The organism is Rhizobium sp. BK376 (assembly GCF_004341625.1).
Classification (GTDB): domain Bacteria; phylum Pseudomonadota; class Alphaproteobacteria; order Rhizobiales; family Rhizobiaceae; genus Rhizobium.
In genome coordinates this window covers 1-115,343 of sequence record NZ_SLZG01000010.1, presented here as the reverse complement: position 1 = coordinate 115,343, position 115,343 = coordinate 1, and the positions used below count along the sequence as shown (strand labels likewise).

Below are 115,343 nucleotides of genomic sequence, written 5' to 3'. Positions count from 1 at the left end.
CGTTGCTGCTCTGGGCCTTCATCCTGGGCTTCGTCATCTTCGGCGATATTCCCGGAAAGCAGGTTCTCGTCGGCTCCGGCATCATCGTGCTGGCCGGCCTGTTCATCTTCCATCGCAAGAAGGTGGTCGAGGACGCCGAGCCCATCGAGGCCGTGGCCAAGGACGGGCACTAACCGTCTCTTTACTCAGGCATCTGGCGGCGCCACGGGCTCATCGGGAAAGCCTGCGGCATCAAGAGCGCGGCGGACAAGGCCCGAGCGCTTGGCCTCTTCCAAGAATGTGGTGACGAAGGAAAGGGCAGCGGGCTTTTCCCTGCCGACTGCAATTGCGATGCCCGTCGACTGAAAACCGCCACCGACGACGAGTGCGCCCGGCAGTGTCGGTAACAGCGTCTGAAAGGCGTCGCGGGAGAGGGCAAAGGCTTCGGCCGTTTCAGCGCGCATCCGCTCGACGCCCTCTGCGATCGATTGGACAGGTTCGGGCACGACATGGCTCAGCGAGCGTGTCGCAGCGCGGATCGTGGTGGTATTGGCAATGCCGACGACGCGGACATCAGGGCGATCCACCTCCTGCAGCGAGGTGATGCCGGAGGCGGCCGTTACCATGTAAGTGCTTTCGAGAATGTAATAGGCCGGGCCGAAGGCGACGCGCCGACGCCGTTCCTCGTCAACAGGCATGAAACTGACATCGATCGCGCCCTGTTCGAGAGCATCGGTGCAGGCGCCGGAATTGGGGAAATTCACCAGCGAAAGGGGAACGCCAAGTTCCGCGGCGAGCGCCCGCCCGATGTCGATCGTGACGCCGTGATAATTTTCGTCGTCGACGACGGCGAACAGCGCCGATGGAGCGGGTGCTGCGACGATGCCGACCCGCAGCACTCCACTCGGTGTCAGCTCCCGCAGTGCTTCGCCATCGCCGGCTTGTCCACCGGTCGTGTTTGCTGTCGATGTCATGAAGCCTGTCCTCTCGATGTTTCCTGCAGGAAGAGCGATTACAGGAATGCGATTACACTGGCGTGCCGACACCGAGCAACGCTTCTTTCTCGTTTACTGACAGGCTGGTCAGCCGGTAAAGGATGAAACCTTCCTTTTCCGAATGGATGCTCGCCAGCGTTTCGCCGAACACGGTCTTGATCTCTCCCAGAAGCTCGCCCTTGGCGACCGGGTCCGCCAGGTCCTTCTTCGGATACCAGAGACCGGTCACCGGCGCCGTCGGCACCCACATGGTCACGACGTTGAGTTCTGTAATGGGCGCATCGCCCGGCAGCATGCCGATATGCTGCATCACCCGGCGGATCCCGCTCGTCATCATGCCGACGGTGTCGTCTCCCCAGAGGCCGTTGCCACTGACTTCGGGCAGAATGCTCGGGATGCCCAGCTTGTGGGCCGCATCGACCGTATAGCCCGAGCCGCCGGCCGCGACCGCAACCGGAATGCCGAAGGCTGCGGCAAGCGCCTGCGACTTCTCGCTTCCGGCCGGGAATATGGTGAAGGGTGCAAGTCCCTCGTCGAGATCGCCGCCATGGCAATCGATATAGGCATCGGCCTTCGGAAACACTTCGGTCACGAGCCAGTTGGCCAGGCGCTCGCTGACCGTGCCGTCAGGCTTGCCGGGGAACATTCGGTTCAGGTTCTTGCCGTCCTGCGGCATGATGTAGATGTTGCGGTTGTGGAAGGACCGCACATTGAGGATGGGCAGGATGACCAGCGTCCCCTTAATCTCTTCCGGCTTGGTCTGCATCAGCTGAACCGCCGACTCGATCGAGCAGAATTCCGACCCGTGCACTCCAGCCGTGATCAGCAGGCAGGGGCCGGCCTCGGCTCCTTCGATGATGGCGAAGGGAATCTCCAGCTCGTCGATTGGCTTGACGTGGCCGAATTCCACACGGGGTTTGCCGGTAAGCAGGGCGGGAAGGACGTTCATCGATCGGATCCTCAAAATGACGAAGTAGACGTATTGTGAAAAACTCAGGCGGCCTCGTCCAGCCGTACGAGATGGCCGGTCGAGATTTCGCGGTAGTTGCGAACAGGCGCGACATAGCCGACCGGGCGGATGGGGCTCTTCAGCTCGTCGGTCGACAGATTGCGCTTGATGCCGCGCCTCGACGGGTCGGGCACCGGAACGGCGGCCATCAGCTTCCTGGTATAGGGATGCTGCGGATTTTCGAATACCGAGGCGCGCGGCCCGATCTCGACGATTTCCCCCAGATACATGACGGCGACACGGTGACTGACGCGCTCCACAACGGCCATGTCGTGCGAAATGAAGAGATAGGCGAGATTCAGGCTCTGCTGCAGATCCATCAGGAGGTTGCAGACCTGCGCCTTGATCGAGACGTCGAGCGCCGACACGCTTTCATCGGCGACGATGACCTTGGGGTCCAAGGCGAGCGCGCGGGCGATGCAGATTCGCTGACGCTGTCCGCCAGAGAATTCATGGGGATAGCGGCTCATCATGTCCGCCTTCAGCCCGACGCGCTCGAGAAGGTCGGCGGCCTTGTCGCGGGCCTGCGCGCGGGTGCCGAGGCCATGTTCGATGATGGGTTCGGCGACCGCTGACCCGATCGACATGCGCGGATTGAGGCTGGCGAACGGGTCCTGGAAGATCATCTGGATGCTGCGACGCATCTGCCGAAGGCTGATCGAATCCAGCTTCATCACGTCATAGCCGTCGAGATGAACCTCGCCCGCGTTGGGATCGAGCAGGCGCATGATCGAACGGCCGGTGGTGGACTTGCCGCAGCCGCTCTCGCCGACCAGTGACAGGGTCTCGCCCTGGAAGAGATCGAAGGAGACGTTCTCGACCGCATGGATAGCCCCCGTCTTTCGCCCAAGGAGCCCGCCGTGGATATCGAAGCGGGTCACAAGGTTCTTCACCTCTAAGATCGGCGTCTTGCGGCGATCGACCGTATCGGCGATTTCGACCGGCTCCGCGCGTTCGCCGGTGGCGGCATCGACGATGGGAAAGCGCAGGGGCCATTTCCTGTCGGCCATGGAGCCGAGACGGGGGACTGCTGATAGCAGCGCGCGGGTATAGGGATGCTTGCCGCGATGAAAAATGTCGTCCGTCTCTCCGGTCTCGACCGCCTCGCCGCGATACATGACGATGGTACGGTCCGAAATCTCGGCGACGACGCCCATGTCGTGGGTGATGAAGAGGACGGACATGCCTTCCTCTTCCTGCAATATCTTGATCAGGTCGAGGATCTGGCCCTGGATGGTGACGTCGAGCGCCGTCGTCGGCTCGTCGGCGATCAATAGCTTGGGGCGCGAAGCCAGCGCCATGGCGATCATCACGCGCTGGCGCATGCCGCCGGAAAACTGGTGCGGATACTCGTCAAAGCGGGACGCGGCATTGGGGATGCGCACCTTTTCCAGCAGCCGGATAGTCTCGGCCTTTGCGTCGGCCTTGGAGATGTCGCCATGGCAGGTCAGCGCCTCCGATATCTGCCGGCCGATCGTGAAAATCGGGTTCAGCGAGGTCATAGGCTCCTGAAAGATCATCGCGACGTCCTTGCCGCGGACCTTGCGCATTTCCCTTTCCGACAACGAAAGAATGTCGCGGCCACCCAGCGTGATCTGACCCTCGATCCGGCTGCTGCCGGCCGCCAGTAGCCGCATGATGGAGAGCGACGTCACGCTCTTGCCCGAGCCGCTTTCGCCGACGATCGCAACCGTTTCACCCGGCATCACATCAAAGGAGATGTCGCGCACGACCTGCCGCCATTCGCCATCGACGAGGAAGGAGGTCGTCAAGTGTGAGACGGACAGCACGGGCGTTGCGGCTGCATTTGTCATGGCTTACCTCGATATTCCAAACTCATGTTGCGGACGGACGAACTCATGCGGTCTTCGGCGAGGTGGCAAAGGAGGCAGAGCTTAGCCCGGCGGCGTTCCGCTCGGCTTCCATCCGCGCGATCTCCGCGTCGATTTCTCTGCGGTCGATCATCCCGCTCGGGTTTTCCCGCGTCGGCATTGTTTCTGTCACCGGCAGGAAGCGCTCCTTTGCCACGGCATAGAGACGGCGCAGCTCGACAAGCGGTTCGGCATGATCGTCGACGCGAAGGTTGAGCCAGGAATAGTCCTGGTCGCGGTAGATGACGAGTGCCGCCGACTGCCGTCCGCGCTTGTCGCCGCCGGCATATTCACCGGCATCCATGGCCTCCAGCAAACGTTCCGCCAGCGGCTTTCCCACTGTCTTCTTGAAGGTCGAGAGGGTTTCGGCGATCACCTGCGGGCCGGAGAGCATGTTGCCGGCGACGGATACGTTCTCGTCAACGAGATGGCCTGCCCAGTCGATGCATTTGGATCCGGTGAAGGCGGCATTGCGGCCCTTGCTGTCGATGAGGTGGAGCTGGCGCTGCTCATGTCCGTCATCGCGGCTCGTCAGCGCAGTGATCACCTCCTGCGGTGCCTTGCCTTCGGCAAGCATGATCAGGCCATCCGTACCATAGAGAGGGCTGGAGAAGGCCTGAGACGCCACGGCGCCGATGCGGCCGCGGATGTGAGGGACGACGCTGCCGACCGCAAAGAAGCGGGTAGCGACGGCGATCGCGAGGTAGCCGGTTTCAGGATCGCGGGTAACGATGGACCAGGTCATGCGCTTACCTCCCCACCGCGTAGGCTTGCATCAGGCGCGGCGTTGCTGCCGCACGCAGCAATCCGTCGACATCGCGCCGCGTGGCTGTCAGGCGACCGACGGTCCATTCTTCGGCGACCGTCAGCTTGTGACCCCTGTTGCGCAGGGCTTCGAGCACGTCAGGCCGGAAGTTGGCTTCGGCAGTCAGGCCGCCCGGCTCGCGGGTGCGGGGATAGAAGGAGCTCGGGAAATGGGTGGTGTGGAAGAGCGGCAGGTCCAATGCCTGCTGCAGGTTCAGTTTGTGATGGACATAATGCAGGAAGAAGGCGAGCTGCCATTGCTCCTGCTGGTCGCCGCCCGGCGTGCCGAAGGCGAGCGTCGGACGACCTTCGTGAAGCGCGATGGACGGCGTCAGCGTGGTGCGCGGCCGCTTGCCGGGTGCCAGCGATGAGGGCAGGCCGGGTTTCAGCCAGAACATCTGCGCGCGGGAATTCAGGCAGAAGCCGAGGCCCGGAACCGTCGGCGAAGATTGCAGCCAGCCGCCCGAGGGCGTGACAGAGACCATGTTGCCCTCGCGGTCGATGACGTCGATATGGACGGTGTCGCCACGCTTCTCCGTCAGGTGCGCCATCGTCGGCTCGTAGACGGCGCCCGATTTGGATGCGGACGTGTCCAGCATCGCCATGGTCGCATCATACTGGCTCTCGAAGCCGGAGATTTTGCCGGGGCGGAGGTCGAGCGACGCCTCCGATGTGATCAGCTTGCGGCGCTCAGCGGCATAGGCCTCCGACAGCAAGGTATCGAGTGGCACGTCGGTGAATTTCGGATCGCCGTAATAGACTTCGCGGTCGGCGAAGGCGAGCTTCATCGCCTCGACCACGGTGTGCACGAAATCGGCGCCTGTCGGTTCCATGGCGGCGAGGTCGAAGCCTTTCAGCAGCGACAGGGTCTGCAGGAATACCGGCCCCTGGCCCCAGGGTCCGATCTTGGCAACGGTCCAGTCGTTGTAATCGAAAGTTTGCGGCGCTTCGACCGTCGCCGACCAGCCTGCCATGTCGTCGGCGGTCAGCACACCTTTGTGCTTGGTGCCGCTGGCATCCATGACCGCGTTGTTCCGGGCGTACTTGTCGATCGCTTCTGCAATGAAGCCGCGATAGAAGGCGTCGCGCGCGGCTTCGATCTGCTCCTCGCGTCCGCGCTTGCTTTCCGCTTCAGCGACGACGCGCCGCCAAGTTTCGGCAAGGACAGGATTTTTGAAATTGGACAGCGGCTCCGGTGCCGAACCGCCGGGGAGCCAGGTGGCATGGGATGTCGGCCACTCCTTTTCGAAGAAGTCCGCCAGCCCCTTGATCATCGTGGAAACGCGGGCGAGCACGGGATGGCCGTTCTCCAGGTAGAAGATCGCGGGTTCGAGGACATCGCGAACCGTCATCGTGCCGTAGTCGCGCAGCATCAGCATCCAGCCGTCGAAGGAGCCGGGGATGACGGTCGCAAGAAGCCCGTCTCCCGGGATGAGCGTCAGGCCCTCGCCGGTATAATGCTCGATCGTTGCGCCCGCGGGCGCTGGGGCCTGCGCGCATATAACCTCGACCTTGTCCTTCTTCTTGGAATAGATCAGTGCCGGAAGATCGCCGCCGGGACCGCAGAGATGCGGCTCGATGACCTGCAGCACGAAGCCGGTCGCAACGGCAGCGTCGAAGGCATTGCCGCCCTTTTCCAGGATGCTCATGCCGACCGCCGAGGCGATCCAGTGGGTCGAGGTGACGACGCCGAAGGTGCCAAGGATTTCGGGGCGGGTCGTGAATGCATTCATTTCAAAAGTCCTTTTCGAAAGATTCAGGCGTCGCGCGGGTCGAGCGCATCGCGCAGCCCGTCGCCGAGAAGATTGAAGCCGATGACGACAAGAAAGATTGCGGCACCCGGCCACATCGCCATCCAAGGAGCCTGGCTCAAGAAATTCTTGGCGACATTGAGCATCGAGCCCCAGCTGGGCGCTGGCGGCTGCTGGCCAAGGCCGAGGAAGGAAAGGCTCGCCTCGGCGATGATCGCGGTCGCAATGGTTAGCGTCGCTTGCACCAGTATGGGCGCGAAGACGTTTGGCAGGATATAGCGGGTGATGATGCTGAGATGGCGAAGACCGATCGACCGCGCGCCCTCGACATATTCCTCCGTCTTGACGGCCAATACCTGGCCGCGCGTCAGCCGGATGAAGACGGGCATGGCGGAAAGGCCGATCGCGATCATGGCATTGGTGAGGCTCGGACCCAGGAATGCGGCAAGTGCGATCGCCGTGATCAGGAAGGGCATGGCGAGAAACGCTTCCGTCACGCGGGAAATGATCATGTCCACCCAGCCGCCGAAATAGCCGGAGATCAGGCCGAGCGGCACGCCGATGACGACTGCGATCGTCACCGAGAAGACGCCGGCCATGAGAGAGGCCCGTGCTCCCCAGATCATGCGCGAGAGAATGTCGCGGCCGATATCGTCCGTACCGAGCCAATGGGCGGCCGAGGGCGCCTTGCGGATCGCCGACCAGCTGGTGGCGACGGGATCGGGGATAGGCAGGACGGGTGCCAAGATCGCCAGGGCGGCGAAGAAGACGATGATGACAAGGCCGACGAGTGCACCCTTGTTGGCCTTCAGCTTACGCCAGGCGCGGTTCGGAGAGCGTTGGCTTGCGGCAGCCGCCTGAATGGCCGTGGTTTGCTCAATCGCGGTCATAGCGCGGCCCTCAGTCTGGGGTTCAAGAGGACGTAGAGGACGTCCGCGATCAGGTTCATCATGATGAAGCCGAAGGCGGTGCAGAGAACCACGCCTTGAACGACCGCATAGTCGCGGTTGAAGACCGCATCGACGATCAGCTTTCCGAAGCCCGGAATGGTGAAGATCTGCTCCGTCAGCACGGCACCGGCGAGCAGTTCGCCGAAGAGCAGGGCGCTGACGGTGATAATCGGCAGCATGGCATTGCGGAACGTGTGTGAGAGAACCACTGCGGCTTCCGGCAGACCCTTGGCGCGCGCGGTGCGGATATAGTCTGCGCTGAGCACGCTCAGCATCGAGGAGCGCGTGTGGCGCATCAGGGTTGCGGCAAGCGCGTTGCCGAGCACGAAGGACGGCATCAGCATCGTCTTGATCGACTGCAGAGGATCATCGAAGAAGGGCTGGTAGCCCGACGCAGGAAGCCAGCCGAGGTTTACCGAAATCAGCAATATCAGCATGATGCCGAGCCAGAAATTCGGGATCGACAGCCCGCATAAGGCAATCAGGTTGGCGAGGAAATCGATGACCGTATTGCGCTTGACGGCGGCCAGAATGCCCATCGGGATACCGATGACGAAGGCAAAGAACATCGACATGACGGCAAGCTGGATCGTCACCGGCAGCTTTTCGGCAACCAGCGTGAGGACAGGCTGGTTGGTGCGCAGCGAGATACCGAGATCGCCTTTGAGGACCGCACCCAGCCAATAGCCGTATTGATAGACGACAGGGTCGTTCAGCCGGTATTTCTCGCGCAGGAATTCGATGACCTGCGGGTCGCGCTCCTCGCCGGCCATGGCCAGGATGGGATCACCCGGCAGCAGTTTCTGCAGCGAAAAGACGAAGACGGAGATGATCAGCAGCGTCGGTATGGCGACGAGCAATCTTTTTCCGATGTAGGTGTACATGGGCAATCCTGACCTAAACATCGGCCGCGCGAGGAGGCTCCCCGCGCGGCACGCGCGATTAGCCGCTCTTCTTGACGCCGGCCAAGCGGATCATGCCATCGGGCGAGGGCACGAAGCCGGTAACGCCCTTCTTGTAAGCCCAGATCCAGGCCTGGTGGCCGATGTAGACGATCGGCAGTTCGTCGTTGAGGATCACTTCGGCGGCATCATATTTCTGCTTGCGGACGGCCTGGTCTTGGGACTGACGGGCCTCCTGCAGCAGCTTGTCGACCTGGGGGTTGCTGTATTTGGAGTCGTTCAGGCCCGCGCCTGTCGTGACGAACTGCTGGATGTTGCCATCAGGATCCGGACGGCCCGACCAGTCCGAGCGGCTGAGCTGATAATTGCCGGCGGTCTGTGCGTCGAGCAACGTTGCGAATTCCGTCGGCTTCAGCGTCACGTCGAAGCCGGCTTCAGCCACCATGGACTGGATGATCTGCATCGTCTGCAGCGTGACCGGATCGTTGGTGACGGCAATTTCGACGGGGACGCGGTCAAAGCCAGCGGCCTTTACGAGCGCCTTGGCCTTATCGACATCGCGTGCCGGAACCGGAACATCCTTGTCGAACCAAGGGCTGTTCGGCGCAAATGGCTGGTTGCCGGCGAGCGCCGTGCCGTCGAAGACGATCTGCATGGCTGCTTCGCGATCGATCGCCATGGAGAAGGCCTGGCGAAGACGCTTGTCCTGGCCCATCGGGTTCTTGGAACGATCGCCATTGCCGATATTGGCATAGATGCCGAGCCAGCCGGTACCGACGGCGTCGGCATAGGAGAGCTTGGGATCGGCCTTGACGGTTGCGACGTCGGAGGCCGCGACGCGTTCGATCATGTCGAGGTCGCCGGAGCGAAGGTTGGCCAGACGCACCGTCGTATCCGGGATCGGAAGGTAGGTGACTTTGTCGATGAAGATATTGTCCTTGTTCCAGTAGTCCTGGAACTTCTCGAGCACGATGCGATCCTGCTGCACGCGCTCGACGAACTTGAACGGGCCGGAGCAGACGGGGTGGTCGCCGAATTTGGCGCCTGCCGCCTTTGCAGCGGTCGGCGACACCATCATGCCGGCGCGGTCGGACAACTGCGCAAGCAGCGTGACATCCGGCGCCTTCAGCGTGAACTTCACTTCGTATTCGCCCGTCGCCTCGACCTTGGCGACTGACGAAAGCTCGCTCTTGCGGCGAGATTCCGGCATCGTCATGTTGCGCTGGATGTCATCGACAACTGCCTGGGCGTTGAACGGCGTCTCGTCATGGAACTTGACGCCCTGGCGCAGCGTCATCGTCAGCTCCTTGCCATCGGCGGACCATTTCCAGGCGGTCGCGAGCTGCGGCACGAACTGGAGCTGAGGCGTGACGTCCACCAGCTTGTCGCAGAGCGCAGTATAGACGATGCGGCCAACGAAGGTCCGCGATTGGGCTGGGTCGAGCACGTCGGCATCGTCCTGCAGGCCGATCTTCAATTCGACGGCAAAGGCCGGCAGAGCGACCAGGGCTCCGGCGGCGAGAGTTGCTAGAAACTTGGCGATTTTCATATCTGTTCCCTGTTTTTGATTTGTTGCTGTGGTCGGCTGGCTTCCCTTCCAGCCGTCAATGGCGTCAACGTGGCGGCGTAGCTTCAGGCCGGTTCGTTAAGGCCCTCCTTCGAGTGAGCGTCGAACGAGGTCACGCGAACGAGGCTTTCCTGCAGCAGGAGAAGGTGCTGGCGCATGGCTTCGGCCGCGGCCATCGGGTCGCGGGCAGCAATCGCGTCAACGATTGCCCGATGCTGGACATAGGTGCGTTCGCGGGTCCTGTTGCTGCTGCGGGCCAATTCGCGAATGGTTTGCCAGGCCTCATCCTGCCGGACGTGATTGATGACATCGAAGATCGTCAGGAAGAACTGGTTGCCGGCACTTTGTGCGATCAGTCGGTGGAGGGCGCCATCCCACAATTCGCGACCGTCAGCATCGTCGCTCTCATAGATCTTCTTGGTGAGCTCATGCATGCGCTCGACCTCATCCGTCTTGGCGCGGATCGCCGCGAGCTGGGCAAGCTGCGGCTCGATGCGCAGGCGAACTTCCATGATTTCCATGAGGTCAGTGCCAGCAATGATCGAGTTCACATGCTCGCTCCAGCCGTCCGGCCGGGCGCCGGCATAAGTACCCGAGCCCTGCTTGCGCCAGATGCGCCCCTCGGCCTCCAGCACTTCAAGCGCCCGTCGAAGGGCGCGACGGCTGACGCCGAACAGCTCCGAAAGCGCCCGCTCGGTCGGCAGTCTGTTGCCATCCGCTTCGAGCTCGCCGGAATTCAGCAGCCCCCGGAGACGCTCCAGGGCGTAGGTCGAATTCTCCGGCAAGTTGCTGGTGGTCATGAGGCTGAAACTATCTGAACCAATTTCCGATTGGTCCAATAGAAGTCCATATGACAGGCGAGCGTCAAGCGCTTTTTTGTGCAATTTCGCATCTGCACAATATTTGTGCGGTGCGCCTAAAAACGTGTTGGAGACCTGCTTGAGAAAGGCGCAGGCGCGCCTTTCTCCTGCGCGAACACTCGCTTCAATCGCCTCAGCTGCCCGAGGTTTTCTTGACGCCCTGCAGTCGGATCAGGCCGTCCGGATAGGGAACGAAACCATCTATGTTGTCGCGTGCTGCCCAAAGCGATTTGTAGTGATAGAGCGTAATGAACGGCATGTCGGCGAGATAGAGGTCGACGCCTTGGGCATAGAGCTTGGCGCGCTCCTGATCATTGGTGGTCTGACGCGCCTGGGACAGAACCTTGTCTAGATCCGGATTGCAATAATGGCCCCAGTTCAGGAAGCCGTCGCAGGAGACCCAAGGGCTGATATTACCATCGGGATCGGGTCTTCCGCTCCAGATCGCCATGGACGCCTGGTATTTTCCGGCGTCGGAGTTGGCGGCAAGCGTCGACGATTCAAGTGTCTGTATCTTCACGTCGAAACCGGCCTCGGCAGCCATTGCCTGGATCATCTGGCCAACCTGCTCGAGGATCGGACTGTTGGCAACCGCGAGCGTGAATGACGGATTTGGCGTGCCGGCTTCGGCAAGCAACGCCTTTGCCTTTGCGATGTCGCGACCCTTCAGCGGATGCGACTGATCGTAGAATTGGGTGCCGACCGGTTCCGTCTGGTTCGCCGGCACGAAGAGCCCCTCATAGGCAACCTGGTTCAAGGCGTCGCGGTCGAGCGAGAGCTCCAGTGCCTGCCGGACCTTGGCGTTCTTGCCGAGCGGATTGTTGGCACTGTCGCCGTGATTGACATTGATCGAGATCAGGTCGAAGGCGGTCGATGGGCCCTGAATGACCTTGAGGCTCTTGTCATCCTTGATCGTGGCCATATCGCTCGGCGAGAGCCGTTCGATGAGATCGAGATCGCCGGACCGCAGGCTGAGCAGGCGCACGCTGTCATCGGGGATCATGCGATAGGTGACCGAATCCAGGAAGATCGCTTGGCGGTTCCAATATTGATCGAATCGCTTGAGCAGGATGTGATCCTGGGAGACGCGTTCGGCGAACTGGAAGGGACCCGCGCAAACCGGATGATCGCCGATGTTGGCGCCTTGCTTGGCAAGGGCTGCCGGGGACATCATCATGCCGGCGCGATCGGTCAGGACGCTGACCAGCGGCGCGTAGGGCTCCTTGAGCTTGATGGCTACGGTCAAGGGGTCAACGACATCTACGCTTGCGACCGGTTTGAGCTCGGTCTTGCGCTTGGAAATCGGATCGGTGCGATAGCGGTCGAGATTGGTCTTTACGGCGGCCGCATCCATGGGCTGGCCGTCCTGGAAGAGGACGTGATCGCGCAGTTTCACCGTCAAGGTCAGGTTGTCAACAGACCATGTCCATGATGTCGCGAGCTGCGGCTGGTATTTCCCATCTGCAGTCGTGTCGATCAGCTTGTCGCACATCGCCGCAAAGACGACGCGGCCGGCGACAGACACGCCTTGGGCCGGGTCGAGGACATCCGGATCGGCTCTCAAGCCGATGCGCAAATCCGCGGCCGAGACGCCGGTGGTTACGAGGGCTGCGAGAAGGAAAGTGGCTGCTGCGCCGATGGCTCGGCGGACCAGTGAATGCATAGTCAGTACCCCTCTTTCGGGTTGCCAACGGCAACGCCTACGATTGTCCCAACATTTCACGATGGAAAGCGTACTATCACAAGAGAACAGCACTGCACAATATCGTGCAGCGCCTAAATCTTGTGCAATGCAGTATAATATTAGAAATTTCTTTCAAAGAATGTGAGCGTATTGCAACCAAATTGCGCGGAATGCGAGGATGCTGATATCGTGGCGGTCATGCTTGGCGCTCATGTTCTAGCGTTGCAGAACACTTGAATTCACATCCAAGCGGTGCATATTCAGGCGTTCCGTTGCATGCCGAAATCCGATGCGATGTGCTTAAAAAATGCCTAGATGGAGGGTTTGCGGTAGGCGTTCAGCGCAGCTTCGACCGCGAGTGCGGCTTGGAGAAGTTTTCCGTCTGCGCCAAACGCGCCGGTAAGTTGCAGACCGAGCGGCAGGTGACCGTCCATGCCGCAAGGAATGCTGATCGAGGGTTGGCCCGTCATGTTGGCGAAACCGCTTGAAAGCATTTCGCCCTCCTCGCCGTCCTCGGTGAATTCAGGATCTTCTATCGGGGCGGGGAAGGGAACGCTTGGGCTCAGCAAGACGTCCACCTCGGCGAAGCGGTCTTCGATCGATTGTCGGAGTGTTGCCCTGAACTGTTGCGCTTGCAGATATTCCACCGCGCTGAGCTCAAAGCCTGCTTCAACCTGCGCCCGTGTCCTCGGCGCATAGCCTTCGCGATTTTCAGCATGCAGTTCGGCATGGATCAACGAGGCTTCCGGCCTGATGATCTTCCGCAACTGTGAATTTGCCGCGGAAAGCTCCGGGATGTCGATTGCCTTGATGGTCGCGCCCAGGGCTTTCAGGATCTCGATGGAGTGCCGAAGATTTTGCGCTACAGTGGGGGTCAGTTCGCGACTGTCGGCATGATAGGCGAGGACGCCGATCCGCACGTCGGCAAGAGACGCCGGTGACAACGAGAAGGGTTTGCCCGAGAGGCATTCGAGCATGATCACGGTATCGGCGACGCTGCGCGAGAGTGGCCCGGCGTGGTCGAGGGTCCACGACAGTGGGAACACGCCTTCGGTGGGCACAAGCCCATAAGTCGGCTTCAATCCGACGATACCACAGTAGGAGGCGGGAATGCGGATCGAGCCGCCCGTGTCGGTTCCGACCGCAAGCGGGACGATGCCGGCCGCAACCACCACCGCCGAACCACCGCTCGATCCGCCCGAGGTCCGGCCGGTGTCATGAGGGTTGTTCGTCTGGCCGATATCGGGATGGGCGATGCCATAGGCGTATTCGAGCAGATTGGTCTTGCAGAGGATGATAGCGCCCGCTTCCCGCAGTCGCCGGACAAGCGGCGCGTCGGCATTGGCGATGGCCGGCTTTCGGACACGGCTCCCAAAGCCGGTCGGCGCATCGCGTACTTCGATGATATCCTTGATGGCAACCGGCACACCGTGGAGCGGCCCCAGGTCTCGCCCTGAGCGGAGCTCAGACGCCAACTGCTCCGCATCACGCATGGCCGCCATTTTCATAACGTGGGCGACTGCATTCAGGTGCGGTTCGACATCCTCGAGACGGGCGAGCGCCTGCTCGACGACATCCACAGGCGACAGCGAACCGTCGCGATATCGAGCGCCCAATTCCTGCACGCCGAGAAAACCGATGTCCTCATCCGAACCGGGCTGCGAATTATCCACCTCGATTCCCCCTTTGTCCGCCGCCGGCCTGTTCCTCTGGAACAAGCTATGGCACGGAACTGTGGGTCGACAAGTGTCCATTAGATTAGAACAGTTGAAAAGCTGGAATTCGACGCGGATTTCCTTCGCCAATGGAAGCGCGAGTTACTCCTGCTCACGCGTGCCAGGCGTCGCTTCGCGTTGATCCACGTCCTCCAGATCGCTCTTGACGATATAGGCATCGCTATGTTCGCGGGCGGCCTCCCGCATCGCGTCGAAATTCGGGAGGTCGTCGGGCTCAACCGTCTCATCGTCAGGTCGATCCGCCTCACCCTGCAGACGTTGATCGGCTTTCTTTTCGGCACGTTCGAGCTCGTGCTCGACAATATCGTCTGCTCCTTCTGCGGGGTCCTGCTCAGGATGAATTCTGGTCTTGCCCATGGGTACCTCCTTCAAAGGTCGGATTACAGAGAGTTTGGTCTTCCAACTGCCACAGGCAGCGAAGGTTCCGGGACCGGAGACGAATTGGCCACCCCCGACTATCCCGAGATAGGTTCCTGGGGCCGCATTTAGCGTTTCTCACGTCCGCTTTTTTAGGAACCTTTCCGGAAAATGTCCCGTTGAACTCCATGAAGCAAGGAGATCAACGATGAGAAACCCGCCAAAATGGGCAAGAAACTCAGCGCTTGGAGCCGCATTTCTATCAACCTTCGCCTTGGCAGGCGTTGCGTTTGCACAGCAGGCTCCGCAAAGCGAGAGATGCAAGGCACCGCAACATCAACAGCAGGCGAAGAAGGAAAATGGCGAGGCCGCAGCAACAAACGGTATCGATAGCAGCAAGCTTGCGGATTGCTCCGGGATACTTCAACCACCGGCAACGGGAGACAGCGGCATGGTGACGCCGGCCCCTGAGGACGGGAAGACGCCAGTCATTCCGCCTGGTGATCTCCCGAACGGCCAGGGCCAACCAGAAAGCAAATAACGGCGAGACCGTTATCGCGGCTCGGATTGTTCTATCGTCTTGGGTGGCTCGCTTGATTTCTGGTCGCCACCCGACACGAAGGGCTTGATGACGACGATGCTGAGGACCGACGCGATCATTCCGGCAATGATGAGAAGAAGAAGTGTTCTCAACTGGAACTCACTGTGTCTGATCCGTCGACGACCCTAGTTCGATGCGATCGCATGGCTTTCTTCTTTCCTTGTTTGCCCTGCAAACGTTGGATCGTTGTTTCGAACAACGAAGCCGGGCGAAAGGTTCCCTTCGAGGCCGGTGGAGGCGGAACCTTTTGCCGGAGAAAAAGTTGAATTCGTGAGTTTAAGCTCGAGGAAAATGCATGCCTGGAATCCGCAAAATCGACCGACCGAAAGAGAAGATGGATCCGCGCGATCGGCTGATCATCGCGCTTTACGCACAGCTGAAGGCAGAGCGGGAAACCCGCGAGACGCTCGAATGGGTCATCCGTAACGGGGGACTGTCTAACGAGGTGCTTGAGGCAATCGCCGGCGATCCTGTTCCGGTCGTCACCAGTGAGGATGTGGCGGCGCTCGAGAAGCTCATCGCGCTTGATAGAAGCAGGCGCAAACATTGAGGAAAGAGGAGCAATTTCATGACCTACGTCACATATGAAATCGTCCGCCACGACGGCGGCTGGGCTTACAAGCTCGGAAATACTCTCTCCGAGACTTATGCCTATCGCGAGGACGCCATCGAAGGCGCAAAAAGCGCGGCGGCGCGCCAGAAGCTGGACGTGGAAGACGTGAGCGTCCGCGAGCATGCGGCGAGAACGAGATAATCGATAAACGAGGGGCTGGTGCATGACGACACGTGCAAGCTGGAGAGGGTTTCTGACGATCGAGGCGTTGAGTTGCCCTGTCGCCCTCTATACGGCCGTCTCTTCAGCGGATCGCCTGTCGTTCAATATCATCAACCGCAAGACCGGCCATCGCGTCGAGCGGCAATTCGTCGACAGCGAGACGGGCAAACCCGTCTCGCGCGATGATCAGGTCAAGGGCTATCGGCTCGAGCAGGGCGATTACATCATGATCGAAGATGATGAGATCGCATCCATCACGCCCCATGGCGACAAGACGCTCACGGTCGAGAGCTTCATCGACAGCGACGATATCGACAAGCTCTTCTTCGAGCGGCCATACTACCTCGCGGCTGGTCCGGGCGAGGGCGATGAGGTTCTGGCGCTGATCGCCGAGGCGATGCGGGCAAGAAAAGTGACAGCGCTTGCGCGAGCGGTGCTGTTTCGCCGCTATCGCACCATGCTCATTCGTCCCCACGAAGACGGGCTGATCGCGACACTGCTCAATTTCGACTATGAGGTTCGTTCCGCCAAAGAGGCATTTAAAGCCATTCCCGATCTCAAGATAACCGACGAGATGTTGGATCTTGCCGGCCATATCATCGGCACCAAGCAGGGTGAGTTCAATCCCGCAGCCTATGAGGATCGTTACGAGGCTGCTCTTGTCGAATTGGTGAAAGCCAAGATCGAAGGCAAGCCGCTTCCGAAGGGGAAGCCCGCAAAGGAAGAAAAGGTCGTCGATCTGCTTCAGGCTCTTCGCGAGAGCGCGGGGCTCGGCGGCAAGGGCAAGGGGGGCGCGCCCAAGGGCAAGCCTGCGGGTGCACAGCGCCAACGAAAGGCGGGATGAGCCATGGCCCTCGAAACATACCATTCGAAGCGGGATTTCAAGAGGACGCCGGAGCCACGAGGTCGCGCGCACCATCAGGCGGGATCGAGCTTTGTCATCCAGAAGCACGATGCGACGCGCTTGCACTACGATTTCCGTCTTGAAATGGACGGCGTCCTGAAAAGCTGGGCGGTGACCCGCGGCCCAAGCCTCAATCCCGAGGACAAGCGGCTCGCCGTCCATGTCGAGGATCATCCGCTCGACTACGGAGATTTCGAAGGCGCTATCCCGAAAGGCCAATATGGCGGCGGCACCGTTATCGTCTGGGACCGTGGCACCTGGAAGCCGATCGGTGATGCGAAAAAGGGTTATGCCAAGGGCCATCTCGATTTCGAGCTGGACGGCGAGAAGTTGCATGGCCGCTGGCACCTTGTCCGCATGGCCGGACGCAGCGATGAGAAGCACGACAACTGGCTGCTGATAAAAGGCGACGACGCCGAGGCACGCCACGACGGCGAGGACATACTCGAGCAGATGCCCGATTCCGCAAAGACCGGTCGCAGCCTCGATGAAGTCGCCGAAGCGCCGGAAAAGACCTGGAACTCCAGGGCAAAGAGAGCCGAGAAACCTGCCACTTCAGCCAAGCCGGTTTCGCCGCGAAAGAAAGCCCCTGAAGTTGCCAGGAAACCCACCATGCCCAAGGGGGCGGAGAGGGCGGCTCTGCCTGATTTCGTCGAGCCGGTCCTTGCCAAACTGAAGCCAAAACCGCCTGCCGGTGAGCACTGGATTCACGAGATCAAGTTCGATGGCTATCGGCTTCAGGCACGGCTGGACGATGGAGAGTTGAAGCTCCTGACGCGCAGCGGCCTCGATTGGACGGATCGGTTCGGCAAGACAGTCGCTGCCGCATTGCAGGCGCTTCCGGCCAAGACCGCGCTGATCGACGGTGAACTTGTCGTCGAGCGCGATTCCGGCGCGTCGGATTTCTCTGCCCTGCAGCATGATCTCAGCGAAGGCAGGAGCGATCGGTTCATCTTCTACGCGTTCGATCTCCTTTATCTCGATGGCTACGATCTGAGATCAGTGCCCTTGATCGAGCGCAAGGAATTGCTGGAGAAGCTCCTGCCGGAGCACGGCGAGGTGCTTCGCTATAGCACCCATTTCGTTGATGATGGCGGTCTCGTGCTAAAGCATGCCTGCCAGCTAAGTCTCGAAGGCGTCGTCTCCAAGGATCGAAACAGTGAGTACACATCCGGACGCACCGGCAGCTGGATCAAGTCCAAATGCTCGCAGCGGCAGGAGTTCGTGATCGGCGGCTATGTGCCCTCAACCACGCTGAAGAACGCGATCGGCTCGCTTGCCATGGGCGTTTATGAAAAGGGCAAGCTTATCCATGTCGGCCGTGTCGGCACCGGTTACACGGTGGCGCTGGCGCAGGACCTTTATCTCCGGCTCTCGGCAATGGAGCAAAAGGAAAGTTCCTTCGACGATAAGCTGACTGCCGAAGAGCGGCGAGGGCTGGTCTATGTCAGGCCCGAACTCGTCGGCGAGGTAGAGTATCGCGCCTGGTCGGGCGACGGTAATCTCCGCCACGCTGCCTTCCGGGGTTTGCGCGAGGATAAACCGGCAAAAGAGATCGTTCGCGAAATGGAAAAGACAACAGCACCGAGCCTGCCGAAAGCCACCGTATCGCTCACCCATCCCGACCGGATATACTGGCCGGACGAAGGCGTCACCAAGGAAGGGCTTGCGAATTACTATGCGCAGGTCTGGCGGCATATGGAGCCTTTCGTCGTCAACCGGCCCCTGGCGCTGCTGCGTTGCCCTGATGGCATCGATGGCCAGCGCTTCTTCCAGAAACATGCCTGGAAGGGCATCAATGCCCATATCGAGCAGATCGTCGATCCAAAGGACAGGGATGGCGAGAAGCTGTTGCGGATCATGGACTTCGATGGGTTGATCGCGCTGGTGCAATCCGCGGTCCTTGAAATTCACCCTTGGGGCACGACGACCGACAATTGGGAAAAACCCGACATGATCACCATGGATCTCGATCCGGGCGAAGATGTCGAATGGAGCGCGGTTATCGATGCAGCTCGCGAGATCAAGGCTCGCTTTGCGGCGGTCGACCTTGCTTCCTTTGTCAAGACTTCGGGCGGCAAGGGCCTGCATGTCGTCGCGCCGCTCAAACCGAGGGCAGGCTGGGAGGAGGTCAAGGCCTTTGCGAAATCGCTTGCTGACGGCATGAGCAAGGACAGTCCGGAGCGCTATCTCTCGGTCGCGACCAAAGCCAAACGCGAGGGCAAGATTTTCATCGACTACCTGCGCAATGGCCGCGGCAACACTGCCGTCGCAGCCTATTCGACCCGCGCTCGTCCGGGCGCTGCCGTGTCTATGCCCCTGTCGTGGGATGAACTCGGCAAGGAAATCGGCCCTGCCCATTTTACGGTCGACAATGCGGCGGCGCGACTGGAGGCGCTTTCGAGCGACCCCTGGGGCAACTTCTTCAAGGCAGCGGGGCCATTGCAGACAGGCAAACCGAAGGCGAAGGGCTAGCGCGGTTTCGAACCACGATTTTCCGAGGCGATGCTCTTCTTCAGCGCGTCCATGATGTTGATGACATTGCCTGTTGTGGGAGGCGGTTCCGGCTTCGGCGCTGGCGCCTTCTTGCGACCCTTCTTCTTGGCCTTGATGATGTCCGAGAGCTGGTCCTGCACGGGGTCTTCGGCCATATCGGGTGACCAGTCGCGCGTGCGCTCCTGTATCAGTTTCTTCATGAGCGTCATGCTCTCGGCCTCGGGCTTGCCGTGTAGGGTGAAATCACCTTCCGGCGCGCGGACATCGTCGCCATAGCGCAGGGTCCAGAGAACGATGCCTTTTCCGTCAGGTTCCAGCAACACCGCTCGCTCGCGGCGATAGAGCACGAGGCGGGCAATGCCGACCACGTTCTGCGCTCTCATCGCCTCGCGTATCACGCAGAAGGCCTCGACGCCGACCTTGTCCTCCGGCGTCAGGAAATGCGGCTTCTCATACCAGATCCAGTCGATAGAGCCGCGTGGGACGAAGGTGCTGATATCGATTGTCCGCGTGCTCTCGAGCCCGACGGATTCGATCTCGTCGTCTTCCAAGATGACGTAGTCGTCCTCGCCGCGCGGATAGCCCTTGGCCTGGTCCTTGTCGGCGACGGGTTTGCCAGTCACCTTGTCGACGTAATGACTTTCCACGCGGTTGCCGGTGGCACGGTTCAGCACATGGAAACGAATCTTGGTGCTCTCTGATGTGGCAGGCGTCAGCGACACCGATGCCGTCACCAGCGAGAGCTTGAGATATCCCTTCCAGAAGGTCTGTCGCGCCATGGGTTTCCATCAGCCGCACTTCAAGCGGCGTCCTTGTCCAGTTCGGGATAATGCCGAAAGATGCCGTCTTCGCTGAATGCAAGCCTCCGCTCGGATTTCACGTAATCTGCGATTCTGGGACGTTTGCGGACTGAGCTGTGCAGGGCTGCAAGTGCCGGATATTTCGTTGCAAAGCCGTGCATCCCGCGCGGAAATGCATAGTGCAGCCCCTCGACGACTTGGAAGAGCGACAGATCGACATAGGTCAGGCTCTTGCCGACAATGTGCTCCGGTCCTTCCGGGTTCTGCTGCAGGACACGTTCGAAATAACCGAGAAACTTCGGCATGCGGTTGTCGATGAATTCGGCGGACCGTGCCTTGGCTTCCTGCCTCTGGTCCTCGAAATATTGGGAGGTCGCGATCGGGTGGTGGGTGTCGTGCACCTCCGCGACCAGATCGGTGATCGTCAGCTGTAGTCCGTGTGTGACGGCACGAAGCCCTTCATCCGCCGGGGCAAGCCCAAGCTTGGGTGCAAGATACATCAGGATATTTGCGACATGAGAGATGATCAGGTCGCCATCCCTCAGGAATGGCGGCGCGAAGGGGATATGGGGCGCGGTCCGGCTCTCCATGATCTTCATCATAGCCCTCATGCCCTGCGGGCCGCGCGTCACGTCGACATAGTCGGCTCCCGCTTCCTCAAGCGAGAGCCGCACGAACTCGCCACGGCCCTGAATGCCGTCCCAGTAGTATAGCTCATAGGTCAATTAAATCGTCCCTTGTCCAATATGCTGCTGGTGAACGTTCTATTTGGGCTTGCGATGGAAATCCTTACGCAGCTCGTTCTTCGCTTCTTCGAGCGTATTCTCCTGCTTTTTGTCGAGCTGATTGCCCGCGCGATTGATGTAGAAATTCAGCATCGACATCGCCGATCGGAAGGGGCTGGACTTGCGTCGAGAACTTGCCTCTGCTGAATGCTTCAGAGCGTCCGCAATCTTCTTCGGATCGTGCGATTTGAATACACCTTCCTTCAGGTCCATCGCATCGCTGTTTTCGGTCACGTCCTGCGACCATTTCTTCTTCTGCGACTTGGCCATGGTCATCGTCCCTGGATGCTCGCGAGCATCAATTCCCGTTCCTCGCTTTTCGCTGCACATGAAATTCATTGCGCTCGGGATTGTTCCATCCGGAAGAATTTCGCCGAAATGACCCAAAACGATATGGCCCGACGGGGAACCGTCGGGCCATCGCAAAGTTTGGATCGAGAAATTGTGGGGCGAAGAAGGATATGCTCAGACTTTTGCTGCGGGCGCCTTGCGCGGCGCGCGTTTTGCGGCAACTGCCTGCGTTACAGCAGCTGCAGCGCCGTTGCTGCCAACCGCCACCTTTGGCGCGGTTTTACGCTTTGCCTTTGGCTTGACTTCGATGCCATGGGGAGAGGTCTTTTCGACCGAGGCGCGCTCTTTGCTCGCCTGTTCCCAATGGGCTGCGTCACGACCTGTCGGATAACCTTCTTCTTCCCAGATGGCGTATGCCCGCTTTTTGATCCATTCGTCCCTTGATTCCGTCATCGCTTATCTCCGTTCCCATGACTGGACTTCGCTTAACTTTGCAAAATGCCGAAAGTTCCTGGCCTGCGGCATCCTGTGCACGCCAATGCTTGATTAAGTGAATGCCCGTTCTTGAAACGCGGGCTTGCATGTGAAAACAGGCCCCTTGGGCCACGGAAGGCACATCTTCCGAACGCTACCCTTACAAAATCCGCTGCGACCTCCTGCCGACGAGATCCCTAGACTTGTGCAAAAAGAAGTGTGGAGGCGAAGCAGCGACGCAGTGAGTATGGGCCTACCGGTCTGCCGGTTCAATTCAAAATGACTGCCGATCCGCGGCTAGCGTTAAAATTATGGACGTTGCAGGGAGACAGGAACCATTGGCCGGTTTGACTGTTCCTTTGCCCAGAGTGTCCGATCGACCGATGCGAACGTTCCGGGAGACCAATGAATGACGAGCCTGAAACGCAACTTGGCCGGTGTCGAAGCGCACTGGGGACCAGAGATCGACGATGGCGATGTGATCTTTCGACTATGGGCGCCTAATGAAAAGGAGCTGAAAATTCGCCTTGCTTCTCAGGAGTTTGCGATGACGGCGAAGGAAGGCGGCTGGTTCGAGCATCGATGCGCGAAACCGACTTTCGGAAGCGAATATCAATTCATCTTGTCTGACGGTCTTGCCGTGGCCGATCCCGCTTCGCGATCGCAGCTCTCAGCGGTCGATGGGCCGTCGCTGCTGACGGTGCCTGATAGTTATGAATGGAAGACAAAATGGCGCGGCAGCCCCTGGGAAGAGGCCGTCATTTGCGAACTGCATATCGGTACCTTCACGCCGGAAGGGACATTCCGGGCTGCGATGGAAAGGCTGCCGCATCTTGCCAAAAGTGGTTTCACGGCGATCGAGATCATGCCTGTAGCCCATTTTTCCGGCAAGCGCGGCTGGGGTTATGACGGTGTCCTCCACTACGCCCCGCACCCGGCCTATGGGACACCTGACGACATGAAGGCCTTCATAGACGCCGCCCATGCTCATGGCATCATGGTGCTGCTCGATGTCGTCTACAATCATTTCGGTCCGGAAGGGAACTATCTGCCGAGGTATGCGCCGGCCTTTTTCCGCGCCGATGTGCAGACCCCATGGGGAGCTGCGATCGACTACGGCCAGGAGGCCGTGCGCCGCTATTTCGTCGGCAACGCGCTCTATTGGATCGGCGAGTTTCAGCTGGACGGGCTCCGCCTCGATGCGATCGAGCAGATCTATGACAGTTCTCCGAAGCATATCCTGACCGAGATTGCAGAGAGAGTGCTTGGGGCGTTCCCTGATCGCGAAATCCATCTTGTCGTAGAAGACCAACGCAATGATACGGGCGTCCTGGCGCGCAATGCCGGTGGTGGAGTAAAAACCTATACGGCGGAATGGAACGACGATTTTCACCATGTCGCCCATGTAATCGCTACCGGCGAAGTAGCGGGTCACTACAAGACATTCTCGACCGATCTTGCGGAAAAACTGGCCAAATCGCTGGCCGAGGGATTCATTTTTCCCAACCGTGGCGCCGCCTCGGCCAGTGCCCTGTCAGAGCCTGGCAACAACGCGGTTCTACCGCCAGCCTCCTTTATAAATTTCCTGCAAAACCACGATCAGATTGGCAACAGGGCATTCGGTGAAAGGCTCCTTAGCCTCGCGGACGATGGCATGGTCGAGGCGCTGACATCGATCATGCTGTTGTCGCCGCAAATTCCGTTCCTATTCATGGGTGAGGAGTTTGGGGAAACGCAACCTTTCTTCTTCTTCTGCGACTATACCGGCGAACTCGGCGAGATCGTTCGCAATGGCAGGGCGGCGGAAGCTGAGGGTTTTGGCGGCATCAAGGACGGGAAGTCGCTCGTCGATCTGCCCGATCCCAATGCCAAATCGACCTTCGATCGATCGAAACTGCAATGGCAATCGGTCGACACTGGACATGGGCAGCACTGGCGACGGCTGGTTCGCAATCTGCTGACATTGCGCCAGCGCTATGTCGTGCCCGTACTGAAGCGCGGCAACGTCAGGGCGGAGATCTTAAGGGCACCGGATCACGTCGTCGCTGTCTCCTGGACATCAGGCGAACACAAGCTGGAATTGCGGGCCAATCTCTCAAGTGAAATGAGAGCGATTCCTCCGCTCGACGGCGTCGTCATTTTTGACAATGGCTCGCCTTCCGGGAAAGCCCAAACGGCGGAGGGAAAGCTTGGGCCGCGGGCGGTGGCTTTTGCGATCGATTCGGCTTTTGCGAACGCAGGTTGAGGAAATTCGAAATCACCTGGGATCTGTTGTTGCTCTAAACGGCTAAATGTGTTGCACTTTTCAGACGAGTAGATCTCGCGGGGGCATGACTATACTCCTTGAATATGTTTGATCTCTTATCCACCTATTGGCCGCATATCCTTGCCGCCCTGTCGATCGTGCTGGGCGCAGCGGCAGCTATCCATGCCGCTATGACCAAGGAGGAAGTTCGCGCCGCCACTGGCTGGGTTGGCGTCATCCTCTTGTCGCCGATCGTCGGCGCGGTGCTTTATGCCATCGCCGGCGTTAACCGCATCCGCAGGGCAACAATCAGTTCCCAACGCAATGTCTTTTACCAAAAAGACGCCTTTGGGGATCTGACGAATTTCGATGCCGATAACGAGACGGTCGCCAGCACCTATGGGGGTCGTTTTCGGGCGATGAAAATCCTCGGCGACCGCGTCGCCCGCCATCCGCTGATGACCGGCAACACGATAGAAATGCTGGAAGATGGCGATGCGGCCTATGCGGCGATGAAGGCTGCTATTGATGGTGCCGAGCGCAGCATCATGCTTGAGACCTATATTTTCGATCGCGACCCTATCGGCTTCAGGATCGCGGACGCCTTGATTGCTGCGGTCAAGCGCGACGTCAGCGTTCGCGTCCTGATCGACGCGGTCGGCGCCCGCTATTCGGTGCCGAGCATTATGGGCCATCTGAAGGATGGGGGCGTTCAGGTCGACGTCTTCAATGGCAACGTCATCATGGGGTTGCGGCTACCCTATGCGAACCTGCGCACGCACCGGAAGATTCTGGTCGTTGACGGGCGTATTGCCTTTACCGGCGGCATGAATATTCGGCAGGGGTTCACACACGAGTTTGCCGGGGCGAACTACGCGCACGATGCGCATTTCTGCGTCACCGGCCCCGTGGTTGCCGATCTCTTTCACATTGCTGCGGAAGACTGGCGTTTTGCGACCGGCGAAGTGCTTCGCGGCGAGCACTGGACTGTTCCGACACCAGCCACACAGCCCGGAGCGCCAGTGCTCATGCGGGTGATTGCCTCAGGGCCGGACCGGAGCGTTGAGACCAATCACAGGATGCTGATAGGCGCCTTTTCGGTGGCGCGCAGTTCGATCCGTATCATGTCGCCCTATTTCCTGCCGGACCGGGAGTTGATCAGTGCCCTGGTGACGGCCGCCCGGCGAGGCGTGGAGGTGGATATCGTCGTACCGGCTGCGAATAATTTGGTGCTGGTCGACCGGGCAATGACAGCGCAGTTCGACCAGATCCTGAAGAACTATTGCCGTATCTGGCGCGCCGAAGGCGCGTTCAATCACTCGAAGCTGCTGACGATCGATGGAACCTGGGCTTATGTCGGCTCATCCAACCTGGATCCGCGCTCGCTTCGTCTCAATTTTGAGGTCGATCTTGAGGTCCTCGATCGGGGTTTTGCCGGCAAGATCGAGGAGCATATCGAAGCCGCATTGCGAACGGCCAAGCCGGTGGAACTCGCCGCGTTGACAGCCCGGCCATTCGCCGTGCGCCTGCTCGAAAGAATCCTGTGGCTTGGATCGCCTTACCTGTGAGCTGCGTTAATAGGTGGCGAGCGATCGGTATGGCGGACTCGATTGCCGCGCGATAGTATCAATCAATAGCTCCGTCGCATTCTTCGACAACGGAAACGGTCAGCGGACAGATGCAGAAAAAACGTGAGAGCCTCCGCGCAAGCATCATCGAGTCCATAAAAGGCAGGAAGCGCCCCCAAAGCTATTCGACAGGGAAAACGCATCCTACCGGTACGCTCATAGCTTCATACAATGTGCACAAATGCGTTGGCACCGACGGTCGTTTCGATCCGGAGAGGATCAGCCGCGTCATTCACGAGATCGATGCGGATGTCATGGCTTTGCAGGAAGCGGACAGCCGTTTTGGCGAGCGCACGGGCCTGCTCGATCTCCATCGTCTGGAGCGCGAGACCGGCCTCGTTCCCGTACCCGTTTCCGGGGCGCTCAAGGCGCACGGGTGGCACGGCAATGTGATCCTCTTCAAGCAGGGCAAGCTGCGCGATGTGCACCAGGCAAACCTGCCGGGGCTCGAGCCGCGGGGCGCGCTGATTGCTGAGATCGAGTTGGCGCGGGGAGGGACGCTTCGCGTCATCGCCGCCCATCTGGGTCTGTTGCGGCGCTCGCGAGCCCAGCAGGCCCGCATGATCATCGACCTGATGAACAGCCGGGGTGAGAAGACGCCGACTATCCTGCTTGGTGATCTCAATGAGTGGCGTCTCGGCGATCGCTCGTCACTCAATACTTTCCAGTCAGCCTTCGGGCCGCTGCCGGCAGCGGTGCCGAGCTTTCCCGCGGGGCTGCCGATGCTCGCCTTGGACCGCATCATGGCCAACCGCCGGGGTCTGGTCTCGACCGTCGAAGTCCATGCTTCGCCCTTGGCCCGCATCGCATCGGACCATTTGCCGATCAAGGCGATGGTCAGTCTCGAGGCAGCGCATGCCGAAATAGCGGATGAGGAACCATCGCAGAAGTCGGCAGGCGGCCTCTCGTGAGGGGTCTCAGAAACGGTTAGATTGGTTTGGCGACGGCCAGCACGGCGATAATGATGAAGCATATGGCGATAACAGCGATTGCATGACGCACGATCAGCGGAGGCTGCATGATCTTGCCGTTCGCCAACCGTCGCAAGGCGCCGGACTCCATGCCGTGCAGTGCCGAGAGGATCAGAACCGGCACGATCTTGATCATCAGCCAGACGGACGAGTACCACTGCCCCAGGCTCATGAGCGATATGCCGATGATCCAGACAAGGCCGAGCGCGGGCGCTGTAACCATGCGGTCCCAGCGCTGAACGCGGCGAATGAATTGAGCCTCTCGATCGCTCAATCCTCCCAGGCCACCGGACGCGATTGAGAGCGTGAAAGCGAGCAGCAGCATGCCGCCGAGCAAGGTCACGACCACGATGACGTGCGCCGCTTTCAAGTACATATAAAACACCGTCACAGACCTCCCGTGGATTCACAGACGGCGCAAAGATAGCCGCCGGATCGCCGATAGCAACCCGGCTTTATGCCTCATTCCGGTTTGGCTCGAAACAGCTTCCAACGCGTCGGACGGAAGGCGATACGGCTCTTGTCGAGACCGCCGGCTTTGTCCGGCGGCAATTCGATCTCGACGTGGTTGTGGCGGGCGCCGATATCGATTTCGATATGGCGAGTGCCGGCAACGCGGCGGCTGGCGACATGAAGGCCGGCAATGCAGCCGGAGCATCCTTCGCGAAGCTCGACGTCATGTGGGCGGAAATAGAGCTGAGCTTCGCCATCCGGTTCGCTGCGCGTCGTCAGCCCCAGGGGGCGGTCCTCAAACCAGATCTCGCCGTCAGTCACGCGAACGTCGAGGCAATTGGACTGGCCGATAAAGCCATAGACGAAGGGCGAGACGGGTGAATCATAGATCTCGTCGGGCGTGCCGACCTGCTCGATAGCGCCCTTGTTCAGTACGACCACGCGATCGGCGAGTTCCAGCGCCTCTTCCTGGTCGTGGGTGACGAAGACAGTCGTATGCCCTGTTCGGTCGTGAATCTCGCGCAGCCACTTGCGCAGATCCTTGCGGACCTGGGCGTCGAGCGCGCCGAAGGGTTCGTCAAGGAGCAGCACATTTGGTTCAACTGCCATCGCCCGCGCAAGCGCCACACGCTGCCGTTGGCCGCCGGAAAGCTGCGCCGGATAACGCTTTTCCAGGCCAGCGAGTTGGACGAGATCGAGCAATTCGAGAGCGCGGCGGCGAATTTCCGATCGCGTCGGGCGTCGGGACGAAGGCCGTACCTTGAGACCGAAGGATATGTTTTCCAGCACTGTCATATGGCGGAAGAGTGCGTAATGCTGGAAGACGAAGCCGATGTTGCGCTGCTGCACCGTCTTTTTCGATGCATCCTCGCTGCCGAAGAAGATCTGGCCCTCGGTCGGCGATTCAAGCCCTGCGATCAATCGCAGCAGCGTCGTCTTGCCGGATCCCGAGGGGCCGAGAAGAGCGATCAATTCACTGGACTGGATATCGAGGGAAACATCGTGAAGCGCCGGAAAGCGGCCGAATTCCTTGCGCAAATTTTGAACGCGAACTTCCATCAATCAATCCTTCAGTGACGCCGGCTGGCAGCGATTTCTTCGCTGAAACGAAATTCCAGCAGCGTCTTGAGTACGAGCGTCACCAGCGCAAGCAGGGCGAGAAGGCTCGCCACGGCAAAGGCGCCTGCGAAATTGTAATCATTATAGAGAATTTCGACCTGCAGCGGCATAGTGTTGGTCTCGCCGCGGATGTGGCCCGAAACGACCGATACGGCGCCGAATTCGCCCATGGCGCGGGCGTTGCAGAGCAGAACGCCGTAGAGCAGGCCCCATTTTATGTTCGGCAGCGTGACATGCCAGAAAGTCTGCCAGCCGCTGGCGCCAAGCGAAAGTGCCGCTTCCTCATCCGCCGTTCCTTGCTCCTGCATCAGCGGGATCAGCTCTCGGGCGACAAAGGGGAAGGTCACGAACATCGTTGCCAGCACGAGACCCGGCACGGCAAAGAGGATCTTGACGTTATGGGCCTCGAGCCATGGTCCCAGCAGGCTGTTGGATCCGAAGAGCAGCACGAAGACCAGGCCGGCGATAACAGGCGAGACCGAGAACGGCAGGTCGATCAAGGTCGTCAGGAAAGCCTTGCCCTTGAACTCGAACTTGGCGATCGCCCATGCGGCCGCAACGCCGCAGACGAGATTAAGCGGGACGCTGATACCCGCCACGATCAATGTCAGGCGAATGGAGGAGAATGTCTCGGGGTCCTGAAGGGAGCTGAAATATTCTCCGATGCCCTTGCGGAAAGCTTCCACGAAGACCGCCGCCAGCGGCAGAAGCAGGATCAGCGCGAGAAACACGAACGAGATAATGACCAGAGTCCAGCGGGCGAACATGCGCTCGGTCACGGCGGAATGAAGTTTTTGCGGCGTCGAGGTAAGATCATGCGCCATAGCCGTACCTCCGTCTGCTCCAGGACTGGATGAGATTGATGACAAGAAGCAAGGCAAAGGAGATGACCAGCATCAGCGCGGCGATCGCTGTCGCGGCAGAATAGTTATATTCCTCCAGCCGGATGACGATCAGGAGCGGTGCGATCTCGGAGACATAGGGCAGGTTGCCGGCGATGAAGATCACCGATCCGTATTCGCCGACGGCGCGAGCAAAGGCAAGCGCAAAACCGGTCATCACAGCCGGCGCCAGCCCAGGCAAGAGAACGCGCGTGATCGTCTGGAAGCGATTGGCGCCAAGCGTGGCGGCGGCTTCCTCCACCTCTATGTCGATCTCTTCCATGACGGGCTGAACCGTGCGGACCACGAAGGGCAATCCGACGAAGATCAGGGCAATGACAACGCCCGTCGGCGTGAATGCGACCTTGATGCCGAGAGGCGTCAGAAATTGCCCGATCCAGCCGTTGGGTGCGTAGAGCGTCGTCAGTGCGATACCGGCAACAGCTGTCGGCAAAGCAAACGGCAGGTCGACCATGGCATCGATGATGCGCTTTCCGGGAAAGCGATAGCGCACCAGAACCCAGGCGAGCATAACGCCGAAGATCGCGTTGATCACGGCGGCGATCAATGCGCCGCCGAAGCTCATGCGCAACGCCGCGAGCGTGCGCGGATCCGAGGCGATCGACCAGAATTGGGTCCAGCCGAGAGCGCTGGATTTCCAGGCCAGACCGGAGAGGGGAATAAGGACGATGAGGATGAGCCAGATCAAAGTGAGGCTAAGCGCCATTCCAAATCCAGGAATGACGCTCGGCTGTCTGAACCGCCATCGCTTGCGGGATGCTACAGGCATTAAGTGTTATTGCCCCGGCTTATAGAGCTGATCGAAGAGACCACCATCCCCGAAGAATTTCGGTTGAGCAACCTTCCAGCCGCCAAAATCGTCGATCGTTGCGAGTTTGATGTTTGGAAACCGGGCAATATCCTTCGGATCGGCAGCTTCAGGCTTGATCGGCCGATAGTAGTGAGCCGCAGCGATTTTCTGGCCTTCGTCGCTGTAGAGATAGTTCAGATAGGCTTCGGCTTCCTTGCGGGTGCCCTTCTTGTCGGCGTTACCCTCGACCACTGCAACTGGCGGATCGGCGCGGACGGATACCGATGGCGTCACAATTTCGAATTGATCGGGCCCAAGTTCTTCGAGCGAGAGATAGGCTTCATTTTCCCAGGCGAGCAGCACATCGCCGAGACCGCGCTGGACAAAGGTGGTCGTTGCACCGCGAGCACCGGAATCGAGCACCGGCACATGCTTCAGCAGTTGGCCGAGATATTCGTTCGCCTTGTTCTCGTCCCCGCCATTGGCCTGCTTCGCCCAGGCCCAGGCTGCCAGAATGTTCCAGCGAGCGCCACCCGAGGTCTTCGGGTTGGGCGTGATCACCTGGACGCCATCCTTCAAGAGATCGGGCCAATCCTTGATGCCTTTTGGATTGCCCTTGCGGACCAGAAAGACAATCGTCGAGGTGTAGGGCACGCTCTTGTTCGGGAACTTGGTATTCCAGTCAGCCGGGATCTTGTTGGTGGCCTTGGCGATGGCGTCGATATCGCCTTCCAGTGCGAGGGTCACCACATCGGCATCAAGGCCGTCGATGACCGATCGAGCCTGCGCACCGGAGCCGCCATGCGACGACTTGATCTCAAGCGTCTCGCCGGTGTCCTTCTTCCATTTCGCAGCAAAAGCCGCATTGAAATCCTTATACAATTCACGTGTGGGATCGTAAGAGACATTCAGAAGCGTCTTGTCCGCCGCAAAGGCAGGCGCAAGATCCGCCAGGGAAAAACTGCCTATCAGGACTGCGGCCGCGAGGAGCCGGGAGAACCGTATCGTCTGCATGATGACCTCCTTTGTTTATACGGTAACTCTACCAAGTTGGTCGTATAATGTAACGAAGATCGTTCCGGTTCCGCGTCCGGTGTTAGAATCTCATCCCATAGAAGGGCAAAATGTGAAACAGACTTCCCATCCGTTGGCCGCGGCCAACACCCCGCGATCATTTTAACATGCTTGAGAAAGAATCCGCCAGCCTCGCTCCGCTGTATCGGCCACAGCGGGCAAATGGTGTCACGGGGCCAGATTTCCACCAGCGCCCGACGTGAGCGCGGCTATCTTTTCTATTTGTGCGACTCTAGGGACGAAGATTGGTGCTCGGGCGGCAGACCCATACAGCGCAATCCCGCCTGTCCCTTGCCGGTACATAGGTCCGTTCGCCGTATCCGCTCCCAAAGCACATTTCGGATGTCGCAACTGCCCGATCGTAGAGGAGGCCGCTCGACCGAGTGCCGGGATATTGCAGGATCACAGCCCCCTGTGCCCTCACCAGCGATTGGACCTCGGAACATGTTTTGTTCATGGTCTGCTGGCGCTGTATGGCTAGCGCCGGTGAGGCAGCGATGGCAAGGAGCGTGGTAAGTGTGATCAGTTCGGCCTTCATGACGGTTCCCTCCGTGACCTATCAGTGCCCATTCTTATCGCCCGATACCCCGGGTCGGCCACCCGATTACCGGGCGCCAGTCGATCATTCGCTGGCGATCCGGATTTGGCTCCCCGTCCGGATATTCCGGCCAATCCCATGGCGACACGAATTCGCCATCCGGTGAAACAAGATGGTCAATTCGTCCCGGCCCGCCGATCTTGTTGGAGATCACGACTGTCCAGCCATCTTTAGCAGCAAATTCCCGCAGTTCGTTGGTCGGTCGCGCCACTGGGATATGGGCGCTCTCGGCGATCCGAAGCAGATAGTCTGTGCTATGGCTCGTAGGGTTCACAGTTGACTATGTATGGCGGGAAAAGCCGCTTGCAAGTCGGCTCAACCCACTCTCACCCAACGGAATACTGCGAAATTCGCTGCGGGCGATTACGCCTTCGGGAAGTCCGCTCCAAGGCTCGCCTCGCGCCATTTTTCGATCAACGCTAAGCGCTCCTTCAGCTTCTCCGTGACGGCGTTATAGCCGAATTCACCCAGAACGAGATGGCGTGGCGGATTTTCCGTCTCGGTGATCCGGATCATTGCCTCGCCGGCGCGCACAGGATCGCCCTGCTGTTTGCCGCTGTTTGCTGCGGTCATCCGCATTCTCGCGCCCACGATTTCCGCATAATCCTCGATCAGGTTCGGGGTCTGCTTCAGTGAGCGGCCGGCCCAGTCGGTGCGGAACGGGCCCGGCTCGACGCAGGTGGCTTTGATGCCGAGGGGAGCGCCTTCGATCGCAAGCGCGTCGGTGAAGCCTTCGACGGCATGCTTGCTGGCGGCGTAGTAGCCAGAGCCCGGAAAGCCGATGAGGCCGGCAACAGAGGTAATGTTGATCACATGGCCCTTGCGATGCTTTCGCATCAGCGGCAGGACGGCGCGCGTAAGCGCAAAGAGGCCGAAGACGTTGGCGTCGAACTGGGCACGGATTTCGTCTTCCTCGCCTTCCTCGATACTCGCCTGATAGCCGTAGCCGGCATTGTTGACCAGGACATCGATGCGACCGAAGCGGTCTTCGGCGGCCTTCACGGCGGCAGCGACCTGGCTTGCATCCGTCACGTCGAGATCGAGCGCCAGCGTATTCGTTTGAGCGCTTTCAACAAGGTCGGCGAGGCTGTTCTTGTTTCTGGCGGTGACGACGGTTGGCCAGCCGCCGGCGATGACGAGCTTTGCAAGCTCGCGACCGAAGCCTGTGGAGCAGCCGGTGATGAACCAAACTGGGAGGGAATGCTCTGACATGGCAATTTTCCAACTTCAATATGGAGGGATGGCAGCGGATAACGCTGCCGGGGGAGATTATCCGTCGAAACTAGAACAGATTTCGGTTTGTTCAATCGATAAACGCAATGCGCCGTTTGCGCCGCACTGCCGATTCATCAGAATCCCGTGAACGCCCGTCGGCTTCATAGGTCAAAGCCGCTTCTCCCGTGGCTTCATGTCGGCGGGATGGTCGATTCTAAAAATCGCTCGCCGCGACCGGAAGCGCGCGCTTATGCGCCGTCGTACGGTAGGTCGACAGGATGCGCTGCCGGGCCGCCTCGTCGATCGGCTTGCCCTCCAGGAAATCGTCGATCTGGTCGTAAGTGACGCCATAGGCATCTTCGTCCGGTCGAAGCGGGCGGTTGCTTTCCAGATCGGCGGTCGGCACCTTGAAGACCAGTTCCTCCGGAGCGCCCAGCGTTTTAGCCACCAGCCTGACCCGGCGCTTGTTGAGACCGGCGAGCGGCAGGATATCGGCCGCGCCGTCGCCGAATTTCGTGAAGAAGCCCATGACCGCCTCCGCGGCATGATCCGTCCCGATCACGATGCCACGCAAGGCGCCGGCGAGCGCAAACTGCGCAATCATGCGTTGGCGAGCCTTTATGTTGCCGAGAATGAAATCCTCTTCGCCGGCATTCGCAAAGCTCAGGCCGCCCTGTTTTGCGGCTTTCAGCATGGCGTCGGCAGCATCCTTGATATTGACAGTCACATTACGATCCGCGCCGATTGTATTCAACGCGCGCTGGGCATCGTCTTCGTCGGCCTGCGTGCCATAAGGCAGTCGGACAGCGACAAATTCGGCGGCATGGCCGCTCTCGCGCAATTGTCTCGCAGCCCGCTGCGCCAGCATGGCGGCTGTCAGCGAATCCACTCCACCGCTGATGCCTAGGACGAAGGTCTTCATGCCGCTTGCAACCAGATATTCCTTGAGAAAGGCAGTGCGCCGCTCGATCTCGTCGCCAGCATCAAATTTGGCGGTCACGCCCAGTTCCCGGATAATCTGGTCCTGCTCATTGGCTGTCACACTCATTTCGGCTCCTTCGGCGACACGGCTGCCCTTTATAGATCATGGCGGGCGGTGGGGGCGAGTGGAAGAGTAAAAATGAGTCACTCGGACTGGTGCCGCGCGGCCGCTATGTCGCCGCCCTGAGGTCCGCGGAGATAGCAAAGCACTGTTTCGATCGATTGTGGGAGGAGAGAAAAATTCTAGAGATCGATGGAAGCAGGGAGGACTGTTGCTCGTGTGCCCAGGGTTCGTCTTCTACTCTGGCGTCGTTCTTTAAATCGTCTCGGGGGAATTTCATGTTTCGCTCATTCGCGCTCGGCGCGGCTTTCGCAATTGTGCTGTCGGGTCAGGCTCTTGCCGACCCGCCGACAACCATTCTGAACGCCTCCTATGATGTCTCGCGCGAGCTTTTCGTCGCGATAAACAAGGCTTTCATCCCGAAATACAAGGCCGATACGGGCAAGGATCTGACGATCAAGCAGTCGCATGGAGGATCGTCCGCGCAGGCCCGAGCCGTTATTGAAGGCCTTGACGCCGATGTGGTGACGCTCAACCAGATCACCGACATCGAGAAGCTTGCAGAAAGCAATCTGGTCTCGAAGGATTGGCAAAAGGAGTTTCCCAACAACGCTTCACCCTTCTATTCCTTTCCGTCCTTCCTGGTCCGAGCCGGCAACCCGAAGAATATCAAGAATTGGGACGATCTTGTCCGCGACGACGTGAAGGTCATCTTTCCGAACCCGAAGACCTCGGGCAACGCCCGCTATACCTATCTCGCTGCTTTTGCCTTTGCCAAACAGGCCTATGGCAACGACGATGCCAAGGCGACTGCTTTCGTGAAGAAGCTTTTCGACAATGTACCGGTGTTCGACAATGGCGGGCGCGCCGCGACGACGAGCTTCGTCCAGCGTGAACAGGGCGATGTCCTCGTCACTTTCGAATCCGAAACTCGCGGTATCGCCAAGGAATTCGGCACCGACAAGGTGCAGGTCGTTACGCCGCCTGTGAGCCTGCTGGCGGAGTTCCCGGTCGCGATCGTCAACAAGGTCGTGGACGCTCGCGGCTCGCGCGAAATCGCCAAGTCCTATCTCGACTTTCTCTATTCGACGGATGGGCAGCGTGTTCTTGCAGAGAACGGAAATCGGGTGAACGATCCAGCCGTTGCGGCCGAATTCAAGAATCAGTTTCCGCAGATCCAGCTGCTGAAGGTCGAGGACGTCTTCGGCTCCTGGGACAAGGTGCAGAAAGATCACTTCGCTTCCGGCGCCCTGCTTGATCAGATCTACGGGAAGCGCTGAACAATAGAAATTGCCAAACAGAACAACCTTCGGGGAGGGTGACTTCTCCGAAGGTTGTAGTGAAGTAGCAGAGCTTCTCTTTGACCTGTTCAAGCTTGCCCTGTACAGAGCTGTCAGAAAGAAATCCCGTGCCCGAGAATTTGAAACAGCCATCAGATAATGGAGGACTGAATATGAGCCTGCGCATCAACGATATCGCTCCTGATTTTACTGCCGACACGACCCAGGGATCCATCGGGTTTCATGACTGGGTCGGCAATGGTTGGGCCGTTCTCTTCTCTCATCCGAAGAATTTCACGCCTGTATGCACGACCGAGCTCGGCACGATGGCCGGCCTGGAAGGCGAGTTCACCAAGCGTGGTGTCAAGATCATCGGCATTTCGGTCGATCCTGTCGAAAGCCATGCCAAGTGGAAGAGCGATATCCGCACGGCGACCGGCTTCGACGTGGAATATCCGCTGATCGGCGACAAGGATCTGAACGTCGCCAAGCTCTATGACATGCTGCCGGCTGGCGCCGGCGATAGCTCCGAGGGCCGCACGCCTGCTGACAACGCGACCGTGCGCTCCGTCTTCGTCATCGGTCCTGACAAGAAGATCAAGCTGATCCTCACCTATCCGATGACGACCGGCCGCAACTTCAATGAAATTCTCCGCGCCATCGATTCCATCCAGCTGACGTCGAAGCACCAGGTTGCCACCCCGGCGAACTGGCAGCAGGGCGAAGACGTTATCATCACGGCCGCCGTTTCGAACGAGGATGCCATTACTCGCTTCGGTTCGTTCGATACCGTGCTTCCCTATCTGCGCAAGACCAAGCAGCCGGCGAACTGATCGCGCCAGGCTTTCGCGACTATGATGTTCCCTTCCGCAATTGCGGAAGGGAATTTTGACGGCGGTCTATCAATGAACGCTGTGAAGGTGCTGCCCAGGGATCGCGGAAAGAAGCTCCCGCGTATAGGGGTGTTCCGGGTTGTTGATCAGCTTGGCGGCCGGTTTGATTTCGACGATCTCGCCTTGCCGCATGACAGCGATGCGATCACAAACCTGCGCCGCGACATGCAGGTCATGGGTGATGAAAAGCATCGCCAGATTGAGCCTGCCTTTCAACTCTTCCAATAATTTCAGCACCTGCGCCTGCACGGTGACATCGAGCGCGGAAACGGATTCGTCCGCGACCAGCACATCCGGCTTCAATGCCAGCGCGCGGGCAAGACCGATGCGCTGGCGCTGGCCACCGGAAAACTCGTGCGGCAGGCGATCTGCAGAGCGGGGATCGAGGCCGACCAGCGTCAGAAGGTGCTGCGCCTCCTTGAATGCCGCATCATACCCGACGCCATGGGCGAGGGGGCCGTCAGCGATGCTGAGGCCGACCTTGCGGCGCGGATTGAGCGAGGCAAACGGATCCTGAAAGACCATCTGGATCTTCTGCCGTGCCTTGCGCAGCTCGCTGCCCCTGAACTGGGTGAAATCGCTGTTTGAGAGCATGACCTTGCCGCTATCCGGCTCGACCAGCCGCGTTATGAGGCGGGCCACGGTGGATTTTCCAGAACCGGATTCGCCGATCAGCCCAAGCGTCTCGCCGCGGCGGATCTCGAAGCTGACATTCTTGACGGCTTGGGTGCGACGCTTCGGCTGCAGGAAGCCGCCGCCGGAAATATAGGTCTTGCAGAGATTTTCGACCGCAAAGGCAACGGGCTGACCCTCTACGGGTTCGCGCTCCGGCGGTGTCGCCGAGGGTACGGCCGCCAGCAGCGCCTTGGTATAATCCTGCGTCGGCTGCGTGAGCACTGCTTCGGCTGTTCCCTGCTCGACCACTAGCCCTTTCTGCAGGACCAGAACCCTGTCGGCGATATCGGCGACCACGCCGAAATCATGGGTGATGAAGATGACCGACATGCCGCGGCGCTGCTGGATATCGCGGATCAGCCTGAGAATCTGCGCCTGGGTGGTGACATCGAGTGCGGTGGTCGGCTCGTCCGCGATCAGCACCTTGGGCTCGAGCGCCAACGCCATGGCGATCATGGCGCGCTGGCGCTGGCCGCCGGAAAGCTGGTGCGGATAGGAGCGCACGATACGCTCTGGGTTGGGTAGCCCGACTTCCGTCGCGAGCTTCATGGCGCGTTCCGTCCGCTCCTTCTCCGTCAGCAGGCCATGTGCCTCGAAGACCTCGGCGATCTGGTCGCCAATTCTCATGGACGGGTTGAGGGCTGTCATAGGCTCCTGAAAGATCATCGAGACACGCTTGCCGCGCAAGTCGCGAAGCGTGGAAGGCGATGCGGTCAGAAGATCGCTGCTCTCGAAGATGATTTCGCCTTTTTCAACACCGATCACCTTCGGCAACAGCCCCATGATCGTCTGCGCGCAAAGCGATTTTCCAGACCCGGACTCGCCGACGATGCAAAGGATCTCCCGTTCTGCCAGGTCGAAACTCAGTCCCTGCAGTGCATATCTCCGGTCCGCGCCTGCAGGAAGGGTAAGGGTCAGATCACGGACAGACAGAACGGCGGAGCTGTTCATGGTCATTCCTCAATATCCCAGGGCGACGCCGTCTTTGCGGTGATCGGAAGCGCCAAGCAGCACACCGCGTTCGTGATCGATCATGATGGCCTGGCAGCCGCCGAGCGGCTCATCCGCCCATTCGGTTACATGACCGCGGCGCTCAAGATCCTGGCGCACGTCTTCCGATATGGTTGGCTCGAGCGCCAGCTTGCCTCCGAAGCAGAAGCTGCGGGGCTGGTCGCTTGCCTGCTGCGGGTCGAGGTCGCGGTCGAGTATCTGGCTCAGCATATGCGCGTGACCGACGGCCTGATATTGCCCGCCCATGACGCCGAAGCTCATGCGCGGTTTCCCGTCTTCCATCAGCATCGCCGGAATGATCGTATGGAACGGCAGCTTGGACGGCCCGATCGCGTTGGGATGGCCTTCCTTCACGACGAAACCGGCACCGCGGTTCTGCAACAGAACGCCGCTGCGGGGTGCGTATATGCCGCTGCCGAATGCGAAGAAGACCGAGTTGATCAGGGAAATCGCATTGCCGTCGCCATCGACGACCGAAACATAGACCGTGTCCTTATGTGTCGGACCATCCCAAATGGATGCATCGGCGGCGCGCTCCAGGCTGATTTCCCGGCGCATGGCATCGATCGACCGGTCCGAAAGCAAATCGCCGATGTCGAAGGTGACGTGCTGCGGATCGGCGATCAGCTGGTCGCGCTTGGCATAGGCGGCCTTCGTCGCCTCCGCCAGAAGATGGATGCGATCAGCCTCGGTCAGCTTGGGATCGCGCAGGTCGAAGCCATCGAGGATGCGGGTGATGAGGAGCGCGGCGAGGCCCTGGCCATTTGGCGGGCATTCGAGGAGATCGCGGCCGCGATATTTTGCGGTGATCGGGTTGGTCTCGAAGGCGCTGTAGCTCGAAAAATCGCTTTCTTCATGCAGGCCCCCGAGCGACCGGAGAAGTGCTGTAATTTCCTCCGCAACGGCTCCGCGATAAAAAGCGTCCCGGCCATGGCTGGCGATCGACTTCAGCGTCGCGGCAAGGGCAGGATTGGTCATGCGCTCGCCGGTGCGCGGTGCGCGGCCGTTCGGCAGGAAATAGGCAGCGGATGCCGGGTATTTGGCGACGCGATCGCTGTAGCGTACCCAGTCCAGCTCAACGCGCGGGGTGATGCAGTAGCCGTCCTCAGCGGCTGCGATCGCCGGTGCAAGGACGCGGCCCATGTCGAGGCGGCCATAGGTGCCGATCAGCTTGCACCAGGCATCGACAGCACCTGGAACGGTCACGGCGTGCGGGCTATCGTCCGGAATGGCAGTGAAACCTTTCTCAAGATAGTAATCCAGGGTCGCCTTCTGCGGCGAGCGGCCGGAGCCGTTGAGCGCCACCGGTTTGCCGCCGGCAGCGCAATAAAGCGCAAAGCAATCGCCGCCGATGCCTGTCATATGCGGATCGATGACGCCCTGCAGGGCAACCGCCGCAACCGCGGCATCCACGGCACTGCCGCCGGCGCGCAGGATATCGACTGCTGCCAACGTCGCCTGCGGGTGAGATGTGGCGGCCATGCCTCGGTCGGAAATAGCGACCGAACGGCCGGGCTTGAAGAAATCGCGCTGCATACTCCGAATATCCTCTTCATGCTTCGTCTGGCTGCGCTCCCGGCGCGGCCGGCTCATTATGCAATTCGTCCAGTTATGTTCTAAGCCGTTTTTTCCATCATGGAAGCGACCGCAAGTTCAGTGCGCCCCGGAATTTCGAACAATGTCTCGCGCAATCTCTCCATGGCAATGGCAATGGCGCCGAAGAGCCCTGCCTGGCTTCCAAGCGGACTGATGGTGCAGGAGAGCGGCACGGGTACACAGCGTGCGAGATGGAAGGTGATCCGCTCGACAAGTTCGGGCCGCGCTCCGACGCTGCCGCCGAAGATCACCATTTCAGGGTCGACGATGGCAGAGATGGCAACCAGCGCGGTCGCCACCACCCGCGCGACTTCGTCGATCACTGTTGCCGCGAGGGGATCGTCCTTGCGCTCGAAAAGCTCGCGAACGGTGAGGCCCGGCGCGCCGCCCATGGCTTCATAGCGTCCGCGAATGGCGATACTGCCGATGGATGATTCCAGTGCGCCGGCCGTGAAAGTCCGCGAGTCGAACGGGTCGGCCCCGATAGGAAGGGTGGAAATTTCGCCGGCCGCACCCCTGGCCCCGCGGATGATGCGGCCCTCGTTGACGATGCCCATGCCGATGCCCGTGCCGAGCGCGACAAACACGAAATTGTCGATGTTGCGGCCGTTTCCAAGCCATTGCTCGCCCTTGGCGGCCATATTGACGTCGTTCTCGATCAGGATTTCATAGCCGAGCCGCTTCTTCAGCGCTGCTTCAAAATCGAGATCCGTCAGGCCGGCGATATTCGGCACCATTGTCAGGTGACGGTTTCTCGGATGCACGGCACCCGGAATGCCGATGGCTCCCACTTTCACGCTCTTCTGTGCCACACCCGTCTTGTCGATGAGCGCATCGCTGATGCGGGCCACTTGCTCGATAATGCGCTCGCCACCGCGTCCATCCGTCGGCTCGACGATTTCGCCGACGATCGTGCCGCTGAGATCGGCCAGCGCGGCATGGACCTTCGTTCCGCCGACATCGACGCCAAAAACAAAAGCTTTCCGCGGTTCAGGCTCGTAGGTGATGGCGCTTCGACCGATCGTTCCCTGTGTACGGCCGGTCACGCGCAGCCAGCCATCATCCTCTAGATCACGGACGATCTCCGACATGCTTTGTTTCGAAAGGCCGGTCAGCCGGGCCAACTCTGCGCGGGAAATAGGGGCGTTCTCGAAAACGGCCCGCAAGACGGTTCGAGATGTGATCTGCCGGGTCAGGGGCGCGGAATTTGAAATATCTGTCATGATCCAAATTTTTTAGTCAGTTTCGAGAACAAATTATCGCAATGAAGTCGACGGTCAAGCGCAATTTTAATCGTTTTGACTAGTTTTTAGACGCCGCCTAATCTTTTAGCTAATATTTAGTCAGGCTGCTTTACAATGGGTGAAAATCATGCATGACTTGGGTCGGTACAAAAAGCTCAGCAGGGGAGCCGGGATGCCCTCGAGGCTCGCCACAGGAGGATAATTATGGGAACTTCTATAAAGGCCTTTACGGTGGCGGCCGCCATCGCCATGGGAATTGGTTCTGCAAATGCAGCGACGCTGAAAGTCGGGCTGCAGGACGATCCGGACGCATTGGATCCGGCGACCAGCGGCACCTACACCGCGCGTATCGTTTTTGCCGCGATGTGCGACAAGCTCGTCGATATCGATGCCAAGCTCAACATCGTGCCGCAGCTCGCGACCGCCTGGACCTGGAACGACAAGGGTACTGATGTGACGTTTACGCTGCGCAGCGGCGTGACCTTCCAGGATGGCACGCCTTTCGATGCCGCGGCGGTCAAGTTCAACATCGAACGCATGAAGACCATGAAGGAGTCGAACCGCAAGGCCGAACTCGCTCCGGTCGATAGCGTCGAGGTTGTGGATCCGACGCATGTCACCTTCCACCTGAAGGGACCGTTCTCTCCATTGCTTTCCGTGCTCAGCGATCGCGCCGGCATGATGGTATCGCCGACGGCTGTTCAAAAGGGCGGCGAATTCTCGACAAATCCGGTCTGCTCCGGTCCCTACCAGCTGAAGGACCGCAAGGCGCGCGACTCCATCACTCTCGACAAGTATCCGGGATACTGGAATGCCGCCCAGATCGGCTATGACCAGGTCCAGTACCTCATCATTCCGGATTCCACCGTGCGCCTGTCGCGTGTGCAGGCCGGCGATCTCGATGTCGCCGAGCGCATTGCGCCGACCGATCTCGCGACCGTCCGCTCCGACAACAAGCTCGCGCTGCATTCTTCCCCCGGCCTTGCTGTTTCGCATCTGATGATCAACGTCGGCAACGGCGACAAGGCCAAGACGCCGATCGGAACCGATCCGCGTCTGCGCAAGGCGCTGGAGCTGTCGCTTGACCGGAATGTGATCAATCAGGTCGCCTTCAACGGTGAGTTCATCCCCGACAACCAGATGATCCCGCCGTCAAGCGCCTTCTATAGCAAGTCGCATCCGATCCCTGCCCGTGATATCGACAAGGCGAAGGCATTGATCGCCGAAGTCGGCGGTCCGGCACCGAAGATCGAGATCACCTTCGAGAATTCGTTGACCGACGGTCGTGTGGCTCAGATTATCCAGTCGCTGGCAAGCGAAGCCGGATTCCAGGTCGACCTGCTGCCGCTTGAGACCACCTCGGCCATCCAGCGCTATCTCGCCGGCGATTTCCAGGCCTATATCGGCAACTGGAGCGGTCGCGCCGATCCCGATCCGACACTCTATGCGTTCTTCGGGTCCGACGGCAGCCAGAACGTCAACAAGTACAAGAATCCCGAGATGGATAAGACGCTGGTCGCCGCTCGCCAGGCCTCTGACGATGCGACACGCAAGCAGCTCTATGAAAAGGCGACCAATATCTATCTCAACGATCTGTCGTCGATCCCACTCTATCACCCGAACTGGTTCTATGCCTCGCGTGCAGAGGTCTCGGGCATCACGATCTATCCGGATGGCCTGCTGCGTCTGACGGGCGTAAAGCCTGCCAAGTAAGCGCTGATCTGCGAGGGACAGCGCGGAAACGGCCGCGCTGTCCGCTTTCGAGAGAAGACCATGTTTCTTTATATTCTGCGCCGTCTGGCGGTCGCCATTCCGACATTGCTTTTGGTGTCCATCCTGGTGTTCTGCCTGCTGAAGCTGCTTCCCGGCGACCCCGCCATCGCGCTTGCGGGTGAGGAGCGAGACCCTGCCGTCATCGACTTCCTGCGGCACAAATACATGCTGGATCAACCCATCTACATTCAGTTCGTACACTGGCTGTGGGGCATCCTGCAGGGCGATTTCGGAACGTCGATCCGCACCAAGCTATCGATCGGCGAAATGATCGTCGAAAAGCTGCCGGTCACGATAGAGCTCTCGGTCCTGGCGATGATCATCGCCGTTGTCATCGGCATACCGGCTGGCGTGATTGCTGCGCTGAAGCGGGGAACGCCGATTGACTATGGCGTCAGCATCATCGGTCTTGCAGGTCTTTCCGTTCCAAGCTTCTGGCTCGGAATCATGCTCATTCTGGTTTTTGCCGTGATGCTTGGCTGGCTGCCGTCCGGTGGCTACGTCAACTTCTTCGATTCCCCGCTGGATAATCTGCGCTATATCCTGATGCCGGCACTCGTGCTGGGAACCGCTGCGTCCGCCATCGTCATGCGCCATACCCGCAGCTCAATGCTGACGACGCTGAGACAAGATTATGTCCGCACCGCTCGAGCAAAGGGTCTGAAGGAGCGCATCGTCGTGATCCGACACGTGCTGCGGAACGGCCTTATCCCTGTTGTGACGATGAGTACGCTGCAGCTGGGCGAGCTGCTTTCCGGCGCTGTCCTTACCGAACAGGTGTTTGGCATTCCCGGCTTCGGCAAGATGGTGGTCGATGGCGTCTTCGGTCGCGACTATGCCGTTGTCCAGGCAGTTGTCCTTTGCTCCGCCGCCATGTTCCTGTTGATGAACCTGCTTGCCGATATCGCCTATGTCATTCTGAGCCCGAGGTTGCGCGGATGAGTTCGACTGAAACCACCCTTGCCACTCCCGCTGCTTCCGGCCATCGCAAGTCGACATTACTACGTTGCCTCAGCCATCCAAGTGCGATCATTGGCGGCGGCATCGTTCTCTTTTTCGTCCTGGTAGCCATCTTCGCGCCGATGATTGCTCCCTTCGATCCGAACGCTTCCAACTGGCTCGCGATCCGGCAAGCTCCTTCCGCGGTGCACTGGTTCGGAACCGACGACCTCGGTCGCGACATCCTCTCCCGCGTGATTTTCGGTGCACGCGCATCGCTCCTGGTCGGTATCGTCTCGGTGGCGATTGCGATCGTCATCGGCGTACCGCTCGGGCTCATCTCAGGCTATTTCGGGGGATGGGTCGATGTTGCGATTTCGCGCTGCACCGATGCGCTGCTCTCATGCCCCTTCCTGGTGCTGGCGATCGCCTTTGCCGCGTTCCTGGGGGCGAGCCTGCAGAATGCGATGATCGCGATCGGCATATCGGCAATGCCGATCTTCGTTCGCCTGACGCGTGGGCAGGTCATGACCGTGAAGACCGAGGACTATATTGCCGCCGCCCGACTTCTCGGTCTTTCGAACACCAAGATCATGGCCGTCTACGTTCTGCCGAACATCCTTGCGCCTGTCGTCGTGCAGTCGACCATCACCATGGCGACTGCCGTATTGGCCGAGGCAAGCCTTGCCTTCCTGGGGCTTGGCCAGCGTCCGCCGGCGCCCTCCTGGGGGACGATGCTCGACGTGGCGCGGCAGTTTCTTACCCAGGCGCCGTGGATGCCGATCTGGCCGGGCGTTGCGATCATCCTGCTGGTCATGGGCTTCAACCTTCTTGGCGACGGCCTCAACGACGCGCTCGATCCGCGGCAAGACTAAGCCACAAGTCTTCGCAAGATCAGTAGCTTAGCCCTTGTCTTTCATGGCGAGCCTAAGGGTGTCGTTGATCCGGTCCTGCCAGCCTGGACCATCTTCCTGAAAATAGGCGAGTATGTCGCTGTCGATCCTTAGGGATACGAGCTCCTTGGTGTTCGGCAGCGCGGGGCGCTCGATAGCCGGGGCAGAAACCTTCTTCTGCTGCTTGAAAAGCGCCTCGGCGGCATCGAGCGGGTTGGTAGGACGTCGGGGCGTTTTTGTCATAAAAGTCTCCGGTTATGGTTTCAGGCGCGTGCCTTTATTCCATCCTTGAGACAGAAACGCATCCACTGAATTGAAAACTTGCTGGTCGCGCGCTTCGTTCTGCCACTGCTCAGCTCGCAGAGCACTGCGCAAACGAAAAAGCCTGCCGCGGGAGGAGGTGCGGCAGGCTTTTCCTGAAAAACCGAACAGCAACTGGGAGGAGGAGTGTTGCTGTTCCCGCAAACGCCCCTGGGAGGAGGAGTAGGACGTTTGCAATTCGAAGGGATGCGGGAGGAGGTGCATCGCTTCGATGACTATGAACATACAGGACTTTTGCTCACGTTGTAGGCATTTGTTTGCAAGGCAGCCATGCGCTATGCGGGAATCGGGAAGCTCGACAGTTACGTTTCAGGAGTCTGCAGCTCTTGGCGACTGCCGTCCTTGAGCATGAATATGGCCTTCCAACGCCTGTTTCCGGACACCGGTCGCGTCTCAAGAAGCCCTGTTGGTATAAAGAGCCCGTGATCGCTCCAGATGTTTCAAGACGGCCTGCTCCGCGGCATCGGCATCATGATCGGCGAGGCAATGGATAATTTCCTCATGCTCGGCGAGCGTGAATTTCTCCTTGCCGGTCCAGATCAGCATATCGGTATGGTATTCCTTCAGCCAGGCAAGCATCGCCTCGCTGACCGCGACGAAGATCGGGTTGCCGGAGATCTGGGCTATGCGCATGTGAAAGCGCATATCGGCCGAAATGAATTCCTCGGCCTTGCCCAGTGAATCGCGCTGCTCCTCGAGGATCGCTTGCAGATCGGCAATATCGCCGTCGGTTGCCCGGCCTGCCGCTTCGCGTGCCATGCCGCGTTCGAAGAAAATACGGGCGCTCTTCAGATGCTCGAGCGAGTCCGAGGACTTCGACAGCATAATCTTGGCGGTCTGATCGACCTGCTGGAGTATGGAGCGGGCCGTGACCTCCAGAACCTTGGCGCGCTCGCCATGCGAGATCACCACGAGCCCCATATTCGCCAAAGCCTGCATTGCCTCGCGGATGGCCGGTCGTCCGACGCCGAAGCGTTCCATAAGTTCGCGCTCGGACGGCATCTCGTCGCCGGGCTCCAACTCGCCTGACGTGATCATGCGCTTCAGGCGCGCGAAGACCTCGTCGGACAGCTTTCGACGGACGATCTGTTCTGTTTGCTGACTCATTTGTCCCCGCTCACGGTCTCCGCTCCCTTATGCACCTTTCCATCCCGGCTGTGAAAGTCGTGGTTCGGGGCTTTCCAGCAAAACTTCGTGTTGGTGGTGCAAGTCGCAAGGTTTCTGTTGCAGAATATGGAATACTCATTATACCAGTTGCTCGATGAGTGCCATCTCGATTGATGGCTCGGGGAGAAATTTCCAATGATGATCACGCTGACATATCGCATAGAAACGCCGGGAAGCGTGGAGGCGATGGCGGCAAAGATTGCCAGCGATCAGTCGACAGGAACCTTCGTTGCAGTGCCCGGCGAGACGGAGGAGTTGAAGGCCCGTGTCGCCGCGCGGGTCACCGCGATACGGCCGCTACAGGATGCACCTGCCCCAAGCTGGCCTGAGACGTCGGCTGCCGTTGTGCACCGCGCCGACGCCGACATCGCCTTCCCGCTCGACGCGATCGGGACTGATCTATCGGCGCTGATGACGATTGCGATTGGCGGCGTCTATTCCATCAAGGGCATGACGGGCGTCCGAATTATCAACATGAAATTGCCGGACGCCTTTGGCGCCGCGCACCCCGGTCCCCAATTCGGCATTTCCGGGAGCCGGCGGCTGACCGGCGTCCAGGATCGGCCGATCATCGGGACGATCGTGAAGCCGGCACTTGGGCTGAGGCCCCATGAGACGGCAGAACTGGTCGGTGAATTGGTGGCCTCCGGCGTCGACTTCATCAAGGACGACGAGAAGCTGATGAGCCCCGCCTATTCTCCGCTCAAAGAGAGGGTCGAGGCGATCATGCCGCTGATTCTCGATCACGAGCAGAAGACCGGCAAGAAAGTGATGTATGCGTTCGGCATTTCGCATGCCGACCCCGATGAGATGATGCGCAACCACGATCTGGTTCTGAAAGCTGGAGGCAATTGCGCGGTCGTCAACATCAACTCGATCGGCATGGGCGGGGTGACGTTCCTGCGCAAGCGCTCAGGTTTGGTTCTGCATGCGCATCGCAACGGCTGGGACGTGCTGACACGGCATCCCGGCATCGGCATGGATTTCAAGGTCTGGCAGCAGTTCTGGCGGCTGATCGGCGTCGACCAGTTCCAGATCAATGGCATTCGCGTCAAATATTGGGAGCCGGACGAGAGTTTCGTCGAATCCTTTAGGGCGGTCAGCACGCCGCTCTTTGAGCCATCCGATTGCCCGCTGCCGGTTGCCGGCTCCGGCCAGTGGGGCGGCCAGGCGCCGGAAACTTATCAGCGCACAGGCCGCACGACGGATCTCCTCTATCTCTGCGGTGGCGGCATCGTCAGCCATCCCGGCGGTCCGGCTGCTGGTGTTCATGCGGTGCAGCAGGCTTGGGAGGCAGCTGTTCGGGATATTCCGCTCGATATTTACGCCAAGGATCACCCGGAGCTTGCCGCCTCTATCGCCAAGTTCGGTGACGGCAAGGACGCATGACGACCATGGCCTCTCGCAATCTCCTGCTCAGCTACTATGGCGATGATTTCACCGGTTCGACGGATGTGATGGAGGCCCTGGCCGCAAATGGCGTGCCGACAGTGCTCTTCATGGATATTCCGGATGATGCACTGTTGGCGCGGTTCTCCGATTGCAGGGCAATCGGTATTGCCGGCACCAGCCGCAGCGAGACGCCTGTGTGGATGGAAGAGCATCTGACGCCCGTCTTTACTTGGCTTAAAACGCTTGATGCCGCTCTCTGCCATTACAAGGTCTGCTCGACCTTCGACTCGAGCCCTGGGATCGGCAATATCGGCAAGGCGACCGAGATCGGCAGCGTGGTGTTCGGTCAAAAGATCGTGCCCCTGATCGTCGGAGCACCACAGCTGAAGCGCTACACCGCCTTCGGCCACCTGTTCGCGGCCTACCAGGGCCAGGTCTATCGCATCGATCGCCACCCCGTCATGAGCCGCCATCCGGTTACACCGATGAAGGAATCGGATCTTTCGCTGCATCTGGCCGCGCAGACATCGCTTCCGACAGGGGTTGCCGATCTGGCAATGCTTGCGGAGGGAGAGTCCGGCGAGCGTATTGACGCGTTGCTTGCCGGACAGGGCATTGTTCTCTTCGATGTCGACAGCGCTCAATCGCAGGAGCGGGCAGGGCACCATGTCTGGCGGTCGCGCCGGGCAGGCGGCTCGTTTGTCGCCGGATCGTCTGGGGTTGAATATGCGCTGCTGAACGCCTGGCGGTCCGAAGGCCTGATGAATGGTCCAACGGAATTTTTATCGCCCGGCAAGGTGGATCGTCTCGCAGTTGTTTCCGGCAGCGTGTCGCCAACGACGGAGCGACAAATTCGGCATGCGACGGAAAATGGCTTTGACGGCATTGCCGTCGATCCGCTGGCCCTGCTGGGCGAGGATGGCAATGAGGCGATCGAGCAGGCCGTCGCCGCCGGATTGCGCAGTCTGAAAGAGGGGCGGAGCACCATTCTCTATACGGCGCTCGGTCCTTCGGCCGACCTCGGCAGCAGCATCGACAAAATCGCCGGTGCCCGCCATCGGCTGGGAAGCCTCCTCGGGACGATGTTGCGTCGGCTGGTCGAAGCAGAGGGGCTGAAACGCGCCGTCATTGCCGGCGGTGACACGTCGAGCCACGCGCTGAAGGAGCTTCATATCCAGGCTCTGACGACGCTTTTACCATTGCCGCAGACACCGGGCTCACCGCTCTGCACCGCGCATGGTAATCATGCCGCGACCAACGGGCTGCAGATTGCATTGAAGGGCGGCCAGGTCGGCAAGGATGGCTATTTCGCCCAGATTCGTGACGGCAGGGCTGAATAAACGTCAACAACATGTTGATTTAAATGGATTATGTGTCGGGAATGAACCTATCCCGGGCTTGCGATTAACCGCCGTTTCCCAACACCTTCGCCATCGTTTCAATGATGCAGACCGCCGAAGCAGCACCAGGGTCCATATGTCCGAGCGACCTGTCGCCGAGCCGCGCCGAGCGCCCCTTTGAGGCGACCATTGCTTTGGTCGACTCCGCACCAGCCCTTGCTGCTTCTGTTGCGGCGGAGAGGCATACGGCCAGCGGCGCACCCGCAGCGTGCTCTTGCGACCAGGCTTTTGCTGCGGGCGCCCAGGCGTCCACCATGGTTTTCTCGCCGGGTTCCGCCTTGCCCCGATCCTGAATACCCTTGGCCATGGCAGCGAAGGCGTCCGCCATGTCACCATCGCTCAAGACCGTCTTGCCTTTGACAGCCGCGCCGGCCCGCATGAAGGCTGTGGCATAGAGCGGCCCGGATGACGCGCCGACGGCATTCAGGAAGGATTTGGCCGCGGTGTTGAAGACCGTCGTCGGATCGCTCGACGCGATATCGGGCTGTTCGACTGCCCTGGCCGCTGCGGAACAGCCGAGCTCCATGGCAATACCGTGATCCGCGTCACCGATGACGCCGTCGAGTTCGCAGAGACGCTCCTTCTCGCGCTCCATGGTCTGCGCGATGGCTGCAAACAGATCGGCCAATCTCTGCGCTGTTACTTCGCTCATGGAAGACCTCATGCGACACGAAACATGGCACAATCACAGGGATGGTCGATCAAGGCCTGCAATTCATCATCAAGATGCATCAGAGTGATGGAGGCGCCGGCCATCTCCAGCGAGGTGCAATAGTTCCCGACCAGGCTGGAATGGATAGCGAGCCCTTCTGCATCCAGGCGCTGCTTGATACGCCGCATCATGATGTAGAGTTCCATCATCGGCGTTGAGCCGAGGGAGTTGACGAGCACCGCGACGCGGTCCCCCCTCTGCGCTTGCATCTCATCGAGAATCTTGTCCATCAGCTCATCGGTGATGGCATCGGCCGATTTCAAAGGGCCGCGCGCAATACCGGGTTCGCCATGGATGCCCATGCCGATCTCCATCTCGTCTTCGCCGATCGAGAAATTCGGCTTCCGGGTCTGCGGCAGTGAGCAGGGAGAAAGCGCGACGCCCATCGAGAAGACGCGATCATTGGCCTTTCTCGCAACGCGCTCGACCTCGTCGAAGGAGAGCATGCGGTCGCAGGCGGCACCGGCGGCTTTGAAGATGAACACATTGCCCGCCACGCCACGCCGGCTCTCGCGCTGATCGCGCGGTGCAGAGGCAACGTCATCTGTCGTCAGGACGGTTCGAACCTCGATGTCATCCATGGCAAGCATCTCGGCCGCCATATCGAAATTCATGACATCGCCGGCATAGTTGCCGTACATGAAAAGAACGCCTGCGCCACCGTTCACAGCCTTGGCGCATTCGATGATCGGATCAGGCGGCGGGGACGCAAACACGTTTCCGACGGCAGCAGCATCCGCCAAACCCTTGCCCACGAAACCGAGGAATGTGGGTTCGTGGCCGGATCCGCCGCCAATGACCAGTCCGACCTTGCCCTGACGAGGGCCATGCTTTGCAACGATCGCGCGCGGGGACCCTGCCACCGTGTAGATATGATCGGGGTGCGCGGCCAAAATGCCTTCGAGCATTTCGTCGACGGCTGCACCGCCTTCGTTGATAATCTTCTTGGTTTTCAAGATAATTCTCCCAGTCATTGCGCGAGCCTACATTTGTCACGCACTGGAAAAAGGTCAACCGGCTGCTTCGACGAATGCGACCGCGAAGGGCGGCAGATCGACGCGTCCACCGGCACAATCGAGCCGCTCTCCCTCCATGTCGCGACTACTATGCAGGGTGATGGTCGCGAATTGCGGGTTCATTTCCGAGACATCAACCTGCTGCCTCTCCGCCGTGAGATTGGCCAACCAGAGCCGGCCGACGTCATTCTGGCCGCCTATGGCGATTGCCTGAACTTTAGCCGGATCGGAGGAGACGCATTCCGTCCATTTAGCACCGGCCACTTTCGCCAGATTCTGGACGACGTGGAAGAGTGGTCGCCGGCCGCTCGGCATGACAGGTTCGCCAACCCCGGCGATCAGGCCAAAGGAGCCCGTCAGGGATGACAGGGTCAGGAGTTCAAGTTCGGCCGGGATGACACGCGCTGCATAGCCGAGCGCGAAGGCCGCGGCAAAAAGACCGTTATGGCGAGGATCGACGTTGGCCATCGGAATGCGATTGCCATCGGGATTGTCCATGGTGCGGCTCCCATAGGGATTTTGCCGCATCGCAATGGTCGAGGGGCCGATGCGATAGGGGCGGTCGCCATAGATGCCGCGCACCGAGCGCGTGATGAATGGCAATGCCTCCAGCGTCTGCATGACGCTCAGATCGTCGGCCGCGTGAACGATCGGATTGGTACAGTGCGTGATAAAATCGAGCGTTTCAGCAGGCACGCGCTTGCGGTTGAGTTCGGTAAAATAGCTCACCATGCCGCCACCCAGCCGGGTCCCCGGAAAGGCGCGCCGCGCCGCCGCGTAAACGTCCTCCAGTGGCGGGCATTCCGGCCAGATGCTTCCGGGCGGCGTCGACTGGCGATCGACCGATGGCGAGACGACGATCGCATCAGGATGAAAGCCCGCCTTCTGCATCATGCCTGCAATTTCGCTCACCTCCTCGTAGAGAGGTCTTTTGCAGGGAACCGCGATCTCGAGAGTGGATACGCCCAGATGCCGTTCCAGAATCGCGGCAAAGTCGGAAAACGCTGCCGCGCCATGTCCGGCGAGAGGATCGAAATGGAAGAGCAGTTCCTGCGGGCCTATTTCTGACAGCGTCGTATGTGCCTGGAGTGTCGCTTTGGCTTCTTCCGGCGTCACGATCAGAGCAATGCTGGGCATGTTGCCGCCCGCGCTGCCGCGAGACAGCCACACCGAGGTGCCGCCTTGTCCCGTAATTGCCTTCGGCTTTGTGCTTCGTCTGTCGTGGACGGTCAACGTGATGCGCTGTCTGACCGGCTCATCGGCGGCAATCTGATAGGGCCAGGGCAGGGCGAGGGGCCTCACATAGGTTTTGTAGGAGGCGTCCGACCAGTTGCGCTGATCTTCCATTTCGAAGGTGTCGCCCTCCATCCGGCATTCCGCCGTCACATCCGGCATGACGGTATGAGCGATGGCACGCATGTCCTTGAAAGGCTGCCACGGCTCGATCAGATCGGGGAGTTCCGTATGCTCGATCCGGCCGGAGACATGTTCGACGGTAACCGGCGTACCGGCGATCCCGACAATGGGATGGAGGATGCAGAAGCCGCAGCGATTGGTCTCGAAACCGGTCGGCGAGGTAACCTCCGCCTCAAAGACAAGACGTCCGGCCCTATCTCCCAGGATCTTTGCCTTGATGGTGAGGCTGGAGTTGCCGGGACCGGCGCAGGTCGCGGTATAGCCGATGTCGAAACCGTGCTCGTGCCGATCGATCGCGAGATCGCTTATCAACGGATCGTAGGTGCCCCAATCGCAATCGCGAACGAGAAAGGCAATCCCTCGCAGGACCTCAACGTCTTCGAACGCGATACTGCGCAGGTTGCCGCCAGTCAAATCCACACTGAGAGGTCCAGCCACCAGCCGAACCGGCGGTGCATCAATCTTCTCGGTGCCGTAGAGATTGAAATTTTGGCGTCGGACCTCGTCTTCGGTCATCCCAACAAAGCTCCAAGATCTACCGTCTTTCCGGTCGCCGCGCTCTCATAGGCAGCCTCGACCAGCGCAAAGGTCTTCAGATTGTCGGCGCCCGATGTTGAGGTCTCTTCGCGGGATGCCAATCTATCGGTCCAATGCTGCTGGATGGCGTAAACGCTCTCTTGAATATTGTGCCAGGGGCGCGATGCCCAGGATAGAAGTTTTGGCGAGACGTCCTTGATTTCCGTGCCAACGCCGTTGGTGACCTCGAGCCGGTAGCCTTGTGACAGCCGGATCGTGCCTTCGCTGCCGTCGATCTCGACAAGCGTCTCCGGAAACGGCTCAGTCGAAAGCTTGGTCGCGTAGCTGACGTCGACGATGGAGGTCACGCCGCTCTCGTGATCGAGAAGAATGGTGGCGACGTCCTCGCCCCTAATGCGCGGGTTGACGCGCTTTGTCCTTGCCGTGAGCGACTTGACGTCGCCGAGCAGGAAGCGGGCGATATCGAGCGTGTGGATGCCGAGATCCTCGATGATGAAGCGCTCGCCCTCGGCAAGATAGGGCTGGCCGGAGAACACGTCATAGCCCGACCGGAAGGACAGCCGGCCCCAGAAGGGCGTCCCGATGACACCGCTGTCGAGGACCGCGCGCACCGCCTGGATCGGCGTCTGCCAGCGAAAATTCTCGTGCACCATCAACGGCACGCCGGCATCGCGGCACGCCTTCACCATCGCCTTGGCGTCGCTGAGCGTCTTCGCAAAGGGTTTCTGGCAAATGGCCGGAACCTTATGGGCAGCGGCCATTTCGACCAGCGCGCGATGGCTGCCGACCGTTGTCGCAATATCGACGAAATCGAAACCACCATCGGCAAAAAGCGCGCCGGCATCGGTATAACGCCGTTCGATGCCGAACTGGTCGCCGACGATGCGCAGCCGTTCCGGATCGCGGTCGCAGATTGCCACGATCTTGGCTCCACTGACGTCGTTCCATCCATGCATCTGGTTGATGGCGAAGAAGCCACAGCCGATCAGGGCGCCGCGTAGTTCCATCATGTCTTAGCCTGCCTTTGCCATCTGCATGAGTGTGACGCGCTGCTGCAGCCGGCGTTGTGCCTGGTCGACGACGACAGCGATGATGATGACCAGCCCCTTGATGACCATCTGCCAGAAGGAGGAGACGCCCATCATGACAAGTCCGTCCGAAAGAATGCCGATGACAAAGGCGCCGATGATCGTGCCGCCGATCGTGCCGCGCCCGCCGGACATGGAGGTGCCGCCGAGAACGGCTGCGGCGATCGCGTTGAGCTCGAAGCTTTCCCCGGTTGCCGGATGCGCTGCCATCAGTTCCGAAGAGACGACGATGCCGACAATGGCCGCGCAAAGCCCGGAGAACATGTAGACCAGGATCTTCACCAGATCCACGCGGATGCCCGACATGCGGGCAGCACGTTCATTGCCGCCAACCGCAAAGATGTGCCGTCCGATCGGCGTCGATCGCGAAAAATAGGCAGCCAGGAGCGCCAGTACGATCAGGATCCAGATGGACACCGGCAGGCCGAGGATGCGTCCCGCACCGAATATGTCGAAGCCTGTTGTCGCATATTCCTGCCGGCCGGTCAGATTGGGGAAGGTCTGCCCGTCGGAAGACAACAGTGCCAGGCCGCGGGCGATATAGAGCGTGCCCAGTGTGGCGATGAAGGGCGCGACGTTGAGCTTAGTGATCAGCAGGCCGTTGATCAATCCGATGGCCAGACCGACCGAAAGCGTAATCAGGATGATCTCAAAGAGATTGAAGTAGATGGTGTAACCGATTGGTAAATCTACACCATTCAGGATCAGGCCGCCGGCGACCATGCCGCAGAGGCCAACGATAGAGCCCACCGAGAGGTCGATCCCGCCGGTGATGATGACGAAGGTCATCCCCATGGCGAGGAAGGCGTTCAGCGCCACATGCTTCGACATCAGGATAACGTTGGCCGTCGAGGTGAAATTCGGCGCGGCAAACGCAAAGAAGATAATGACGGCAAAGAGGGCGATGAAGGTTCTGAGCTTCATCAGCGTCAGAAGCACGGAGCCGTTCGACCGCTTGGCTGCAAAAGTGGAAGAAGTATCCGCCGTCATGATGCGAGTTTCCCTGTGTGTCCGTGTCCCTTGGCCGAAGCTGCAATGATCGCATCCTCGGTCGCGTCCTTCCGATCGAAGATGGCGACGAGTTGTCCATTGCTCAGGACGGCAATGCGATCCGAAAGAGCCAAGACCTCTTCGAGGTCGGAGGTTGAAAACAGAATGGCGAGACCCTGGCCGGCAAGCCGGCGCATGGTGCGGAAGACGTCGGCCTTCGCGCCGACATCGATCCCGCGGCTGGGTTCATCCATCAGGAGAACCTTAGGCCCTGTCATCAAGGCCTTGCCGATAACCACTTTTTGCTGATTGCCGCCCGACATGGAGGTGACCTCGAAATCGGGATTGGGCGCCTTGATCGAAAGGTCGCGGATCATCTCGTCGATCGCCTTCCTCTCCTCTCCAGCCCGGATGTGGAAGAAGCGGACGAAGCGCCCGAGGCTCGCCAGGGTCAGGTTGCTGGCGATCGAGAGAACCTGCACCAGCCCTTCGCGCTGCCGATCCTCGGGGATGAGTGCAAGGCCACGCTTGATCCTGCGGGTCGTGTCACGAGCGCGGACTTCCTTGCCGTCGATGAAGATGCGGCCTGTGGAGTGCATGTGCCGCCCCATGACGCATTCGAAGAATTCGCTGCGGCCGGCGCCCATCAGGCCATAAATGCCGAGAATCTCGCCGGAGCGAACCGACAGCGAGACGTGATCGACGGAAAGCCCGCCGGTCCGTCGCGGCAGACTGATATCCTCGGCGCGAAAGGCTTCGTTACCGATGACATGGCCCTCACCCCGGGCGAAATCCTTGGCGTCGGAGCCGATCATCGAGCGGACGATCCATTTCGTATCGATATCCCGAACCATAGCCTGGCCGGTGATCTGGCCGTCGCGCAACACGGTGATGTAGTCGCCGATCCGCATCAACTCTTCGAGACGATGGGAAATATAGACGATCGCAACGCCCTGTGCCTTGAGCTCGGCGATGACCTTGAAGAGGATGTCGACCTCGGCGGCCGAAAGCGCGGAGGTCGGTTCGTCCATGATCAGGATGCGTGCATTCAGCGAAATCGCCTTGGCGATCTCGACGAGTTGTTGCTGGCCGATCGGCAAGTCCTCTATCATGCTTTCGGCATTGATGCCTGCATCGAGCTTCATCAGGAATTCGTTGGCCTTGCGGACCTGCGCCTTGTGATCGATGCCGAATACGCCGCGCGTGATCTCCCGGGTCGCGAAGATGTTCTCTGCGACTGTAAGATTCGAAAAGAGATTAAGCTCCTGGAAGATCATGCCGATGCCGTGCGCCGTTGCATCGGCCGGGCTATCGAAGGAGACGGGCTTGCCATCGAGGATGATGCGCCCGAGCGTCGGCCGTTCCACGCCGGCGATGATCTTCATGAGGGTCGATTTGCCGGCACCGTTTTCGCCGACCAGAACATTGACTGCGCCGCGCCGCAATTCGAGATTGGCGCGCTTGACGGCGACGATGCCCGAATAGACCTTGGAGACCTCTTCAAGGCGCAGGATGATGGCGTCTTTTACATCCTCGGCCATGGCTATTGTCCTATGGAGATGGTCGCTGGGGTGACCAGGGGCAGCTGTCCCGAGGAGGGCAGCGGGAACGCGCCTGTTGCGGAGGCGGTCTTGCCGATCAGGCCGTCACGGGGCAGCGGCTGGAGGATCGTGGCGTTGACCTTCTCGTTGAAGGCCTTGCCGAATTGTGCCCATTCGATCTGGTTCTTGAATTCGTTGAAGTTGACGAAATCCAGGCTGTCACGCAGCGCCGTGCCGCGCAGTGCGGGGCCGATCTGCACCTTCGCATCGGCCTTGCCGTCCCCATCGCTATCGACGTCGATCGTTGCTGCGCGCGATTGTGTATCTGCCGCGATGATCTTACCCTGGAATTTCGCAATATAGGTCCAGGGCGAGTTGCCGCTCTGCTTGTCGCGATGACCGAATTTGGCTCCCGCATCGTCGGGGTTGGCCGCGATGGCAGTCAGTACATCCTTGAGGTCGCCGGCGCGCTTGTCGATCGAAGGCAACGCCTGCGTTTGCCAGATGGCGTCGACCTTTTCGGCGGGGTTGAATGCAGTCTTGGCCGCAGCCGCAGCCTTTTCCTCGGCCGTCGGCGTCTTGACGATCTTGCAGCCGGGCAAGGCTGCCGCTGCCAGTATGAGAAGGAGCGCAGCTCCTTTCGTCCTCATCTTTCCCATGCACTCCACCCTGCATTCTTGAGGCTTTGACCCATAGGGCAACGGAGAGCAAGCATGCTTGCTCTCCGTACGGTTTCTGGCCGTTGTGATCAGTTCGTCAGCGCGAAGGTTTCGAGCTTGCCGGCATTGTCGCCCGTGATCAGGACGCAATCCATCAGCTGCTTTTCTTCCTTCGGAGCGGCCTTGGTCTTGATGTAGGCGTCAGCCTGGGTGACGGCCAACTGAGCCTGCGCATAGGCCGGCTGCAGCACGGTCGCCTTGATGCCGCCTGCCTTGATCGAGTCGCGAACGTCGTTCGAACCGTCGAAGCCGACGACGATCACGTCCTTGCGGCCGGCTGCCTGCAGGGCGGCGATCGCGCCCATGGCCATCGTGTCGTTGCCGGAAATAACGCCCTGGATATTCGGATTTGCCTGGAGGATGGTTTCCATCTTCGAATAGGCTTCCGTCTGGCTCCAGTTGGCGGACTGCTTGGCAACGCTCTTCAGATCAGGATAGTCGTCGATGACGTCATGATAGCCCTGCGAGCGGATGCCGGCATTGGTGTCCGACTCCTTGCCGACGAGCTCGACATAATTGCCCTTCTCGCCCATCAGTTTGACGAACTCCGTCGCGCCGAGCTGGGCACCCTGGTAGTTGTTGGAAACGATCTGGGCAACGGCGACGCCTGTCGTGTTGACTTCACGGTCGATCAGGAACGAGGGGATGCCCGCGTCCTTGGCCTTCTTGATGGCTGCGACCGTTGCGTCGGCGCCGGCATTGTCGAGGATGATCGCCTTGGCGCCCCGGCCGATGGCGGTATCGATCAGTTCAGACTGCTTGTTGGCGTCGTCGTCATGCGAGACGCTGAGAACGTCGTAACCGAGCTCCTTGGCCTTGGCTTCAGCGCCTTCGGCTTCAGCCTTGAAGAATGGATTGTCGTGAGCGGGCGTGATGATCGCGATCAGGTCCGCGGAAAAGGCGGGCATCGCGGTCCCGAGCGCGAGAACGCCGGCAAACGCAGCAACGGTAAGCGTACGGTGTAGTTTCATTAGGTCCTCCCGGGTTAAAGATCAGCCCCGTTCCCGGCGGAGCCGAAGAGAGGGAGGGCGTGATGCCCTCCCGATCAATCAGGTGATGCGCTGAATGCTGTCAGCGATCTCCTTGGGTTCGAATACTTTCTTCCAGTCGTCACGCATCAGCGCAGGGATGCCGAACTCGATTGCCTTGTTGCAGGCATCCGAGAACACGCCCTGGACCTGGCCGAAGATGACGGCGCCAAGCACGTTCATATGGCCAAGGAGGAAGTCGCGTGCGGCTTCTTCCGGAACGCCGCGAGCGACGCATTCGTCCATGGCCTGTTTCATGACGACGAGCAGCGAGGCGGCGACGGTCTCCGAAAGGCCCGGTTCCAGCATCGCCATCTGCTCGACCGTGACGCGATGCGAGCGCATCACCGGCGCCCAGATCGTCTTGGCGATTTCCTCGCCGACGGCGTAGGCGCTGTCCGGCCCCTGCATCAGGGCCGAGACGATGTGTTGCTTAGCAAAGAGGCCACCGAAGTGGTCATTCTTCGCCTGCATGTCCGTTTCATCATTGAAAATAGGGGGATGGCAGGGGTGGGTGACGAAATAGGTGAGGTCGTCGCGCTTCGGCAGGTGACCGGCGAAAGGAGCGGCGGCGTCGAGCGCAATCACCATCGTCCCGGCCTTGAGCTTGTCGGAGATGCCCGCTGCGACCTTGCCGATCGCCGTGTCCGGCACAGCCAGGATGACGACATCGGCGCCTGAAAGCGCGTCGTCGGCGCTGATGCAGGAAAGGCCAAGATCATTTTGAAGCCGGGCCTTGCCGGCGTCGCTTACTTCGACATGACGCACGTCGAAGCGCGAGCCCTTCAAGTTCTTGGCAAGCCGGTAGCCCATTTTTCCGCCGGCGCCGAAGAGTGCAATGGAAGTCATTTTTCCTCCCTTGGAGTATGATTTTCCACGACTATAGCCAACTGGTATAATGAGTCAATGAGCATATCAGGCCGAGGGCTGCTTTTCTGTGTATGGCGTGAAACGGGCATGGGAAATCGGGCACGGAGGGTGCCTTGTCGTCGCGATCTTGATTTCGTGAATGGGGTGCGTCAGCAGACATGTCTGCGACGGTCTTGCCGCGGTGCGATTGGCTGAAATACTCGCGGCGGCTGAATTTTCAGTTTCACTTCATGTAGCGATGCTACAGTCAATGTCCATCCCTACTTGACCCGACCTGCGGGGATGGGACAGAGGGGCATCTCTGTTGAGGCTGATGGTATCGTACCCCCATATTCTCCATCAGCCTCAAGCCCGCCACGGGGCAAAGAGACTGCACTGGTTTGCGAGGGAATCAACGTTCCCTCGCTTCATCATCAGAGATGCATCAGGTTGCGATCTCTGAGTTGGCTCTCCACCATATTGATCTCATCGGAAATCCGCGGCGAATCCCATCCAAGCGCGCGACCCGCTATTGTCGCAATCTGTTCCAGATCGCTTGCGGTCAGCGAACCGGTTATGGCGAGCGTCGTTCGACGCATGACGATGTCGGAGAGATGCTCGACATATTCGTTGCGCAGGATGTAGTCGATTTCAGAGAGGCTGTAGTCGGAGGAATCAGGCAGGCGGTCCTCCGCGCTCCACAGGCTTTGATGGCCCGCGATTTGCAGCGCCTTGGTTCCATAGCGCGACAGCAGCTTGTCGAGACGGTTGCGATCTGTTTCGACCAAGGTGCTGTTCCGGGTGAGCCAGTCGGCACGCGCCTTCGGATCCGTCGGGAAATTCCGGCCGCCGCCGATCGGCATCGTCCGCGTACTTGTCTTCCGGCTTCGGCCAAGGCGCGAAAGGACGGTATCTGTAACCTCCTCTGCAAAGCCGCGAAATGTCGTCCACTTGCCGCCGATCAGGGAGACGATGGGGAAGGGACGCTTCGCATCAGCCTCGGTCACCGGAGCGGAATGGTCGCGGCTGATGAGACCCGGGATAGAAGCATTCGAAGCAGGAAGCGGCCTGATGCCACTATAGGCATAGACGATCTGATCGTGGTTGAACGTCATCCCTGGCAGAAGTGACCGGACGCTTTCGATGAGATAGTCGACCTCCTGCGGATCGCAGCGAACGCTGTCGGGATTGTCGGCGGGGATGTCGGTCGAGCCGACAAGAGCGAGGCTGAGATAGTCGTAGACCAGACAGATGCGACCGTCATCCGCTTCGAAATAGATCATCCGGCCGGCGAGGCTTCGAACCAGCTCGTCATGCTTGAGCAGAATGTGGGATCCCTTTGTACCACCGATCATTTTCGATGGTGCGCCGAGTGCCGCATTGACGTGGTCGATCCAGGGGCCGGCTGCATTCACGACCAGTTTCGGGCGAACCGAAAATGCGGCGCCGCTTTCCGGCTTGAATGTCAGCACGCCGTCGGAGGCAGCGACCAGCGTCGTATAATTATGGGCGGCAGACGATGCGTTGGCTTCCAGGCCATCGGTTACCAACTCCAGCACCAGTCTCTCGGGATGGGTGATCCGTGCATCATAATAGGTGCCTGCCGCAACGATCGATTTCGTCAAAGCCGGCATGTCTTTGAGGGCGTTACGGCGACCGACCAGCTTGTGACGCGGCATGACCTGATGCCGCGAGCCGTAATAATCGTAGATGGCAAGGCCTATCTTGATCAGGATGGCGCCGCGGCTGCGGGGAGCACTGGTGGAGCCGAGAAGCGTGCGCAAGGCCGCCCATATGCCCTTCGTCCACGAAAAGATCGGGATGACCGTCGGCAAGGGGCTGACGCAATGCGGCGCATTTTTCAAAAGCAGATTGCGCTCCAGCGTCGATTGAGCGACGAGGCCGAATTCGCCGGTCTCAAGATATTTGAGACCGCCGTGGATGAGGCGCGACGGCGCGGCGCTGGTGCCGGATCCGAAATCTCCCTTGTCGACAATGAGGCAGTTGACGCCCTGCGCGCAGAGATCGCGAAACAGCCCGGCGCCATTGACGCCGGCGCCGAGAATGACGACGTCGACCGAGCCCCGGTCAGCGACGGCGGAGGGTTGTGCGGTTTGATCTACCGTATGTTCAGCCGATAGACTCATGATGCCCTGTCCTTACGATGTGCAGCCGAACACCGGCCTGCTGGAGTTGTTTTGATGCAATGTCGCTGATGCCGTCAGTGACCAGAACCGCGTCGAAGGCGGTGAGATCGCCGAAAACATGCAAGGCGACCTTGTCGAATTTTGCATGGTCGAGAAGAAGAAGTCGTTTGGTGCAGGACGCCATCATCGCCTGTTTTACACGCACGACCTGTTGGTCCTGGATAAAGGCCGTGGTGCCGCTGATCGCCGATGCGGAGCAGATCAGAACATCGGCGCGAAGCCGTGAAATGGAGTTCTCGCAGATGATGCCGATATAGGCGTTATAGGTGTGATGGTATTGACCGCCGAGGCAGATGAAGTCGACGTTTTCCACGTGGGCCACGAGTTCGGCGGTCGACATGCTGTTGGTGATGACGGTGAGCGGCTTGATGTCGAGCAGCAGCGGGGCGGCGGCATTGGCGGTGGTCGAGTCGTCAAGCATGACAACCTGTCCGGGCTCGATGAATTTCATTGCGGCGCGGGCGAGCGCATCCTTTTCCGCCCTGCCGACCGTCATGCGATAGCGGAAGGTGCTTTCATAGATGCCGGACGGCTGAACCGTGACGGCGCCGTGCAGCTTGCGCAGCACGCCCTGCTGGGCAAGCTGGTCGATATGGCGATGGATCGTCATGCGCGACACGCCGAAGTGCTCCACGAGATCGTCTATGCGCACCTGGCCGAGTTTGATCACGTAGTTGGCAATCTCTTCGCGCCGTTCGTCGGCCTTGATCACGGGCGTACTCCCGGAATGAGCGCCGCAAGCTTTTCAAGCTCCAGCCATTGCGGCTTCAGCGTCTCGGCAAGCCTGCTGTAGAGGGCGAAGCGCTCGTCGAAGATGGCGCTTTGTGAAGAATCCGGAAAATAGGTGCGGTCGACCTTGGCAATTGCCGCTGCCCCGTCCTGGGGCGATGTGAAGAGCCCGACTGCGGTTCCTGCGCAGAGCGCGGCGCCGAAGGCGGCTGCTTCGTCGACGGTTGTAACGGTGACGGGCATGTTGAGGATATCGGCAAACATCTGCGCAAAGGCGGGATTGCGGGAGCCGCCGCCCGTCAGCCGGACTTCGCTGAACGCAAAGCCATCGCGAAGCGCATCGACATGGGTGCGATGGTTGAAGGCGATGCCCTCCAACACTGCCTTCAGCATGTCGCCGCGGTCGTGCCAGCCGTGCAGGCCGAGGAAGCTGCCGCTGGCAAAATTGCCGTAGGGCGAACCGAAGAGATAGGGATGGAAAAGGATGGTGGACGGCCTTTTCAGAGCCGCATCGATCTCTTTTGCCAGCGTCGCGTGGACCGATACGCCGGTTGCTGCAGCTTCGGCCTGGTCGCCGGGGCAGAAGGTGTCGAGGAACCAGTCGTAGTTCGCCGTCGAGGCCGGCGAGATCGACATGTTGTTCCAGCGGCCGGGCGTGATGGCGTTGCGGCAGAACCAGCGAGGGTCCGTGCGTGGCGCGTCGGATACGACCTCATTGATGGAATAGGTGCCGGCAACGATGCTCATGACGTTGTCGGCGTGGCCGCCTATGCCAAGTGCGGAGGCCGTAACGTCATGCAGGCCGGAGGCAACCGGCGTGCCCTTCTTGAGACCAGTGAGCGCGGCCGCCTCGGCGGTGACGTAACCTACGACCGCGGCAGAGGGAGCGATTGGCGCCAGCGCATTAAACAGCTCTTCCAGCCCATATACGCGAAGCGCTTCTGGCGAATAATCCTGGCCGTTCACATCGGTGAAGGACGTGCTGGCCTCGGTCCGGTCGGTGCCGATTGTGTCCGTGAGGCAGAACCGGAGCCAATCCTTGCAGGCAATGATATGGCCGATTTCATTGAAACGATCGGGATCGTTTTCTTTCAGCCATGCGAGCAGCGCGGAAGGTGCCGATGCATGCGGGACCTGTCCGGTCAGTTCCAGCGCTTCTGAAAAGACCGAACCCGCTGACCAACGCTCCACGATCCCGCCGGCACGGCTGTCCAGCGAGAGAATTCCGGGACCGAGTGGCTGGCGGTTCTTGTCGAGCAGATAAAGCCCATCGCCGTGCGCGGTCGCAGCGACCGCCTTGATATCGTCGGCAGGTCTGCCGCTGAGGCTGATGGCTTCCTTGATCGCTTCGGCAGTGGCCTGCCACAGACCGGCCATGTCGCGCTCGACCCAGCGGGCCTGCGGCATTGACTGCGGCACCCGCCGCCGCGCCACCGAAAGCTGCGTGCCGTCGATGTCGAAGATGACCGCTTTGGTCACCGTCAAGCCGTTGTCTATCCCTAGCAGGCTGGACATTGTTATTTCCTCGCTCCCTTGTTGCAGTCGTCAGTCAAGAGCGTCTTCGGTCTTCCAGACTGAATTGATGCGACGGAATTTGCTCGTTCGCTTCCGATGAATAGAACATAGGATTATGATAAGTTAACGTCAATAGCTGTTACATAACACAAATTGACGCGCAGGCTCGCATGGCGCGAAGCGCCACACGTTCGAGCGTGAAAAGCTGGTGGATTTATTTCTCTTCGGGCTCGTAGCGCTCGATGGCCGAGGTATGGCCCGGCCCGCGTGTCGGGGCGACGACGACGTTGATACCCTGGGCTCGCATGCGGTCGAGGTGTGCGGCGGGCGTTCCGTCATCGACGATGACGACATCGAAATCGCTGAGTGGCGCGAAGGCGTGCAGGGCACGACGATCGAATTTGGTGTGATCGACAAGCAGGATGCGGGTCGACGCGGACTCAAACATTGCCCGCTTGGTATCGACGATCTCAAGAAACTGGTGGAAAGCGATATCGTCGGTTATCGCCGACATCGACATGAACAGAGTGTCGGCGCGGAGATGAGATATCTCGTGCGTCGTCATGCGGCCCATGAAGGCGTTGCACCAATTGTAGTATTGACCGCCAAGACCGAGCAGGTTGAGGTCGCGCACGCCCTTGAGCTCGTTCATGAAGGTCAGCGAGTTCGTGATGACGGTAAGCGGCACCTTGGAGGGGAGATAGCGTGCCATCTGCAGCACGGTCGTCGAGTCGTCGCAAAAGATTGCGTGCCCCGGTTCGACGAAGCGCATGGCGGCAAGCGCAAGCGCCTTCTTCTCTGCAGACTGCCGGCTGGAACGGTAAAGGTCGCTGGATTCACTGAGACTGGTTGGCGCTGCGGACGCAACGCCGCGTGCCTTGCGCAAGATGCCGCGACTGACGAGATCATCGAGGTCGCGATGGGCGGTCATCAGGCTTATGCCGAAGCGGTCGGCAATATCCTCGATCCGCACGGAACCTTCGGCCATCACGGCTTCGGTGATCGACTGACGACGCGCAATCTGCCGGGCCTGCCGGCTGTCGCTCGGCACCGGATCTTGAGCCATTCGGTTATCGGTGGGATCGTTGTCGTCGCCTAAAATATTCATATTGCTTACACTGTGGCCAAGCGGACTTATGTCAGATCAGCCGTGACGATCGCAAGGGGCGATTGGCACCCAGGGCCGTTCACGTCAGAGCCTCCCTTCTTGGTGCGATTGCGCCTGCAAAGTCAAATCGCATCGCGTGCAATTCATACGACTTTCTGTTGCAGGCTTCCTGAATGCAAGCAAGCAAAGGAGAGCGCCTTTGCTGGCGCTCCCCAATTATTGTTACTCCGAGAGCGTGAACGGAGCGGTGTACTTGGCGACGTTGTCCTTGGTGATGAGCAGGCAATCGTAGAGCTGCTTTTCGCTTGCAGCACCAGTCTTGCCGTTCTTCAGGAAGGAGTCGGCCTGATCGACAGCCTTTGCCGAGAAGACGGCAACCGGCTGCAGAACGGTGTACTGCAGTTCGCCGGCCTTGATCGCAGCAACCGCATCAGGCGAGCCGTCGAAACCGCCGACCTTGATGTTGGCGAGCTTGCCGGCTTCCTTCAGGGCAGCGATCGCGCCGAGCGCCATTTCATCGTTGCCGCTGATGACGCCGATGATGTCAGGATGAGCCTGCAGGAGGCTCTGCATCTTGTCGTGACCCTGCGTACGGTCCCAGTTAGCGACCTGGTCGCCAACCTTCTGCAGATCCGCATACTGGCTGAGAACCGTCGTGTAACCGTTGGAACGCGTTGCGGCGTTGTTGTCGGAGGGGGCGCCGAGCAGTTCGACGTAATTGCCCTTTTCACCAACATCCTGGACCCACTGCTGGGCGCCGAGGGCAGCACCCTGTGCGTTGTTGGAAACGAGCTGAGCCTTGGCAAGACCTTCCTGGTTGATTTCCGCGTTGACGAGGAAGACCGGGATGTTTGCCGCAACAGCCTTCTTGACGGCACCGATCGAGCCGCTGGCATTGGCCGGGTCGAGAATGATCGCAACGGACTTGTTGGTGATCGCGGTGTCGATCAGCGTACTTTCCGTGTTGGTGTCGCCCTTGTGAGCGCTGACCTTGGCGTCATAGCCGAGCTTCTTGGCTTCGGCGGCAGCAACGTTGCCTTCGGTCAGCCAATAGGGGTTGGCCGGATCGTTGACGATGATCGAGATCAGGCCGGCGGCCGATGCGGATGTCGCAGAGCCGAGGACCGGAGCTGCAAGCGCGAAGGCCGTGAGCAACAGAATTTTCTTACTAAGCATTGAAGTTTTCCTCCTTGGTTGACTATAAGGCCGGTTATCCGGCTGCCTTCTCGCGAGCGGCATCAGCCTGACGCGCTTTACCCCCCTGTTGCGGAGAAGTCGGTTGGCCGTTGCTGGGCGTAGCGGGTGCCTTGGCGCGACGGCGATACTGGACGGCATTGAGCAACACCGCGAGCACGATGACCGCGCCGGTGAAGACTGTCTGCCAATAGGACGAGATACCGATGATCACGAGACCGTCGGACAGGAACCCGATGACGAAGGCACCGAGCAGGGTTCCGCGAATATTGCCCCGGCCGCCGGTCAAGGCCGCGCCGCCGATGACGACAGCGGCAATGGCCGTCAATTCATAGGAGGTACCGGCAGTCGGGCCGGCCGACGTCAGCTGCGAAGACAGGATCAGGCCGGCGATCGCCGCGCAGATGCCTGAGAGCATGTAGACCGTAATCTGAACCGTCTTGACCGGAACGCCGGAAAGCTCGGCGGCACGCTCGTTGCCACCGGATGCATAGAGCCAGCGGCCAAAAGCAGACCGGTTGAGCATCAGGCTTACCAGGATCGAAATGACGACCAGAACGACGACGCCGATCGGAACGCTGAACAGGCGGTTGAAGCCGAGCCAGTCGAAGCCGGTATTGCCAAGCTCAGGCTTGCCGCCGAGATTGTTGTAAGTCAGGCCGTTGGTGATCAGCAGCGCAAAACCGCGCACCACATACATGACGCCGAGGGTCGCGACGAAGGCCGGAACCTTGAAACGGGCGATCAGCACGCCGTTCACCAGGCCAACAAGCGCGCCGAGCACGCAGGCGAGAATGGCGACGACCCAGACCGGCGGATAAAGGATCACGCCGAACCAATGCAAGGTGACGCCTTGCATCATGAAGCCGGCGACGATGCCGGCAAGGCCCAGCGTCGAGCCGACCGAGAGGTCGATACCGCCGTTCAGGATGACGAGCAGCATGCCCACGGCGAGAATGCCGAAGATGGCGACGTGCTGTGCCATGGTCAGGAAGTTGCTGACCGAGAAGTAATAGGGCGACAGGAACGAGAAGACGACGATGATCGCGATCAACGCGAAAAACGCGCGTCCCTCGAGCAGCAGCTTGCCCAGATTGAAGCCATCGCTGAACATGCCCTGGCGGCTTGGTTTGATGGTTGGACCGGCATTGGCCATGATCAGTGCTCCGTTATTCTAGTTTAGGCTTCGATCACGGCTTCGCCCGAGGCGGCCATGATCTGCTCTTTTGTGACGTCGGATCCGAACTGTGCCGAAATCCTGCCGCGCCGCATGACGATGATGCGGTGCGCGATGCTCAGGCATTCGGAGACCTCGGACGTGGAATAGAGCACCGCAATGCCCTGCGTGGCTCGCTCCGCCAGCAGCTTGAACACTTCGGCCTTCGCTCCGATGTCGATACCGCGGCTTGGCTCGTCCAGCAGGACGACCTTCGGGTTTGTTGCCAGCATCTTGCCGATGACGACCTTCTGCTGGTTTCCGCCCGAGAGCGATCCAATGGCAGCCCCGCCGCCTGAGGTTTTGATGTGGACGTTGCGGATCGACTGGTCGATGAGGCCGCGCTCACGCTGCGACGACAAGAGCATGCCCCTAACGAAGCTGCGGATGCTGGCAAGCGACAGGTTCGATCCGACGGTCATGGTCTGCACCAGGCCGTCGCGCTGGCGGTCTTCCGGCACCAGGGCGAGGCCCTGTTCAATGCGCTGTGCGATCGTCAATCTGGAGACGTCTTTTCCTTCCAGCAAGACCTGCCCGCCGGTCGAGCGAAGGCGGCCGGCGACGCATTCCAGTAGTTCGGTTCGCCCGGCGCCCATCAGGCCATAGATGCAGACGATCTCGCCGGCGCGGATATCGAGCGACAGACGATCGACCAGCGAAAAGCCTGAGCCGCCCGGATCGGGGACGCTCAGGTCCTTGATCGACAGAGCGACGTCGCCGAACTCATAGCCTGTCGGCGGGGAGCCAAGGTCGAAGTTTTCGCCGACCATGTTGCGGACGATCCATTCGAGATCGATATCCTTGGCTTCGGCCTTCGCGGTCATGGATCCATCTCGAAGTACCACCGCATAATCCGTGATCTGCAGAGCTTCTTCGAGATGGTGGGAGATATAGACAATAGAAACGCCGCGGCTGGTGAGGTCGCGGATAACCTTGAAAAGGACTTCGACCTCAGTGGCGCTCAGCGCCGAAGTTGGTTCGTCCATGATCAGGATGCGGGAATCGACCGACAGCGCGCGGGCGATCTCGACGATCTGCTGCTGGCCGAGGCGAAGCTCCTCGACGGGTGTCATCGGATCGATATCCTCGTTGAGATCTTCCATCAGCTGGCGGGTCTGGCGTGCTTCCTCGGCGAAGTCGACGCCCGATGCGTTCTTAATCTCGCGGCCCATGAAGATGTTGTCGCGGACGCTGAGGTTCGGCGCGAGGCTGAGTTCCTGGTGGATGATGGAGATGCCGCGGTCGCGCGCATCCGTCGAGGAGGAGAAGGTGACTTCCTCGCCGTCGAGAATGATTGAGCCCGAGGTCGGCGTTACAACGCCGGACAGGATTTTCATCAGCGTCGACTTGCCGGCGCCGTTCTCACCAAAGAGCGTCGTCACCTTGCCGCGGCGAATGTCGAAATTGACGCCTTTCAAGGCGTGTACGCTGCCATAGGATTTGGCGACGTTGCGGGCGGCAAGGACGGTGTCGTTCGCGCCCGGGGCGATTTTGGACGCGACGCTCATTGGACATCCAACTTTACAGGAGTGACGAGCCAGCTTTTCGGGTTGATCAGCTGAAACGCACCAACGACCGAAATGGTCTTTCCCGTCAGATTGCTGTTGTCGATCTTCGACAGAACCTGCTTCTTCATCTCGTTGTTGAGAGCCGATCCGGCGTTCTGATATTCGATCTGGTTGGTGAATTGCTCGAAGTGAATGGTGCCTGTCGCATCGCGCAGGTCTGTTCCGTTAATGGCCGGACCTGTCTGAACGCGGATCATCACATCGCCCGGGACGCCGGGAACGGTCACGGCGTAGACACCCGATTTCCCAGCGCCGACGACGCCCGTGAACTTGACGGAGATCTCAGGACCGATGCCGCCAGGAATGCCGTATTGCTTGGCGGCAGCAGCCTTGTCGGCGGCAATTGCCGTTGCAAGCGTATCAGCGCTGACAGCACGTCCCTCGATTGCCGTCTGTATCTTCGGGAACTCTGATGTGCCGTAGGTGTCGGGGGAGAAGGCGCCTGAATCGGACGCTTCCGACCCGATTTTGACAATCTTTGTGTCGAGCGCCATGGCAGCGAGCAGGACGATGGTCGCGACGGAGGCAATGGTGATACGGACGCCGGGTTTGACGCGCCTGTTCGTGGAAGTGCCAGCCTGGAAGCTCATTGTACGACAACCTGTAAATTGGGTAGAGACTGCCGCGAGGAGCCGGCTCCTGCGGCGGCGTTTGCGAATATGGCGAGAGGCCATGCGGTGAGAGCCAAGGTCGGCCGTGCAGAGGCGATGGCAGCAAAGCCCATCGAACCTTCCAGCCCGATACAAGCTGGTCGCAACTTGGCGGCCGCGAGTGCTTTTTTCTGTATGACCATGTGCCTCCTCCGATTCACCGCTTTTTGCAACGGGATGAAATCCCATCGCTTTTCAGCGTTTTCTGGTGGTCTTCCTCGCCCCTGAAGCGCCACCGTTGTGATATCTCTGTGTTATTAACCATCTCAGCTATGTGATATCTATGATGGCTTGTCAATCACCCGCCGGACTTGCGTTGCGTGAAAGAAGGTGCGGCAGCTTCGATATTCGCCTTTCTTACGGCTCAGCCGCCACCGATATCAACAACTCTCGCAACGAAACCCTATCCATGGCTTCTTCACCTAAGCGACCGAAAAACCTTATAAAAAGGTAATTTTGCGCATTGTTGCTCACCGAATTGATCTGCGGACATCGAGCAAGCTCACGTCTTTTGCCGAGCTGTTTCCGATGCTGGAACGATTGCGTCAGCAAGCCTGACGATCGTTCTCAAGAGGCCGGCGACGAGTTTCCTCCTTCACTCACCGATGTGATCTTGTTGACATATGTTATAAATAATGCAAAAAAATGCAAGCGATAAAAAAAATTTCAGAAATGACGAGATGCTTCGGAGGAGACATGGCCCGGCCCGCCGTAAAACGCAGCAATGAAGACAGCCTCGCCATCCGCGCGGCGTGGCTTCACTATGCTGCCGGTCTCACCCAGGCCGAAGTCGCCTCCAGACTGGGCGTAACCAATCTCAAGGCGCATCGTTTGATCGCCAGAGCCAACCAGAATGGCGCGGTCAAGATCACCATTGATGGCGATGTCGCGGAGTGCGTCCTTCTGGAGATGAAGATCTCGGCCCGCTACGGATTGGAATATTGCGAGGTAACGCCCGACCTTCATGAAGAGGGCATGCCGCATCGTGCCATGGGTATCGCAGGGGCGGGCTTCCTTCAGCGCGAGATAGAGAACCTGCAGGGCGGCATGATCGGCATCGGTCATGGCCGCACCTTGGCTGCTGCGGTCGCGGACATGCCGCGCATGGATGCAGGCAAGGTCCAGTTCGTATCATTGATGGGCGGTCTGACGCGGAACTATTCGGCGAACCCCTACGATGTCATGCACCGTCTTGCGGAAAAGACCGGTGCCTCCGCCTTCGTGTTGCCGGTGCCGTTTTTTGCCAATTCGACAGAAGATCGTGAGGTACTCCTTGCGCAGCGCGGAGTGCGGGAGGTCTTTGGCCTTGCTGCGCGGGCCGATCTGCTGGTCGTCGGTATCGGCACCGCCGAACCCGAAGCGCAGCTTGTCGCTTCGCAGATGATCGAGGTCTCGGAGATTCGTGAGGTTCGTGATCTGGGCGGTGTCGGGGAAATGCTTGGCCATTTCTTCGATCGAACAGGCAAGCCGATCCAGACGTCGCTCGCGGCACGCACCCTGTCTCCCGATCTTGCGGGCCTGAAAGGACGCAGGATTGTTGCCATCGCGGGCGGGCGGGAGAAGGTGGAGGCGATCAGGGCGGTCCTGAAAAGCGGTTGCCTTCGTGGTCTGATCACCGATGAGCGTACTGCGCAAGCGCTGGTCGCGGGGGATCCGGCGTGAGGAGTGGCCGTGTGATCAGTCGCGGGCTTGGAACGGAGGAGACGTGTTTTTATGCGTGAGGCTGGACGCGATATTCTGATTGGCATCGACGCCGGAACCTCTGTCATCAAGGCTGTTGCCTTCGATCTGGCGGGACGGCAGATCGCGGCGGCATCCGTACCGAACCGATATGTCACGCGGACCGACGGCGCTGTCCTGCAGTCTCTGGACCAGACCTGGGCCGATTGCGCGCAGACGCTGCGCGATCTCGGAGCCAAGGTGGACAATCTTGCGAACCGCGTGGCGGCGGTCGCAGTGACAGGGCAGGGCGACGGCACATGGCTCGTTGGGTCTGACAACCGCCCGGTCGGCGACGCATGGCTCTGGCTCGATGCCCGCGCGGCGACAACCGTCAGTCGTCTGTCCAGCACTGTGGGTGATCGCGTCCGCTTCGAGGCGACAGGCACAGGCCTTAATACCTGCCAGCAGGGCGCGCAGCTTGCTCATATGGACCGCACGCAGCCGGATTTGCTCGACAGAGCCGAAGTCGCGCTGCACTGTAAGGACTGGCTCTATCTCAACCTGACCGGCGTGCGCGCCACCGATCCTTCCGAGGCGAGCTTTACCTTCGGCAATTTCCGGACGCGCCGGTACGACGACGACGTCATCGATACGCTGGGTCTGATACGTCGCCGTGCGCTGCTGCCCGAGATCGTCGAGGGAACCGAAATCGTCCATCCGCTGCTGCCGGAAGCAGCGGCCCTTTGCGGATTGCGCGCCGGGACACCCATCTGCCTCGGCTACGTCGACATGGTGATGACGGCGCTCGGAGCGGGTGTGCGCACCGGCGGAAAGAACGCCGCCTGCTCGACGATCGGTTCGACCGGCGTGCACCTTCGCGCAAAGCCGGTCCCCGAAGTTCATCTCAACGATGAGCGAACGGGATATGTCATCACGCTGCCGATGCCCGGGATCGTCACCCAGGTGCAGACCAATATGGGCGCGACGATCAACATCGACTGGCTTCTCAAGCTTGCCGCAGAACTGATGAGCGAGGGTGGCCGAGCCGTTCGGCCGGAAGAGCTCGTCTCGCGCGTCGATCAATGGTTTTACACGAGCCGCCCGACGGGGCTCCTCTATCATCCCTATATATCGGAGGCCGGCGAACGCGGCCCCTTCGTCAATGCCTATGCGCGGGCAAGCTTCACCGGGCTTTCGATCCGCCACGGCTTTGCCGACCTCATGCGCTCCGTCGTCGAAGGTCTCGGCATGGCGACGCGTGACTGCTACGCGGCCATGGGCGACATGCCGGAAGAGCTGCGCCTCACCGGCGGGGCGGCACGTTCTCGCGCCCTGCGCTCTTCACTTGCGGCGGCGATCAATGCGCCGGTGCGTATTTCCGAGCGCGAAGAGGCGGGAGCCGCCGGCGCTGCGATGATGGCGGCCGTCGCGATCGGGGCTTATCCCGACATGGACGCCTGCATCGCCGATTGGGTGACGCCGCTGCTGAAGACGGCCGAAGAGCCCGATCCGGCCGAGGCCGCACGCTATGATCATCTTTATTCTGCGTACGTCCAGGTACGCCAGGCGGCAGCGCCCGTCTGGGACACGCTTGCCGATCCGGCATCCTCGCTGCAATCCGAAACCTCGCAGCCCAGGTGACGCCGACAATGCCACAGGCATCCAAAGGAGCATGACATGACCGAGCCCAAAATCGTGGACCTGCTGGTGATCGGCGGCGGCATCAATGGCGCGGGCATCGCCCGCGACGCCGCCGGCCGCGGCCTGTCCGTCGTCCTCTGCGAAAAGGACGATCTGGCGGAAGGGACGTCCTCGCGTTCAGGCAAGCTCGTCCATGGCGGCCTGCGCTATCTCGAATATTACGAATTCCGCCTCGTGCGCGAGGCGCTGATCGAGCGCGAGGTGCTGTTGAAGGCTGCCCCGCACATCATCTGGCCGATGCGCTTCGTGCTGCCGCACAGCCCGCAGGATCGTCCGGCATGGCTGGTCCGGCTTGGCCTCTTCCTCTACGACCATCTCGGCGGCCGCAAGCGGCTGCCCGGCACGCGCACGCTCGACCTTCGCCGCGATCCGGAGGGGATTCCGATCGTCGACCAGTACACCAAGGGTTTTGAATATTCGGACTGCTGGGTCGATGACGCTCGCCTCGTGGCGCTGAACGCCGTCGGCGCGGCCGAAAAGGGCGCGGTCGTGCTGACCCGCACCCCTGTTGTGACAGCCCGCCGCGAGAACGGTCTCTGGACGGTTACCACGAAAAAGAGCTTTACCGGCGAAACCACGACTTACCGCGTCAAGTGTCTCGTCAACTGCGCCGGTCCCTGGGTATCCGACGTCATCGGCCGTGTCGCCGGCTCCAATTCCAGCCGCAACGTCCGCTTGGTCAAGGGCTCGCACATCATCGTCCCGAAATTCTGGCAGGGCGCCAACGCTTATCTCGTGCAGAACCACGACAAGCGGGTGATCTTCATCAACCCCTACGAGGGCGACAAGGCGCTGATCGGCACGACCGATATCGCCTATGAAGGTCGCGCCGAGGATGTCGCTGCCGACGAGAAGGAAATCGACTACCTGCTTGCGGCGGTAAACCGCTATTTCAAGGAAAAGCTGCGTCGGCAGGACATTATCACGACCTTCTCCGGTGTCCGCCCGCTTTTCGATGACGGCAAGGGCAACCCATCTGCCGTCACCCGAGACTATGTCTTCGATCTCGACGAGACGGGCGGTGCGCCGCTGCTTAACGTTTTCGGTGGCAAGATAACGACGTTCCGCGAACTGGCGGAGCGCGGCATGCAGCGCCTGAAGCATATTTTCCCCAACATGGGCGACAACTGGACAGAGCATGCGCCGCTTCCCGGCGGCGACATGCCCGATGCCGATTACGAGACCTTCGCTAACAGCCTGCGAGACACCTATCCCTGGATGAACCGCAAGCTGTTGCATCACTACGGACGTCTCTATGGCACCCGCACGAAGGCTGTTATCGGCAACGCCACCGGGTTGGAAGGGCTTGGCCGGCACTTCGGCGGCCAGTTCTACGAGGCGGAGGCCCGCTATCTCGTCGCCCGCGAATGGGCGCAGACGCCTGACGATATCCTCTATCGCCGCACCAAGCATTATCTGCATCTGACCGAAGCCGAGCGCGAGCAGTTCCGCCAGTGGTTCTCTTCCACCCAGCTCGCCGCCGCCTGAGGATATAAGAATGGCCCTGACGCTTTCCCTGAACACCAATCCTCTGGTGAACCGCTTCGCCGAGCCGGGAGACCTGGTCGACACCGTTGCACACCAACTGAAAATCCGCGATCTCCAGCTGACGCACGAGTTCATCAACCCGTCCTGGCAAGCGCCGGTTATTCGCCGGCTGACGCGGGACATGAAGGCGGCGCTGAAGCGTACCGGCGTTCGCGTAACCTCCGGCATGACAGGCCCCTATGGCCGTCTCAACCATTTCGGCCATCCCGACGCCGATGTCCGGCGTTACTATGTCGACTGGTTCAAGACATTTGCCGATATCACTGCCGATCTCGGCGGGACGTCGGTCGGCACGCAGTTCGCGATCTTCACCTACAGGGACTACGACGATCCGGCACGGCGCGAGGAGCTTATCCAGATTGCCATCGACTGCTGGGCCGAGGTGGCGGAGCATGCGAAGGCGGCGGGCCTGAGCTATGTGTTCTGGGAACCGATGTCGGTCGGCCGCGAGTTCGGCGAAACGATTGCTTCCTGCCTGGCGTTGCAGAAGCGATTGACGGCGGCGAATATGGCCGTGCCGATGTGGATGATGGCGGATATCGATCATGGTGATGTCACCAGCACCAATCCGGACGACTTTGATCCTTATGCCTGGGCGAGGGCGGTCCCGCCATATTCGCCGATCATCCATATCAAGCAGTCGCTGATGGATAAGGGCGGCCATCGGCCGTTCACTGCCGAGTTCAACGCGAAGGGACGGATTCAGCCGGAGCCGCTTCTTGCAGCCTTTCGCGAAGGCGGCGCTCGCGACAACGAGATCTGCCTCGAACTCTCCTTCAAGGAGCGGGATCCGAACGACAGGCAGGTCATCGATCAGATTGCCGAATCCGTTGCGTTCTGGGCTCCTCATATCGACACGGGGATCGCCGATCTCAATTTGTGAGCCTGTGTGAAATATCACGACCAAAATCACAAAACGTCGTCGCGATCTTGATCTTGCAGCGAAAAATGTTACATACTGGAGACATAATCACAATATAACATGTGATATGTTGAGTTAGGAAACATGCGATGAAACTGGACGATCGGCGTCAGCAGATTGTCGAACTGCTCATGGAGGCAGGCTCGGTCACGCTCGAAGAGCTGGCGCAGCGATTCAACGTGTCCAAGATGACCATCCATCGCGATCTCGATGATCTCGAGAGTGCCGGCATGTTGCGAAAGGTGCGCGGCGGGGCGTCGATCGAGACGAGCCTGCAGTTCGAGAGCGATTATCGTTACCGCGAGCGGCGAGACGCCGAAGAAAAACGGTGCATTGCGCGTGCGGCGGCCGATCTGATCGAACCGGGCATGACCGTCTTGATCAATGACGGTACGACTGCGGGACTCCTTGCCGAGCTTCTGCCGGAAAAGCGGCCGCTGACCGTGATCACCAACAACATGGCTGCGATCGGCGCGCTCTGGAATGCCAATGGCATCAACCTGCTCGCCCTCGGTGGCAACTACTCCCGAAAGTTCAACGGTTTCTTCGGTCTGGTGACGGAAGAAAGCCTCATGCGGTTACGGGCGGATGTATCTTTCATCTCGGCTCCGGCCGTCAGCGGCATGGCCTGTTTTCACATGGACCACGAAGTGGTGCGCACAAAGCGTCTGATGATTTCGTGTGGCGCGCGCTCTTATCTGTTGGTCGATCACCAGAAGTTCGGGCGCACCGCGTTGCACCATCTGGCCAATCTGACCGAATTCGAGGCGATCATTACAGGTGCTGCGCTGGAGCGGAGCATTTCGGCGCCCTTGGTGGATGCGGGCATCCGCTTGATTTCAGTGGGAGAGGAGAGAACCCATGAGCAATAGGCCCTTCTGGATCGGTACGAGCTGGAAGATGAACAAGACCCTTGCAGAGGCGCGGGCCTTTGCCGATGGCCTGATTGCTGCCGAGGGCGATGCAGACCCACGCTTTCAGCGTTTCGTGATCCCGCCGTTCACCGCGATCCGCGAGGTCAAGGCGATGCTCGTCGGCACCTCGGTCAAGGTCGGGGCGCAGAACATGCATTGGGAGGATCGCGGCGCGTGGACAGGCGAGGTCTCGCCTCTGATGCTGGTCGATTGCGGCATGGATATCGTCGAGCTCGGCCATTCGGAGCGTCGAGAGCATTTCGGCGAGACCGATGAGACGGTCGGCCTGAAGGTCGAAGCGGCGGTGCGGCATGGCTTGATTCCGTTGATCTGCATCGGCGAGACGCTGGCCGATCGCGAAAGCGGGCATGCCGACGAGGTGCTGGCAACCGAAGTGAAGGGTGCGCTTCAGGCGCTGTCGCCGGAACAGCGGGCAGCGCCGATCCTGCTCGCCTATGAGCCGGTCTGGGCGATTGGCGAACGCGGCATTCCCGCACGGGCGGACTATGCCGACGAGCGCCAATCCAAAATCATTGCGGTGGCAGAAAGCATTTTGGGCCGCCGGATACCCTGTCTCTATGGCGGCTCGGTCAATCCCGGCAATTGCGCCGAGCTGGCGGCCTGCCCGCATGTAGACGGGCTTTTCATCGGGCGTTCGGCCTGGAACGTTTCAGGATACCTGGAGATTCTGGCGCGGGTCGGCGCGGCCATCTGATCAACCCATCGCAGCGTTTCGCTGCAAACAAGGAGAAATGTCATGAAACTTGCAATCGCAGGCGATAGCGCCGGAACCGGTCTTTCGCACGTACTGGCCGAGTATCTCAAGGACAAGCACGAGGTCACCGAGCTTTCCAAGAACCCTGAAGGTTCCGATGAGTTCTACGCTGGTCTCTCGGACCGTGTGGCATCTGCGCTTCTGCGTGGCGAATATGATCGGGCAATCCTGGTCTGCGGCACCGGCATCGGCGTCTGCATCTCGGCCAACAAGGTCCCGGGTATCCGCGCAGCACTCTGCCACGACACCTATTCGGCTGAACGCGCCGCATTGTCCAACAATGCGCAGATCATCACGATGGGTGCACGCGTGATCGGAACCGAAGTGGCAAAGTCGATTGCCGACGCCTACCTGGCGCAGACCTTCGACGAACAGGGACGCAGCGCCTCGAACGTTGCGGCTATCAACGAGCTGGATGCGAAATACCACGACTGAGTCGTGCAGCATTCCGGCCGATGAACTGAAGTGATTAAAGCGGCTCTTCCACGCGCCTTGATGGTCCGTGGAGGAGCCGTTTGCGTTGTGCGCCCTGGCGAAACTTATGTTGTACGGCGTGCTGTAGCGCGACTTGGAAATAGGGTCTTGCATGCGTGGGGTCAGCGGTCGACACTCACCCGCGGTTACGAGGAACGGTGCGCCGGAATGGGAGCGGCGAGCCATCCCTTCGTTCAAACATTGCGGGAGGAGCGCCATGGACGGGACAAAGCAGGTCGATCTCAATTTTTCGCTGAGCGGCAAGATCGCTCTCGTTACCGGCGGAGGCTCGGGTATCGGCAGCGCCATCGCGTCTGCCTTTGCCGTGAAAGGTGCCGTCATCGGCGTGATCGACGTGAATGAAGGCGCGGCGAAATCCAAGGCGGACGAGCTTGGCGGCCGCACAAGGTCATTCGTTTGCGATGTCTCCGACCCGCAATCGGTCGGCGATATGGTCGCGGCTGCGGAGGCGGCTTTCGGCCATATCGATATCGTCGTGAACAGTGCCGGCGTTGTCATGCTTGCGCCGGCTGAGGACCTGCCGATCGATTTCTGGGACAAGACGATCGACATAAACCTCAAGGGCACGTTCCTCGTTTCACAGGCAGTCGGACGCGTGATGATCGGGGCGGGGAGGGGAGGCAAGATCATCAACCTTGCTTCTCAGGCTGGTACTGTCGCGATCGATCAGCATGTCGCCTACTGCGCCTCCAAATTCGGAGTTATCGGCCTGTCGAAAACCTTGGCCGCCGAATGGGGAAAGCACGGCATCAACGTCAACACCATTTCGCCGACTGTCGTTCTGACCGAACTGGGCAAGAAGGCATGGGACGGGCCACGCGGAGAAGCCTTGAAGCAACGCATACCCTCCGGCCGTTTCGCCTTTCCGGAAGAGATCGCGGCAGCCGCCGTCTTTCTGGCATCGAACGGTGCCGACATGATCAACGGCGCCGATCTTCTGGTCGATGGCGGCTATACGATTATCTGATTGTCTCGAGGGAATTTCTGGGATCGTCGTTCAAACCGTTCGCTTAAAGACTGCCAACAAATAATCTCTCGGGGACTGTCGAAATCGCTGCGGCCCGTTCGTCTTCATATCAGAGCTACGCGGCGCTCGGACGCAGCGTATTCCAGAGAGCAGTCTCGGATCGGGAGGATGAGCAGGCATGAGTTCTGGCTATCGTTGGGTTATCGTTGCAGCTGGCGCACTGATGAGCTGCGTCGCTATCGGTGCGATGTTTTCCCTGGCAATCTTCCTGGAACCGATGGCCGCGGCCACCCATTGGTCGCGCGCGGGCATATCAAGCGCAATGACGCTCAATTTCCTCGTCATGGGCGTTGGAGGTTTCGCCTGGGGCGCGGCAAGCGACCGCTTCGGTGCTCGCCCGGTCGTGCTGATCGGGGCGGGGCTCCTCGGTCTTGCCCTCGTTCTGGCAAGCCGCGCTCAGTCCCTGCTCGAGTTCCAGCTGATTTACGGGATATTGGTCGGTCTCTCCGCCAGCGCCTTCTTCGCGCCGATGATTGCCGTAACGACCGCGTGGTTCGACGAGAACCGCAGTCTTGCGGTCTCATTGGTCTCCGCCGGCATGGGCGTTGCGCCGATGACGATTTCACCTTTCGCGCGATGGCTGATCCTGAATTACGGCTGGCAGACCGCGATGTTCTCGATCGGCATCGTGGCCTGGGCTCTTCTCTTGCCGGCCGCCCTCCTCGTGCGAAACCCGCCCGTTCTTGCAAAAGAAATCTCGATGGCGGAGCCGGCCGCAGCGGGCGACAAGATGCCGCTTTCGCAGGTCTTCACCTCGCCGCAGTTCATCGTTCTGGGATTGACCTACTTTGCCTGCTGTGCCGCCCATTCGGGGCCGATCTTCCATATGGTCAGCTACGCTACGATCTGCGGCGTCGCGCCCATGGCTGCCGTCAGCATCTACAGCGTCGAAGGCCTGGCGGGTCTGGGCGGACGGCTCCTCTACGGCACGCTTGCAGACAAATTCGGGGTGAAGCCGGTTCTGGTTGCAGGCCTCCTTGTGCAGGCGCTTGCGCTGGCGACCTATCTGACGGTCAGCAGGCTTGGCGAATTCTATGCGTTGGCCGTGGTTTTCGGCAGCGCCTATGGCGGCGTCATGCCGCTCTACGCGGTCCTCGCCCGCGAATATTTCGGCGGTCGTGTCATCGGCACGGTGTTTGGCGCCGCCACTATGCTGTCAAGTATCGGAATGGCCATCGGCCCGTTGATCGGCGGCTGGATCTTCGACACTTTCGCCAATTATTCCTGGCTCTTTATCGGCTCGGCCATGGTTGGGCTCGGAGCAGCAGCAATCGCGCTTGCCTTCCCGCCGCTGCCACAGGCGCGGCTTCAACAGGCCTGATGATATAGCGGCTGCCTTGCCAAAGCCGATATTGACAGAAGGGTAAAGGAAGCCGAAGCTTATGGCGAGAAAGGCAAGAAGCGAGGTGCGCTTGCCGAAGCCTGCAAGAGGCAGACACAGTGAAAACTCGGTGCCGTCGACCTGACGGCGACTGAGACTGCGCTCTCCGAACTCAAATCGGCCGCCGCCGGTACCAAGCCGACGTAGTCGAGGCAAAGGCCACGCTCCGAGCCGGACCGCCAGCAAGTTGGCGACGCCGCAAACAAGGTTGCGGCAATTGGCTGAACATGATGTGCAGCCAGGAGTTCGATAGATGACAGAAAACAAGGCCTCCCACGATACAGGCCCCGAGCCGGAGACGAGCGGTTCGGAGTTGTCAAATTCCTCCGCCGAGGATCTCGCAGTAGAATTGGCCGCGGTGAAGGACCGACTGGTGGAAGTGCTGGCCGATCAAAAACACGCTCATGCGCAGGCCCGGCGTGACCGCGATGACGCTGTCCGACACGCCGCCGCGATCTTTGCGCGCGACTTGCTATCGTCAATCGACAATCTGGAACGGACGATCAGGAGCGTGCCGGAAGACAAACTCTACGATCCCGTTGTCGCCAATCTCATGGCAGGCGTCGACGCAACGCGGCGAGCGCTACTGGACACTTTTTGCCGGCACGGCATAAAACGCATCGAACCGCTCGGCGAACGGTTCAATCCCCATCTGCACAAGGCGCGCTTCGAAACTGCCGATTCACGTCACCCTCAGGGGACCGTGACAAGGGTGATCCAGCCCGGCTATCTGCACCAGGGCCAACTTCTGCGACCGGCGGTGGTGGCGGTGAACAGGCTACGCGATTCGCCCCCGGATTATCTGGCGACGGAGACAACCGAGATAGCGGCATCCGTTACCACGACCTTCTGATTGCCGACGCTTTCCGCACGGCACGGTGGACCGCCATCATGCCGGAGTTACCGCGGCTTTCCGGCACGTTTGCTTCATCCTAAATGCGATGAAGTGATACTAAAGGCGCGCTCATCAGTCGCCTATTTAATGCTAGTATCGAACTCGCATCGCTATCGGGCGTAGAGCGGTTTCAATCTGCAAGCGACATTCGTTTGACATTCGAGTGAATTTCGTTCTAACTGTGTTTACTTTCGTTTGTATTTGTTTTGTACAAGCAAGAGGGAGCTCAAGGGGGATGAGCGAGTTTGGGGGTCTGCAGCATTCAAAGATTGGGACGGCGGTAGCTGCCACTAAGGCTGCCGTATGGCTAAGCGCGGTTAGGCGATAATAGGCCGCTGTGTATCGCGGTCGCATGCGTGCGTGGCTGCTCGTTCCAGCCTTTGCATAGGCATGATGACGCTGGAAAAGGTGGGGAATAGGGTGTGCTGGGGATCTGGGAGGATCCCCGCACCGGAAAAACCAAGGCAAGCGAATTGAAGGAGTGCATCGCCGTGCAGGCGGGCTGACGCGCCCGCAGCAGATGGCTTGTGGTCTTGTGGATTGAGGAGGCGCAGACCGGAATGCTTGAACTGAAAGATGTCGCCAAGACGGTGGGCGGTGAATGCCATATTCACCCGACCAATCTCGTCCTGGAGCGCGGGACGCTAAACGTGATGCTGGGACCGACATTGTCCGGCAAGACGTCGCTCATGCGCCTGATGGCCGGTCTCGACAAGCCGACTTCCGGATCGGTGTATTTCGATGGTGTGGATGTCACCGGCGTCCCCGTGCAGAAACGGGCAATCGCGATGGTCTACCAACAGTTCATCAATTATCCCACCCTGACGGTATATGAGAATATTGCCTCTCCCATGCGCATATCGGGCAAGGATAACGCGACGATCGACCGCGAGGTCCGCAAGGCTGCCGAACTTCTGAAGCTGACGCCCTATCTCGATCGCACGCCCCTCAATCTTTCCGGCGGTCAGCAGCAGCGCACTGCGCTCGCCCGCGCGCTCGTGAAGAATGCAAAGCTTGTTCTCCTCGACGAACCCTTGGCCAACCTCGATTACAAGCTCCGAGAGGAGCTTCGCGAGGAGCTGCCGAAAATCTTCGCCGCCTCCGGCGCGATCTTCGTCTATGCGACGACCGAACCTTCCGAGGCCCTGCTGCTTGGCGGGAATACCGCGACACTCAGCGAAGGTCGGATAACCCAGTTTGGGCCGACTATCGGGATCTACCGCGATCCGGGCGATCTGGTGACCGCGGAAACCTTTGCTGACCCGCCGCTCAATCTCCTTCAGGTGGTCAAGACCGACGGCGCCTTCAATCGCGACGGCTCCGCCGTCTTCTCCGTCCCTTCGCATCTGGCAAGGATAGGGGACGGGCCTCTGACGATCGCCTTTCATCCGCATCACCTCGGGCTCACCCCGCAGACCGAAACCGCCGCGAAGCTTCGCATCCGCTCGCTTGTGTCGGAAATCACAGGATCGGAGAGCTTTGTGCATTTGGATAATGAAGGCGTGCGCTGGATCATGCTTGCTCATGGCATTCACGACATCGATCCGGACACGGAAATCGACGTCTACGTCGATACGCGTCATCTGATGGCGTTTGATGCTACCGGTCGCGCGCTCGTCGCCGTGCCACAAGCCGCGTGAGGGGGAGATCATGGCAAGGATCACGCTCGATCACATCAGGCACGCCTACAGCCCCTTCCCGAAATCCGACAAGGATTATGCGCTGAGGGAAGTCGACCACGAATGGAACGACGGCGGAGCCTACGCCCTGCTCGGACCCTCGGGTTGCGGAAAGACGACGCTGCTCAATATCATTTCGGGCCTCGTCCAGCCGTCGCATGGACGCATCCTGTTCGACGGCAAGGACGTTACCGATCTCTCGACGCAGCAGCGCAACATCGCGCAGGTGTTTCAGTTTCCCGTCATCTACGACACGATGACCGTCTACGACAATCTGGCATTTCCACTGCGCAACCGTGGGATCGCGGAGCCGGAGGTCGATCGGCGCGTGCGGGAAATCCTCGAGATGATCGATCTTTCCGGATGGGCAAAGCGGCGCGCGCGGGGCCTGACGGCCGACCAGAAACAAAAGATTTCGCTTGGGCGCGGCCTTGTCCGTTCGGATGTCAACGCGATCCTCTTCGACGAACCGCTGACTGTCATTGACCCACACATGAAGTGGGTCCTGCGCTCGCAGCTCAAGAGATTGCACAAGCAGTTTGGTTTCACGATGGTCTACGTGACCCACGACCAGACGGAAGCTCTGACCTTCGCCGAAAAGGTAGTCGTGATGTATGACGGGCAGATCGTGCAGATCGGCACGCCGGCCGAACTGTTCGAGCGGCCGCGCCATACTTTCGTAGGCTATTTCATCGGCTCCCCGGGCATGAATTTCATGCCTGCCAGCGTCGACGGCCACGCTGTCCGCGTCGGAGATGAGACGCTGTCGCTGGATTATGCGCCGAAGGTCGGCGGCGCCAAGAAGACGGAATTGGGCATCAGGCCGGAATTCATCCGGATCGGCCGCCAGGGAATGCCGATCAAGATCAACAAGGTTGAAGACATAGGCCGGCTGAAAATCGTGCGCGCTCAGTTCGCAGGCATGCCGCTAACTGTAGTCGCGTCCGAAGACGCCGATATTCCGGCCGATGCCAAGGTCACCTTCGATCCGTCGGCGATAGGTATCTACGCCGATTCCTGGCGCGTCGGCAGGGAGGCTTAGACCCATGGATAAGACATGGAACAACAAGGCCTGGTTTTTCGTCCTGCCGATGCTGCTGCTCGTCGCCTTTTCGGCGGTTGTGCCGCTGATGACCGTGGTGAACTATTCGATGCAGGATACGTTCGGCAACAACCAGTTCTTCTGGGCCGGTACGGACTGGTTCACCCAGTTGCTTGCCTCATCGCGCTTCTGGGCCTCCATGGGTCGCAACCTGATCTTCTCGGCGATCATCCTCGCCATCGAGGTGCCGCTCGGGATCTTCATCGCGCTCAACATGCCCAAGAAGGGGTTTGGCGTGCCAGTTTGCCTGGTGCTCATGGCGCTTCCGCTGCTCATACCGTGGAACGTGGTCGGCACGATCTGGCAGGTGTTCGGCAGAAACGATATCGGGCTGCTCGGCTACTACGTTAATGCCCTGGGGATAGACTTCAATTATGTTCAGAACCCGTTCGACGCCTGGGTCACGGTCATCCTGATGGATGTCTGGCATTGGACAAGCCTGGTCGTGCTCTTGTGCTACGCAGGCCTGGTATCGATCCCCGACGCCTACTACGAGGCGGCCAAAATCGACGGCGCTTCCGGGTGGTCGGTCTTCCGCTACATCCAGCTGCCGAAGATGAAGCGCGTCCTGCTGATCGCCGTTCTGCTGCGCTTCATGGACAGTTTCATGATCTACACCGAGCCTTTTGTCGTGACTGGCGGCGGGCCTGGCAATTCGACCACGTTCCTGTCGATCGATCTCGTCAAGACGGCGCTCGGCCAATTCGACCTTGGGCCTGCTGCTGCCATGTCCCTCGTCTACTTCCTCATCATCCTGCTTCTGTCGTGGGTGTTCTACACCGTCATGACGACCTACGACGCGGAGGGCTGAAAACATGTCCGTAAGCCAAGGGACGACCAATGTGGAGCGCCACACCACAAACGGCAAAACGGGCACGGCGCATCTCGCCCAGGATCTGCCGCGCAATGAGGTCCGCCGAATGAGGCGGGAGGGTTCACGGTTCGGTTGGCTGGTGCCGACGATCTATATCATTATCCTGCTTTTACCGATCTACTGGCTCATCAATATGAGCTTCAAGACCAACGAGGAGATCGTAAACTCGCTGACGCTCTATCCGCATGCACCGACATTGCGGAACTACATCATCATCTTCACGGAAAAAGCCTGGTATTCCGGCTACATCAATTCGATCATCTATGTCGTTATGAACATGGTGATTTCCCTGTGTGCGGCCCTGCCGGCGGCCTACGCCTTTTCACGCTACCGGTTCCTCGGTGACAAGCATCTGTTCTTCTGGCTTCTGACGAACCGAATGGCGCCGCCTGCCGTCTTCGCGCTACCCTTCTTCCAGCTCTACTCGGCCTTCGGCCTGATCGACACCCATATTGCCGTGGCGCTCGCCCATTGCCTCTTCAATGTCCCGCTCGCTGTCTGGATCCTCGAAGGCTTCATGTCCGGCGTTCCCAAGGAGATCGACGAGACGGCCTATATCGACGGCTATTCGTTCCCGCGGTTCTTTCTGAAGATCTTCGTGCCCATGATCGCAAGCGGCATCGGCGTCGCAGCCTTCTTCTGCTTCATGTTCTCGTGGGTGGAACTCTTGCTCGCCAGAACGCTGACCACGACGGACGCCAAGCCGATTGCAGCGACGATGACGCGCACCGTTTCCGCCTCGGGCATGGATTGGGGGCTTCTGGCTGCAGCCGGGGTGCTGACGCTCATCCCCGGTGCGCTCGTCATCTACTTTGTCCGCAACTACATCGCCAAGGGCTTCGCGCTGGGGAGGGTGTGAGAATGAACCTCGACTTCACCTGGATGGCCTGGACCTGGCCGACCGCGATCTTCTTTGTCGTGATTGCGCTTTTGATCCTCAGCATGGGGGTCTGGGAATATGTATCGCCGGGCGGAAACCCGCGCATCGGCCTGCTGCGCTTCAAGACGACGCGCGGCGATCGGCTGTTCGTGTCGCTGCTCGGCGCCGCTTTCATTCACCTCGCATGGCTGGGTTTGGTGGGGCCCAACCTGTGGTGGGCTCTCGCCATCTCGGTCATCTACGCCATCGGCGTGTTCCGTTACGTGTGAGCAAATCAATACAGATGGCCGGGGGTACTGGTCGCCTGGAGCATGAAACTGCAATCGCAAACCCTGGGAGGAAATTATGCGAAAGCAATTATTGATGACGACGGCAATTGCGCTGCTTGCGCTATCGGGGATAGCTCATGCCGGAATGAACGAGGCAAAGACATTCCTCGACAAGGAAATCGGCGATCTGTCGACCCTTTCCAGGGCGGACCAGGAAAAGGAAATGCAATGGTTCGTCGATGCGGCCAAGCCTTTCCAGGGGATGGAAATCAAGGTCGTTTCCGAAACATTGACCACGCATAAATACGAATCCGAGGTTCTGGCGCCCGCATTCACGGCAATCACCGGCATCAAGGTGACCCACGACGTCATCCAGGAAGGCGACGTCGTCGAGAAGATCCAGACACAGATGCAGACGGGGCAAAACCTCTATGACGGCTGGGTCAACGATTCCGACCTGATCGGCACGCATTGGCGCTACAAGCAGGTCCGAAACCTCAGCGACTGGATGGAGGGCGAAGGCAAGGATGTCACCAATCCCGGGCTGGACATCAAGGACTTCATCGGCACATCGTTCACGACGGCGCCGGACAAGAAGCTCTACCAGCTGCCCGACCAGCAGTTCGCCAACCTCTATTGGTTCCGCTACGATTGGTTCAACGACGAGAAGAACAAGGCCGACTTCAAGGCGAAGTATGGCTACGACCTCGGCGTTCCCGTCAACTGGTCGGCCTATGAAGATATCGCGCAATTCTTCACCGGCCGCGATGTGAACGGCAAGAAGGTCTTCGGCCATATGGACTATGGCAAGAAGGATCCGTCACTGGGATGGCGCTTCACCGACGCCTGGCTTTCGATGGCCGGCAACGGCGACAAGGGTCTGCCGAACGGTCTTCCCGTCGATGAGTGGGGCATCAAGGTCGACGAGAATTCTCGCCCGGTCGGCTCCTGCGTTGCTCGCGGCGGCGACACCAACGGCCCGGCCGCTGTCTATTCGATCCAGAAATATCTCGACTGGATCAAGGGCTATGCACCGCAGGAATCGCAGGGCATGACCTTCTCGGAATCAGGCCCGGTTCCTGCACAGGGCAATATCGCCCAGCAGATCTTCTGGTACACGGCATTCACCGCCGACATGGTCAAGCCCGGCCTGCCGGTCATGAACGACGACGGCACGCCGAAGTGGCGCATGGCTCCGTCGCCGCATGGCGTCTACTGGAAAGAAGGCATGAAGCTCGGTTATCAGGACGTGGGCTCCTGGACGCTGATGAAATCGACGCCGACCGACCGCGCCAAGGCCGCCTGGCTCTACGCGCAGTTCGTGACCTCGAAGACGGTGGATGTGAAGAAGAGCCATGTCGGCCTCACCTTCATCCGCGAATCCACCATCCGCGACAAGAGCTTCACCGAGCGGGCGCCGAAACTCGGCGGTCTCATCGAGTTCTATCGCTCGCCGGCCCGAGTGCAGTGGTCGCCGACGGGAACGAACGTGCCTGATTATCCGAAGCTGGCACAGCTTTGGTGGCAGGCCGTCGGCGACGCGGCCTCCGGAGCGAAGGATGCGCAGGGTGCGATGGACTCGCTGTGCTCCGAACAGGAAAAGGTGCTGCAACGTCTGGAACGGGCAGGGGTCCAAGGTGACATCGGACCGAAGCTGGCCGATGAGCACGATCTTGCCTACTGGAACGCCGATGCTGTCAAGAAAGGCAATCTGGCGCCGCAGCTGAAGATCGAGAACGAGAAAGAAAAGCCGATCACGGTGAACTACGACGAGCTTGTCAAGAGCTGGCAGTCCTCCAACTAAGCAATGCATTGCAGGGCGGGCTCACAATCCGCCCTGCAAAGACATCGTCCGGCTGAACTCACGCTAAGCGTTGGTGTCGCACCAACGCCCGCCAAGCACCAGGCCCGCGGCAAATATCCGTTCCTCGGCTATTACTCTTTCGCCGACGACATCATCGAGTTCGAATTTTCCCTTCCGCAGATCCAATATGCTCGCGTCGCCGGCGCTCCCGGGCTTGAGGCTGCCCAGATCCGGCTGCTGCAAGGCCTTTGCCGCATTCACGGTCGAAGCGGCGATGACTTCGGGAAGGGGTCTGCCCAATGCCAGGAATTTCGAGAGGGTCGTGACCTGGTCATAGGCTGGCCCATTGATACTGAGCGAGTGGATATCTGACGAAATCGTGTCCGGCATAAAGCCGGCTGCGAGCATGGCCCGTGCCGTCTTCCAGGAAAACGAGCCCATGCCGTGACCGATGTCGAACAGAACACCTCTTTCGCGGGCGGCCAGCACCTCTTCCTTGACCTTGCCCTGTCCGGTGACAGGTGAATTCGGAAAGGGACGGAAGCAATGCGTCAGCACATCGCCGCGCCGCAGCTTTGAAACCACGGCTTCATAGGTTGGCGGTGGTTCGTCGATATGCACCATCAACGGCAGCCCGGTCTCGTCGGCCACCTGAAGCGCGATATCGAGTGGCGCGATACCGTTCGCTCCGCTTGTATGGCGCCCAACCCGCACCTTTATGCCGACAATGACGTCACGGTTGGCGTTGGCGGTCTCGACGGCATCCTGCGCGGCGAGCAGCCGCAGATCCTGGCTCTCGCCGACGGCGACATTTCGCGAAAAGCCAAAAATTCCCGCGAAGGAGATGTGCAGGTAGACCAGGATGCGGACCTGGCTCTGCGCGATCACGTGTTTCCGGAAGCCCGGAAAATTGCCCGGCCCGGCGCTGCCGGTATCGACGCAGGTGGAAACGGCGCTCGCCCGCGCAAATGCGTCGGCATCGACGCCGAGAGAGGTTCCGCCCCAATAGACATGCGTATGAAGATCGATCAGCCCCGGCGTGACAATACGGCCGGATACATCTCGCACTTCCTTGCCGGCCAGATCTTCGCCGATCGCGGCCACCTTGCCGTCAGCAAAGGCCACGTCGGCAATCTTGTCGATATTCTGCGAAGGGTCGATAACCCGGCCGTTCCTGAGAACCAGATCATAGGTCACAAGCAACTCCTCCAGCTTGCAATATCGAGATGCCGGCGCCAGCGCCCAAAAAGGGTAATCGCGAGCGACGGCTGAATTGGGAAGGCAACGCGAATCCGAACGGAGAAATGCTGGTTATCGCTTCTTCAGCCACTTCTTGGCGACGCGGCAGGCCATCGTATAGGCCGGATCGAAGACATTGCCGACATCGTAGCGGACGACCTGGCCGAGCAGATGGCTGGCCGCCGTCTTGTCCAGACCATAGTCGGCGCCGAGCCAGGAGAGCATTTCGCTGGTGGCATGCTGGAGCGCCTGATCGAGCGGTCGGGCGTTGCCGACGGTGAAAATATCATCCGCCGTCTCGCCGCGCGGCCAGACCATCGCTCTGTTTTTCTCGACGCTCAGGCGAACGGTGACTTCGAACGTGGTCTCGATACCGGTGCCGACGATCTCGCCGTCACCCTGCACCGCATGGCAGTCGCCAAGGAAGAACAATGCGCCGGGCGCCGATACGGGGAACCAGATCGTCGCGCCGGGACCGAGCAGCCGGTAATCCATGTTGCCGCCGTATTCCCCGCTGGTCGCGGTCGATATCGCCTGTCCAAGCGATGGTGCGACACCAAAACAGCCGATCATCGGCGCCAGCGGCAACACCAAATCCTCTAGACCGGCGACCGGCTCGGCAAGCGATACGGTCAAAGCCTCACGATCGATCCGCCAAATCACGCTGTCGCGCGGCGGCAAGGTCCGAACATCTTCGGGGTCGACGACGTTGGCCGAAACCACGCTCCGGGTGAAGCCCGTGTCGCGTGTCGGAACCATGGAGAGTATCTCCACCTTCAGCGCATCGCCCTTTTCTGCGCCTTCGACGAATATGGGGCCGTTCATCGGATTGGGGCCGAATGCCTGCCGGACGCCATTCTTGTCGAAGCCGGCGGCGTCGAGCGTCTCGGTGACGATGGTATCACCATCGGCGATGTGCAATGCGGGCGATAGACTGCCGAGCACATTATGGTAGCTGCTGGGAACAAGGCGATGCAGGGTCAAGGTGGCCTCCGGGGTTGTATCAGGCTCATGCCTGTCTATTCCGAATCCAGCCTAGGCGAAAAGCGCATATTTGGACTATATCGGCTTATTATCGATTTGATGATCGGCAGGCGGATAACGAGGAGCGTTCACGGATCGCCGCCGTCCGCGGCTGCGGACGACAAAGGCCGGAACGAAGCTCGCACCGGCCTTTCTCGTCTTGGCTGACGTCTACTGTGCGGGCGCTGCAGGTGCCGGCGTAGCCGGTGCCGGGGTGGCGGGCGCTGCAGGCGGGGTCGCCGGTGCCGTCGTGGTTGCCGGTTGGTTCGTGGTCGTTTGAGCCGGCGGGCTGACCGGTGGCGTTGCTGTGCGCGGCCACATTGACCAGGCGACGGCTGCGATGACGATGACAGCTGCGATTACGCCCCACATCCTCCAGGATTGGTCATGCACGGGCGTCGATTTCAGATCAGGTCGGTTGAAGTCGTTTGCCATTTGACACTCCTCCTCTCGATGTAAACACCATGGACGTGCAAATGTTCCGCGTAGCGTCGGCCGATCACGATTACCTTGTCGTGCGTTCGATCGGTCAAACGGGGTGATGGCCAAAAAGAGACCCGCCGAAGCGGGTCAATGCAAATGGGTGCGCGTACAACTTACAATTCGCGCTTGGGTCAGAATGACACCAAGAAAGTGAATATACCGTTAAGGCGCTAATGCTTTGCCTTGAGCCGGTTTCGATGAGCAGCCTGCTTTGCGCGATTGCCACACATTGCCATGCTGCACCATCTGCGCGCATGGCCTCGCGTGTGGTCCGCAAACAGCAATGTGCAGGCCGGCCCTTCGCATGCCTTGACGTTGGAGAAATCCTCTTCGCAAACAAATTTCGCCATCGCTTCGCCGATCGGCAGAAGCAGGGATTCCGGCGAACGCCACCGCCGCGTCGTCTTGAACGCCAGACCGCCGGGATCGGTTTGGCTCACGAGCTGCATGAATTTCTCATCGCGCTCAAGCAGGCGATTAAGCGGTCCCAGTTCGCCGATGTCCTTGGCCGCAAGCGGCTTGCCCTTGCGATCTCGCACGAAGCCTCTGAACCACTCGCGCAGGCTTCGTGCCTGAGCCGCGACGCTGTCCAGTTCCCCCGGCATGGCCTGTGCCCGTAAGGCTTCGAGCGTTTCGGTTGCTACGAGATCAGCCTGCTGCAGCCAGGCGATGAGCCCATCGCCGTTATCGATCCAGTCAATGGGCGTGTCGATCGGCGTGGCAATCGAATTCAGGAAATCCAGACCGAGTGCATCGGCAATGAATATGGCGGGTGGGCGGTGATCAGGCATCTCGGGATCCTCAGGCGCGTTCGTCCAATGTGCTGACTCATAAATAACCACTCTGAAGCCTCTTGACAAGTTACATCTACCGTATGTAACCTGACTGCATCAACCAAAGGGGTTACCGAAGGTGACGCCTGAAGACGTCTTTTGGAAGCGACGAACCGAGGAAAGGAACGGGAAATGGGAACGAACAAGGTGAGTGTGGTCCTTGCACACGGCGCTTGGGCCGATGGATCAAGCTGGAGCAAGGTGATCGGCCCGCTGAAGGCGGAAGGCCTGGATGTCGTTGCTGCCCCTCTGCCGCTGACCTCGCTTCAGGACGACCTGGCAGCGCTTGAGCGGACGCTGCAGCGGATCGACGGCCCGGTTGTCCTCGTTGGCCACGCCTATGCGGGTGCGGTCGTAGCGTCGACCGACAACGACAAGGTGAGGGCACTGGTCTATATTGCGGGCTTGGCTCCTGATGAGGGCGAAACCGTTGCCGATGTTTTCTATCGCGCCGAGCCCCATCCGCAGGCCCCCAAGCTGGCTCCGGGTGATGACGGCATCATCTGGTTCCCAAATGATGCCTTCGCTGCGGCTTTTGCGCCGAATGCCTCTTCTGAAGAGCTGGATGTCCTAGCTGCGGTTCAACGCCCGATCGCTGTTGCCTGCATCAGCACGCCGGTCGGACAACCGCTCTGGAAGAGCCGGCCGAGCTGGTTCCTGGTGGCCGAACAGGATCGGATGATCGCGGTGGAGACGCAGCAGTTCATGGCAGACAGGATGAAGGCGCAAGTGCGGTCGCATCCTGTTGATCATACGCCGAGCGTCACGGCGCCAGGGGTGGTCAGGGACATCATCCTTGAAGCGGTGCATAACGTCGCGGCCGATTGAGCGGAGGTGAAGTCGATGCTGGATCACAAGACAAGCGTTGAACGCCTCGGCGCGTTCTCCGACGCTGTGATTGCGGTAATCATCACGATCATGGTGCTGGAACTCAAGGCGCCTGAGAGTTCAACATTCGCGGCCCTCGGGCCGCTATGGCCGACAGCGGTGAGTTATGCGGTCAGCTATCTCTTCATCGCAATAATCTGGGTGAACCACCATCATCTGCTTCGCTTCGTCCACCATGTGACAACCCGTTTGATATGGATGAATTTCGCCCATTTGTTCGTCGTGGCATTGGTACCCTTCGCCACGAGCTGGATTGCGCGGACGGAACTGGCTGCCGCTCCGGTTGCGATCTACGCGGCAATTTTCGTCTTTGTGAACATCGCCTATGTCGTGTTCGAACGGGAAATACTGGTCCAGGCGGATCCGGAGCAGTTGTCGCCAAGAGCTCGATCGATCGCCCGCCTCCGGTCGCTCACAACGCTGACAATCTTCGCCAGCGCCGGCCTTTTATCCGTTGTGGCTCCGCTTCTGGGGTTTGCCCTGATCTGCTGCGCCCTCGTCTTCTACTTGCGGCCGGATGTTCCAGAAATCGGCAAGGTTTCGAGGGAAACCCACGCCAAGGGATGACGCTCCGATGACAGCGATCATCGATCGTACCCTCGTGCTAAAATAACCTCTATAACATCATATAAGAAGTTACTGAATCGCCCCTTAAACCCAACACTTGGAGGAAATGCCATGATTACCACCAAATATCAGACTGCGATGATTGACGGACTGAAAGTCTTTTATCGCGAGGCAGGGCCTGCCAACGCGCCCAAGCTCTTGTTGCTGCACGGGTTCCCGAGCGCAGGCCACATGTTCCGGGACCTCATCCCGCTTCTCGCCGATCGATTCCACATCGTCGCACCCGATCTGCCTGGCTTCGGCCAGACCGATATGCCGGCGCGCGAGCAGTTCACCTATACGTTCGACAACATCGCCACCGTTATCGAACGCTTCACCGAGGTGATCGGCTTCGATCGCTTTGCGGTCTACGTGTTCGATTACGGCGCGCCGACCGGTTTCCGGCTGGCAATGCGTCATCCCGAGCGGATCACGGCAATCATCTCACAGAATGGCAACGCTTATGAGGAAGGGCTGAGCGATGGATGGAACCCCATTCGCGCCTATTGGCAGGACCCTTCGCCGGCAAACCGCGAAGCTCTAAGGGGCATGCTGACGCCGGAGACCACCAATTTTCAATATACGCATGGCGTCCCGGATACGGCGACCGTATCTCCGGACGGCCAGTCTCTGGATAATTTCTATATGATGCGCGCGGGCGCGACGGACATCCAGCTGGACCTGTTCGGCGACTACAAGAGCAACGTCGGACTCTATCCGGCATTCCAGAATTACTTCCGGACCCACCAGCCACCTTTCTTGGCAGTGTGGGGGAAGAACGATCCGTTCTTCCTGCCGCCGGGTGCCGAGGCGTTCAAACGGGACATGCCCGCTGCCGAGATACGCTTCTTCGATACAGGTCACTTTGCCCTGGAGACGCACGCAGCAGAGATTGCGACAGTCATCAGAGACTTCCTGGCTCGCTAGTTTGCAACTCGCTCGCCCTCACACCGTCAGGGTGAGGGCGACTGACCCCACCGATGCTTAGGAACAAGGAAGATTGACATGTCAGACGCTGTTGCAGTCGTCACGGGCGCAAGCCAGGGTATCGGCCAGTCTACCGCCATTCGATTGGCGCGGGATTTTTCGTCCGTCGTGCTTGTCGCGCGGGACCGGACGAAGTTGGAGGAAACAGCAGCGGCGGTGAAGGCCGTCGGTGCCGCGCCCCTGGTTATCGACCGCGATCTCTCGGATCCGCCGGCGGCCAAGGCCGTCGTGGACCAGACGCTGGCAGAATTCGGTCGCATCGATGCGTTGCTCAATATTGCCGGCGCAGTTCCGCAGATCGATCTCTTCGATATGACGGATGAGCAGTGGGATAGTGGACTGGCGCTCAAGCTTCATGGCGCGCGGCGCCTGACCATTGCGGCGTGGCCGGCACTGAAGGAAGCCAAGGGTTCGGTTGTCCTGATGTCGGGGAATTCAGCGCTCTTCCCCAAGGCGCCCTATGCGGCGGTCGGCACGATCAACGCGGCGATCGTGGCCTTGGCCAAGGCATTTTCCGATCGGGGCATTACCGATGGTGTCCAGGTCAACAGCGTCCTGCCCGGCCCGGTCATGACGGGGCGCCGCCGATCCTACCTGAAGCATTGGGCATCGATCCACGATATGACCGAGGAAGCAGCAACGCTGAAATTCCCTCAGGAGGCCGGGATAGCCCGATACGGTGAACCGGAAGAAATTGCCGAGCTGATGGCGTTTCTTGTGTCGCCGGGCGCGCGCTGGATGACCGGATCAACGCTTCGCATGGATGGCGGTGAGGTCAAGTCGATCTAGAGGCGATCGCAGGAGCCGGGCGAGGGGATGGATTCAATCCTGGTAAGGGGCAGACAGTGGTTGCACTGTCTGCCCCTTATCGTCACGCGGCCTGCATGGTCGCATTGAGCGGAATTTCGACATCGATCTCGAGGATCGAAACGTATTCCTCACGGTCAATCTTGATGCGAACCTTGTCGTTATCGACCTGCACGTGTCTGGCTATCACGGACAGGATCTCCTCGCGCAGCACGGCGATCAGGTCGGAACCGGTCGAGGAGCGCTCGTGAGCCAGAAGGAGCTGCAGGCGCTCGCGCGCCATGGGCGCAGACTGTTGCTTCCGGAAAATCTTGAAAATGCTCATGCGGCCCTCCTTGCGAAGATTTTGCCGAAGATTCCTCGCTTTTCCTCAGGAATGGTGATCGGTAAAGCCTCTCCCGCCAGCCGACGAGCGGCGTCGAAATAGGCGAGCGCCGGCGCGCTGCGGGCATCGGCAAGCGTAACCGGCGCACCGATGTTGGATGCGCGAAGAACATCCATGCTTTCCGGAATGATCCCGATGAGAGGGATGGAAAGGATTTCCAGAACGTCGTCGACCTTGAGCATATCGCCGCGTTCTGCACGGTTGGGGTCGTAGCGGGTCAGGAGCAGGTGCTTCTCCATGCGCTCCCCGCGCTCGGCCTTGAGCGTCTTGGAATCGAGGAGCCCGATGATGCGATCGGAATCGCGCACCGAGGAAACCTCGGGGTTGGTGACAACAACGGCCACATCGGCATGCCGCATGGCAAGAGTTGCGCCACGCTCGATCCCTGCTGGGCTGTCGCAAATGATCCAGTCGAAATGGCGCTTGAGTTCGCTGATAACCCGCTCGACGCCTTCAGCCGTCAGATTGTCCTTGTCGCGGGTTTGCGATGCCGGCAGCAAATACAGCGTTTCCAGCCGCTTGTCCCTGATCAGGGCCTGCGGCAGCTTGGCATCGCCCTGGATCACATTGACCAGGTCATAGACGACACGGCGTTCGGCGCCCATAACGAGATCGAGGTTTCTTAAGCCGACGTCGAAATCGACGACCACGACTTTCTCGTTTCTCTGTGCGAGAGCGGCCCCAAGAGCGGCCGTCGATGTCGTCTTGCCTACCCCGCCCTTTCCAGACGTGACGACGATTACCTTCCCCATTTCTGCTCTCCTGTTGTTGGCCGGCTCCGGCTCAGTTTAGTTTCTCAGCCATGATCGTTTCCCCCTCGAGCCAAAGCTGGACCGCTTGTCCGCGAAGGCCGGGGGCCATGTCTTCTGCCATTTTGTAGATGCCATCGATCGCGAGCAGCTCGGCTTCGAGCTTGCGGCAAAAGATTCGCGCGGAGGCATTCCCGAGCGACCCGGCCATGGCCCGACCTCTCAGCGCCCCATAGATATGGACCGATCCGCCTGCGATGATTTCAGCCCCTGATGCGACCGATCCGACAATGGTGACATCTCCTTCCGGAAAGATCACCGACTGCCCGGAGCGGACCGGCTCCCTGATGATAAGGGACTGAAGGGCCGTGCGGGTCTCTGCCAAGACCGGCTTGCTCTCGTCGTTGCTCGGCACAACCGACGGCTCGGATGCACCAACCTCGACGTCAGAGGCAGGTCGCCCACCCTTGAGCGCCGGCGGCATGCCGGGACCGATGATCGATGGGCGCCCACCTTCGATACCCATGATGCTCACATTGCGCCCTGCAAGCTCTGCAATGAGTTCCTTCAACTGCGGGCGATCGATCGCCAGATCGGTGATGTCGAGCACGACAGGCCGCCCGAGAAAGAAGCCCGCGGAGCGCGCAGCAAGATCATCCAGCCTCGCCAACCAATCGGCAACAGGTAGATCGGGCGTAAGGACGACCGCAAGAAAGGAGCGGCCCTTGATACGGATTGAGGGAGCGTCTGTTAGCACTTTGGTCATCTGCGTTAAAAATTCGTTGACCAATGTTTAGTGCCGATATGGTTAATGAGTGGTTAATTTTGGTTGAAATCCGTCCATTCGAGAACGCTTGCTGGAAACGCGCACGATTGCGTATGCTTCCGGCCTGCAGGACAGAACCGGCACATAATGCTCGTCGCGGTTAGCGCTGAGATGCTTATTGTTGTCGAAACACACGAGGCGGGTTTACCGATCGAAGCTTGCACGGCATGGGAATCGTCAAACTTTCCGAGATGGGACACCAGGCGCTGCAGCAAGGTCAGGGCAATGCTATCCCTCTGCCCATGGAAGCGCTACGCGCGGGGGAAATGCGAGTCGACAATCTGTCGCCTTATCGGAGAGGTTTGGGCTGTAGAAAGGGTCCTCAGCGATCTTGTCGCCCCACCGCTCCAGCATAGCCGCCTTGTCGCGCTCAAGTCTGGCCCGACGGGCGCCACCATCGTCAAGGCCGCGTGAAGCCGACTCGAGATGATATAGATGCGCATGGGGCGTATAAATGATTCTCAGCCCGCTGCTGCGCACGCGCAAGCAGAAATCTATATCGTTATATGCAACGGGAAAGCTTTGTTCATCGAGCCCCCCGAGACGCTGATAAACTTCATGCCGGGTGATGAGACATGCTGCTGTGACACATGTGACATCTTGCGCAACGGCCACTCGGCCATGATAGCCCGCTTCTCCAGCGGGTAGGCCTTTATGGATATGGGAAGCTACGCCGATTCCGAGCACGACGCCGGCGTGCTGAACCGTATCGTTGCCATAATGTAGCAGCGCGCCGACCGCACCGACGTCCGAGCGTGCAGCGTGGCTTGCCATCTCACGCAGCCAGCCGGGCTCCTTGACTGCAAGGTCGTTATTGATGAGGCCGAACAGCGCGCCAGTTGAGGCCGCTGCTCCTAAATTGTTGAGCCGCGAGAAGTTGAACGGACCATCATCACGCAGCACTTTTACCCGAGGATCACTGCCAAGGCTGTTGAGGTAGGCATGAGTCTCGGCCTCGACGCTGCCGTTGTCGACGATGAGGATCTCAAGATCGGGCCAATCGGTCTGGTGGCGCAGACCTTCGATGCACGTTGAGAGCAATTGATGCCTGTCGCGTGTCGGCACACAAAGCGATATGCGAGGCTCCGGATGCGGTGTTGGCCACACGACATGACGCCAACCGGTTTCACCGCTGTCATCGCTATGAATTTCAAGACCGTGCCGGCCCGCAAGGGGTGAGGTTCGAACGGTATCGGTGAATGCATCGGGCTCCGCGCGAGGCGCATCGGCTCTTCGATGATAGAGCACGAACGGCAGGTGCTGGATCGAGACATCGTCCTGTGCTGCAAGCCGCAACCAGGTCGCATAGACCGCGTTGGTAAGCGACCATCTGTCTGTATCCTGTGAGGCCGCAGCCAGAACGGTTTCACGGCTCAGAATGCAGGACCTAAGCGTATAGGCTTGGGCCAACACCAAATCGGGGCTCCAGGCACCCTTAAACCATGGGTCGGAGCGCCGACCCGCCGAATCGATGCGGTCCTCATCAGCGTAGAGCGCCTTAGCGTCCGGGCTTGCTGCAAATCCGAGCGCGAAAGCCGTCAATGCCGCCGGTGACAGCTGGTCACCCGCCACCATTGGCGCGATGAGCGTACCTGATGCGGCCTTCAGCAATTCTGCAAAGACCGTGCGGTCGCTGCGTTTGGCCGCAAAGACTTTGACGGGTGTACCGCCCTTTCGGACGCGGAAGTCTGCTGGCGGATTGACGAGGATTGCCTCCCATCGATCATAGATCTGCTCGTCGATAGACCGCAGGCTCAACTCGATGTGCTCGGGGCTTGCGTCGGCGGCGTCGATCAGGACCGATATTATCGGATGTTTGGCAAGTTTCTGCTGCAGCGCGATGAGACGGCGGCGCTCGGACAGGCCGATTGTCGCGTAGCGGCTCACCCAGTCAGCATATGTTAGCTTGTCCACTGGCGCCAAGGGACCGATGGGGGCTTTCGAGCCATTGCCCAGTCGTTTGCGCGCAGCCGCTAAAAGTCGCCGCGGTAAAGTTAGCATGTTATTAACATCCATCATGCCCTTCGCCTTGGCCGCTTCCCTTCGCTGGTGCGGCCCACGTCTGCAGCGATTTTGTCGAGGATGTGGCCGACAGCATCGCCCTCGATCACATGTCGCATGCGAAACTCTTTCATGCGACACTGCAGCTCGCTTGAACCAACGCGGACCCCGTCAATGAAACTCAACCAGCTGCCAGCATCAGTCAGAATTGGCAAGGGTTCATACACTGGCAACGTCATGCCATAACCAACAACGGCGACTGGGCAAGTTGCGCCAGCGGCATCAAGGGCTACAGTAGAAGGTGTTGTGATCACGGCGTCGACAGAGCCGATAATTGCGCCGGCCGTATAGTGCTCCCAAGGCGACACTGTAGGATCGGCCAAAACGATATTACTAGGCGCATCCGCCAGCAAGTGTTTGTTTTTAGCCAGATATCTGCCAGCGTGGTGGGGCTTCAACAGGAACGTCATCTCCGGACGTGCCGCCGCGACTTGTCGCAGATCTCGGATGAATGTCTCGCGATAGCTATCGGTATAGCGTTCCCAATGCAGGTTCTCAAACACTGCCACCACGGGACCAGTCTGAGATTGAAGAGGCAATTCCACCCGGGGAGGCTGCTGTGGCTTCGGTGTCCCGACAGCGAAACAGCGTGCTCGCATTGTCGGATTTACCTCTGCCGGCAGTTTTTCGACGGGACCCCAGGTCAGAATGGTCGACGAGGCCATCTCGATCGGGCCATCATGATCGGGGTAGGGTTCAAAATAGGTCAGCCCGATATTCTCCAGCCCGTGCTGCAGCGTGTAAGTCGGAATGGCGCGATTATTGGCTCGGCGCACGACTGCATGGGGGACGCGGTGAGCCGGATGGTTGGTTTCACACGCAGTGATCACCGCACCGATCCTGCCGAGATCGGGTTCCAAACCCTCGATGGCGTCTTTCTTTGTTATGACCAAGGGGACCACGGAGCGGGCGAGCAATTCACGTGACACACGCGGCGAAATCTTGTCGAGCCAGTCGGTGATTGCGACTGTGACTGCGAAGCGGCGGTCAGTCCGCATCCGCTCCACAATTGGCAGGACCACATCAAGATCCTGAATCAGGTCCATAAGGACCAAGACCTTAACCCGTGGCGGCGAACCTTTGAGACGGGCTGTAGCAGCCTGTTGCAGGGCTTGCTTGATAGCGCCCGTCCATTGCCGGGCACTTGTTACCGGGTCGACTCGGGATATGGTTTGCCGGCTGGCATCTGGGGTGGACGTTGTCACGACGCTAAGGTGCGATGCTCTTGGCGTGCGGCCTGGTTCCGCCTTAGGGGACAGTTTTACCGCAATCGATCTAAACCGCGCCGCAAGCCGCCTCGCCACGGCTTTGGGTATGCGCGTCAGCCACCACGAGGGGGGTATTGAGCGGGCCATATTGAGCATGCGCCATGGGGCTGCGAAAGGACTTCTCGGCGACATCAAGCGCTGTGGCAGAGATGACACGAGGCTGCGCATGCGGGCACGGCGCAGATCCCCTCGGAAGGCGCTTAGCAATTGGGCTGTGTCAACAGTATCCTCGGGCGGATCGGGGAGAGCCAGCGTCTGAATGTCAGCCGGCACAAGCCGCGTGAGCTCTTCGGCCTCTGCGGTTAACCTGGTCGTCACGATCGTTGCCAATGCGAGGCAATTACGAGTGATCGCTGGAATTGAACTTGTCTGGCCCTGACTACTCGGCAGCCCAGCTCCGGGCACATTGGCATCGACAAGGAGCGCCAAGCCCAGCTCGACCGCATCGTCGCAGCAACTTAGATCATCAGCACGAAAGGGATCAATCACGAGGAGTGCCGCGTAGCGCTTCAGCCGCATTCGTGACGGCGGAGTTAAGAGAATGTCAACCCGATAGCCGGCCGCCCGCCATACCGAGGCGGGCCAGAGCGCCCGACGCAGCGCGCGTCCACCTACCTTATCAAGATCACCCGCTAGTACAGCGATACGCAATTGCCCAGTTACACCTTTTGCTTTTTCCGTGAGCCCAATTTGTCCGTCGTTTCGGGCACATGGACATTCCCTGAGGTTGTGCCCTCATTTACCATTGGTGCAATTTCTGGCAACCCACTAGATTGTCGGTGGCTTCGCGCCGCGTTCTCCGAGCTTACGCGCGGGAACGCCGGCGAAAATTGTTCGCTCTGGCACGTTGTGTGTGACGACAGATCCGGCTCCAATAACCGCACCGTTCCCTATCGTCACTCCGTCAAGAATTCGAACTCCGGCGCCGATCCAAACGTCGTCTCCAATCGTGATGCCAAGCTTGGTCAATCCCTGATTTGTGATTGGTGTGTCGGGGTCGTCGAAAACATGGTTTGCCGGAATCATCACGGTATGCGTTGCAATACGCACGTAGTTTCCGATTCGCAGACCACCATGACCGTATAAGACGCAGAATGGATTGACGCTACAGAAGTCGCCAATCTCAATGTGGCCTCCATGTGCGAGGATCATTGCAAAAGAGGCGATTGTGGTCTTGCGCCCTATTGTGATGCTGCCAACGCCCGCATCAATGACGGCACGCTCATCGATGCGAGCGGTCGGATCAATAATCAGGCTTTGCGGCATGCGGCATTGCTTCCCCTGCTAGAGCTTCTCAAAGTAGCACTTCGTGTGGTTGGTACCCTCAGGTCCAAACCGTAGATGCAGGAGAGTTTCCGGTTTGTCCTCCAGGAATTTGTCGATGGCGCTTTTAGCCATCGGAAAATCGTGAGAGTGATAGTCGTCGAAGAAAACAATGCCGCCAGGGTTCATCTTGGGATAGAAGTATTCTAGGCACTCGATATGTGGTGCGTACAAGTCGCAGTCGATGTTGACGAAGTCGTAACGGTTTTCTGAAAGTGTCGGCAAGGTATCGACGAAAAAACCTCGGACCAACTTGGCTTGGTCAGCAAAACCGGCGGATGTAACGAGTTCATTGACGGCCTCCAGCGAAGTATCGTCGAATAGAACCTTTTTCCGGTACAGTGCATTTTCAGGTGCCACCTTGAGATCTTCTTCGACGAGCGACGGCAGACCGGCAAAGCTATCGAGCCCAATAAAGTTAACCGGTATGCCCAGATCCCGCGCGATCCGCAGGCATGCTACCAACGAATGTCCGCGAAAGATTCCGCATTCAGCGGCTTGCATGGGTTTGCCAATTCCAATTGATCGGGCCAAATTTCGCAGCATCCCCGAACGTGCCCGGTTGTCCCAGGCCATCGCGGCCCTTTCAAAAACCTGAAACAGCGGAACTTTCTCTGCGTAGTAGAGGTCGTAGGGACGACCATGAGGAAGTTCCTGCCGAACGCTGTATACTGACGGTCGCTGTTGAGGCCGTTCCGCAGTCGTTGTTGCTGTCATCGAATTGCTGTCTCCGTAGCAGTTTCATTGTGCGCTTCAGTGGCTATCGTCAGCGTTGCGTTAAGATTAACTAGTCCCGCGTTCGTTCCCCTACCCACGACATCGAAGCGAGCGATGTTGTGGTGAGTGCCTAGGGTCAGCGTCACATCGCCCACCCGCTCAGCCACGCGGCCACTGATAAAATAGGCTCCAGCCAGCAGGATATTTTTGAACTCAAGCACCAGCGGCATTCGTTCGCCAGTCGACATTGGTTTGAGTTGGGTTATGTTATGTTCGCTGTCATAGCCGCAAATCGTTATCCCCTCTTGGTTGCGTATGCCGAAGCTAACAACAGGGTTTGAGACGCTGGCCTCGGCGAGGAGGTCACAGCTCAGAATGCCGCGCTTTACACCCTCGCCACTTGATACTTCGTTGAAGCGCACGTTTTCAAGCCGCAGCTTCGGTGCCACAAGGTCGGAGCCGCCGACATTCGGGAGCGGCTTCTTGGCAGCAGCGAGGTTCTCGCGAATATCCTTATAAACGTTGAGACCTTCGAGCGGAAGCCCGTCGAAAACCTTACGCCCCTTCTCGATGACGATCGTGCGCGTGCAGAAGTTGGCAATCAGGTTGGGGCTATGGCTGACGAGCAGGAATGTCTGTCCGCTATCCTGCATGCGCTTGATACGCTCGTAGCACTTCACGCGGAAGCTGGCATCGCCGACCGCCAGCGTCTCGTCAATGATGATGACGTCAGCGTCGACGTGGATCGCGCAAGCGAAGCCAAGACGCGCCATCATGCCGGAAGAGTACGTTCTCAGCGGCATGTCGAAATAATCATCAAGATCGGCAAACGCGGCTATAACGCCCATGCGTGCGGCGGTTTCCGCGCTGCTTAGACCCATAAGGCTGCAGAAGAGCTCGGCATTTTCGCGACCGGTGAATTGTGGATTAAAGCCAGCACCTACGGCGAGAAGAACAGCGATACGTCCGTAGCGCGTGACGGTACCGGAAGATGGTTCGATAACGTTGCCGAGAATACCGAGGAGTGTTGTCTTCCCAGCGCCGTTGCGGCCCATAATGCCGAGCGTTTCACCCCGCCGCACTTCGATGTCAATGTCTTCCAACACCACATGATGCGGCTTGTCAGGTTTCCAGCCAAAGACCGCTTCAAAGAAGCGCTCACGAGGCGATAACGACATGGAATATGACTTGGAGACACCATGCGCCTCCAGAAGCAGATCAGACGACATCGACGATCGGTCCCTTCAGTCGCGAGTACAGCCAAATTCCTGCCGCGAAAAGTGCCAGAGAAGAAGCAAACATCACGAAATAAGACAAAGGAGATGGTGGCAACCCGAAAACGAACGAATTGCGTATGGTCTCGACCAGTACAGTCAGCGGATTGGCCCATAGGTAACCAGCAAAGCGCTCAGGGACAGTGCTGAGGGGATAGGTGACGGGCGATGTGTAGAACAACACTCGCAAGAGAATACGCGAGATTTCGTCAAGATCTTTGAAAAACGGGCCGAGCAACGACAGAAACAAGGAAAGCGCAGTCGCTGCGACTATCACCAAGAGGAGCGCAGGCGGGATTACAGCCAGTGACTTTAACGACATAAGTCCAGCGATAATGGCCATCGCTGCCAGGACCAAAAAATTGACCGCTGAGCCGACGGCAACGCGCATAAGCGTCGACAGCCAAAGCACCCATATAGGAACTGCGGCCCGCCGCACATATTCTCTTTTTAGCCGGAACGTCGACAGCGAGGACATGATTACGTCGGTCAGCATAAGATAAGTGGCCAAACCAGCAAACAGCGGCACGAGGTAGGGTACCTTCGCTCCTGTTACAGGATCCAGCCACTGGAGATGCATAAAATATCCGAAAACAAGCCAGTAGATCCCCGCGAAGCTCACCGGGGTGATCACGAGCCATAAAAGACCGCCGATGGAATTGCCATACCGTGCGGAAATATCGCGATGCGCCAGATCCCACGCGAGCCGGGCGTTGCGTGTCATCTCGCCGAATGTCTGCCTCATTGCTCTGACGGCCTTCTAATTGCCTAAATTTACGCTGCGCATTTAAGAAGCGCCTTCACCATCCGTCTCAACGATCGCTGTCACGGGTTGCGTATATGCGGATTCGTGGGCCGTTGCGTTGCATCTGAAATTTAGCTACATCGATTGAACCGAAGCCACCCTCACTCAACTGCGCGAGCAAGTCGCTCTTAAACATCCATTTGGCATGATCCAGCATGCCAGCGAACGGCTCCTTGCGACCGGCCTCCTGATAACGATGATATCGGTATGTCCGTCCACCGCTCTCATAGGTCAGGACCTTAGCGTCCTCCGGCGCGATCTGCGTATCCAACATAACCGCCCTGCGCACCCGCGGCAAAAGCGTCTTTAGATGTCCGACCGGATCTGTCAAGTGATAAAGTACACCCACGTGGTGCAACACATCACAGTCAAGCGAAACGCCGATTGGCAAGTCCTCCTCAGCATTCCAGCGGAAGATATGGGCAGACGTGCCATACATAGCACAGCGCACGATCGTCTTGACGACGTTCTCGATGCGACTGTCGCAGGCAAGCACGTGCTTGGCCCGCATCGCGAGTGCGGCGGTATGAATACCTTCGAAGCAGCCGACTTCGAACACGGTTAGATCGCGTAGCGGGATACGCCGGTCAAGCTCGACGATACGCGGATCAGGCATTGCTTGCGGCAAGTTGCGCTTAGTGGAAGAGTATGCTGCGCCGAACTTTCGTCCATTCCGATCCAGTACAAAAGCCGCCCAGGGTAGCAACTTATTCAGTTGCTCCAGCTCGTCGTCAGGAAGATTGTCAACGCCAGGAATCTCGACTTCGCTTGTCGCGTGCGCCGTCGTCTCGGTCTTTGGCGGGGCGAAAAGCACTCTACTGGCGCGATTCGCGAATTTACCGCTGAAAGAACTAAAAAACTTCTTCAAGACGTCCACTTCCGTTTCCTTTCGACCGCTCTGTATCTCATGGCGCCTTCTTACTCAAGTCAGTATCCGGCTTAGGCTCAGGTTCGATCGGTTGCCGCAACGTGAATGCGCTAGGTCGCCCAAATTCCAAATCAAAAACTGTCAATCCGAATTCGGTTCAGTGGACGACGGAGCGAATATCTTGCCTACGACATCAAAGCTGCTTAGAAACAAAGCTGACCCTTGAGCGAAGCATTAATTTGGATCGAAATGGAGACAGGCATGTCGAACGAGAATGATAGCGATACAGCCTATATATTCGTAGGCGCGGACCGATCACAGCTTCTCGCTGTCCCTGTTCTGGAACATTCCATCAAGCGCCATACTAGCATGAATATTAAGTTGCGCTCGATGGACGATGTGGTGTTGCCCGATCCCAAGGACATCAGGCAAGGAAAGCGTACCGGGTTCTCGTTCACACGCTTCGCGATCCCGCAATTGATGGGATATAAGGGCCGTGCCATTTATCTTGACGCCGACATGCTGGTGTTCCGTGACTTCCGCGAGTTGTGGAATCTTCCGTTCAATTCCGCCAAGATAATTATTCAAGAGGAATTGCCCGACCAGGCGCAGCACCAATCCAAGCCGGGTGCGCTAAAGAAGCGCGTCAAGCAATGCTCAGTGATGCTGCTCGATTGCGAGGCCCTTTCTGGTTGGGATCCAGTCAAGATTATCGCTGGCCTTGATGGGCAGTACACCTATCAGGATCTGCTCTATGACATGTGCATTCTGGATGAGTCGGAGATCAACTACGGCGTGCCGTTCGAGTGGAACAGCCTTGAACACTACGAGGCCAACAAGACCGGACTGATTCACTGGACGGATATGAACACGCAGCCCTGGGTCTATGTCAATAATCCAACCGGTTACCTTTTCCTGGAAGAGGTTCGGATAATGCTCGAGAACGGCTCGATGACGATGAGTCAGATCGAAAATGAGGTTAACCTGGGCTACGTTCGTCCGTCAATAATCCAGGAACTCAAGGACGCTGGAGCCGGGCCGGTGCGGCCGGTAACGCCGGAGCAGGTTAAGCGCTACGAGGCGATGGATTCGGCTGCCGGCTTTGTTAAACATAAAGCCGTGTACGAGGCGGCCCGCGCTCGGTCGGCTGCAGTCAAGGCCTATGAGGCCAAGCTAGCAAAAGAGAAAGGCCCCGCTGCCGCTGTCGCCCACGCGGCGAGCACTGGTATACTTGGAACCTTGGGCTCCCTGAAGCGACGGATCATGGGGTAAGCGCCGTCCCGACTAGAGGCGTTGGATGGTGATTCAGCGCCTCGGCTTTGAGTATTCGATCCGGCAGCAGCCGCGGTTTTTGAGATGCGCCGTGTTCCAGTTGAACGCGAGGACGTCGTTGGAACGCTTTGAATTCGGAGATGTTTGGCCCTTTCACGTGAACTCACTAGCGGACCAATCCTCAGGTGGGCTGCAGGTTTGTTTACACTGAAGTGGCCTGTCAACGGGGTGTGGATCGCAGCGGTGGGAGCTTCACACGGCATGGACTATTTGTTAACGGCTAAGGCCCTCATTCTGAAAGCTGAGTATTTCTTGTGAATCTGTTCGACATCGTCAAACGCAATGATCGCTGCGTGGAGGTTCTATCGGCATGTCTAGTTGTTGCAGAGCCACTCATTTGTTGGCTTCTCCCGCTGAATGCTATTGGCTCGCTAAAGTCTTGGTGTAACGCGATAGGCAATCTGAGTGGTAAGAGCATGTAGTCATGGTGCGTTGGATAGAGGCTTCGTATACTCGGCTGATCTCGATTGCTGGATTGCGTCAGCAAGCGTCCGCTCCGGTCGGGCGTCTGCTCGGACCAGCTGATCCGCAGAAGGCAACGCTCCGGTTATTGGTAGTCGCCGACGCCGCCGGCGCAACTCTTCAGATCAACCTTCTTCGTCCCGCCCATGCAGCCATAGCAGCTGGCGACATGCGGATGGTGATCTTGACGGAAGAGGACGAACGTCTGGCAGTGAAATCGGGCCGTTCGGCGGAGCAACTCCTCGCCGACGCCTGGCGGCAGGCGGCGCCACATTTGGTATTCGTGAGCCGTTATGGCGGCTCACTTGCGGAGACACTTTTGCAAAAGTCCGCTGACAAGGGGATACCGCTCGTCTATCACATCGACGACAACCTCTTTGAGGTCCCGCTGGAAGCGGGTATCGAGAAGGCTAAAAAGTATGGCGCGCCGGAGCGCCAGCAGGCAATTCGAGCTTTGCTCAAAAAAGCGGACACGGTCTACCTCTCGACAAAGCAGCTGGGTGAACAACTGTGCGAGCATACTCAACTCGCAACCAGCGTGTGCGCTGGCGAAATTGCCAGTGCAAGCGACCCGGTCCCAGGTAGCGGCTCGGTCGCGCCTAGCAGACCACGATTCGGATATATGGCTTCATCGAGTCATGCCGCAGATCTTCAACTTGCGTTGCCCGGCATCATTGCCGCTCTTATCGCCAACCCGGAACTGCATTTCACGGTTTTCGGCTCATTGCGGCCGCCACCGGAGCTCGGCGAATTTGGTCTACGCGTAGAGCATGTGCCGGCGGTAGGCGATTACGATGGTTTTTTGAGTCAGCTTGCTGCCATGCGCTGGCATTGGGGGCTTGCACCGCTGCGGCCGGGCCGATTCAATGACGCCAAGACCGATACAAAATGGGTGGAGTATTCGGCTGCGGGCATTCCGACCGTCGTTTCGGACCATTCCATCTATCAGAATTGCAGCGCGAACGGCGCGGCGGTGCGGGTTGGTGATATGCAATGGGCAGAGGTGCTACCGCAGGTTCTCGCGGACCGTGGGTTGGCAGAACGAACGCTTGCAGCGGCGCGCGAGCGGTTGATCAATCACCATGGGCTGGGTCACATGGCCATCCAGCTATCGCGCGTACTTAAGCTAGCCGGACTTCCTATAGAACGTGCCGAGATTATTTCCAAAAGTTATGCTGTGCCGGAGGAAATCAAGCCGCTGTCCTGAAAACAGAGGATTCAAGGACACATTCGGCGCTGAGCGTCTGCTTGGAAAGCTTGACAAAGATATCGATCGTCAAGATCCTTTTCGCCGTCGGCCATCTCGAGCACACCATTCGAGGTCAGTCATGACCATGGATGGACCGCGCAAAAGGGGCGTATCGAACTCGCCTAGCGGCGGTTGCTTGGATGGATTGAGACCGGTGTCGCAAATATGCTGCATAAGGAAATTACGGTGCCATGTATCAACAGGGCCATTTTGAGTTATACGTTAAAGCTGCAGAATGCTGTTGTCTGCACGCAAAGTCTGTGGTTAGTGACTGATGACTTCCATCACGTAGAGAGATTTTAATGGCAGATCTCCGCCCAACCCGTGTTGCCTGGGTCAGTCCTCAACTCAGCCACTTGTTCGCGAGCACGCGCTATCGGTGTTACTATCCTGTGCTTGCCCTGTGTGAGTTTGAGATCGAAAGCGTTTTCTACGGGTCGTCGAAGGAGGTAATCCCCCACCTAAAGGAACTGGACGCGATCGTCTTTGTTAAGCACCTCGACGATGATAGCCTAAAGTTGGCAGGGCTGGCCAAAGATCAGGGCGTTAAGGTGTTGATCGATCAGTGCGACAACATCGTTGTGGCGAATTATCCGATGGCGCCTGACTTTCACCCCGCACTCCGCTTTGCCGCGGTCGGCGCTTTTGCGGATGCAATCGTGGTTCCTAGTCCTGGGCTCGTTCAAGCGTTGAAGCCCTTATTGCGATCCGATGTGCGCTTTGTTGTCATTGCCGATCAGGTAGAAACCGAGGCGAGCTTCGCAGCGGCAGCGCAACTTCAGGAACAGATCGCGCCGTCCGTCGAGAGGCGGCCCCTCGGCATCTTGCAGCGTGCCCTACGATTCATTCGTTATATGGCGCACGATCCTGCTGACGCTATGGCGATCCTTAAACGCAAGGTTTCGCTGATACATCGGCTTGTTAGTATGCATGCCGCCACATCGAGTGGTGCGCCAGCGTCCCGAGCAGGTGCAAATTCTCAAACTTCTGACGGTGTTAAATTGGTGCCGACGGGTGGCGACAGCGCGCGTCAAGTGCGCCCAAAGTCCGTATTGTGGTTTGGAAATTTTGGTGCGCCGCATAGCGATTTCGGTATGCTAGCCCTCATGCTTGCTGGCCGGGCTCTCGAAGCGGTGTGTCGTGATATTCCGCTCGAACTAACGGTCATTTCAAACAAGAAAACGTTGTTTGATGACGCAATTGCCCAGATCAACGTGCCGAAGCGTTACGTAAATTGGTCCACTGACGCTGTTTTTGACGCTCTTAGAGGCGCCGATGTGTGCCTACTGCCATTCGGCATAGACGCGTTCTCTGTAACGAAATCTGCAAACCGGGCCGTGCTTGCACTTGATCACGGCGTGCCTGTGGTGACAACCCGTCTCCCTTCGATGGAGCCTTTGGAGGGGGCGGTAGCATTCGACGACTGGGAGGCCGGTCTCCGCCGCTTCCTTGGACCACATGGGCCGACCGAACGGAGCGCTGCAATTTCGGCTGCTCGTCCAATCTTGGCAGAGACCTATTCCTCGAAGGCAATAGGCAAGGCATGGGCTGCGCTTATTGATGCGGCAACGACGCGGCCTCGCCCAGGCTATGTCAAGGCGCCGTCCGCCGGGGAGATCGCCGTTCTGCTTGATACCCAAGAGAGTTTCACGCTTCTATTGCCGATGATCGACGAACTGCGCCATCGGTCTGGCGTGCTTCTTCGTGTACTTGTGACCCCACATGCGTTGGCAGCCTCTACGCGCACCATGATGGAGCGTGGGCTGATCCCATATGCGCTCGATGCGGCGATTATTCTTGCGGGGGACGATCGTATCCTGCGTACCATCGACTGTCTGCTGACTGCGGGCGATGGCCGACGGGACCCGGACAGCTTAGCGGCCTATGTAACCAACATTGCTGTCACACGGAATGTGAAGACATTTGCGCTGCAACCGCGTGAGGACGGCACCGGCATCACCACTCAAGCGTTGTCGTCAACGAGTGGAGCGGCGACGATTTTTAGCGCTCAGACCGCAAGTGCTTTCATTGATTGGTTGTTGGATGTTTCTGTGCAAGCCAGCACAAGCAGACAGCTTCGGGCAAAGCCGATATATGGTTTGAGTGAGGAAGTTTCGGACGCCAACGAGATGCCTCTTGCAAACCAAGGTCAGCAAACTAGAACGGGATTCGAGAAGCTGACAGGTGAGTAATGAAGATTGAGATTTTGCCGCTGGCCGGCTTGACTAAGATTGTTCCAACGAGATTAGGCGATCATCGCGGATACTTTTCGGAAGTATTCAAGTACGAATGGTTCTGCGAAAATGTTGCGGATGTAAAATTCGTACAGGAAAACGAATCACTTTCTGCGACCGTGGGCACAGTCCGTGGCCTGCATTTCCAGCTTGATCCATTCGCGCAAGGCAAGCTGGTGCGCTGCATTGCCGGCAGGATTTTCGACGTCGCCGTCGATATCCGCGTCGGTTCGCCGACTTACGGAAAGTGGTATGGTACCGAGCTTTCCATGGAAAACGGCGAGCAGCTTTGGATCCCGACGGGTTTTGCCCATGGCTTTGCTACGCTCGAGCTGGATTGTGTCATCTCCTACAAGGTGACAGCGCCTTATAGCGCTGCGAGCGACCGCGGCTTGCTGTGGAATGATCCGGCAATTGGTATCGAGTGGCCGCTGCGTCTCGACAATGCGATCTTGTCGGACAAGGACAAGGTGCAGCCGAAACTGGCGGACTTGCCGCCGTCCTTCTCATACTGACCGTCGGCTTCACGGGCGGCAAGCGGAGTAAATTATGCGTATTCTCGTCACCGGCGGAGCAGGCTTTATCGGCTCGGCCCTCGTGCGGCATTTGGTTAAAAACGTCGGTGCGGAAGTTCTAAACGTAGATAAACTGACTTATGCCGGTAATCTCGCTTCGCTCAAGGAAGTCGAAGGCGCGTCGAACTACAGTTTTCTGCAAGCCGATATATGCGATTTTCCAAAGATGTCCTCGGCGATGAACACGTTCAAGCCCGACCGCATCATGCATTTGGCGGCTGAAAGCCATGTCGATCGCTCGATCAGCGGTGCCGGAGATTTCGTGCAGACCAATGTCATGGGCACGTTCTCCCTGCTTGAGGCTGCCCGTCACTATTGGAATGACCTAGCGCCGGTCCAGAAAGAAGCGTTCCGCTTCCTTCATGTCTCCACGGACGAGGTTTATGGTTCGCTCGGCGACGAGGGCTTATTCGAGGAGATTACGGCTTACGATCCGTCGTCTCCCTACTCGGCTTCGAAAGCAGCAAGCGATCATTTGGCGATAGCCTGGCACCGCACTTACGGTCTGCCTGTGATCGTGTCGAACTGCTCGAACAACTACGGGCCGTATCATTTTCCGGAAAAGCTGATCCCGCTGATTATCCTCAACGCGATGGACGGCAAGCCATTACCGGTTTACGGCGCGGGGATCAATATCCGCGATTGGCTCTATGTAGACGATCATGCGCGAGCGCTTGACCTGATTGCATCGCGCGGCCGTCTCGGCGAAAAGTATAACGTTGGTGGCCGCAACGAGCGCCGCAATATCGATGTTGTGCGTCGCATCTGCACGCTAATGGATGAGTTGCGCCCGCAATCGACGCCGCATGCCGACCTGATCACCTTCGTCACCGATCGGCCCGGTCACGACGCGCGTTATGCCATCGATGCGACGAAGCTGGAGACGGAACTGGGCTGGAAGGCACAGGAAAATTTCGACAGTGGCATCGAACTGACGGTGCGTTGGTACCTGGAAAATGACTGGTGGTGGCAACCACTGCGGCAGAGCGTCTATTCCGGAGAGCGCCTGGGCGTTCTGAAGAAGGGCTAAGTGATGCGCATTGCGGTAACGGGGAAACAGGGTCAGGTTGTCTCGGCCCTTCTTGAGCGCGGTCCGGCCGCCGGGGTTGAGATCATCGCGGTCGGTCGTCCGGAATTGGATCTGATCGATTTGGCGTCGATCCGCGCGGTTCTTTCGGAGATCAAGCCGGATGCGATCGTTTCCGCAGCCGCCTACACTGCGGTCGACAGGGCCGAAAGCGAGGAGGCGCTGGCCTTCAACGTTAATGCCCAAGGAGCGACAGCAATCGCTGAGGCGGCGAAGGAACTCGGTGTTCCGGTTGTACATCTCTCGACAGACTATGTGTTTCCCGGTGACAAAGAGGGCGTTTATGTCGAGACTGATGCGACCGGTCCAGTTTCAGCCTACGGCCGCTCGAAATTAGCGGGGGAGATGGGCGTCGCCGCGGCCAATCCCAACCATGCCATTTTGCGCACCGCCTGGGTCTATTCACCCTTTGGAGCCAACTTCGTAAAGACCATGCTGCGATTGGCGGAAACGCGCGATGCGCTAAACGTGGTGGCTGATCAGCATGGTACGCCGACCAGCGCGCTTGATATCGCCGATGCGGTGATTGCTATAGCCAAGCGTCTATCTGCAGATCCGGATTCGAAACTGCGCGGTGTCTTTCACCTGACCGGTAGCGGTGAGGCTACCTGGGCGGATTTCGCCGAGGCGATTTTTGCCGGTCTGCAGGCCAAGAGTGGCAAGCTGGTTTCCGTCGGCCGTATCACGACCGCGGATTATCCGACACCGGCAAGGCGTCCAGCCAATTCGCGGCTTTCGAACGACAAATTGAAACAGGCCTACGGAATCGTTCTGCCCGATTGGACAGAATCCACAAAGGTCGTACTCGACCGTTTGCTCTAGTGATCGGCGCTTCGAACTCGGCATATAAGGAAGGAAAAAGGATGAAGGGTATTATTCTGGCTGGCGGTTCCGGCACGCGCCTTTACCCAATCACCAAGGCCGTCTCCAAGCAGCTCATGCCGGTTTACGACAAGCCGATGATCTATTACCCGCTGACCACGTTAATGCTGGCCGGAATCAAAGAAGTCCTGATTATCACCACGCCACATGACAACGAGGCCTTCAGGCGGCTGCTCGGCGATGGAAGCCATTGGGGAATTTCCATCGAATATGCAGTACAGCCGAGTCCGGACGGTCTCGCACAAGCCTTCATAATCGGTGCGGATTTCGTTGGATCAAACCCATCGGCGCTGATTCTCGGCGATAACATCTATTATGGTCACGGCCTGCCGCAGCTTTTGCGTTCGGGTGCGTCTACGGTCGACGGTGCGCGTGTTTTCGCCTACCATGTCAGCGACCCAGAGCGTTACGGTGTCGTCGAGTTCGACGGCGCTATGAAGGCGCTCTCGATCGAGGAGAAGCCGCTCAAGCCTAAGAGCAATTGGGCCGTCACCGGCCTTTATTTCTATGACGAGCAGGTGATCGACATTGCGGCCAACCTCAAGCCGTCGCCGCGTGGCGAGCTGGAAATAACCGACGTGAACCGCGTATACCTTGAGCGCGACCAGCTGACGGTTGAACTAATGGGCCGCGGTTACGCCTGGCTTGATACCGGCACGCCAGACAGTTTGCTGGAAGCTGCCGACTTTGTCGGCACGCTTGAAAAGCGCCAGGGCTTCAAAATCGCCTGCCCCGAGGAGGTAGCCTATCGCATGGGCTATATCAATGACGAGCAACTGTGCCGGTTGGCAACCGAACTCGGCAAGAGCGCCTATGGCCACTATTTGATGAAGCTTGCGACGACCAAACAAGACTTGGACTTTTGAAACGCGCGAGCTTGTCGAAAATAGGTGCGGTGAGCGTTTTCTAGATCAGTCTGCGCGGCCAATCGCGTTGCAGATGTCACAATAGACGTCCCGTACCTGCTCCATGACGCGGGCTTCTGTAAAGCCCTGCACAACGCGTTGTCGAGCTCTGGCTCCCGCTGCCGCAATGCTGGCTTTGTCGAGCGCCAAGGCGCAAATCCGTTCTGCTAGCGCCGCGGAGTTGTCCGCTGGAACCAGCCATCCTTCACAGCCGTCGCGGACAAAGTCGCGACAGCCCGGTACGTCTGTGGTCAGAATCGGTCGGCCGCAAGCGGCAGCTTCCAAAATGGAGCGAGGCAGACCCTCTCCGCCGCGTGTCGGCATACAGCACAGATCATGTGCTGCCCATACTTCGCGAACGTCGCTGGTCGATCCTCGCCATTCGATGCCAGCAAGATCCGACCAAGCGCGCAGCGTCTCGACAGACAGGGATCGCGGATTGGAGGGATCAGGGAGACCAAAAAGCGACAGGCTGACATCGTGTCCGCGCTCGCGCGCCATCGTGACGGCTTCCACCGCCAGATCGGCGCCCTTGGACCATACCAGACGGCCGACAATTGCCAGCTTGAGACCGTCGCCGGATTTCGGCGGGAGCGGGGCGTAATAGTCTGGATCGACGCCGGCGCCACCCAGAATTGTGACGTTCTCATCGGCCGCATCCAGCCCGAACGTATGCGGGTCCGTGATGTTCTCGAACAGAAAATGGCTTTTGCCGCGACTGCGGATAATCCGAAAAAGGCTGCGCAGAACGAAGCGTCCAAAGGCTGCCTTTACGCTTCCGTCCGCAGCGAGCAGACCCCCGCCGGTGATCGCAAGAATCCTTCCCCTTACGCCGCCCAACATTGCGGCGAGGCCGCCGGTGACGACGCTGCGAAGAGCAATGCAATGGACAAGTTCTATTTTTTCGCGCTTTAGCGTCCGGGCAATCTTGCTGATCGACCCGCCGATCGACAGGAAACCAAGATGCCCTCTCTCAATGTCGAGCGGCACGACGCGAGCGCCGAGATTTTCGATCACATGCCTATGTTTTCCCACACGCGTAATTACGACCACGTCCAGGCCGAGTTCCTTCGCCGCTCGCAGCATCGGCAGAAAATGCGAAACGAAGAACCAATCTTCAGTGACGATGAAAGCAATTCGAACTTGAGCTTGGGGCAGCGTCACCATCCCCGTCCCATGCTTCGCCGCAACAGCCGCACCGAACTTTGGGGCAAGTTCACATAAATGCTGTGCGCCCATTTCAAAAGGGTAGGGTGTCGACGCCAGAATTCCGCCAGCGGCAGCACAAAGGGATTGTCGTGCGCTAGACTACTGTTGATCAGCTCGACCAGTTCCGGTCGCGACAGCGGTGCGCCACTGTGGTTGAGGATTGGCTCCACGTTTTCCATGCCGGCCGCGATCAAACCTTCTCGTTCGACGATAAGCGCAAACAGGCGCTCGAAGGCGTGGGCAGCTGTACCATCGAGTTGGCCACCCTCGCGAACGAACAGGTCGGTAAAATCGATCTCGATTACTTTTCTCATCGCCGCGCGGCGAAACCAGAACATTGTTCCCGCGGGAAAGCGACTGCCCTCGAGAGTGAAGGGAGGGACGTCCCGCTCCAGAGCGCCTCCGGTCTTCTCTGAAGCGTGAGAATGCTCTATCCGCTGCAAGATCATCATCATGACCTTTTCGTTGATCGTCGTGCGGCCTCCGAGTGGCAGCAGATGCGCCCGCGACGCGATCAAACCAATGTGCGGTTCGGACTGTAGCAACTTGTGGCCTGACAAGTGCCCGTTGCTTTCGGCATTCAACAAGGAACCGACCAGAAACTGTCGCCATCCATTCCCGTCTCGGCGATGTGGTGACCGCTTGGTATGGATTTTGAGGCCGATATCGAAAGGCGGCACGGTTTGTTGTTTCAACGCCGTCAGGAATGGAAGGATATCGCGGCCTCGGTTTTCGACCTCCAATTCGGTCGCAAAGCGAAGATAGGAACTCTGTGGGCGCGCCACTGGATCGGAGCCGATCGGTCGGGTCATAACCAGGTTAAAAGGTTGCCGGATGACGGCATCCAGGTCGCCGACCATTTCCTCCCAAGTGTCAGGATAGTAGACATGGGCAAAGATGGTGAAGTCTGCGTGGCCGGACTCGTTCATGTATTGTGCTGCGCTCTCTGCAAATAACTTAGTTCATCCTCACTGCGCCTCGCCGAGGGCGATTCGACCGAGATAGAAAGTTCCATGGAGCGGTGCATTCCATCGACGTCACAATACTCAGGATATCGTTGCGGAATTTCGGCCACATCCAGCCGCAAAGCAACATTGTTGGTTTCAAACTGATATGCAGCGGCCTCAAAGAACGCAAGTTCTCCGGAGTGTCAATGGTCCACCGCCACCGGAATCTGGATTTCCGCTCGAAGTTCTTAACGGCAATCAACAATAGGATCGAAATAGGCTGGGAGGCGACTAGTACCTCGCCACAGAGATTATGACGGTTTGTGTTATCGTAGAATGGGCAGGGCTTCTGGCGAGATGAGAAGTTGGATGCTGCGTGCGGCGCCTGGCACGCGGGATATAAACCCCGCCTTCTCGAGGGTGAGCACCATCTGGTGAACAGACGGAGCCGTAACGCCGAAGTGGCGACGCATTTCGGCTTCGGCCGGAGGCTGTTTGAAGATGCGGCTGTAGGCGTAGATGAAGGCCAGGTACTGGCCTTGGATCTGCGTAAGGTTCGGTCTTGCCGTTGCAGCTTGCGGGTCAAGTGAGGGACTCATTTTGGGATTCATCTGCGTCTCCACGCTGAAGGAGGTGTCGATGAATATAAAGTTTCACATAGAGCTTAGCCAACCGGAACGTGACCAACTGGCCGCTTTGTTGAGCGGGGGGTGCCACAGGTCGCGCAAGATCAAGCGCGCCCAGATCCTGGTCGCAGCGGACGAAGGCTTCAGCGACGAGGTGATCGCGGCAACCTTGAACGTCAGTGGATCGACGATTTACCGGACCAAGCGCCGGTTTGTGGAAGCCAATCTCGACGGGGCGCTCAGCGAAGAACCGCGCCCGGGTGTTGAGCGCAAGCTGTCGAGCAAGGAGGAGGCGCTGTTGGTAGCGACCGCCTGCTCAAAGCCGCCGCCCGGGCGGACCCGCTGGACCCTGGAGCTTCTGGCCGATGAGATGGTCCGGCTCACCGATCACGACGAGTTGTCCTCGGAGACCGTGCGTCGCCGGCTGGCTGAGAACCATCTCAAGCCTTGGCGCAAAGACATGTGGTGCA

General features: G+C 59.3%; 107 protein-coding genes and 2 pseudogenes (1 of these 109 running past the window's edge). 44 read left to right on the top strand and 65 right to left on the bottom strand.

The genetic code is table 11. From position 1 onward, the window contains the following. Window positions 1–173, top strand: partial view of a DMT family transporter gene (locus tag EV561_RS22185; protein ID WP_132524496.1) — the 3' portion only. Its footprint begins 748 nt before the window's first position; 173 of the gene's 921 nt are visible here — the last part of the coding sequence; the start codon falls outside the window, past its left edge; it ends in the stop codon at window positions 171–173. Window positions 174–185: 12 nt separating this feature from the next. On the opposite strand, the gene EV561_RS22180 is transcribed toward EV561_RS22185, so the two are convergent. From EV561_RS22180 to EV561_RS22125, 12 genes and pseudogenes are all read right to left on the bottom strand, one after another. Continuing rightward, window positions 186–953, bottom strand: a complete 768-nt coding sequence (locus EV561_RS22180) for a transporter substrate-binding domain-containing protein (protein ID WP_132524495.1) — start codon at window positions 951–953, stop codon at window positions 186–188. Window positions 954–1,005: 52 nt separating this feature from the next. After that, the gene (locus tag EV561_RS22175; RefSeq protein WP_132524494.1) at window positions 1,006–1,923 is read right to left on the bottom strand and encodes a M14 family metallopeptidase; all 918 of its coding nucleotides are present in this window, start codon (window positions 1,921–1,923) and stop codon (window positions 1,006–1,008) included. A 44-nt stretch (window positions 1,924–1,967) separates the two neighbouring features. Next, a complete protein-coding gene (locus EV561_RS22170; RefSeq protein WP_132524493.1) occupies window positions 1,968–3,797 on the bottom strand; it encodes an ABC transporter ATP-binding protein in 1,830 nt (609 codons plus the stop codon). Window positions 3,798–3,840: 43 nt separating this feature from the next. Beyond that, on the bottom strand, window positions 3,841–4,599 hold the full coding sequence (locus EV561_RS22165; RefSeq protein WP_132524492.1) for a DUF1028 domain-containing protein: 759 nt from the start codon (window positions 4,597–4,599) through the stop codon (window positions 3,841–3,843). Between the two features lie 4 nt (window positions 4,600–4,603). Next, window positions 4,604–6,391, bottom strand: coding sequence for a gamma-glutamyltransferase family protein (locus tag EV561_RS22160; protein WP_132524491.1), 1,788 nt, complete (start codon window positions 6,389–6,391; stop codon window positions 4,604–4,606). Between the two features lie 23 nt (window positions 6,392–6,414). After that, complete coding sequence (locus tag EV561_RS22155; protein ID WP_132524490.1) at window positions 6,415–7,299, bottom strand: ABC transporter permease; 885 nt, start codon at window positions 7,297–7,299, stop codon at window positions 6,415–6,417. Then, a complete protein-coding gene (locus EV561_RS22150; RefSeq protein ID WP_132524489.1) occupies window positions 7,296–8,243 on the bottom strand; it encodes an ABC transporter permease in 948 nt (315 codons plus the stop codon). Before EV561_RS22150 ends, EV561_RS22155 begins: the two co-directional genes overlap by 4 nt. 58 nt (window positions 8,244–8,301) lie before the next feature. After that, window positions 8,302–9,810: an ABC transporter substrate-binding protein gene (locus EV561_RS22145; RefSeq protein ID WP_132524488.1), complete on the bottom strand. Its 1,509-nt coding sequence runs from the start codon at window positions 9,808–9,810 to the stop codon at window positions 8,302–8,304. Between the two features lie 83 nt (window positions 9,811–9,893). Further along, window positions 9,894–10,628 carry a FadR/GntR family transcriptional regulator gene (locus EV561_RS22140; RefSeq protein WP_132524487.1) on the bottom strand — a complete coding sequence of 245 codons (735 nt, stop codon included), beginning with the start codon at window positions 10,626–10,628 and terminating at the stop codon, window positions 9,894–9,896. A 193-nt stretch (window positions 10,629–10,821) separates the two neighbouring features. Next, window positions 10,822–12,351, bottom strand: a complete 1,530-nt coding sequence (locus tag EV561_RS22135; protein ID WP_132524486.1) for an ABC transporter substrate-binding protein — start codon at window positions 12,349–12,351, stop codon at window positions 10,822–10,824. A gap of 332 nt (window positions 12,352–12,683) precedes the next feature. Continuing rightward, window positions 12,684–14,045: an amidase gene (locus EV561_RS22130; RefSeq protein ID WP_165927881.1), complete on the bottom strand. Its 1,362-nt coding sequence runs from the start codon at window positions 14,043–14,045 to the stop codon at window positions 12,684–12,686. 144 nt (window positions 14,046–14,189) lie between these two features. Continuing rightward, window positions 14,190–14,387, bottom strand: a pseudogene (locus EV561_RS22125) (hypothetical protein); the annotation flags it as partial. Between the two features lie 286 nt (window positions 14,388–14,673). Here EV561_RS22125 and EV561_RS22120 point away from each other — a divergent pair. Beyond that, the gene (locus EV561_RS22120; protein ID WP_245512824.1) at window positions 14,674–15,006 is read left to right on the top strand and encodes a hypothetical protein; all 333 of its coding nucleotides are present in this window, start codon (window positions 14,674–14,676) and stop codon (window positions 15,004–15,006) included. A gap of 11 nt (window positions 15,007–15,017) precedes the next feature. On the opposite strand, the gene EV561_RS37270 is transcribed toward EV561_RS22120, so the two are convergent. Next, window positions 15,018–15,158 (bottom strand): hypothetical protein, encoded by a 141-nt coding sequence (locus EV561_RS37270; protein ID WP_165927879.1) that lies wholly within the window; start codon window positions 15,156–15,158, stop codon window positions 15,018–15,020. Window positions 15,159–15,361: 203 nt separating this feature from the next. Here EV561_RS37270 and EV561_RS22115 point away from each other — a divergent pair, with 203 nt between their 5' ends. From EV561_RS22115 to ligD, 4 genes and pseudogenes are all read left to right on the top strand, one after another. Then, on the top strand, window positions 15,362–15,616 hold the full coding sequence (locus EV561_RS22115; RefSeq protein ID WP_132524483.1) for a hypothetical protein: 255 nt from the start codon (window positions 15,362–15,364) through the stop codon (window positions 15,614–15,616). An 18-nt stretch (window positions 15,617–15,634) separates the two neighbouring features. Next, a pseudogene (locus EV561_RS22110) lies at window positions 15,635–15,772 on the top strand (DUF2188 domain-containing protein); the annotation flags it as partial. A gap of 70 nt (window positions 15,773–15,842) precedes the next feature. Beyond that, window positions 15,843–16,685 carry a Ku protein gene (locus tag EV561_RS22105; RefSeq protein WP_132524481.1) on the top strand — a complete coding sequence of 281 codons (843 nt, stop codon included), beginning with the start codon at window positions 15,843–15,845 and terminating at the stop codon, window positions 16,683–16,685. 3 nt (window positions 16,686–16,688) lie between these two features. After that, on the top strand, window positions 16,689–19,220 hold the full coding sequence (gene ligD / locus EV561_RS22100; protein WP_132524480.1) for a DNA ligase D: 2,532 nt from the start codon (window positions 16,689–16,691) through the stop codon (window positions 19,218–19,220). Here ligD and EV561_RS22095 read toward each other — a convergent pair. The 4 genes from EV561_RS22095 to EV561_RS22080 all read right to left on the bottom strand — a co-directional run bounded on the left by EV561_RS22095 (window position 19,217) and on the right by EV561_RS22080 (window position 21,570). Next, complete coding sequence (locus EV561_RS22095) at window positions 19,217–20,020, bottom strand: Ku protein (protein ID WP_132524479.1); 804 nt, start codon at window positions 20,018–20,020, stop codon at window positions 19,217–19,219. The genes ligD and EV561_RS22095 overlap by 4 nt on opposite strands. Before the next feature lie 20 nt (window positions 20,021–20,040). Continuing rightward, window positions 20,041–20,766 (bottom strand): glutathione S-transferase, encoded by a 726-nt coding sequence (locus EV561_RS22090; protein ID WP_132524478.1) that lies wholly within the window; start codon window positions 20,764–20,766, stop codon window positions 20,041–20,043. A 39-nt stretch (window positions 20,767–20,805) separates the two neighbouring features. Then, entirely contained in the window at window positions 20,806–21,096 is a 291-nt protein-coding gene (locus tag EV561_RS22085) for a DUF3175 domain-containing protein (protein WP_132524477.1), read from the bottom strand. Window positions 21,097–21,291: 195 nt separating this feature from the next. Beyond that, a complete protein-coding gene (locus tag EV561_RS22080; RefSeq protein ID WP_132524476.1) occupies window positions 21,292–21,570 on the bottom strand; it encodes a DUF2934 domain-containing protein in 279 nt (92 codons plus the stop codon). 430 nt (window positions 21,571–22,000) lie between these two features. Between EV561_RS22080 and treZ the strand changes: the two genes are divergently transcribed. The 3 genes from treZ (at window position 22,001) to EV561_RS22065 (ending at window position 26,375) form a co-directional block, all read left to right on the top strand. Beyond that, a complete protein-coding gene (gene treZ, locus EV561_RS22075; protein WP_132524475.1) occupies window positions 22,001–23,836 on the top strand; it encodes a malto-oligosyltrehalose trehalohydrolase in 1,836 nt (611 codons plus the stop codon). 104 nt (window positions 23,837–23,940) lie between these two features. Beyond that, on the top strand, window positions 23,941–25,404 hold the full coding sequence (locus EV561_RS22070) for a phosphatidylserine/phosphatidylglycerophosphate/cardiolipin synthase family protein (protein WP_132524474.1): 1,464 nt from the start codon (window positions 23,941–23,943) through the stop codon (window positions 25,402–25,404). Between the two features lie 110 nt (window positions 25,405–25,514). Beyond that, entirely contained in the window at window positions 25,515–26,375 is an 861-nt protein-coding gene (locus EV561_RS22065) for an endonuclease/exonuclease/phosphatase family protein (RefSeq protein WP_132524473.1), read from the top strand. Window positions 26,376–26,391: 16 nt separating this feature from the next. Here the strand turns inward: EV561_RS22065 and EV561_RS22060 are convergent, their stop codons facing one another. From EV561_RS22060 to nadE, 8 genes are all read right to left on the bottom strand, one after another. Continuing rightward, complete coding sequence (locus EV561_RS22060; protein WP_132524472.1) at window positions 26,392–26,811, bottom strand: CopD family protein; 420 nt, start codon at window positions 26,809–26,811, stop codon at window positions 26,392–26,394. An 86-nt stretch (window positions 26,812–26,897) separates the two neighbouring features. Beyond that, window positions 26,898–27,947 (bottom strand): sulfate/molybdate ABC transporter ATP-binding protein, encoded by a 1,050-nt coding sequence (locus EV561_RS22055; protein WP_132524471.1) that lies wholly within the window; start codon window positions 27,945–27,947, stop codon window positions 26,898–26,900. A gap of 11 nt (window positions 27,948–27,958) precedes the next feature. After that, entirely contained in the window at window positions 27,959–28,831 is an 873-nt protein-coding gene (gene cysW, locus EV561_RS22050) for a sulfate ABC transporter permease subunit CysW (RefSeq protein ID WP_132524470.1), read from the bottom strand. Continuing rightward, window positions 28,821–29,678 (bottom strand): sulfate ABC transporter permease subunit CysT, encoded by an 858-nt coding sequence (gene cysT / locus EV561_RS22045; protein ID WP_132524469.1) that lies wholly within the window; start codon window positions 29,676–29,678, stop codon window positions 28,821–28,823. Before cysT ends, cysW begins: the two co-directional genes overlap by 11 nt. 6 nt (window positions 29,679–29,684) lie before the next feature. Then, complete coding sequence (locus EV561_RS22040) at window positions 29,685–30,713, bottom strand: sulfate ABC transporter substrate-binding protein (protein WP_132524468.1); 1,029 nt, start codon at window positions 30,711–30,713, stop codon at window positions 29,685–29,687. A 292-nt stretch (window positions 30,714–31,005) separates the two neighbouring features. Then, window positions 31,006–31,311 carry a hypothetical protein gene (locus EV561_RS22035; RefSeq protein ID WP_132524467.1) on the bottom strand — a complete coding sequence of 102 codons (306 nt, stop codon included), beginning with the start codon at window positions 31,309–31,311 and terminating at the stop codon, window positions 31,006–31,008. Window positions 31,312–31,734: 423 nt separating this feature from the next. After that, window positions 31,735–32,583: an oxidoreductase gene (locus tag EV561_RS22030; protein WP_132524466.1), complete on the bottom strand. Its 849-nt coding sequence runs from the start codon at window positions 32,581–32,583 to the stop codon at window positions 31,735–31,737. Between the two features lie 217 nt (window positions 32,584–32,800). Beyond that, window positions 32,801–33,634 (bottom strand): ammonia-dependent NAD(+) synthetase, encoded by an 834-nt coding sequence (gene nadE / locus EV561_RS22025; protein WP_132524465.1) that lies wholly within the window; start codon window positions 33,632–33,634, stop codon window positions 32,801–32,803. Window positions 33,635–33,906: 272 nt separating this feature from the next. Between nadE and EV561_RS22020 the strand changes: the two genes are divergently transcribed. Together EV561_RS22020 and EV561_RS22015 are read left to right on the top strand one after the other, a co-directional pair. Then, entirely contained in the window at window positions 33,907–34,908 is a 1,002-nt protein-coding gene (locus EV561_RS22020) for a sulfate ABC transporter substrate-binding protein (protein WP_132524464.1), read from the top strand. Between the two features lie 173 nt (window positions 34,909–35,081). Beyond that, on the top strand, window positions 35,082–35,741 hold the full coding sequence (locus EV561_RS22015) for a peroxiredoxin (protein ID WP_132524463.1): 660 nt from the start codon (window positions 35,082–35,084) through the stop codon (window positions 35,739–35,741). Window positions 35,742–35,810: 69 nt separating this feature from the next. On the opposite strand, the gene EV561_RS22010 is transcribed toward EV561_RS22015, so the two are convergent. The 3 genes from EV561_RS22010 to EV561_RS22000 form a co-directional block, all read right to left on the bottom strand. Further along, window positions 35,811–37,427 carry an ABC transporter ATP-binding protein gene (locus tag EV561_RS22010; protein WP_132524625.1) on the bottom strand — a complete coding sequence of 539 codons (1,617 nt, stop codon included), beginning with the start codon at window positions 37,425–37,427 and terminating at the stop codon, window positions 35,811–35,813. Between the two features lie 9 nt (window positions 37,428–37,436). Then, on the bottom strand, window positions 37,437–39,023 hold the full coding sequence (gene ggt, locus EV561_RS22005; protein ID WP_132524462.1) for a gamma-glutamyltransferase: 1,587 nt from the start codon (window positions 39,021–39,023) through the stop codon (window positions 37,437–37,439). An 80-nt stretch (window positions 39,024–39,103) separates the two neighbouring features. After that, complete coding sequence (locus tag EV561_RS22000; RefSeq protein ID WP_132524461.1) at window positions 39,104–40,306, bottom strand: ROK family transcriptional regulator; 1,203 nt, start codon at window positions 40,304–40,306, stop codon at window positions 39,104–39,106. Between the two features lie 225 nt (window positions 40,307–40,531). Here EV561_RS22000 and EV561_RS21995 point away from each other — a divergent pair, with 225 nt between their 5' ends. The 3 genes from EV561_RS21995 to EV561_RS21985 are packed head-to-tail and all read left to right on the top strand — an operon-like array spanning window position 40,532 to window position 43,914. After that, window positions 40,532–42,040 (top strand): ABC transporter substrate-binding protein, encoded by a 1,509-nt coding sequence (locus EV561_RS21995; RefSeq protein ID WP_132524460.1) that lies wholly within the window; start codon window positions 40,532–40,534, stop codon window positions 42,038–42,040. A gap of 60 nt (window positions 42,041–42,100) precedes the next feature. Next, entirely contained in the window at window positions 42,101–43,042 is a 942-nt protein-coding gene (locus EV561_RS21990) for an ABC transporter permease (protein WP_132524459.1), read from the top strand. Continuing rightward, complete coding sequence (locus tag EV561_RS21985) at window positions 43,039–43,914, top strand: ABC transporter permease (protein WP_132524458.1); 876 nt, start codon at window positions 43,039–43,041, stop codon at window positions 43,912–43,914. The genes EV561_RS21990 and EV561_RS21985 overlap by 4 nt, the downstream gene beginning before the upstream one ends. Before the next feature lie 27 nt (window positions 43,915–43,941). On the opposite strand, the gene EV561_RS21980 is transcribed toward EV561_RS21985, so the two are convergent. The 3 genes from EV561_RS21980 to EV561_RS21975 form a co-directional block, all read right to left on the bottom strand. Next, a complete protein-coding gene (locus EV561_RS21980; protein WP_132524457.1) occupies window positions 43,942–44,175 on the bottom strand; it encodes a BrnA antitoxin family protein in 234 nt (77 codons plus the stop codon). A gap of 12 nt (window positions 44,176–44,187) precedes the next feature. Then, window positions 44,188–44,478 carry a hypothetical protein gene (locus EV561_RS37265; RefSeq protein WP_165927878.1) on the bottom strand — a complete coding sequence of 97 codons (291 nt, stop codon included), beginning with the start codon at window positions 44,476–44,478 and terminating at the stop codon, window positions 44,188–44,190. Window positions 44,479–44,646: 168 nt separating this feature from the next. After that, window positions 44,647–45,360 carry a transcriptional regulator NanR gene (locus EV561_RS21975; protein ID WP_132524456.1) on the bottom strand — a complete coding sequence of 238 codons (714 nt, stop codon included), beginning with the start codon at window positions 45,358–45,360 and terminating at the stop codon, window positions 44,647–44,649. A 195-nt stretch (window positions 45,361–45,555) separates the two neighbouring features. On the opposite strand from EV561_RS21975, the gene oiaX reads away from it, so the two are divergent. Next, on the top strand, window positions 45,556–46,809 hold the full coding sequence (oiaX, locus tag EV561_RS21970; protein ID WP_132524455.1) for a 3-oxo-isoapionate-4-phosphate decarboxylase OiaX: 1,254 nt from the start codon (window positions 45,556–45,558) through the stop codon (window positions 46,807–46,809). After that, a complete protein-coding gene (locus EV561_RS21965; protein WP_245512822.1) occupies window positions 46,806–48,152 on the top strand; it encodes a four-carbon acid sugar kinase family protein in 1,347 nt (448 codons plus the stop codon). The genes oiaX and EV561_RS21965 overlap by 4 nt, the downstream gene beginning before the upstream one ends. Before the next feature lie 64 nt (window positions 48,153–48,216). Here the strand turns inward: EV561_RS21965 and dhaL are convergent, their stop codons facing one another. The 17 genes from dhaL to EV561_RS21880 form a co-directional block, all read right to left on the bottom strand. Further along, window positions 48,217–48,864: a dihydroxyacetone kinase subunit DhaL gene (gene dhaL, locus EV561_RS21960; RefSeq protein ID WP_132524454.1), complete on the bottom strand. Its 648-nt coding sequence runs from the start codon at window positions 48,862–48,864 to the stop codon at window positions 48,217–48,219. 8 nt (window positions 48,865–48,872) lie between these two features. Continuing rightward, complete coding sequence (locus tag EV561_RS21955; protein ID WP_132524453.1) at window positions 48,873–49,880, bottom strand: dihydroxyacetone kinase subunit DhaK; 1,008 nt, start codon at window positions 49,878–49,880, stop codon at window positions 48,873–48,875. A 54-nt stretch (window positions 49,881–49,934) separates the two neighbouring features. Then, window positions 49,935–51,872, bottom strand: coding sequence for a hypothetical protein (locus EV561_RS21950; protein ID WP_132524452.1), 1,938 nt, complete (start codon window positions 51,870–51,872; stop codon window positions 49,935–49,937). After that, complete coding sequence (locus EV561_RS21945; protein WP_132524451.1) at window positions 51,869–52,903, bottom strand: Gfo/Idh/MocA family oxidoreductase; 1,035 nt, start codon at window positions 52,901–52,903, stop codon at window positions 51,869–51,871. Before EV561_RS21945 ends, EV561_RS21950 begins: the two co-directional genes overlap by 4 nt. Before the next feature lie 3 nt (window positions 52,904–52,906). Further along, window positions 52,907–53,971 (bottom strand): ABC transporter permease, encoded by a 1,065-nt coding sequence (locus EV561_RS21940; protein ID WP_132524450.1) that lies wholly within the window; start codon window positions 53,969–53,971, stop codon window positions 52,907–52,909. Next, on the bottom strand, window positions 53,968–55,512 hold the full coding sequence (locus tag EV561_RS21935) for a sugar ABC transporter ATP-binding protein (RefSeq protein WP_132524449.1): 1,545 nt from the start codon (window positions 55,510–55,512) through the stop codon (window positions 53,968–53,970). Before EV561_RS21935 ends, EV561_RS21940 begins: the two co-directional genes overlap by 4 nt. A 2-nt stretch (window positions 55,513–55,514) precedes the next feature. Then, window positions 55,515–56,171, bottom strand: coding sequence for a DUF2291 domain-containing protein (locus tag EV561_RS21930; RefSeq protein ID WP_132524448.1), 657 nt, complete (start codon window positions 56,169–56,171; stop codon window positions 55,515–55,517). 89 nt (window positions 56,172–56,260) lie between these two features. Beyond that, window positions 56,261–57,202: a D-ribose ABC transporter substrate-binding protein gene (locus tag EV561_RS21925; RefSeq protein WP_132524447.1), complete on the bottom strand. Its 942-nt coding sequence runs from the start codon at window positions 57,200–57,202 to the stop codon at window positions 56,261–56,263. A gap of 78 nt (window positions 57,203–57,280) precedes the next feature. Continuing rightward, entirely contained in the window at window positions 57,281–58,108 is an 828-nt protein-coding gene (locus EV561_RS21920) for a phosphogluconate dehydrogenase C-terminal domain-containing protein (RefSeq protein ID WP_132524446.1), read from the bottom strand. Window positions 58,109–58,542: 434 nt separating this feature from the next. After that, entirely contained in the window at window positions 58,543–60,255 is a 1,713-nt protein-coding gene (locus tag EV561_RS21915; protein WP_132524445.1) for a glycerol-3-phosphate dehydrogenase/oxidase, read from the bottom strand. Then, window positions 60,239–61,027: a DeoR/GlpR family DNA-binding transcription regulator gene (locus tag EV561_RS21910; protein ID WP_132524444.1), complete on the bottom strand. Its 789-nt coding sequence runs from the start codon at window positions 61,025–61,027 to the stop codon at window positions 60,239–60,241. Before EV561_RS21910 ends, EV561_RS21915 begins: the two co-directional genes overlap by 17 nt. After that, the gene (locus tag EV561_RS21905) at window positions 61,024–62,559 is read right to left on the bottom strand and encodes an FGGY-family carbohydrate kinase (protein ID WP_132524443.1); all 1,536 of its coding nucleotides are present in this window, start codon (window positions 62,557–62,559) and stop codon (window positions 61,024–61,026) included. Before EV561_RS21905 ends, EV561_RS21910 begins: the two co-directional genes overlap by 4 nt. A 214-nt stretch (window positions 62,560–62,773) precedes the next feature. After that, window positions 62,774–63,625: a DeoR/GlpR family DNA-binding transcription regulator gene (locus tag EV561_RS21900; RefSeq protein ID WP_132524442.1), complete on the bottom strand. Its 852-nt coding sequence runs from the start codon at window positions 63,623–63,625 to the stop codon at window positions 62,774–62,776. 264 nt (window positions 63,626–63,889) lie between these two features. Beyond that, entirely contained in the window at window positions 63,890–64,843 is a 954-nt protein-coding gene (locus EV561_RS21895) for a D-ribose ABC transporter substrate-binding protein (RefSeq protein ID WP_132524441.1), read from the bottom strand. Between the two features lie 34 nt (window positions 64,844–64,877). Next, complete coding sequence (locus EV561_RS21890) at window positions 64,878–66,017, bottom strand: ABC transporter permease (protein ID WP_165927880.1); 1,140 nt, start codon at window positions 66,015–66,017, stop codon at window positions 64,878–64,880. A gap of 23 nt (window positions 66,018–66,040) precedes the next feature. After that, window positions 66,041–67,585 (bottom strand): sugar ABC transporter ATP-binding protein, encoded by a 1,545-nt coding sequence (locus EV561_RS21885; protein WP_132524440.1) that lies wholly within the window; start codon window positions 67,583–67,585, stop codon window positions 66,041–66,043. Beyond that, window positions 67,582–68,235, bottom strand: a complete 654-nt coding sequence (locus tag EV561_RS21880; protein WP_132524439.1) for a DUF2291 domain-containing protein — start codon at window positions 68,233–68,235, stop codon at window positions 67,582–67,584. The genes EV561_RS21885 and EV561_RS21880 overlap by 4 nt, the downstream gene beginning before the upstream one ends. Window positions 68,236–68,991: 756 nt before the next feature. Between EV561_RS21880 and EV561_RS21875 the strand changes: the two genes are divergently transcribed. The 16 genes from EV561_RS21875 to EV561_RS21800 all read left to right on the top strand — a co-directional run bounded on the left by EV561_RS21875 (window position 68,992) and on the right by EV561_RS21800 (window position 86,223). Further along, complete coding sequence (locus EV561_RS21875; protein ID WP_132524438.1) at window positions 68,992–69,957, top strand: sugar-binding transcriptional regulator; 966 nt, start codon at window positions 68,992–68,994, stop codon at window positions 69,955–69,957. A gap of 51 nt (window positions 69,958–70,008) precedes the next feature. Beyond that, a complete protein-coding gene (locus EV561_RS21870) occupies window positions 70,009–71,598 on the top strand; it encodes an FGGY-family carbohydrate kinase (protein ID WP_132524437.1) in 1,590 nt (529 codons plus the stop codon). Between the two features lie 36 nt (window positions 71,599–71,634). After that, window positions 71,635–73,146 (top strand): glycerol-3-phosphate dehydrogenase, encoded by a 1,512-nt coding sequence (locus tag EV561_RS21865; protein ID WP_132524436.1) that lies wholly within the window; start codon window positions 71,635–71,637, stop codon window positions 73,144–73,146. Between the two features lie 10 nt (window positions 73,147–73,156). After that, window positions 73,157–74,089 (top strand): TIM barrel protein, encoded by a 933-nt coding sequence (locus EV561_RS21860; protein WP_132524435.1) that lies wholly within the window; start codon window positions 73,157–73,159, stop codon window positions 74,087–74,089. Window positions 74,090–74,217: 128 nt separating this feature from the next. Then, a complete protein-coding gene (locus EV561_RS21855) occupies window positions 74,218–75,000 on the top strand; it encodes a DeoR/GlpR family DNA-binding transcription regulator (RefSeq protein WP_132524434.1) in 783 nt (260 codons plus the stop codon). Then, on the top strand, window positions 74,990–75,757 hold the full coding sequence (locus EV561_RS21850; RefSeq protein ID WP_132524433.1) for a triose-phosphate isomerase: 768 nt from the start codon (window positions 74,990–74,992) through the stop codon (window positions 75,755–75,757). The genes EV561_RS21855 and EV561_RS21850 overlap by 11 nt, the downstream gene beginning before the upstream one ends. Before the next feature lie 42 nt (window positions 75,758–75,799). Beyond that, window positions 75,800–76,252, top strand: coding sequence for an RpiB/LacA/LacB family sugar-phosphate isomerase (locus tag EV561_RS21845; protein WP_132524432.1), 453 nt, complete (start codon window positions 75,800–75,802; stop codon window positions 76,250–76,252). Between the two features lie 256 nt (window positions 76,253–76,508). After that, a complete protein-coding gene (locus EV561_RS21840) occupies window positions 76,509–77,279 on the top strand; it encodes an SDR family oxidoreductase (RefSeq protein ID WP_132524431.1) in 771 nt (256 codons plus the stop codon). Between the two features lie 178 nt (window positions 77,280–77,457). Continuing rightward, entirely contained in the window at window positions 77,458–78,660 is a 1,203-nt protein-coding gene (locus EV561_RS21835) for an MFS transporter (RefSeq protein ID WP_132524430.1), read from the top strand. Window positions 78,661–78,973: 313 nt separating this feature from the next. Then, the gene (locus EV561_RS21830; protein WP_132524429.1) at window positions 78,974–79,573 is read left to right on the top strand and encodes a nucleotide exchange factor GrpE; all 600 of its coding nucleotides are present in this window, start codon (window positions 78,974–78,976) and stop codon (window positions 79,571–79,573) included. 602 nt (window positions 79,574–80,175) lie between these two features. Continuing rightward, window positions 80,176–81,255, top strand: a complete 1,080-nt coding sequence (locus EV561_RS21825) for an ABC transporter ATP-binding protein (protein ID WP_132524428.1) — start codon at window positions 80,176–80,178, stop codon at window positions 81,253–81,255. Window positions 81,256–81,265: 10 nt separating this feature from the next. Then, window positions 81,266–82,336, top strand: coding sequence for an ABC transporter ATP-binding protein (locus tag EV561_RS21820; RefSeq protein ID WP_132524427.1), 1,071 nt, complete (start codon window positions 81,266–81,268; stop codon window positions 82,334–82,336). Between the two features lie 4 nt (window positions 82,337–82,340). Next, window positions 82,341–83,207 (top strand): sugar ABC transporter permease, encoded by an 867-nt coding sequence (locus EV561_RS21815; protein WP_132524426.1) that lies wholly within the window; start codon window positions 82,341–82,343, stop codon window positions 83,205–83,207. Between the two features lie 4 nt (window positions 83,208–83,211). Continuing rightward, complete coding sequence (locus tag EV561_RS21810; protein ID WP_132524425.1) at window positions 83,212–84,129, top strand: carbohydrate ABC transporter permease; 918 nt, start codon at window positions 83,212–83,214, stop codon at window positions 84,127–84,129. Window positions 84,130–84,131: 2 nt separating this feature from the next. Next, window positions 84,132–84,419, top strand: a complete 288-nt coding sequence (locus EV561_RS21805) for a DUF2160 domain-containing protein (protein WP_132524424.1) — start codon at window positions 84,132–84,134, stop codon at window positions 84,417–84,419. A 76-nt stretch (window positions 84,420–84,495) separates the two neighbouring features. Then, complete coding sequence (locus EV561_RS21800) at window positions 84,496–86,223, top strand: ABC transporter substrate-binding protein (protein WP_132524423.1); 1,728 nt, start codon at window positions 84,496–84,498, stop codon at window positions 86,221–86,223. Window positions 86,224–86,286: 63 nt separating this feature from the next. Here EV561_RS21800 and EV561_RS21795 read toward each other — a convergent pair whose 3' ends face one another. From EV561_RS21795 to EV561_RS21780, 4 genes are all read right to left on the bottom strand, one after another. Next, the gene (locus EV561_RS21795) at window positions 86,287–87,420 is read right to left on the bottom strand and encodes an amidohydrolase/deacetylase family metallohydrolase (RefSeq protein ID WP_132524422.1); all 1,134 of its coding nucleotides are present in this window, start codon (window positions 87,418–87,420) and stop codon (window positions 86,287–86,289) included. Window positions 87,421–87,534: 114 nt separating this feature from the next. After that, a complete protein-coding gene (locus EV561_RS21790; RefSeq protein ID WP_132524421.1) occupies window positions 87,535–88,446 on the bottom strand; it encodes an acetamidase/formamidase family protein in 912 nt (303 codons plus the stop codon). 210 nt (window positions 88,447–88,656) lie between these two features. Next, entirely contained in the window at window positions 88,657–88,920 is a 264-nt protein-coding gene (locus EV561_RS21785; protein WP_132524420.1) for a hypothetical protein, read from the bottom strand. 218 nt (window positions 88,921–89,138) lie between these two features. Next, window positions 89,139–89,759, bottom strand: coding sequence for an ABATE domain-containing protein (locus EV561_RS21780; protein ID WP_132524419.1), 621 nt, complete (start codon window positions 89,757–89,759; stop codon window positions 89,139–89,141). A 174-nt stretch (window positions 89,760–89,933) separates the two neighbouring features. Here EV561_RS21780 and EV561_RS21775 point away from each other — a divergent pair, with 174 nt between their 5' ends. From EV561_RS21775 to EV561_RS21760, 4 genes are all read left to right on the top strand, one after another. Then, window positions 89,934–90,629, top strand: a complete 696-nt coding sequence (locus EV561_RS21775; RefSeq protein WP_132524418.1) for an alpha/beta hydrolase — start codon at window positions 89,934–89,936, stop codon at window positions 90,627–90,629. 15 nt (window positions 90,630–90,644) lie between these two features. Next, on the top strand, window positions 90,645–91,256 hold the full coding sequence (locus tag EV561_RS21770) for a TMEM175 family protein (protein ID WP_132524417.1): 612 nt from the start codon (window positions 90,645–90,647) through the stop codon (window positions 91,254–91,256). Between the two features lie 111 nt (window positions 91,257–91,367). Next, window positions 91,368–92,222 carry an alpha/beta hydrolase gene (locus EV561_RS21765; protein ID WP_132524416.1) on the top strand — a complete coding sequence of 285 codons (855 nt, stop codon included), beginning with the start codon at window positions 91,368–91,370 and terminating at the stop codon, window positions 92,220–92,222. 78 nt (window positions 92,223–92,300) lie between these two features. Continuing rightward, window positions 92,301–93,071, top strand: a complete 771-nt coding sequence (locus tag EV561_RS21760; protein WP_132524415.1) for an SDR family oxidoreductase — start codon at window positions 92,301–92,303, stop codon at window positions 93,069–93,071. An 82-nt stretch (window positions 93,072–93,153) separates the two neighbouring features. On the opposite strand, the gene minE is transcribed toward EV561_RS21760, so the two are convergent. From minE to EV561_RS21710, 10 genes are all read right to left on the bottom strand, one after another. Continuing rightward, entirely contained in the window at window positions 93,154–93,414 is a 261-nt protein-coding gene (gene minE, locus EV561_RS21755) for a cell division topological specificity factor MinE (RefSeq protein ID WP_132524414.1), read from the bottom strand. Then, on the bottom strand, window positions 93,411–94,226 hold the full coding sequence (gene minD / locus EV561_RS21750; protein WP_132524413.1) for a septum site-determining protein MinD: 816 nt from the start codon (window positions 94,224–94,226) through the stop codon (window positions 93,411–93,413). The genes minE and minD overlap by 4 nt, the downstream gene beginning before the upstream one ends. Window positions 94,227–94,257: 31 nt before the next feature. Further along, window positions 94,258–94,989 carry a septum site-determining protein MinC gene (gene minC, locus EV561_RS21745; protein ID WP_132524412.1) on the bottom strand — a complete coding sequence of 244 codons (732 nt, stop codon included), beginning with the start codon at window positions 94,987–94,989 and terminating at the stop codon, window positions 94,258–94,260. 288 nt (window positions 94,990–95,277) lie between these two features. Next, on the bottom strand, window positions 95,278–96,963 hold the full coding sequence (locus EV561_RS21740) for a glycosyltransferase family 2 protein (RefSeq protein WP_245512818.1): 1,686 nt from the start codon (window positions 96,961–96,963) through the stop codon (window positions 95,278–95,280). 101 nt (window positions 96,964–97,064) lie between these two features. Continuing rightward, on the bottom strand, window positions 97,065–98,156 hold the full coding sequence (locus tag EV561_RS21735; protein WP_245512816.1) for a hypothetical protein: 1,092 nt from the start codon (window positions 98,154–98,156) through the stop codon (window positions 97,065–97,067). Window positions 98,157–99,146: 990 nt separating this feature from the next. Beyond that, window positions 99,147–99,644: an acyltransferase gene (locus EV561_RS21730; protein WP_132524410.1), complete on the bottom strand. Its 498-nt coding sequence runs from the start codon at window positions 99,642–99,644 to the stop codon at window positions 99,147–99,149. Window positions 99,645–99,662: 18 nt separating this feature from the next. Further along, window positions 99,663–100,418 carry a TylF/MycF/NovP-related O-methyltransferase gene (locus tag EV561_RS21725; protein ID WP_245512814.1) on the bottom strand — a complete coding sequence of 252 codons (756 nt, stop codon included), beginning with the start codon at window positions 100,416–100,418 and terminating at the stop codon, window positions 99,663–99,665. Then, complete coding sequence (locus EV561_RS21720) at window positions 100,415–101,647, bottom strand: ABC transporter ATP-binding protein (RefSeq protein ID WP_132524409.1); 1,233 nt, start codon at window positions 101,645–101,647, stop codon at window positions 100,415–100,417. The genes EV561_RS21725 and EV561_RS21720 overlap by 4 nt, the downstream gene beginning before the upstream one ends. After that, entirely contained in the window at window positions 101,637–102,437 is an 801-nt protein-coding gene (locus EV561_RS21715) for an ABC transporter permease (protein WP_132524408.1), read from the bottom strand. The genes EV561_RS21720 and EV561_RS21715 overlap by 11 nt, the downstream gene beginning before the upstream one ends. A 67-nt stretch (window positions 102,438–102,504) precedes the next feature. After that, window positions 102,505–103,374 (bottom strand): methyltransferase type 12, encoded by an 870-nt coding sequence (locus tag EV561_RS21710; protein ID WP_245512812.1) that lies wholly within the window; start codon window positions 103,372–103,374, stop codon window positions 102,505–102,507. A 252-nt stretch (window positions 103,375–103,626) separates the two neighbouring features. Here EV561_RS21710 and EV561_RS21705 point away from each other — a divergent pair, with 252 nt between their 5' ends. The 7 genes from EV561_RS21705 (at window position 103,627) to rfbA (ending at window position 112,052) form a co-directional block, all read left to right on the top strand. After that, window positions 103,627–104,637: a glycosyltransferase gene (locus EV561_RS21705; RefSeq protein WP_132524406.1), complete on the top strand. Its 1,011-nt coding sequence runs from the start codon at window positions 103,627–103,629 to the stop codon at window positions 104,635–104,637. 484 nt (window positions 104,638–105,121) lie between these two features. After that, complete coding sequence (locus EV561_RS21700) at window positions 105,122–106,366, top strand: glycosyltransferase (RefSeq protein ID WP_132524405.1); 1,245 nt, start codon at window positions 105,122–105,124, stop codon at window positions 106,364–106,366. Window positions 106,367–106,710: 344 nt separating this feature from the next. Beyond that, a complete protein-coding gene (locus tag EV561_RS21695) occupies window positions 106,711–108,600 on the top strand; it encodes a glycosyltransferase (protein ID WP_132524404.1) in 1,890 nt (629 codons plus the stop codon). Next, on the top strand, window positions 108,600–109,157 hold the full coding sequence (gene rfbC / locus EV561_RS21690) for a dTDP-4-dehydrorhamnose 3,5-epimerase (RefSeq protein ID WP_132524403.1): 558 nt from the start codon (window positions 108,600–108,602) through the stop codon (window positions 109,155–109,157). The genes EV561_RS21695 and rfbC overlap by 1 nt, the downstream gene beginning before the upstream one ends. 34 nt (window positions 109,158–109,191) lie before the next feature. After that, entirely contained in the window at window positions 109,192–110,247 is a 1,056-nt protein-coding gene (gene rfbB / locus EV561_RS21685; protein ID WP_132524402.1) for a dTDP-glucose 4,6-dehydratase, read from the top strand. 3 nt (window positions 110,248–110,250) lie between these two features. Beyond that, entirely contained in the window at window positions 110,251–111,126 is an 876-nt protein-coding gene (gene rfbD / locus EV561_RS21680; protein ID WP_132524615.1) for a dTDP-4-dehydrorhamnose reductase, read from the top strand. A 41-nt stretch (window positions 111,127–111,167) separates the two neighbouring features. Further along, window positions 111,168–112,052 carry a glucose-1-phosphate thymidylyltransferase RfbA gene (rfbA, locus tag EV561_RS21675; protein ID WP_132524401.1) on the top strand — a complete coding sequence of 295 codons (885 nt, stop codon included), beginning with the start codon at window positions 111,168–111,170 and terminating at the stop codon, window positions 112,050–112,052. A gap of 45 nt (window positions 112,053–112,097) precedes the next feature. Here the strand turns inward: rfbA and EV561_RS21670 are convergent, their stop codons facing one another. From EV561_RS21670 to EV561_RS21660, 3 genes are all read right to left on the bottom strand, one after another. After that, window positions 112,098–113,258: a glycosyltransferase family 4 protein gene (locus tag EV561_RS21670; protein WP_132524400.1), complete on the bottom strand. Its 1,161-nt coding sequence runs from the start codon at window positions 113,256–113,258 to the stop codon at window positions 112,098–112,100. Continuing rightward, the gene (locus EV561_RS21665) at window positions 113,252–114,229 is read right to left on the bottom strand and encodes a rhamnan synthesis F family protein (RefSeq protein WP_132524399.1); all 978 of its coding nucleotides are present in this window, start codon (window positions 114,227–114,229) and stop codon (window positions 113,252–113,254) included. The genes EV561_RS21670 and EV561_RS21665 overlap by 7 nt, the downstream gene beginning before the upstream one ends. Before the next feature lie 344 nt (window positions 114,230–114,573). Next, the gene (locus tag EV561_RS21660; RefSeq protein WP_348633747.1) at window positions 114,574–114,858 is read right to left on the bottom strand and encodes a MarR family transcriptional regulator; all 285 of its coding nucleotides are present in this window, start codon (window positions 114,856–114,858) and stop codon (window positions 114,574–114,576) included. A gap of 28 nt (window positions 114,859–114,886) precedes the next feature. Between EV561_RS21660 and EV561_RS21655 the strand changes: the two genes are divergently transcribed. Then, on the top strand, window positions 114,887–115,343 hold a 457-nt coding region (locus tag EV561_RS21655), incomplete at its 3' end, for a helix-turn-helix domain-containing protein (RefSeq protein ID WP_132524398.1).

Coding starts and splice junctions, on each gene's coding strand:
- EV561_RS22115 (WP_132524483.1), top strand. CDS start 15,362: ATGCCTGGAATCCGCAAAATCGACCGACCGAAAGAGAAGATGGATCCG.
- EV561_RS21920 (WP_132524446.1), bottom strand. CDS start 58,108: ATGACTTCCATTGCACTCTTCGGCGCCGGCGGAAAAATGGGCTACCGG.
- EV561_RS22065 (WP_132524473.1), top strand. CDS start 25,515: ATGCAGAAAAAACGTGAGAGCCTCCGCGCAAGCATCATCGAGTCCATA.
- minC (WP_132524412.1), bottom strand. CDS start 94,989: ATGACCAAAGTGCTAACAGACGCTCCCTCAATCCGTATCAAGGGCCGC.
- EV561_RS21985 (WP_132524458.1), top strand. CDS start 43,039: ATGAGTTCGACTGAAACCACCCTTGCCACTCCCGCTGCTTCCGGCCAT.
- EV561_RS22180 (WP_132524495.1), bottom strand. CDS start 953: ATGACATCGACAGCAAACACGACCGGTGGACAAGCCGGCGATGGCGAA.
- EV561_RS21665 (WP_132524399.1), bottom strand. CDS start 114,229: ATGAACGAGTCCGGCCACGCAGACTTCACCATCTTTGCCCATGTCTAC.
- EV561_RS21770 (WP_132524417.1), top strand. CDS start 90,645: ATGCTGGATCACAAGACAAGCGTTGAACGCCTCGGCGCGTTCTCCGAC.
- EV561_RS21940 (WP_132524450.1), bottom strand. CDS start 53,971: ATGACGGCGGATACTTCTTCCACTTTTGCAGCCAAGCGGTCGAACGGC.
- EV561_RS21720 (WP_132524409.1), bottom strand. CDS start 101,647: ATGTCGTCTGATCTGCTTCTGGAGGCGCATGGTGTCTCCAAGTCATAT.
- EV561_RS21980 (WP_132524457.1), bottom strand. CDS start 44,175: ATGACAAAAACGCCCCGACGTCCTACCAACCCGCTCGATGCCGCCGAG.
- EV561_RS21800 (WP_132524423.1), top strand. CDS start 84,496: ATGCGAAAGCAATTATTGATGACGACGGCAATTGCGCTGCTTGCGCTA.
- EV561_RS21815 (WP_132524426.1), top strand. CDS start 82,341: ATGGATAAGACATGGAACAACAAGGCCTGGTTTTTCGTCCTGCCGATG.
- EV561_RS21965 (WP_245512822.1), top strand. CDS start 46,806: ATGACGACCATGGCCTCTCGCAATCTCCTGCTCAGCTACTATGGCGAT.
- EV561_RS21830 (WP_132524429.1), top strand. CDS start 78,974: ATGACAGAAAACAAGGCCTCCCACGATACAGGCCCCGAGCCGGAGACG.
- EV561_RS21780 (WP_132524419.1), bottom strand. CDS start 89,759: ATGCCTGATCACCGCCCACCCGCCATATTCATTGCCGATGCACTCGGT.
- cysT (WP_132524469.1), bottom strand. CDS start 29,678: ATGCCTGTAGCATCCCGCAAGCGATGGCGGTTCAGACAGCCGAGCGTC.
- EV561_RS21775 (WP_132524418.1), top strand. CDS start 89,934: ATGGGAACGAACAAGGTGAGTGTGGTCCTTGCACACGGCGCTTGGGCC.
- EV561_RS22095 (WP_132524479.1), bottom strand. CDS start 20,020: ATGGCGCGACAGACCTTCTGGAAGGGATATCTCAAGCTCTCGCTGGTG.
- EV561_RS22070 (WP_132524474.1), top strand. CDS start 23,941: ATGTTTGATCTCTTATCCACCTATTGGCCGCATATCCTTGCCGCCCTG.
- EV561_RS21935 (WP_132524449.1), bottom strand. CDS start 55,512: ATGGCCGAGGATGTAAAAGACGCCATCATCCTGCGCCTTGAAGAGGTC.
- EV561_RS21930 (WP_132524448.1), bottom strand. CDS start 56,171: ATGGGAAAGATGAGGACGAAAGGAGCTGCGCTCCTTCTCATACTGGCA.
- EV561_RS21725 (WP_245512814.1), bottom strand. CDS start 100,418: ATGACAGCAACAACGACTGCGGAACGGCCTCAACAGCGACCGTCAGTA.
- EV561_RS22085 (WP_132524477.1), bottom strand. CDS start 21,096: ATGGCCAAGTCGCAGAAGAAGAAATGGTCGCAGGACGTGACCGAAAAC.
- EV561_RS22155 (WP_132524490.1), bottom strand. CDS start 7,299: ATGACCGCGATTGAGCAAACCACGGCCATTCAGGCGGCTGCCGCAAGC.
- EV561_RS22145 (WP_132524488.1), bottom strand. CDS start 9,810: ATGAAAATCGCCAAGTTTCTAGCAACTCTCGCCGCCGGAGCCCTGGTC.
- EV561_RS21895 (WP_132524441.1), bottom strand. CDS start 64,843: ATGCTTAGTAAGAAAATTCTGTTGCTCACGGCCTTCGCGCTTGCAGCT.
- EV561_RS21865 (WP_132524436.1), top strand. CDS start 71,635: ATGACCGAGCCCAAAATCGTGGACCTGCTGGTGATCGGCGGCGGCATC.
- EV561_RS22135 (WP_132524486.1), bottom strand. CDS start 12,351: ATGCATTCACTGGTCCGCCGAGCCATCGGCGCAGCAGCCACTTTCCTT.
- EV561_RS21885 (WP_132524440.1), bottom strand. CDS start 67,585: ATGAGCGTCGCGTCCAAAATCGCCCCGGGCGCGAACGACACCGTCCTT.
- EV561_RS21995 (WP_132524460.1), top strand. CDS start 40,532: ATGGGAACTTCTATAAAGGCCTTTACGGTGGCGGCCGCCATCGCCATG.
- EV561_RS22030 (WP_132524466.1), bottom strand. CDS start 32,583: ATGTCAGAGCATTCCCTCCCAGTTTGGTTCATCACCGGCTGCTCCACA.
- EV561_RS37265 (WP_165927878.1), bottom strand. CDS start 44,478: ATGTTCATAGTCATCGAAGCGATGCACCTCCTCCCGCATCCCTTCGAA.
- EV561_RS21715 (WP_132524408.1), bottom strand. CDS start 102,437: ATGAGGCAGACATTCGGCGAGATGACACGCAACGCCCGGCTCGCGTGG.
- EV561_RS22105 (WP_132524481.1), top strand. CDS start 15,843: ATGACGACACGTGCAAGCTGGAGAGGGTTTCTGACGATCGAGGCGTTG.
- EV561_RS22060 (WP_132524472.1), bottom strand. CDS start 26,811: ATGTACTTGAAAGCGGCGCACGTCATCGTGGTCGTGACCTTGCTCGGC.
- EV561_RS21840 (WP_132524431.1), top strand. CDS start 76,509: ATGGACGGGACAAAGCAGGTCGATCTCAATTTTTCGCTGAGCGGCAAG.
- EV561_RS22055 (WP_132524471.1), bottom strand. CDS start 27,947: ATGGAAGTTCGCGTTCAAAATTTGCGCAAGGAATTCGGCCGCTTTCCG.
- cysW (WP_132524470.1), bottom strand. CDS start 28,831: ATGGCGCATGATCTTACCTCGACGCCGCAAAAACTTCATTCCGCCGTG.
- EV561_RS21880 (WP_132524439.1), bottom strand. CDS start 68,235: ATGAGCTTCCAGGCTGGCACTTCCACGAACAGGCGCGTCAAACCCGGC.
- EV561_RS22120 (WP_245512824.1), top strand. CDS start 14,674: ATGAGAAACCCGCCAAAATGGGCAAGAAACTCAGCGCTTGGAGCCGCA.
- EV561_RS21835 (WP_132524430.1), top strand. CDS start 77,458: ATGAGTTCTGGCTATCGTTGGGTTATCGTTGCAGCTGGCGCACTGATG.
- EV561_RS21975 (WP_132524456.1), bottom strand. CDS start 45,360: ATGAGTCAGCAAACAGAACAGATCGTCCGTCGAAAGCTGTCCGACGAG.
- rfbB (WP_132524402.1), top strand. CDS start 109,192: ATGCGTATTCTCGTCACCGGCGGAGCAGGCTTTATCGGCTCGGCCCTC.
- rfbC (WP_132524403.1), top strand. CDS start 108,600: ATGAAGATTGAGATTTTGCCGCTGGCCGGCTTGACTAAGATTGTTCCA.
- EV561_RS21700 (WP_132524405.1), top strand. CDS start 105,122: ATGGTGCGTTGGATAGAGGCTTCGTATACTCGGCTGATCTCGATTGCT.
- EV561_RS22015 (WP_132524463.1), top strand. CDS start 35,082: ATGAGCCTGCGCATCAACGATATCGCTCCTGATTTTACTGCCGACACG.
- EV561_RS21670 (WP_132524400.1), bottom strand. CDS start 113,258: ATGGTGACGCTGCCCCAAGCTCAAGTTCGAATTGCTTTCATCGTCACT.
- EV561_RS21825 (WP_132524428.1), top strand. CDS start 80,176: ATGCTTGAACTGAAAGATGTCGCCAAGACGGTGGGCGGTGAATGCCAT.
- EV561_RS22165 (WP_132524492.1), bottom strand. CDS start 4,599: ATGACCTGGTCCATCGTTACCCGCGATCCTGAAACCGGCTACCTCGCG.
- EV561_RS21950 (WP_132524452.1), bottom strand. CDS start 51,872: ATGACCGAAGACGAGGTCCGACGCCAAAATTTCAATCTCTACGGCACC.
- ligD (WP_132524480.1), top strand. CDS start 16,689: ATGGCCCTCGAAACATACCATTCGAAGCGGGATTTCAAGAGGACGCCG.
- minE (WP_132524414.1), bottom strand. CDS start 93,414: ATGAGCATTTTCAAGATTTTCCGGAAGCAACAGTCTGCGCCCATGGCG.
- EV561_RS22035 (WP_132524467.1), bottom strand. CDS start 31,311: ATGAAGGCCGAACTGATCACACTTACCACGCTCCTTGCCATCGCTGCC.
- EV561_RS21890 (WP_165927880.1), bottom strand. CDS start 66,017: ATGGCCAATGCCGGTCCAACCATCAAACCAAGCCGCCAGGGCATGTTC.
- EV561_RS22175 (WP_132524494.1), bottom strand. CDS start 1,923: ATGAACGTCCTTCCCGCCCTGCTTACCGGCAAACCCCGTGTGGAATTC.
- EV561_RS21785 (WP_132524420.1), bottom strand. CDS start 88,920: ATGGCAAACGACTTCAACCGACCTGATCTGAAATCGACGCCCGTGCAT.
- nadE (WP_132524465.1), bottom strand. CDS start 33,634: ATGAGTGTGACAGCCAATGAGCAGGACCAGATTATCCGGGAACTGGGC.
- minD (WP_132524413.1), bottom strand. CDS start 94,226: ATGGGGAAGGTAATCGTCGTCACGTCTGGAAAGGGCGGGGTAGGCAAG.
- ggt (WP_132524462.1), bottom strand. CDS start 39,023: ATGCAGCGCGATTTCTTCAAGCCCGGCCGTTCGGTCGCTATTTCCGAC.
- EV561_RS21875 (WP_132524438.1), top strand. CDS start 68,992: ATGGCCCGGCCCGCCGTAAAACGCAGCAATGAAGACAGCCTCGCCATC.
- EV561_RS21735 (WP_245512816.1), bottom strand. CDS start 98,156: ATGGACCTGATTCAGGATCTTGATGTGGTCCTGCCAATTGTGGAGCGG.
- EV561_RS22000 (WP_132524461.1), bottom strand. CDS start 40,306: ATGACAGATATTTCAAATTCCGCGCCCCTGACCCGGCAGATCACATCT.
- EV561_RS21810 (WP_132524425.1), top strand. CDS start 83,212: ATGTCCGTAAGCCAAGGGACGACCAATGTGGAGCGCCACACCACAAAC.
- dhaL (WP_132524454.1), bottom strand. CDS start 48,864: ATGAGCGAAGTAACAGCGCAGAGATTGGCCGATCTGTTTGCAGCCATC.
- EV561_RS21730 (WP_132524410.1), bottom strand. CDS start 99,644: ATGCCGCAAAGCCTGATTATTGATCCGACCGCTCGCATCGATGAGCGT.
- rfbA (WP_132524401.1), top strand. CDS start 111,168: ATGAAGGGTATTATTCTGGCTGGCGGTTCCGGCACGCGCCTTTACCCA.
- EV561_RS22040 (WP_132524468.1), bottom strand. CDS start 30,713: ATGCAGACGATACGGTTCTCCCGGCTCCTCGCGGCCGCAGTCCTGATA.
- EV561_RS22150 (WP_132524489.1), bottom strand. CDS start 8,243: ATGTACACCTACATCGGAAAAAGATTGCTCGTCGCCATACCGACGCTG.
- EV561_RS22010 (WP_132524625.1), bottom strand. CDS start 37,427: ATGAACAGCTCCGCCGTTCTGTCTGTCCGTGATCTGACCCTTACCCTT.
- EV561_RS21860 (WP_132524435.1), top strand. CDS start 73,157: ATGGCCCTGACGCTTTCCCTGAACACCAATCCTCTGGTGAACCGCTTC.
- EV561_RS21905 (WP_132524443.1), bottom strand. CDS start 62,559: ATGTCCAGCCTGCTAGGGATAGACAACGGCTTGACGGTGACCAAAGCG.
- rfbD (WP_132524615.1), top strand. CDS start 110,251: ATGCGCATTGCGGTAACGGGGAAACAGGGTCAGGTTGTCTCGGCCCTT.
- EV561_RS21765 (WP_132524416.1), top strand. CDS start 91,368: ATGATTACCACCAAATATCAGACTGCGATGATTGACGGACTGAAAGTC.
- EV561_RS22160 (WP_132524491.1), bottom strand. CDS start 6,391: ATGAATGCATTCACGACCCGCCCCGAAATCCTTGGCACCTTCGGCGTC.
- EV561_RS21660 (WP_348633747.1), bottom strand. CDS start 114,858: ATGAATCCCAAAATGAGTCCCTCACTTGACCCGCAAGCTGCAACGGCA.
- EV561_RS21990 (WP_132524459.1), top strand. CDS start 42,101: ATGTTTCTTTATATTCTGCGCCGTCTGGCGGTCGCCATTCCGACATTG.
- EV561_RS21705 (WP_132524406.1), top strand. CDS start 103,627: ATGTCGAACGAGAATGATAGCGATACAGCCTATATATTCGTAGGCGCG.
- EV561_RS21850 (WP_132524433.1), top strand. CDS start 74,990: ATGAGCAATAGGCCCTTCTGGATCGGTACGAGCTGGAAGATGAACAAG.
- EV561_RS21925 (WP_132524447.1), bottom strand. CDS start 57,202: ATGAAACTACACCGTACGCTTACCGTTGCTGCGTTTGCCGGCGTTCTC.
- EV561_RS22020 (WP_132524464.1), top strand. CDS start 33,907: ATGTTTCGCTCATTCGCGCTCGGCGCGGCTTTCGCAATTGTGCTGTCG.
- EV561_RS22170 (WP_132524493.1), bottom strand. CDS start 3,797: ATGACAAATGCAGCCGCAACGCCCGTGCTGTCCGTCTCACACTTGACG.
- EV561_RS22080 (WP_132524476.1), bottom strand. CDS start 21,570: ATGACGGAATCAAGGGACGAATGGATCAAAAAGCGGGCATACGCCATC.
- EV561_RS21760 (WP_132524415.1), top strand. CDS start 92,301: ATGTCAGACGCTGTTGCAGTCGTCACGGGCGCAAGCCAGGGTATCGGC.
- EV561_RS21915 (WP_132524445.1), bottom strand. CDS start 60,255: ATGAGTCTATCGGCTGAACATACGGTAGATCAAACCGCACAACCCTCC.
- EV561_RS21855 (WP_132524434.1), top strand. CDS start 74,218: ATGAAACTGGACGATCGGCGTCAGCAGATTGTCGAACTGCTCATGGAG.
- EV561_RS22140 (WP_132524487.1), bottom strand. CDS start 10,628: ATGACCACCAGCAACTTGCCGGAGAATTCGACCTACGCCCTGGAGCGT.
- EV561_RS21945 (WP_132524451.1), bottom strand. CDS start 52,903: ATGATGGAACTACGCGGCGCCCTGATCGGCTGTGGCTTCTTCGCCATC.
- EV561_RS21870 (WP_132524437.1), top strand. CDS start 70,009: ATGCGTGAGGCTGGACGCGATATTCTGATTGGCATCGACGCCGGAACC.
- EV561_RS21820 (WP_132524427.1), top strand. CDS start 81,266: ATGGCAAGGATCACGCTCGATCACATCAGGCACGCCTACAGCCCCTTC.
- EV561_RS21900 (WP_132524442.1), bottom strand. CDS start 63,625: ATGGCTCAAGATCCGGTGCCGAGCGACAGCCGGCAGGCCCGGCAGATT.
- EV561_RS21805 (WP_132524424.1), top strand. CDS start 84,132: ATGAACCTCGACTTCACCTGGATGGCCTGGACCTGGCCGACCGCGATC.
- oiaX (WP_132524455.1), top strand. CDS start 45,556: ATGATGATCACGCTGACATATCGCATAGAAACGCCGGGAAGCGTGGAG.
- EV561_RS21695 (WP_132524404.1), top strand. CDS start 106,711: ATGGCAGATCTCCGCCCAACCCGTGTTGCCTGGGTCAGTCCTCAACTC.
- EV561_RS21845 (WP_132524432.1), top strand. CDS start 75,800: ATGAAACTTGCAATCGCAGGCGATAGCGCCGGAACCGGTCTTTCGCAC.
- treZ (WP_132524475.1), top strand. CDS start 22,001: ATGACGAGCCTGAAACGCAACTTGGCCGGTGTCGAAGCGCACTGGGGA.